This is a genomic window from Methylobacterium endophyticum, assembly GCF_050591105.1.
GTDB lineage: Bacteria > Pseudomonadota > Alphaproteobacteria > Rhizobiales > Beijerinckiaceae > Methylobacterium.
Map to the genome: position 1 here is coordinate 112932 of NZ_JBNHES010000007.1, position 101134 is coordinate 214065.

The 101134-nt window shown below is 68.3% G+C and carries 92 protein-coding genes, 3 tRNA genes and 2 pseudogenes (1 of these 97 running past the window's edge); 75 read left to right on the top strand and 22 right to left on the bottom strand.

Annotation, left to right across the window (positions count from 1 at the left end; genetic code table 11):
* The 3 genes from ACP56T_RS10340 to ACP56T_RS10350 form a co-directional block, all read right to left on the bottom strand.
* A protein-coding gene (locus ACP56T_RS10340; RefSeq protein ID WP_430912069.1) for a PAS domain S-box protein crosses the window boundary here: on the bottom strand, window positions 1–2920 show its 5' portion. Its footprint begins 647 nt before the window's first position; only the first 2920 of its 3567 coding nucleotides appear in the window; the start codon lies at window positions 2918–2920; its stop codon lies off the left edge, out of view.
* Window positions 2921–3163: 243 nt separating this feature from the next.
* Window positions 3164–4576: a type I glutamate--ammonia ligase gene (gene glnA, locus ACP56T_RS10345; protein ID WP_430912070.1), complete on the bottom strand. Its 1413-nt coding sequence runs from the start codon at window positions 4574–4576 to the stop codon at window positions 3164–3166.
* Window positions 4577–4804: 228 nt separating this feature from the next.
* Window positions 4805–5143: a P-II family nitrogen regulator gene (locus ACP56T_RS10350; RefSeq protein ID WP_430912118.1), complete on the bottom strand. Its 339-nt coding sequence runs from the start codon at window positions 5141–5143 to the stop codon at window positions 4805–4807.
* A 217-nt stretch (window positions 5144–5360) separates the two neighbouring features.
* Here ACP56T_RS10350 and ACP56T_RS10355 point away from each other — a divergent pair, with 217 nt between their 5' ends.
* Window positions 5361–6851, top strand: coding sequence for an NAD(P)H-hydrate dehydratase (locus ACP56T_RS10355; RefSeq protein ID WP_430912119.1), 1491 nt, complete (start codon window positions 5361–5363; stop codon window positions 6849–6851).
* On the opposite strand, the gene ACP56T_RS10360 is transcribed toward ACP56T_RS10355, so the two are convergent.
* Complete coding sequence (locus ACP56T_RS10360; protein WP_430912072.1) at window positions 6844–8325, bottom strand: multicopper oxidase family protein; 1482 nt, start codon at window positions 8323–8325, stop codon at window positions 6844–6846. The genes ACP56T_RS10355 and ACP56T_RS10360 overlap by 8 nt on opposite strands.
* 168 nt (window positions 8326–8493) lie before the next feature.
* Between ACP56T_RS10360 and ACP56T_RS10365 the strand changes: the two genes are divergently transcribed.
* The 8 genes from ACP56T_RS10365 to ACP56T_RS10400 all read left to right on the top strand — a co-directional run bounded on the left by ACP56T_RS10365 (window position 8494) and on the right by ACP56T_RS10400 (window position 16814).
* Window positions 8494–8578 (top strand) — tRNA-Leu (locus ACP56T_RS10365).
* Window positions 8579–8703: 125 nt separating this feature from the next.
* On the top strand, window positions 8704–10092 hold the full coding sequence (gene tig / locus ACP56T_RS10370; RefSeq protein ID WP_430912073.1) for a trigger factor: 1389 nt from the start codon (window positions 8704–8706) through the stop codon (window positions 10090–10092).
* A gap of 150 nt (window positions 10093–10242) precedes the next feature.
* Window positions 10243–10869 (top strand): ATP-dependent Clp protease proteolytic subunit, encoded by a 627-nt coding sequence (locus tag ACP56T_RS10375; RefSeq protein ID WP_430912074.1) that lies wholly within the window; start codon window positions 10243–10245, stop codon window positions 10867–10869.
* A gap of 205 nt (window positions 10870–11074) precedes the next feature.
* Window positions 11075–12346, top strand: a complete 1272-nt coding sequence (gene clpX, locus ACP56T_RS10380) for an ATP-dependent Clp protease ATP-binding subunit ClpX (RefSeq protein WP_430912075.1) — start codon at window positions 11075–11077, stop codon at window positions 12344–12346.
* A gap of 265 nt (window positions 12347–12611) precedes the next feature.
* Window positions 12612–15035: an endopeptidase La gene (gene lon / locus ACP56T_RS10385; RefSeq protein WP_430912076.1), complete on the top strand. Its 2424-nt coding sequence runs from the start codon at window positions 12612–12614 to the stop codon at window positions 15033–15035.
* Window positions 15036–15197: 162 nt separating this feature from the next.
* Window positions 15198–15273: transfer RNA gene (locus ACP56T_RS10390), tRNA-Val, on the top strand.
* Window positions 15274–15812: 539 nt separating this feature from the next.
* Window positions 15813–16043 (top strand): hypothetical protein, encoded by a 231-nt coding sequence (locus tag ACP56T_RS10395; protein ID WP_430912077.1) that lies wholly within the window; start codon window positions 15813–15815, stop codon window positions 16041–16043.
* Between the two features lie 534 nt (window positions 16044–16577).
* Window positions 16578–16814, top strand: a complete 237-nt coding sequence (locus tag ACP56T_RS10400; RefSeq protein ID WP_430912078.1) for a hypothetical protein — start codon at window positions 16578–16580, stop codon at window positions 16812–16814.
* Between the two features lie 113 nt (window positions 16815–16927).
* Here the strand turns inward: ACP56T_RS10400 and ACP56T_RS10405 are convergent, their stop codons facing one another.
* A complete protein-coding gene (locus ACP56T_RS10405) occupies window positions 16928–18598 on the bottom strand; it encodes an ATP-binding protein (RefSeq protein ID WP_430912079.1) in 1671 nt (556 codons plus the stop codon).
* On the bottom strand, window positions 18595–20094 hold the full coding sequence (locus ACP56T_RS10410; protein WP_430912080.1) for an ATPase domain-containing protein: 1500 nt from the start codon (window positions 20092–20094) through the stop codon (window positions 18595–18597). Before ACP56T_RS10410 ends, ACP56T_RS10405 begins: the two co-directional genes overlap by 4 nt.
* Before the next feature lie 309 nt (window positions 20095–20403).
* Here ACP56T_RS10410 and ACP56T_RS10415 point away from each other — a divergent pair, with 309 nt between their 5' ends.
* A complete protein-coding gene (locus ACP56T_RS10415; RefSeq protein ID WP_430912081.1) occupies window positions 20404–20583 on the top strand; it encodes a hypothetical protein in 180 nt (59 codons plus the stop codon).
* 15 nt (window positions 20584–20598) lie between these two features.
* On the opposite strand, the gene ACP56T_RS10420 is transcribed toward ACP56T_RS10415, so the two are convergent.
* The 3 genes from ACP56T_RS10420 to ACP56T_RS10430 all read right to left on the bottom strand — a co-directional run bounded on the left by ACP56T_RS10420 (window position 20599) and on the right by ACP56T_RS10430 (window position 26553).
* Window positions 20599–21825 carry an acyl-CoA dehydrogenase family protein gene (locus ACP56T_RS10420; protein WP_430912082.1) on the bottom strand — a complete coding sequence of 409 codons (1227 nt, stop codon included), beginning with the start codon at window positions 21823–21825 and terminating at the stop codon, window positions 20599–20601.
* A 110-nt stretch (window positions 21826–21935) separates the two neighbouring features.
* Entirely contained in the window at window positions 21936–23426 is a 1491-nt protein-coding gene (locus tag ACP56T_RS10425; protein WP_430912084.1) for a glycosyltransferase family 2 protein, read from the bottom strand.
* 46 nt (window positions 23427–23472) lie between these two features.
* On the bottom strand, window positions 23473–26553 hold the full coding sequence (locus tag ACP56T_RS10430; RefSeq protein ID WP_430912085.1) for a rhamnan synthesis F family protein: 3081 nt from the start codon (window positions 26551–26553) through the stop codon (window positions 23473–23475).
* Between the two features lie 352 nt (window positions 26554–26905).
* Here ACP56T_RS10430 and ACP56T_RS10435 point away from each other — a divergent pair, with 352 nt between their 5' ends.
* Together ACP56T_RS10435 and panE are read left to right on the top strand one after the other, a co-directional pair.
* A complete protein-coding gene (locus ACP56T_RS10435; RefSeq protein ID WP_430912086.1) occupies window positions 26906–27337 on the top strand; it encodes an MAPEG family protein in 432 nt (143 codons plus the stop codon).
* A gap of 48 nt (window positions 27338–27385) precedes the next feature.
* Window positions 27386–28330 (top strand): 2-dehydropantoate 2-reductase, encoded by a 945-nt coding sequence (gene panE, locus ACP56T_RS10440; RefSeq protein WP_430912087.1) that lies wholly within the window; start codon window positions 27386–27388, stop codon window positions 28328–28330.
* A gap of 28 nt (window positions 28331–28358) precedes the next feature.
* Here panE and ACP56T_RS10445 read toward each other — a convergent pair whose 3' ends face one another.
* Window positions 28359–28529 carry a hypothetical protein gene (locus ACP56T_RS10445; RefSeq protein WP_430912088.1) on the bottom strand — a complete coding sequence of 57 codons (171 nt, stop codon included), beginning with the start codon at window positions 28527–28529 and terminating at the stop codon, window positions 28359–28361.
* Window positions 28530–28676: 147 nt separating this feature from the next.
* On the opposite strand from ACP56T_RS10445, the gene ACP56T_RS10450 reads away from it, so the two are divergent.
* Window positions 28677–29972 carry an RsmB/NOP family class I SAM-dependent RNA methyltransferase gene (locus ACP56T_RS10450; RefSeq protein WP_430912120.1) on the top strand — a complete coding sequence of 432 codons (1296 nt, stop codon included), beginning with the start codon at window positions 28677–28679 and terminating at the stop codon, window positions 29970–29972.
* Between the two features lie 93 nt (window positions 29973–30065).
* Here ACP56T_RS10450 and ACP56T_RS10455 read toward each other — a convergent pair whose 3' ends face one another.
* Window positions 30066–30950, bottom strand: coding sequence for a LysR family transcriptional regulator (locus ACP56T_RS10455; RefSeq protein WP_430912090.1), 885 nt, complete (start codon window positions 30948–30950; stop codon window positions 30066–30068).
* A gap of 116 nt (window positions 30951–31066) precedes the next feature.
* On the opposite strand from ACP56T_RS10455, the gene ACP56T_RS10460 reads away from it, so the two are divergent.
* The 7 genes from ACP56T_RS10460 to ACP56T_RS10490 all read left to right on the top strand — a co-directional run bounded on the left by ACP56T_RS10460 (window position 31067) and on the right by ACP56T_RS10490 (window position 37227).
* The gene (locus tag ACP56T_RS10460) at window positions 31067–31729 is read left to right on the top strand and encodes an SDR family oxidoreductase (protein WP_430912091.1); all 663 of its coding nucleotides are present in this window, start codon (window positions 31067–31069) and stop codon (window positions 31727–31729) included.
* A gap of 11 nt (window positions 31730–31740) precedes the next feature.
* Complete coding sequence (locus tag ACP56T_RS10465) at window positions 31741–32295, top strand: ester cyclase (protein WP_430912092.1); 555 nt, start codon at window positions 31741–31743, stop codon at window positions 32293–32295.
* A gap of 2 nt (window positions 32296–32297) precedes the next feature.
* Window positions 32298–33398, top strand: coding sequence for an L-dopachrome tautomerase-related protein (locus ACP56T_RS10470; RefSeq protein WP_430912093.1), 1101 nt, complete (start codon window positions 32298–32300; stop codon window positions 33396–33398).
* The gene (locus tag ACP56T_RS10475; protein ID WP_430912094.1) at window positions 33395–34429 is read left to right on the top strand and encodes an SDR family oxidoreductase; all 1035 of its coding nucleotides are present in this window, start codon (window positions 33395–33397) and stop codon (window positions 34427–34429) included. Before ACP56T_RS10470 ends, ACP56T_RS10475 begins: the two co-directional genes overlap by 4 nt.
* 190 nt (window positions 34430–34619) lie before the next feature.
* The gene (locus tag ACP56T_RS10480) at window positions 34620–35183 is read left to right on the top strand and encodes a 2'-5' RNA ligase family protein (protein ID WP_430912095.1); all 564 of its coding nucleotides are present in this window, start codon (window positions 34620–34622) and stop codon (window positions 35181–35183) included.
* A gap of 83 nt (window positions 35184–35266) precedes the next feature.
* Window positions 35267–36862 (top strand): S10 family peptidase, encoded by a 1596-nt coding sequence (locus ACP56T_RS10485; protein ID WP_430912096.1) that lies wholly within the window; start codon window positions 35267–35269, stop codon window positions 36860–36862.
* 59 nt (window positions 36863–36921) lie between these two features.
* Window positions 36922–37227, top strand: coding sequence for a hypothetical protein (locus ACP56T_RS10490; RefSeq protein ID WP_430912121.1), 306 nt, complete (start codon window positions 36922–36924; stop codon window positions 37225–37227).
* A gap of 6 nt (window positions 37228–37233) precedes the next feature.
* On the opposite strand, the gene ACP56T_RS10495 is transcribed toward ACP56T_RS10490, so the two are convergent.
* Window positions 37234–39027 carry a hypothetical protein gene (locus tag ACP56T_RS10495; protein ID WP_430912097.1) on the bottom strand — a complete coding sequence of 598 codons (1794 nt, stop codon included), beginning with the start codon at window positions 39025–39027 and terminating at the stop codon, window positions 37234–37236.
* Complete coding sequence (locus tag ACP56T_RS10500) at window positions 39015–40205, bottom strand: glycosyltransferase family 87 protein (protein WP_430912098.1); 1191 nt, start codon at window positions 40203–40205, stop codon at window positions 39015–39017. Before ACP56T_RS10500 ends, ACP56T_RS10495 begins: the two co-directional genes overlap by 13 nt.
* 151 nt (window positions 40206–40356) lie before the next feature.
* Between ACP56T_RS10500 and ACP56T_RS10505 the strand changes: the two genes are divergently transcribed.
* Window positions 40357–41859, top strand: coding sequence for an NAD(P)/FAD-dependent oxidoreductase (locus ACP56T_RS10505; protein ID WP_430912099.1), 1503 nt, complete (start codon window positions 40357–40359; stop codon window positions 41857–41859).
* 157 nt (window positions 41860–42016) lie between these two features.
* Here ACP56T_RS10505 and ACP56T_RS10510 read toward each other — a convergent pair whose 3' ends face one another.
* The 3 genes from ACP56T_RS10510 to ACP56T_RS10520 form a co-directional block, all read right to left on the bottom strand.
* Complete coding sequence (locus ACP56T_RS10510) at window positions 42017–42727, bottom strand: RlmE family RNA methyltransferase (RefSeq protein ID WP_430912100.1); 711 nt, start codon at window positions 42725–42727, stop codon at window positions 42017–42019.
* Window positions 42724–43944, bottom strand: a complete 1221-nt coding sequence (locus ACP56T_RS10515) for a Ppx/GppA phosphatase family protein (protein WP_430912101.1) — start codon at window positions 43942–43944, stop codon at window positions 42724–42726. The genes ACP56T_RS10510 and ACP56T_RS10515 overlap by 4 nt, the downstream gene beginning before the upstream one ends.
* Window positions 43945–44012: 68 nt before the next feature.
* Entirely contained in the window at window positions 44013–44483 is a 471-nt protein-coding gene (locus tag ACP56T_RS10520; protein ID WP_430912102.1) for a response regulator, read from the bottom strand.
* A 324-nt stretch (window positions 44484–44807) separates the two neighbouring features.
* Between ACP56T_RS10520 and ACP56T_RS10525 the strand changes: the two genes are divergently transcribed.
* The 3 genes from ACP56T_RS10525 to ACP56T_RS10535 all read left to right on the top strand — a co-directional run bounded on the left by ACP56T_RS10525 (window position 44808) and on the right by ACP56T_RS10535 (window position 47232).
* Window positions 44808–45587, top strand: a complete 780-nt coding sequence (locus ACP56T_RS10525) for a cold-shock protein (protein ID WP_430912103.1) — start codon at window positions 44808–44810, stop codon at window positions 45585–45587.
* A gap of 117 nt (window positions 45588–45704) precedes the next feature.
* On the top strand, window positions 45705–45968 hold the full coding sequence (locus ACP56T_RS10530) for a hypothetical protein (RefSeq protein WP_430912104.1): 264 nt from the start codon (window positions 45705–45707) through the stop codon (window positions 45966–45968).
* Between the two features lie 52 nt (window positions 45969–46020).
* The gene (locus ACP56T_RS10535) at window positions 46021–47232 is read left to right on the top strand and encodes an acyl-CoA dehydrogenase (protein WP_430912105.1); all 1212 of its coding nucleotides are present in this window, start codon (window positions 46021–46023) and stop codon (window positions 47230–47232) included.
* A 7-nt stretch (window positions 47233–47239) separates the two neighbouring features.
* On the opposite strand, the gene ACP56T_RS10540 is transcribed toward ACP56T_RS10535, so the two are convergent.
* Window positions 47240–48928 (bottom strand): mucoidy inhibitor MuiA family protein, encoded by a 1689-nt coding sequence (locus tag ACP56T_RS10540; protein ID WP_430912106.1) that lies wholly within the window; start codon window positions 48926–48928, stop codon window positions 47240–47242.
* A 168-nt stretch (window positions 48929–49096) separates the two neighbouring features.
* Between ACP56T_RS10540 and htpG the strand changes: the two genes are divergently transcribed.
* The 3 genes from htpG (at window position 49097) to ACP56T_RS10555 (ending at window position 52223) form a co-directional block, all read left to right on the top strand.
* The gene (gene htpG / locus ACP56T_RS10545) at window positions 49097–50953 is read left to right on the top strand and encodes a molecular chaperone HtpG (RefSeq protein WP_430912107.1); all 1857 of its coding nucleotides are present in this window, start codon (window positions 49097–49099) and stop codon (window positions 50951–50953) included.
* A gap of 59 nt (window positions 50954–51012) precedes the next feature.
* Window positions 51013–52083 (top strand): glycosyltransferase family 4 protein, encoded by a 1071-nt coding sequence (locus ACP56T_RS10550; protein ID WP_430912108.1) that lies wholly within the window; start codon window positions 51013–51015, stop codon window positions 52081–52083.
* Between the two features lie 50 nt (window positions 52084–52133).
* A tRNA-Ser gene (locus ACP56T_RS10555) sits at window positions 52134–52223 on the top strand.
* 357 nt (window positions 52224–52580) lie between these two features.
* On the opposite strand, the gene ACP56T_RS10560 is transcribed toward ACP56T_RS10555, so the two are convergent.
* A complete protein-coding gene (locus ACP56T_RS10560) occupies window positions 52581–53420 on the bottom strand; it encodes a flagellar motor protein MotB (protein ID WP_430912109.1) in 840 nt (279 codons plus the stop codon).
* A gap of 22 nt (window positions 53421–53442) precedes the next feature.
* Window positions 53443–54306, bottom strand: a complete 864-nt coding sequence (gene motA, locus ACP56T_RS10565; RefSeq protein ID WP_430912110.1) for a flagellar motor stator protein MotA — start codon at window positions 54304–54306, stop codon at window positions 53443–53445.
* A gap of 801 nt (window positions 54307–55107) precedes the next feature.
* Here motA and ACP56T_RS10570 point away from each other — a divergent pair.
* The 6 genes from ACP56T_RS10570 to chrA are packed head-to-tail and all read left to right on the top strand — an operon-like array spanning window position 55108 to window position 59469.
* On the top strand, window positions 55108–55479 hold the full coding sequence (locus ACP56T_RS10570) for an ArsR/SmtB family transcription factor (protein ID WP_242219519.1): 372 nt from the start codon (window positions 55108–55110) through the stop codon (window positions 55477–55479).
* Window positions 55472–55999: an arsenate reductase ArsC gene (locus ACP56T_RS10575; protein WP_242219521.1), complete on the top strand. Its 528-nt coding sequence runs from the start codon at window positions 55472–55474 to the stop codon at window positions 55997–55999. The genes ACP56T_RS10570 and ACP56T_RS10575 overlap by 8 nt, the downstream gene beginning before the upstream one ends.
* Window positions 56000–56007: 8 nt before the next feature.
* Window positions 56008–56433, top strand: a complete 426-nt coding sequence (gene arsC, locus ACP56T_RS10580) for an arsenate reductase (glutaredoxin) (protein WP_242219523.1) — start codon at window positions 56008–56010, stop codon at window positions 56431–56433.
* An 8-nt stretch (window positions 56434–56441) separates the two neighbouring features.
* Window positions 56442–57497, top strand: a complete 1056-nt coding sequence (gene arsB, locus ACP56T_RS10585) for an ACR3 family arsenite efflux transporter (RefSeq protein WP_242219525.1) — start codon at window positions 56442–56444, stop codon at window positions 57495–57497.
* Window positions 57497–58210 carry an arsenical resistance protein ArsH gene (gene arsH / locus ACP56T_RS10590; RefSeq protein ID WP_242219526.1) on the top strand — a complete coding sequence of 238 codons (714 nt, stop codon included), beginning with the start codon at window positions 57497–57499 and terminating at the stop codon, window positions 58208–58210. Before arsB ends, arsH begins: the two co-directional genes overlap by 1 nt.
* Window positions 58211–58269: 59 nt before the next feature.
* On the top strand, window positions 58270–59469 hold the full coding sequence (gene chrA / locus ACP56T_RS10595; RefSeq protein WP_242219529.1) for a chromate efflux transporter: 1200 nt from the start codon (window positions 58270–58272) through the stop codon (window positions 59467–59469).
* 28 nt (window positions 59470–59497) lie between these two features.
* On the opposite strand, the gene ACP56T_RS10600 is transcribed toward chrA, so the two are convergent.
* Both ACP56T_RS10600 and ACP56T_RS10605 read right to left on the bottom strand, forming a co-directional pair.
* A complete protein-coding gene (locus ACP56T_RS10600) occupies window positions 59498–60514 on the bottom strand; it encodes a nucleotidyl transferase AbiEii/AbiGii toxin family protein (RefSeq protein WP_242219531.1) in 1017 nt (338 codons plus the stop codon).
* Window positions 60507–61100, bottom strand: a complete 594-nt coding sequence (locus ACP56T_RS10605) for a DUF6088 family protein (RefSeq protein WP_066970298.1) — start codon at window positions 61098–61100, stop codon at window positions 60507–60509. Before ACP56T_RS10605 ends, ACP56T_RS10600 begins: the two co-directional genes overlap by 8 nt.
* A 240-nt stretch (window positions 61101–61340) precedes the next feature.
* Here ACP56T_RS10605 and ACP56T_RS10610 point away from each other — a divergent pair.
* From ACP56T_RS10610 to ACP56T_RS10635, 6 genes and pseudogenes are all read left to right on the top strand, one after another.
* Window positions 61341–62078, top strand: a pseudogene (locus ACP56T_RS10610) (ArdC family protein); the annotation flags it as partial.
* A 329-nt stretch (window positions 62079–62407) separates the two neighbouring features.
* Window positions 62408–63763, top strand: coding sequence for a tyrosine-type recombinase/integrase (locus ACP56T_RS10615; RefSeq protein ID WP_430912111.1), 1356 nt, complete (start codon window positions 62408–62410; stop codon window positions 63761–63763).
* Window positions 63760–65601 (top strand): hypothetical protein, encoded by a 1842-nt coding sequence (locus tag ACP56T_RS10620; protein WP_430912112.1) that lies wholly within the window; start codon window positions 63760–63762, stop codon window positions 65599–65601. Before ACP56T_RS10615 ends, ACP56T_RS10620 begins: the two co-directional genes overlap by 4 nt.
* A complete protein-coding gene (locus tag ACP56T_RS10625; RefSeq protein ID WP_012112821.1) occupies window positions 65598–67763 on the top strand; it encodes a hypothetical protein in 2166 nt (721 codons plus the stop codon). Before ACP56T_RS10620 ends, ACP56T_RS10625 begins: the two co-directional genes overlap by 4 nt.
* Window positions 67760–68200, top strand: coding sequence for a hypothetical protein (locus ACP56T_RS10630; protein ID WP_012112820.1), 441 nt, complete (start codon window positions 67760–67762; stop codon window positions 68198–68200). Before ACP56T_RS10625 ends, ACP56T_RS10630 begins: the two co-directional genes overlap by 4 nt.
* Before the next feature lie 216 nt (window positions 68201–68416).
* The gene (locus tag ACP56T_RS10635; protein WP_012112819.1) at window positions 68417–69343 is read left to right on the top strand and encodes an ArdC family protein; all 927 of its coding nucleotides are present in this window, start codon (window positions 68417–68419) and stop codon (window positions 69341–69343) included.
* 16 nt (window positions 69344–69359) lie between these two features.
* Here the strand turns inward: ACP56T_RS10635 and ACP56T_RS10640 are convergent, their stop codons facing one another.
* Window positions 69360–69788: a MerR family transcriptional regulator gene (locus tag ACP56T_RS10640; protein ID WP_012112818.1), complete on the bottom strand. Its 429-nt coding sequence runs from the start codon at window positions 69786–69788 to the stop codon at window positions 69360–69362.
* A gap of 116 nt (window positions 69789–69904) precedes the next feature.
* Between ACP56T_RS10640 and ACP56T_RS10645 the strand changes: the two genes are divergently transcribed.
* The 36 genes and pseudogenes from ACP56T_RS10645 (at window position 69905) to ACP56T_RS10820 (ending at window position 101060) form a co-directional block, all read left to right on the top strand.
* A complete protein-coding gene (locus ACP56T_RS10645; RefSeq protein WP_231771510.1) occupies window positions 69905–70300 on the top strand; it encodes a mercuric transporter MerT family protein in 396 nt (131 codons plus the stop codon).
* A 21-nt stretch (window positions 70301–70321) separates the two neighbouring features.
* A complete protein-coding gene (locus tag ACP56T_RS10650) occupies window positions 70322–70618 on the top strand; it encodes a heavy-metal-associated domain-containing protein (RefSeq protein ID WP_012112816.1) in 297 nt (98 codons plus the stop codon).
* A gap of 1 nt (window position 70619) precedes the next feature.
* On the top strand, window positions 70620–70868 hold the full coding sequence (locus ACP56T_RS10655; RefSeq protein WP_036742955.1) for a hypothetical protein: 249 nt from the start codon (window positions 70620–70622) through the stop codon (window positions 70866–70868).
* Window positions 70865–73168 (top strand): bifunctional organomercurial lyase/mercury(II) reductase MerBA, encoded by a 2304-nt coding sequence (merBA, locus tag ACP56T_RS10660; protein WP_012112815.1) that lies wholly within the window; start codon window positions 70865–70867, stop codon window positions 73166–73168. Before ACP56T_RS10655 ends, merBA begins: the two co-directional genes overlap by 4 nt.
* A complete protein-coding gene (locus ACP56T_RS10665) occupies window positions 73153–74562 on the top strand; it encodes a dihydrolipoyl dehydrogenase family protein (protein ID WP_246670937.1) in 1410 nt (469 codons plus the stop codon). The genes merBA and ACP56T_RS10665 overlap by 16 nt, the downstream gene beginning before the upstream one ends.
* 235 nt (window positions 74563–74797) lie before the next feature.
* Window positions 74798–75013 (top strand): annotated as a pseudogene (locus ACP56T_RS10670) (zincin-like metallopeptidase domain-containing protein); the annotation flags it as partial.
* A gap of 115 nt (window positions 75014–75128) precedes the next feature.
* On the top strand, window positions 75129–75629 hold the full coding sequence (locus ACP56T_RS10675; protein WP_064332273.1) for a hypothetical protein: 501 nt from the start codon (window positions 75129–75131) through the stop codon (window positions 75627–75629).
* Between the two features lie 236 nt (window positions 75630–75865).
* The gene (locus ACP56T_RS10680; RefSeq protein WP_242219535.1) at window positions 75866–77968 is read left to right on the top strand and encodes a ParB/RepB/Spo0J family partition protein; all 2103 of its coding nucleotides are present in this window, start codon (window positions 75866–75868) and stop codon (window positions 77966–77968) included.
* Window positions 77969–78100: 132 nt separating this feature from the next.
* The gene (locus ACP56T_RS10685) at window positions 78101–78517 is read left to right on the top strand and encodes a hypothetical protein (protein WP_242219537.1); all 417 of its coding nucleotides are present in this window, start codon (window positions 78101–78103) and stop codon (window positions 78515–78517) included.
* Entirely contained in the window at window positions 78514–78780 is a 267-nt protein-coding gene (locus ACP56T_RS10690) for a DUF6117 family protein (protein ID WP_047167751.1), read from the top strand. The genes ACP56T_RS10685 and ACP56T_RS10690 overlap by 4 nt, the downstream gene beginning before the upstream one ends.
* Window positions 78777–79073 (top strand): hypothetical protein, encoded by a 297-nt coding sequence (locus ACP56T_RS10695; RefSeq protein WP_242219539.1) that lies wholly within the window; start codon window positions 78777–78779, stop codon window positions 79071–79073. The genes ACP56T_RS10690 and ACP56T_RS10695 overlap by 4 nt, the downstream gene beginning before the upstream one ends.
* Before the next feature lie 158 nt (window positions 79074–79231).
* Complete coding sequence (locus ACP56T_RS10700; protein WP_242219541.1) at window positions 79232–83551, top strand: strawberry notch family protein; 4320 nt, start codon at window positions 79232–79234, stop codon at window positions 83549–83551.
* Window positions 83551–84585, top strand: a complete 1035-nt coding sequence (locus ACP56T_RS10705; protein ID WP_242219543.1) for a DUF7146 domain-containing protein — start codon at window positions 83551–83553, stop codon at window positions 84583–84585. The genes ACP56T_RS10700 and ACP56T_RS10705 overlap by 1 nt, the downstream gene beginning before the upstream one ends.
* 347 nt (window positions 84586–84932) lie before the next feature.
* Entirely contained in the window at window positions 84933–85859 is a 927-nt protein-coding gene (locus ACP56T_RS10710; protein WP_242219546.1) for a DUF2493 domain-containing protein, read from the top strand.
* An 86-nt stretch (window positions 85860–85945) separates the two neighbouring features.
* Window positions 85946–86200, top strand: coding sequence for a FitA-like ribbon-helix-helix domain-containing protein (locus ACP56T_RS10715; protein WP_012110103.1), 255 nt, complete (start codon window positions 85946–85948; stop codon window positions 86198–86200).
* Window positions 86197–86619 (top strand): type II toxin-antitoxin system VapC family toxin, encoded by a 423-nt coding sequence (locus tag ACP56T_RS10720; RefSeq protein ID WP_242219548.1) that lies wholly within the window; start codon window positions 86197–86199, stop codon window positions 86617–86619. Before ACP56T_RS10715 ends, ACP56T_RS10720 begins: the two co-directional genes overlap by 4 nt.
* Window positions 86620–86900: 281 nt before the next feature.
* Window positions 86901–87068 (top strand): hypothetical protein, encoded by a 168-nt coding sequence (locus ACP56T_RS10725; RefSeq protein WP_168168942.1) that lies wholly within the window; start codon window positions 86901–86903, stop codon window positions 87066–87068.
* 134 nt (window positions 87069–87202) lie between these two features.
* Window positions 87203–87643 carry a hypothetical protein gene (locus ACP56T_RS10730; RefSeq protein WP_061929712.1) on the top strand — a complete coding sequence of 147 codons (441 nt, stop codon included), beginning with the start codon at window positions 87203–87205 and terminating at the stop codon, window positions 87641–87643.
* A 572-nt stretch (window positions 87644–88215) separates the two neighbouring features.
* Window positions 88216–88542: a DUF736 domain-containing protein gene (locus ACP56T_RS10735; protein WP_041535876.1), complete on the top strand. Its 327-nt coding sequence runs from the start codon at window positions 88216–88218 to the stop codon at window positions 88540–88542.
* A 305-nt stretch (window positions 88543–88847) separates the two neighbouring features.
* Window positions 88848–89114, top strand: coding sequence for a helix-turn-helix domain-containing protein (locus tag ACP56T_RS10740; protein WP_045811379.1), 267 nt, complete (start codon window positions 88848–88850; stop codon window positions 89112–89114).
* Window positions 89115–89210: 96 nt separating this feature from the next.
* The gene (locus tag ACP56T_RS10745; RefSeq protein ID WP_047167743.1) at window positions 89211–89471 is read left to right on the top strand and encodes a DNA -binding domain-containing protein; all 261 of its coding nucleotides are present in this window, start codon (window positions 89211–89213) and stop codon (window positions 89469–89471) included.
* Window positions 89472–89600: 129 nt separating this feature from the next.
* Window positions 89601–89942, top strand: coding sequence for a transcriptional regulator domain-containing protein (locus tag ACP56T_RS10750; protein ID WP_242219549.1), 342 nt, complete (start codon window positions 89601–89603; stop codon window positions 89940–89942).
* Window positions 89836–90363, top strand: coding sequence for a DUF2285 domain-containing protein (locus tag ACP56T_RS10755; RefSeq protein ID WP_347342744.1), 528 nt, complete (start codon window positions 89836–89838; stop codon window positions 90361–90363). The genes ACP56T_RS10750 and ACP56T_RS10755 overlap by 107 nt, the downstream gene beginning before the upstream one ends.
* 136 nt (window positions 90364–90499) lie before the next feature.
* Window positions 90500–90781 (top strand): helix-turn-helix transcriptional regulator, encoded by a 282-nt coding sequence (locus tag ACP56T_RS10760; protein ID WP_242219553.1) that lies wholly within the window; start codon window positions 90500–90502, stop codon window positions 90779–90781.
* An 18-nt stretch (window positions 90782–90799) separates the two neighbouring features.
* Window positions 90800–91960, top strand: coding sequence for a replication initiator protein A (locus ACP56T_RS10765; RefSeq protein ID WP_242219556.1), 1161 nt, complete (start codon window positions 90800–90802; stop codon window positions 91958–91960).
* A complete protein-coding gene (gene parA, locus ACP56T_RS10770; RefSeq protein ID WP_242219558.1) occupies window positions 91957–92610 on the top strand; it encodes a ParA family partition ATPase in 654 nt (217 codons plus the stop codon). The genes ACP56T_RS10765 and parA overlap by 4 nt, the downstream gene beginning before the upstream one ends.
* Window positions 92607–92858: a hypothetical protein gene (locus ACP56T_RS10775; protein ID WP_242219560.1), complete on the top strand. Its 252-nt coding sequence runs from the start codon at window positions 92607–92609 to the stop codon at window positions 92856–92858. Before parA ends, ACP56T_RS10775 begins: the two co-directional genes overlap by 4 nt.
* On the top strand, window positions 92855–93376 hold the full coding sequence (locus tag ACP56T_RS10780; protein WP_242219562.1) for a DUF2840 domain-containing protein: 522 nt from the start codon (window positions 92855–92857) through the stop codon (window positions 93374–93376). Before ACP56T_RS10775 ends, ACP56T_RS10780 begins: the two co-directional genes overlap by 4 nt.
* Window positions 93373–93918: a S26 family signal peptidase gene (locus ACP56T_RS10785; protein ID WP_242219564.1), complete on the top strand. Its 546-nt coding sequence runs from the start codon at window positions 93373–93375 to the stop codon at window positions 93916–93918. Before ACP56T_RS10780 ends, ACP56T_RS10785 begins: the two co-directional genes overlap by 4 nt.
* Window positions 93919–93987: 69 nt before the next feature.
* Entirely contained in the window at window positions 93988–94335 is a 348-nt protein-coding gene (locus tag ACP56T_RS10790) for a DUF736 domain-containing protein (protein WP_242219566.1), read from the top strand.
* Between the two features lie 3 nt (window positions 94336–94338).
* Window positions 94339–95118, top strand: coding sequence for a lytic transglycosylase domain-containing protein (locus tag ACP56T_RS10795; RefSeq protein ID WP_242219568.1), 780 nt, complete (start codon window positions 94339–94341; stop codon window positions 95116–95118).
* Between the two features lie 243 nt (window positions 95119–95361).
* A complete protein-coding gene (locus tag ACP56T_RS10800) occupies window positions 95362–97101 on the top strand; it encodes a relaxase/mobilization nuclease domain-containing protein (protein WP_242219570.1) in 1740 nt (579 codons plus the stop codon).
* A gap of 26 nt (window positions 97102–97127) precedes the next feature.
* The gene (locus ACP56T_RS10805; RefSeq protein WP_416418167.1) at window positions 97128–99119 is read left to right on the top strand and encodes a conjugal transfer protein TraG; all 1992 of its coding nucleotides are present in this window, start codon (window positions 97128–97130) and stop codon (window positions 99117–99119) included.
* 4 nt (window positions 99120–99123) lie between these two features.
* Window positions 99124–99573, top strand: coding sequence for a hypothetical protein (locus tag ACP56T_RS10810; RefSeq protein ID WP_045811390.1), 450 nt, complete (start codon window positions 99124–99126; stop codon window positions 99571–99573).
* 168 nt (window positions 99574–99741) lie between these two features.
* Window positions 99742–100725, top strand: a complete 984-nt coding sequence (gene trbB, locus ACP56T_RS10815) for a P-type conjugative transfer ATPase TrbB (RefSeq protein WP_242219574.1) — start codon at window positions 99742–99744, stop codon at window positions 100723–100725.
* Complete coding sequence (locus ACP56T_RS10820; RefSeq protein ID WP_430912113.1) at window positions 100722–101060, top strand: TrbC/VirB2 family type IV secretion system protein; 339 nt, start codon at window positions 100722–100724, stop codon at window positions 101058–101060. The genes trbB and ACP56T_RS10820 overlap by 4 nt, the downstream gene beginning before the upstream one ends.
* The last annotated feature ends 74 nt before the right edge of the window (window positions 101061–101134 follow it).

Below are 101134 nucleotides of genomic sequence, written 5' to 3' on the forward strand. Positions count from 1 at the left end.
CGTCCTCGGCGAGGGTCACGCGGTGGCCCTTCTGGGAGAGGACGGTGAGGATGATCTCCCGGTTGATGGCGTTGTCCTCGGCCACGAGGATGCGCCGGCCATGGACCGGGCAGGCTGCGAGCCCCGCCGGCCGGGGGCCTGCGCGCCTGTCCCGCTCGGCGCTGGCGAGGGGCACCCGGAAGCGGAAGGTCGAGCCTTCGCCCGGAACGCTCTCCACGCCGATCGATCCGCCCATCAGCTCGATCAGGCGCTTCGAGATGGAGAGGCCGAGGCCGGTTCCGCCGAAGCGGCGCGCGGTCGAGCCGTCCGCCTGGCTGAAGCGCTCGAACAGGTGGGGGAGCGCGTCGGCCGGGATGCCGATGCCGGTGTCGCTCACCGCCATGAGCAGGTGGCCGTCGGCGTAGCGCGCGCGGATCCGCACCGTGCCCTCGCCGGTGAACTTGATCGCGTTGGTCACGAGGTTGAGCAGCACCTGCCGCAGCCGGGTCGGATCGCCGAGCAGCAGGTCGGGCACCTCCGGGTCGATCTCCGTGGTCAGCGCCACGCCGTCGAGCTTGATCGCCTCGGTGCCGAGGCGGCGGCAGCTCTCCGCCATCTCCCGGAACGAGAACGGTACCCGCTCGATCGCCATCTGGCCGGCCTCGATCTTCGAGAAGTCGAGGATGTCGTTGACGATGGTCAGCAGCGCCCGGCCGGATTCCTGCGCCAGCTCGACGAAATGGCGCTGGCGCGGACTGAGGGCCGGATCGCTCTGGATCAGGTCGTGGACCCCGAGCATGCCGGTCAGCGGCGTGCGCAGCTCGTGGCTCATGTTGGCCAGGAACTCCGCCTTGATCCGCGCGCCCGACTCGGCCGCGACCATGGCCTGCCGGAGCCGTTCCGCCTGCTCGACGCGCTCGGTGACGTCGCGGATCGCGGAAACGACGGTGGAGCCGCTGCCGTCCTCGACGCGCCGGAAGGCGGCCTCGGCCCAGATATGGTGCCCGGCCTTGTGCCGCAGGCGGAAGGTGGCCACGGCGGCGGGCCGCGCGGCGGACAGGCCCTGCGTCGTCGCGAAGACCGTGGCGATGTCCTCGGGATGGATCCAGTCGCGCATGCCGATGCCGCGGGCCTCCTCCAGGCCGTAGCCCAGCATCGTCTCGACGGCCGGCGAGATGTAGGAGCGGCGCCCGTCCGCGTGGCCCAGCACGATCAGGTCCGAGGTGTTGTCGGCGAGCAGGCGGTAGCGGGCCTCGCTGTCCTGGCGCGCCTCGTCGGCGCGCTTGCGGTCCATGATGTTGCGGATCGAGGCGACGAACCCGGAGGGCCGCCCGTCCTCTCCCCGCAGCAGGCGCAGCGACGCCTCCACCCAGATCCAGCGTCCGTCGGCGTGCCGCAGTCGGTTGACGGTCACGGCCCGGCCGATGTCGCCGCCGGACAGCTCGCCGAGGACGCGCCTCAGGCCATCGGCGTCGTCGGGATGGATCATCTCCAGCGGCGAGGTGCCGACGAGCTCGGACGGCTCGTGGCCCAGCAGGTCGCGCGCGCCCGGAGACACGAACAGGCGCCGGCCCGCCAGGTCCATATGCGTGATCATGTCGGTGGAGTTGTCGGCGAGCAGGCGGTAGCGGGCCTCGCTGTCGCGCGCCGCGCGCTCGGCCTCGCGCAGCTCGGTGACGTCGGTGATCGTGCCGAACAGGGCCGTCACCTCGCCGTCCGGGCCCCGTTCGCGGAGCCCGCGCCAGGAGACGTGGCGCAGCGCCCCGTCGCCGCGGACGAGCCGCAGGGCGAGGGTGTGCTCGCCCTGTTGCGCGTCCCTCCCCCGAAGCCAGCGCGCCACCTCGTCCCGGTCGTCGGGATGGTAGGCCGCTACCACCGTCTCCAGGGTCGGAACATGGGTCGCGGGATCGAGCCCGTGGATGTGGAAGACGCCCGCCGACCAGATGATCTCCCCCGTGGCCGGCAGGTAGCGCCAGTTGCCGATGCCGGCGATGGTCTCGGCCAGGGTCAGGCGCGCGTTCACCTGGGAGACCTCGCGCTCCAGGCGCGTGCGCGTGCTGAGCAGCGCCGTGAGCGGCAGCTTGGACAGCACCGTCGCCGCCACGAAGACCTGGAGCACGAGGACCCGGCTCGCGAAGTCGCCCGGAACCAGCATCATCGGCCCCTGGCCGCGGACCGTCGCCACCATGGCCGTGACGGCCACGAGCCCGATTCCAAGCGCGGTGGCGCCGGAGCCCAGGCGCGCCGCGATCAGCCCGAGGGTGGCCATCGGCAGGAACAGCAGCGGATAGCGGCTTTGCAGGAACACGAAGCCGGTGACGGTGAGGAGCGCCGCGAACCAGAGGACGATCTCGAGGCGCTGCTCCGAGCGTGCCAGATGGCGCACGTCCTCGATGCGCAGCATCAGCGCGAGGGGCGTGACCACGAGGAAGCCCAGGGCGTCCGCCGGATACCAGATCGCCAGGACCGCCGCCGCCGGCGCCGCCTTCGCGAATTCCAGGATCAGCGCGGCGCAGCCTCCCGCCACGGCCGGCGTGACGAGCCCGGCGAGCAGGACGAAAACCGTCAGGTGCTCCAGGCGGGACAGGTCGAGATCGGCCTTGAGCCAGCGCCGCAGAGGCACCGCGACGAGAAGCACCTCGAGGAGGTTGCACAGCGCCAGGCCGGCCGCGATCGGCGGCGCGTCCGCCGTGACGAGGTTCGCCGCGAGGTTGCCCGCGCCGCCGCCGAGGACCAGCGCGGGCCAGAGCCGCGTCGGCGTCTTGAGCAGCATCGCGAGCAGGATGGCGTTGGCGATCCAGATCGTGGCGATGCGCTCCGAGCTGCGGGTGAAGGCGATGCCGCCCCAAGCGCTCGCGAACACGAGGAGGGCGGCCAGGAGCGCCCAGCGCAGCGTCGCGGCGCGCGAAGTCCGGGCGCCGTCGCCTGTCCGCCGATCCATCGCACCCGCCACCCTCGCCTGCCTTCCCCGCGCGCGCCGTCAGCCGGCTCCGGGGCGCTCGCTGGCGGTCGTCCGGTCGCTGGGGATGGAGGCCAGCACGGTTGGGTTAACGATGTCTTAAGGCGTGCCTTCGCCGGGTCCGTACGGGGCTTCCTTCGCCGAAACGTGACGGCGCCGGAGCCCTTGGAAGGCTCCGGCGCCGTCGGAAAAGACTGCGCGTCGAGACGCGGCTCCAGGCTCTTCTCAGAGCGAGTAGTACATCGTGAACTCGACCGGGTGCGGGGTCATCTCGTAGCGCATCACTTCGGTCATCTTCAGCTCGATGAAGGAGTCGATCTGGTCGTCGGTGAAGACGCCGCCGGCCTTGAGGAAGGCGCGGTCCTTGTCGAGGCTCTGGAGCGCCTCACGCAGGGAGCCGCACACGGTCGGGATCTTCTTCAGCTCGCGCGGGGGCAGGTCGTAGAGGTCCTTGTCCATGGCCGGGCCGGGATCGATCTTGTTGATGATGCCGTCGAGGCCGGCCATCAGCAGGGCCGAGAAGGCGAGGTAGGGGTTCGCCATCGGATCGGGGAAGCGGACCTCGACGCGCTTGGCCTTCGGGTTCGTCGTCCACGGGATGCGGCAGGAGGCCGAGCGGTTGCGCGCCGAGTAGGCGAGCAGCACGGGGGCCTCGTAGCCGGGCACCAGGCGCTTGTAGGAGTTGGTCGAGGGGTTGGTGAAGGCGTTGAGCGCCTTGGCGTGCTTGATGATGCCGCCGATGTACCAGAGGCACTCCTGCGAGAGGTCGGCATACTTGTCGCCGGCGAAGAGCGGCTTGCCGTTCTTCCAGATGGACTGGTGGACGTGCATGCCCGAGCCGTTGTCGCCGTAGACGGGCTTGGGCATGAACGTCGCCGTCTTGCCGTAGCTCTGGGCGACGTTGTGGATGCAGTACTTGTAGATCTGCATGTGGTCGGCGAGCAGGGTGAGCGTGTCGAACTTCATGCCGAGCTCGTGCTGGGCGCTCGCCACCTCGTGGTGGTGCTTCTCGACCTTGACGCCCATGGACTGCATGGCGGCCAGCATCTCGCCGCGCATGTCCTGCGCCGAATCCTGCGGGGGCACGGGGAAGTAGCCGCCCTTCGTCGCGATGCGGTGGCCGAGGTTGCCGCCCTCGTAGTCGGTGAAGCCGTTGCTGGGCAGCTCGGTCGAATCGAGCTGGAAGCCGGTGTGGTAGGGGTCGGCGCCGAACTTCACGTCGTCGAACACGAAGAACTCGGCCTCTGGGCCGACGAAGATGGTGTCGCCGATGCCCGACGACTTCAGGAACGCCTCGGCGAGCTTGGCGGTGCCGCGCGGGTCGCGGGCATAGGGCTGGCCGGTGGAGGGCTCGAGCACGTCGCAGACGATCGACATGGTGGAGGCCGAGAAGAACGGGTCCATGCAGGCGGTCGCCGGGTCCGGCATCAGCAGCATGTCGGACTCGTTGATCGCCTTCCAGCCGGCGATCGAGGACCCGTCGAACATGGTGCCGTCCGTGAAGATCTCCTCGTCGACGAGGGAGATGTCGAAGGTGACGTGCTGCCACTTGCCGCGCGGGTCGGTGAACCGGAAATCGACGTACTTGACGTCGTTGTCCTTGATGTCCTTCAGGACGTCCGCTGCCGTCTTAGCCATCCTTGGGGTCTCTCCTTGGGTCTCGGCGTTCAGCCGTGGTTCTTTGTCCGCGAGGCGCCGGGGCACGCGCGGGGCATGTCCTGTACAGCGTCGGCCGTGCGGGAGGAACTGGCTAACGCGCGGATCGGCAAGGCTTTGCGAGCCGATTGTCTCGGATCGGCGCGTTTCCGCAGCCTTCCGTGGGCCGGTCCGATGACGAGGCGGTGACGGTCTCGCCGGAAATCCGCCTCAGATGGCGTCCGGGCCGGTCTCGCCGGTGCGGATGCGGATCGCCTCTTCGATGGTCGAGACGAAGATCTTGCCGTCGCCGATGCGGCCGGTCTGGGCCGATTTGCGGATGGCCTCCACCGCGCCCTCCACCAGGGAATCGGGGAGCACGATCTCGAGCTTCACCTTGGGCAGGAAGTCGACCACGTATTCCGCGCCCCGGTAGAGCTCGGTATGGCCCTTCTGGCGGCCGAAGCCCTTGGCCTCGATCACGGTGATGCCCTGGAGGCCGACCTCCTGGAGGGCCTCCTTCACCTCGTCGAGCTTGAACGGCTTGATGATCGCCTCGATCTTCTTCATGCCGGAGGACCCGAACCCACGCTGCGCCATGGGGAATTGGTAGCATCGCGCGCGGGGCTCCGCCACGCCGATTTCCCGGCCCGTCGCAGGAACCTGCTCAGTTCGTCGGCAATCGCCGCACAAGCTTTATGCGGAATGATAGAGAAGGATCGTTGGCGTGGCAGAAGCTGAACGGAGCGCGGGCAGCGGGTCCGAGCCGGCCGGTCCCGCGGGGGCGGTGCTCCTCTCCCCCCGCGCCATGGCGGCGGTGGACGCGGCCGCGATCGCCGGCGGCACCCCCGGCATCGCCCTGATGCGAAACGCCGGCGCCGCCGTGGCGCGGGCGGCGCGAGGGATGGCGCCCGAGGGGGCCCGCGTCCTCGTGGTCTGCGGCCCCGGAAACAATGGCGGGGACGGCGTCGTCGCGGCGCGCCTGCTCGCGCAAGCCGGCCACCGGGTCGACCTGCGGCTGCTCGGGCGGCGCGAGGCGCTTTCGGGGGACGCCGCGCTGGCCGCCGGGGAATGGGACGGGCCGCTGACGGAGGGCGCGGGGGCGGACGATCTCGGCGGCTACGACCTGATCGTGGACGCCCTGTTCGGCGCCGGCCTGTCGCGCGACCTCGACGGGGAAGCGAAGACGCTGGCGGAGCGGATCGGCGCGAGCGGGCGCCCGGTCCTGTCGGTCGACGTGCCGAGCGGGGTCGACGGCGAGACCGGCGCGGTGCGCGGCGCCGCCGTGAGGGCGGATGAGACCGTGACCTTCGTGGTGCCGAAGCCGGGCCACTTGCTGGAGCCCGGCCGCTCCTTATGCGGAAGGCTGCATGTGGCCGATATCGGCACGGGTCCGGCGGCGCTCGCGGCGGGCCTCGCCGCCGGTGCCCCGAGCTACCGCAACGGTCCGGGCCTGTGGGGGACGGCCTTTCCCCTGCTCGGCCCGGAAAGCCACAAATACACGCGCGGGCATGTGCTGGTTCTGTCAGGGCCGCCCTATCGGACGGGGGCGGCGCGGCTCGCGGCGCGCGGAGCGCTGCGCGTCGGGGCGGGGCTGGTGACGCTGGCCTCCCCCGAGGCGGCGCTGCCCGAGAACGCCGCCCATCTCACCGCGATCATGCTGCGCCCCTGCGACAGCGCGGACGATCTCGACGACCTACTCACCGACGAGCGCCTGAACGTGGTGGTCGCCGGCCCCGGCCTGGGCACCGGGGCGGCGACGCGCGACCTCGTGGCGGTCGCGGCCTCCGCCGGGCGCGCGCTGGTGCTCGACGCCGATGCGTTGACCAGCTTCAAGGGCGCCGTGAAGGATCTCGCCGGCCACCTCGCGGACGGCGACGCGCGGGCCGTGCTGACGCCGCATGCGGGCGAGTTCGCCAGGCTCTTTTCCGGCACGGAGGCGGTGGCGGAGGGCATCGGCAAGCTGGAGGCCGCGCGCCGGGCTGCGCGCATCGCCGGCGCGGTGGTCGTGCTGAAGGGGGCCGACACCGTGATCGCCGACCCCGACGGCCGGGCCGCGATCAACGACCACGCCAGCCCCGTCCTCGGCACGGCCGGCTCGGGCGACGTGCTCGCCGGGCTCGTCGCGGGGCTGCTGGCGCAGGGCATGGCGCCGTTCGAGGCCGCCTGCGCGGCGGTCTGGCTGCACGGCGACGCCGGCCTTCGCCACGGCCCCGGCCTGATCGCCGAGGACATCCCGGAGCTGATGCCGGCGGTGCTCGCGGGTCTCGTCAGGTGACGTCGAAGGAGGTCCACAGCCCCGTGTCGAAGCGCTCCATCACGGTGGAGCTGATGAGCCAGCGGCCGGGGTTGTCGGCGAGGAAGGCGATGCGGGCGGTGCGCCCCTCGAGGAGCTGGAAGGTGTCGAGCCAGTAGGGCTCCCAGCCGTCGTCGAGGGGGTGCAGCAGGCGGAAGACATGCCCGTGCAGGTGCACCGATTGCGGGAAGGAGGTGTCGTTGCGGACCGCCAGCACCACCACCTGCCCGCGCTTCACCGAGAACAGCGCGCCCGAGCCCGCGACGCCGCTGGCCCCGTTCACCGCCCAGATCTTCTGGGGGTCTCCGGTGAAGACCGGCTCGGCCTGGGGCGCGTCCTTCGCGACCGTAGCGCCGCCCGTGATGATGATGTCGCGTCGAAACGCGTTCTGGAGCTTTACCTCGGCCGGCAGCAGCTTGTTCTCGCCGATGGGGGCGATGGGGGGCCGCTTCTCGGTGATCGGCGCGCCCTTGGTCACGACGCTGGCGAGGACGAGGCCGCCGCCGACGAGCGCCGTGATCGCGCCCTTGGCGTCCGGCTCGGGGGGCAGGTCGACGATGAGGTCGTAGCGCGAGCCCGGCGCGAAGGGCAGGGTGGCGCGCAGCGGCTCGAAGGTGTCGGTGGGCTGGCCGTCGACCGCCGCGACATAGACCTTCATGCCGTCGAAGCGGATGCGGGTCGCGCGCGCGTTGCAGGCATTGCCGAGCCGCAGCCGGAAGCGGCTGCCGGGCCGCGCCTCGACAGCCTCGGGCACCGGCTTGCCGTTGAGGGTCACGAGGTTGCCGAGCCGGCCCATGGCGGCGGCGAGGGGCACCTGCCCGAACGGCATCAGGGTGCCGTCCTCCTGGAGGCGGACGTCCTGCATCAGCAGAGTCAGGTCGGCATCGACGGAGGGCGGCTTCAGCTCCTCGACCACCAGGAACCCGGCGAGTCCGCGTCCCGAGGGTTCGCTCGATCCGCCGACGACGAGGGGCTTCACCAGGAAGGTGCCGGCATCGGGCGGGGTGAAGGCATAGGTGAAGTCGGCCCCCGGCGCGATCGCCGGCTGCGTGACCCCGCCGACGCCGTCCATGGCGTTCTGGTTGCGCACCCCGTGCCAGTGCAGGGAGAGCGGCTTGTCCGTCCTGTTCTCGACCTTCACCCGCAGGGTCTCGCCGAGCCTGATCCGCAGGACGGGAGGCGCGGCCTTGCCGTCGAAGCACCAGACCGGCGTCTCCGGCGCGGGCTCGGGCTTGAACCGGAGCTTTCCGGGGCCGGCGACCAGGGGCCGGGCCTCCGGCACGCTCGCAGGCGCGGCCGCAGGAGGGGCGGCGGCCGGCGCCTTCGCGGGGGCCGGCTTGCCGGCGGCCTGGGCCAGCGCCAGGCTCGGAAACAGCCCGATCAGGGCGCCGCCGAGGAGCACCCTGCGCGAGGGGCGGGACGACGGTGTCGGGGCGGACGGTCGGGAGGGGGGCATGGCACCTCGGGCGCGCGTCGGGAGGCCGCTTGTAGCGGCGCCGCCCCGGCGGCGCCACAGCGCGCGGGAGGGCAGGGGAATCCGGGTCCAAGTTTTTTGCTGCGGCCTTCGCCGCGCATGGTATAGACCCGCGCTCCGGCGGCCGGGCAGGCCCGATTGCGGACGCTTGCGGGCGTGGCGGAACTGGTAGACGCGCTGGATTTAGGTTCCAGTGTCGCAAGACGTGGGGGTTCGAGCCCCTCCGCCCGCACCAGCGCCTTCCCGACCGCTTCGGCCTTCCTCCTCGCCCGGACGGGATACGGCTGGGCCGCGCCCTCCGAGGCGGCGGCGAGCGAATTCGACGACAACGATCAACGGACGACAGAGCGGACAACGACGATGCAGGTGACCGAGACACTCTCCCAGGGACTGAAGCGCGAGTTTCAGGTGCTGCTGGGTGCCGACGAGCTCGAAAACCGCCTGACGACGGAACTGTCGGCTCTGAAGGACAAGGCGCAGATCAAGGGCTTCCGCCCCGGCAAGGTGCCGGTCGCCCATCTGCGCAAGCTCTATGGCAAGTCCGTGATGGCGGACGTGCTTCAGAACGCCGTCAACGAGGCCAACCAGAAGATCGTCTCCGAGAACGACCTGAAGCTCGCCTTCGAGCCGCGCATCGAGTTCCCCGAGGACAAGGGCGTCGTCGACAAGGCGCTCGATGCCAAGGGCGACATCGCCTTCAAGGTGGCCCTCGAGGTGCTGCCGACCTTCGAGCTCGCCGACCTCTCCGACGTCAGCCTGAAGAAGCTCGTCGCCAAGCCGTCGGACGCCGAGATCGACGAGGCGCTGGAGCGCATGGCCGGCCAGAACAAGCCCTTCGCCGAGCGCGAGGAGGGCGCCGCCGCCGAGACCGGCGACCGCGTCACCATCGATTTCGTCGGCCGCATCGACGGCGTCGAGTTCGAGGGCGGCAAGGCCGAGGGCGTGGACCTGGAACTCGGCTCCGGCAGCTTCATCCCCGGTTTCGAGGAGCAGCTCGTCGGCGCCAAGGCCGGCGAGAGCCGCCTCGTGAAGACCGCCTTCCCCGAGGGCTACCAGGCGGCCCATCTCGCCGGCAAGGACGCCGAGTTCGACGTGACCGTCACCAAGGTCCAGGCGCCGGGCGAGGTCGTCATCGACGACGCCTTCGCCACGGGGCTCGGCATGGAGAGCCTGGAGAAGCTGCGCGAGGCGGTCTCCAACGCCATCGGCACCGATTTCGAGGCGGCGTCGCGCCGCAAGCTCAAGAAGGAGCTGCTCGACGCGCTCGATGCCAAATACGCCTTCGATCTGCCCCCGAGCCTGGTGCACCAGGAGTTCGCCAGCGTCTGGGCCCAGGTCGAGCAGGACCTGAAGACCCGCGGCAAGACCTTCGAGGACGAGGACACCACCGAGGAGAAGGCCCAGGCCGAGTACCGCAAGATCGCCGAGCGCCGCGTCCGGCTCGGCCTGGTGCTTGCGCAGGTCGGCGAGAGCGCCGATATCAAGGTTTCCGACGAGGAGGTGAACCAGGCCCTCATCGCTCGGGTCCGGCAGTTTCCGGGCCAGGAGCAGCAGGTCTGGGACTTCTATCGCAAGAACGCACAGGCGCTGGCCGAGCTTCGGGCGCCGCTGTTCGAGGAGAAGGTCGTCGACCACGTCCTCGGTCAGGTCACGCTCGTCGAGGAGCCCGTCTCGAAGGAGGCGCTCTTCGCCGACGAGGAGGACGATGCCTCGGCCGATGCCGACAGCAAGGCCGACAAGGCCGAGTAAACCCGCCCCGTCATTCGGGCACTGCCTCGGTCGAGGGCGGCGGGCACATGTGAGGCGGCGTTAAGCGTCGCCGTGTTTCGCTGAACGTGCCCGGCCCTGCGTGATTCGCGGGGCCGGGTCCCTTCGAGCCTAAGGGGCAGGATCAGGATGATGAGAGACCCGGTCGACTACTTCCACAACTCGCTCGTGCCGATGGTGGTCGAGCAGTCGAGCCGCGGCGAGCGTGCCTTCGACATCTATTCCCGCCTGCTGCGCGAGCGAATCATCTTCCTCACCGGGCCGGTCGAGGACCAGGGCGCGTCGCTCATCGTGGCGCAGCTCCTGTTCCTCGAGGCCGAGAACCCGAAGAAGGAAATCTCCTTCTACATCAACTCCCCCGGCGGCGTCGTGACCTCGGGCCTGTCGATCTACGACACCATGCAGTTCATCCGCTGCCCGGTGACGACGCTCTGCGTCGGCCAGGCCGCCTCCATGGGCTCGCTGCTGCTCTGCGCCGGCGAGGCTGGGCACCGCTTCGCCCTGCCGAACGCGCGCATCATGGTCCACCAGCCCTCCGGCGGCTTCCAGGGCCAGGCCACCGACATCCTGATCCACGCCCGCGAGATCGAGGCCCTCAAGAAGCGCCTCAACGAGATCTACGTGAAGCACACGGGCCGCGACTACGAGACCATCCATCAGGCGCTGGAGCGCGACAACTTCATGACGGCCGACGCCGCCAAGGAGTTCGGCCTCATCGACGAGGTGCTCCAGAAGCGGCCGGAGCCGGCCGCCGCGTGACCATCGACGGCCCGCGCGGCGCATCCCGCGCCGTGCGGCCACGCGTCCGCCTTGAATCCGACGCGGCAGCGTGTTTGCATGGCCGCTTGTGTCGAAACACCGCGAGGTGTGGCCGCAGGTGACTGTTTCTTTAGGCGGGCATCCTTACGTTTGAACGATGCGCGCGTGCCCCTGGCCGGCGCGTGCGCACGAATCGGAGACCGATATGAGCAAGGCTGGCGGCAACGACTCCAAGAGCACGCTGTACTGCTCGTTCTGCGGCAAGAGCCAGCACGAGGTCCGCAAGCTGATCGCGGGCCCGACGGTGTTCATCTGCGACGAGTGCGTCGAGTTGTGCATGGACATCATCCGCGAGGAGTCGAAATCCTCCCTCGTGAAATCCCGCGACGGCGTCCCCACCCCGAAGGAGATCCGCCGCGTCCTCGACGATTACGTCATCGGCCAGGACTTCGCCAAGAAGGTCCTCTCGGTCGCGGTGCATAACCACTACAAGCGCCTCGCCCACGCGACGAAGCACAACGACGTCGAGCTGGCGAAGTCGAACATCATGCTGATCGGGCCGACGGGCTCGGGCAAGACGCTGCTCGCGCAGACGCTGGCCCGCATCCTCGACGTGCCCTTCACCATGGCCGACGCGACGACGCTCACCGAGGCCGGCTATGTCGGCGAGGACGTCGAGAACATCATCCTCAAGCTGCTCCAGGCCTCCGACTACAATGTCGAGCGGGCGCAGCGCGGCATCGTCTACATCGACGAGATCGACAAGATCTCCCGCAAGTCCGACAACCCGTCGATCACCCGCGACGTCTCGGGCGAGGGCGTGCAGCAGGCGCTCCTGAAGATCATGGAGGGCACCGTCGCCTCCGTGCCTCCGCAGGGCGGCCGCAAGCACCCGCAGCAGGAGTTTCTCCAGGTCGACACCACGAACATCCTGTTCATCTGCGGCGGCGCCTTCGCGGGGCTGGAGCGGATCATCTCCCAGCGCGGCAAGGGCACCTCGATCGGCTTCGGCGCGAGCGTGCAGGCCCCCGACGACCGCCGCACCGGCGAGATCTTCCGCTCGGTGGAGCCCGAGGACCTGCTGAAGTTCGGCCTCATCCCCGAGTTCGTCGGCCGCCTGCCCGTACTGGCGACGCTCGAGGACCTCGACGAGGTCGCCCTCAAGCGCATCCTTCAGGAGCCGAAGAACGCGCTCGTCAAGCAGTACCAGCGCCTGTTCGAGATGGAGAACGTCGACCTCACCTTCCAGGAGGAGGCGCTCTCCCTCGTCGCCCGCAAGGCCATCGAGCGCAAGACCGGCGCGCGCGGCCTGCGCTCCATCCTGGAGACCATCCTGCTGGAGACGATGTACGACCTGCCGGGTCTCGACTCGGTCGAGCAGGTCGTGATCGGCCCCGAGGTGGTCGAGGGCAAGTCGCGGCCGCTCTACATCCACGGCGACCGCAACAAGGAAGCGCCGGCGAGCGTCAGCGCCTGAACGAGAGGACGGGCGCCCGATCCCGGATCGGGCGCTCCGGTGACGGGCCCCGGCCCCGCCGCTTGAAACCGGCGGGCTCGGAGACCACTTCAGGTTCAGCCCGGTGGCCCTACGCTCCCTTCGAGGTGCGGTGCCGGGCCACCAGCCGCAAAAGTCTTTTTCAGACGCGTCCCGACCCTCGCGGCCCGGTCGGCCCCTGGCAGGATGCTTGCTCCACGATTCGGAGGAGCGAACGCCGGGCGTCCATCAAGAGGTTACGTCAGCCATGACTCAGTCGAAAGCACGCCAGCCGGTCGTTCCGGGCTCGACGGGCGCCTATGCCGTCCTGCCGCTGCGCGACATCGTCGTGTTCCCCCACATGATCGTGCCGCTCTTCGTCGGCCGCGAGAAGTCGATCCGCGCCCTCGAGGAGGCCGTGAAGACCGACCGCCACATCCTCCTCGCCACGCAGATCAATGCCGGCGACGACGATCCGGCCACCGACGCGATTTACACCATCGGCACGCTGGCCAGCGTGCTCCAGCTCCTGAAGCTTCCCGACGGCACCGTGAAGGTGCTGGTCGAGGGCGGCGGCCGCGCGCAGATCACCGGCTTCGTCCGCTCGGACGAGTATTACGAGGCCGAGGCCGTGACGCTCGCCGACGAGCTCGGCGACAGCGTCGAGGCGGAAGCGCTCGCCCGCTCGGTGATCTCCGAGTTCGAGAACTACGTGAAGCTCAACAAGAAGATCTCCCCCGAGGTCGTTTCCGCCGTCACCCAGATCGACGAGCCCTCGAAGCTCGCCGATACCGTCGGCTCGCATCTCGCGGTCAAGATCGCCGACAAGCAGGCGATCCTCGAGATCCCCACCGTGGCGCAGCGCCTCGAGCGCGTGCTGTCGCTGATGGAGAGCGAGATCTCCGTGCTCCAGGTGGAGAAGCGCATCCGCACCCGCGTCAAGCGGCAGATGGAGAAGACCCAGCGCGAGTACTACCTCAACGAGCAGATGAAGGCGATCCAGAAGGAACTCGGCGACGAGGACGGCCGCGACGAGCTGGCCGAGCTCGAGGACAAGATCGAGAAGACCAAGTTCACCAAGGAAGCCCGCGACAAGGCGATGGCCGAGCTGAAGAAGCTGCGCCAGATGTCGCCGATGTCGGCCGAGGCCACGGTGGTGCGCAACTACCTCGACTGGATGCTCGGCATCCCGTGGAACAAGCGCTCGAAGATGAAGAAGGACCTCCCCGCCGCGCAGCGCATGCTCGACGAGGACCATTTCGGCCTGGAGAAGGTCAAGGACCGGATCGTCGAGTACCTCGCCGTGCAGCAGCGCGCCAACAAGCTCACCGGCCCGATCCTGTGCCTCGTCGGTCCTCCCGGTGTCGGCAAGACCTCGCTGGGCAAGTCCATCGCCAAGGCGACGGGCCGCGAGTTCGTGCGCATGTCGCTCGGCGGCGTGCGTGACGAGGCCGAGATCCGCGGTCACCGCCGGACCTATATCGGCTCGATGCCCGGCAAGATCGTCCAGTCGATGCGCAAGGCCAAGACCTCGAACCCGCTCATCCTGCTCGACGAGATCGACAAGATGGGCATGGATTTCCGCGGCGATCCGTCCGCAGCGCTCCTCGAGGTGCTCGACCCCGAGCAGAACGCCACCTTCAACGACCATTACCTCGAGGTCGATTACGACCTGTCGAACGTGATGTTCGTGACGACGGCGAACACGCTGAACATCCCCGCGCCCCTGATGGACCGCATGGAGGTGATCCGCATCGCCGGCTACACGGAGGAGGAGAAGGTCGAGATCGCCCGCCGTCACCTGATCCCGAGCGCGCTCAAGAAGCACGGCCTCGACGAGAAGGAATGGGCGATCACCGACGCGGGCCTGCTCATGCTGATCCGGCGCTATTCGCGCGAGGCCGGCGTGCGCAACCTGGAGCGCGAGCTCTCGAACCTCATCCGCAAGGCGGTGAAAGAGATCCTGCTCACCAAGGCGAAGGCCGTCGAGGTCAACCCCGAGACCCTGCCCGAATTCCTCGGGCCGCCGAAGTTCCGCTACGGTGAGATCGACGCGGACGATCAGGTGGGCGTGGTCACGGGTCTGGCCTGGACCGAGGTCGGCGGCGAATTGCTGACGATCGAGGGCGTCATGATGCCCGGCAAGGGCAAGATGACGGTCACGGGCAACCTGCGCGACGTGATGAAGGAATCGATCTCGGCGGCGGCGAGCTATGTCCGCTCGCGGGCCATCGATTTCGGCATCGAGCCGCCGCTGTTCGAGCGCCGGGACATCCACGTCCACGTTCCCGAGGGGGCGACCCCAAAGGACGGGCCCTCGGCCGGCATCGCCATGGCCACCGCCATCATCTCGACGCTCACCGGCATTCCGGTGCGCCGCGAGGTGGCGATGACCGGCGAGGTGACGCTGCGCGGCCGCATCCTGCCCATCGGCGGCCTCAAGGAGAAGCTGCTCGCGGCGCTGCGCGGGGGCATCAAGACGGTGCTGATCCCCGAGGACAACGCCAAGGACATCGCCGAGGTGCCCGACAGCGTGAAGAATGGGATGGAGATCATCCCCGTCTCCCGCATGGATCAGGTGCTGAAGCACGCCCTCGTGCGCCAGCCCGAGCCGATCTCCTGGGACGAGCCGCTGCCGGCGGCCAAGCCCGTGCGTACGGAAGAGGACGGGGCCACCATCGTCGCCCACTGACGGGCGCGAGATGCGCGGCCGATGAAGAGAGCCCCCGGAGGACCAGCGCCTCCGGGGGCTCTTCCATGACGGACGGAAAGCACGAGGGGCCTTGCCTCGCAGGCCGGCCATCGCCTACCAGACCCCGGCCGGTACGCGATTCCGAGGCGTCGAGGACGGGCAGGGCGGTTAGCTCAGTTGGTAGAGCGTCTCCTTTACACGGAGAGGGTCGGCGGTTCGAGCCCGTCACCGCCCACCAGTCTTTCAATGGCTTACGGGATTTTGCGGGGCGCGGAATGCGCCGGCTGCCCGAAACTCCACAAGAAGGATCGTCGATGATCCTCGATGCTGGAGTTCGCGGCCTTTGCCGCTCGCCGATCACAGCGTTCGCTCCGCCTGCCCGGCCCGGTTGCGGGGGCGCCATCCCGTCGGCGGTCACGGTCCTGTTTGCGACCGGCTTTGCGCAATCCGGCCGGGTAGCGATTGAAGTCATCCTCTCCGTTCTGCCGTCCAGCAATGGGGACACGCATGCGTGGCCGCCGACTTTGCCCCAGATCGCGCGCGATGTGTTGAGCGCATAGCCGTGCGGAGGGCCGTCAGCCCCGAGGAAACCGGCCGCTTTTTCAGGGATGTACCTTGCTCGCGCCGGCCCTCGATCGCTCCCGTGGCGACGAGTCCGGCGCCCGCTGGTCATCGTGACAATTCTCACAGACGACGAGACGGTGATCGGATTATCTCAATCACATCGCCGGCGCCGATGTAATGACGCTGGTTCATCAAGCATTCTGGAGAAGATCGATGTCCAACGTTGCTTTCGATGTTATCGGTAACAAGTCTGCGGAGTTCGAGATCGCGCTGCTGTCCGACGGGCAAAAGGCGGACATGGACGAGCTGAGCATGAACGAGCTCGATGAAGCCAATGGCGGTATCCTCGCCCCCCTGATCGTGGCCGCCGCTTTCCTGACCGGCTACGGAGCGGCGCAGTTCTATAGCGATCACTGGGGCCGGGGCCGGGGTGGCCGCCGCTGAGACCGTGGCGGTACGGTGGAGCGGCGGACGCCGGGCGGGATCCCCTCTCGGCGAAGGCCGAACACGGAAGCTGCGGCCGGGATCGCCCCGGCCGCGCTCCGACAAGGATGCTCACGCGGCGATGGGGCATCCGTGGATCCGGCGCAGCATGCGGGAGAACTGGTGCCCATGTCGGCGTGGGAGTCAGTCCTGAGCGCCTTGAGCGCGGCTCCGATGTGGAAGGCTCGCGCCATGCCACCGGGGGCGGCGTGGCGGCAGTTGCGTGCCCGTAGATGCGGACATCGCCTGCGTCGCGCACCTGGTGTTGAGCGCATCGTCATGTGAGTGGCCGCCCGCTCCGACGGAACCGGCCGCTCTTTCAGGAACATACCCAGCCTCGTCCCAGCCTCCAATGGCCTCGGATTGCGACGAACCTACGCCCCCCTCGTCGTCGTGACAATTCTCACAGACACCGAAAGCTTGGGTGACTATCTAAAACACATCGCAGCCGCCGATGTGGTGTCGGTGTTTCAGCAATCAACGCGGAGAAGATCAATGTCCGACGTCGCTTTCGAAGCCCATCGCAACACCCTCGCCCCGTTCGGGATGGTGCCCCAGGTCGAGATGCAGCGCATGGACATGGACGAGCTGAGCATGGACGAGCTCGACGAGGCCAATGGCGGCCTCATGGTGATTCTCATGGCGGCGGCCTTCATGGCCGGCTACGGCGGCATGTCCTTCTATCAGGACCATTGGGGGCAGGGCCGCACGCAGGGCCGGGGCCGCCGCTGAGATCGCGGCGGCGCGGTCGAACGACGGAGCGCCGGGCGGGGCCTCCCCTGGCGAAGGCCGAACACGGAAGCGGTGGCCGGGGTCTCCCTGGCCGCGCGTCCGAAAAAAGATGCTCACGCGTCGACGGGGCGTCCGTAGATGCGGCGCAGCACGCGGGAGAGCTGGCCGGCGGAATAGGGCTTGTGCAGCAGCTCGAAGCCGTGCGTGCCCTCCTCGGCGAGAACGTGGCTGTAGCCGGAGGTGAGCACCACCGGCAGATGCGGGATGCGCCCGCGTAGCCTCTCCGCCAGGGCGATCCCGCCCATGCCCGGCATCACGACATCCGAGAACACCGCGTCGAAACCGCCGCCGTCCGGGCCGAGCCGCTCCAGCGCGGCCTCGGCATTGGCCGCCCATTCGGTGGCGTAGCCGAGATCCTGAAGGATCTGCGTCGCGAAGCGGCCGACCTCGACATTGTCCTCGACCACCAGGATGCGGCGGCCGGCGCCGTCCGTCGCGGGATCGGCGGGCTCGGTCTCGCGGACGCCTTCGGCGGGGGGCTCGGCCTGGGGCAGGTAGAGGGTGAAGGTGGTTCCTGTCCCCAGGGCGCTGACCACGTCGATATCCCCGCCCGACTGCTTGGCGAAGCCGAACACCTGGCTGAGGCCGAGCCCGGTGCCCTTGCCGACCTCCTTGGTGGTGAAGAACGGCTCGAAGATCCGGCGCAGCTGCTCGGGCGCGATCCCGCTGCCGGTATCGGTGAGCGAGACGGCGGAGAAGCAGGCGCGGGAGCCGGCATGGCCGCGGATCGCCGGCATCGGCGCGTCGCAGGAGAGACGCAGCGTGAGCGTGCCCTCGCCCTCCATCGCGTCGCGGGCGTTGACCGCCATGTTGACGACCGCCGTCTCGAACTGGCTGCGGTCGCAGCGGATGAAGCAGGGATCGTCCGGCAGGTCCGCCACCACGCGGATGCGCGCCCCCGTGACGGTATCGAGCATGTCCGCCACCCCGCGCAGGCACATCCCGACATCGAAGGTCTCGGGCTTGAGCGCCTGGCGCCGCGCGAAGGCCAGGAGCTGCCCCGTCAGCTTGGCGGCGCGGTCGACCGTGTCCGACACCGCGTCCATGTAGCGGCGGCGGCGCTCCTCGGGCAGATCGGGACGGCGCAGGAAGTCCACCGACGAGCGGATGATCGTCAGCAGATTGTTGAAGTCGTGGGCCACGCCGCCGGTGAGCTGGCCGACGGCCTCCATCTTCTGCGACTGCCGCAGGGCCTCCTCGGTCAGGGTGCGCTCCTCGACCTCGCGGGCGACGCGGCTCTCCAGGGTCGCGTTCAACTCGCGAAGCTGGGCCTCGCGGGCGCGCAGGTCCTCCAGCCGGGCGCGCGCCTCGTATTGCCGGCGCCGTCCGCGCAGGCCTGTGACCACGACGCTGATCAGGGTCGTGGGATGGAACGGGCGTTCGAGGAAGCTGACATTGCCCAGCACCCGCGACAGCCGCTCGGCGATGGGGTTGCGGTCCACCCCGCCCTGCCTCGTGAGCAGGATGAACGGCATGTCCGACCAGGCGGGCTGCTCGCCGATCCAGCGGCTCAGGCCCGACAGGTCGGCGGTGCGCACCGCCTCCTCGGCCATCAGCACCGCGCCGGCGCTTTCGCTCAGGGCCTGCACCATGGCGGGCACGTCCTGGACGATGAGCGCCCCAAGCCCGGCATCGACGAGCAGTCTGTGCGCGAGCCCCGCGTCGCGTCCCTGCGGAGCCAGGATCAGCACGCGCTCGGAGAGCGGATTGTTCGGCGCCGTCACGGCGCGCCGGTGTTCATCAGGGGCGCGTCGTCTCCCATGACGGTCGGAACGCCGCGCAGGACGCCCTGGAACGTGCGCAGCGGCTCGCCGACCCGCAACCCGTGCCCCGTGATCCGGTACTCGCGGATGGTGTCCTCGTGCATCCCGGTGCGCTTCTTGACCACCGAGATCGCCCGGCGCACCCGGCCCAGAGCCTCGAAATAGCGCAGCAGCACCACCGTGTCGGCGAGGTAGGTGACGTCGACGGGGCTCTTCATGTCCCCGACGAGCCCGTGCTGGGCGATGGTCAGGAAGGTCGAGGCGCCCTGGCGGTTCAGGTATTGCAGCAGTTCATGGACATGCAGGATCAGGGCGTTCTCCTGCGGCATCGCGGCCTGGTAGCCGTTCAGGCTGTCGATCACGACGGTCTTGGCCTGCGCCTCGTCCACCTGGCGCCGGACGTGATGGGCGAACTCGCCCGGCGAGAGCTCGGCGGCGTCGACCTGGGTGAGGGTGAGCTGGCCGCTGTCGCGCAGGGCGGCGAGGTCGATGCCCATGGAGCGGGTGCGTTCCAGCAGCAGGCCGAGCTCCTCGTCGAAGACGTACATCGCGGCCTTCTCGCCGCGGGCTGCCGCCGCGACGACGTACTGGATCGCGAAGAGCGACTTGCCCGTCCCGGCCGGCCCGAGGATCAGCGTGCTCGATCCCGTCTCGACGCCTCCGCCGAGCAGCGCGTCGAGCGCCTCGATGCCGCTCTTGAGCCGTTCGCGCCGGAAGCTCGTCTTGTGCTCCAACGCGACGAGGCGGGGAAAGACCTGGACGCCGCCGGTGGCGACGGAGAAATCGTGGTAGCCGCCGCGAAAGCGCTGGCCGCGATACTTCATCACCCGCATGCGCCGCCGCTCGGCGCCGTAATCCGGGGCGAGCTCCTCCAGCCGGAAGACCGCGTGGGCGATGCTGTGGACCGATTTGTCGAGGGCGTCGGCGGTGAGGTCGTCGAGGAGCAGGACGGTGGTCCCGTGCCGCGCGAAGTAATGCTTGAGCGCCAGGATCTGGCGGCGGTAGCGCAGCGAGCTGCCGGCCAGCAGGCGGATCTCGGACAGGCTGTCGAGCACGATGAGGTCGGGCCGCACCGCCTCGACCCGCTCGAAGATGGCCCTGGCCGATTCGCCCAATTCGAGGTCAGAGGAGTAGAGCAGGCTCTGCTGCTGCTCGGCGTCGAGCAGGCTCTCCGGCGGCAGCAGCTCGAACAGGTCGATCTCGGGCCCGATCACCCATCCGTGCGAGGCCGCGCTCTCGCGCAGTTCCTCCTCCGTTTCCGACAGGCCGATATAGAGGCCGCGTTCGCCGCGGCGCGCGCCCTCGATCAGGAACTGGAGCGCGATCGTCGTCTTGCCCGTGCCGGGGCTTCCCTCCAGCAGGTAGAGGCGATGCCGCGCGAGACCGCCGCCGAGGATGTCGTCCAGGCCCGGAACCCCGAAAGCGGCCTTGGTGGTCTGATAGGCGGGTGCGGGCATGGCCACTCGGCTGGTATTGTAAGTTTTCAGACACTTCGCGAAGGGCAATGCGAAGCTGCCGTCCATACGGCTCTCAGATCAATCATAAACGTGCCAGGGCCAAGGCGGGACGAATGCGATACGCGTTCCTCGGCTTGATTTGGGCGGATGCCGAGCCCCGGAAACCCGGCGCTCTCTCATCTTCATCAGACCTGTAACCCTCCGCCGCGAGGAGACCAAGGGGCGTGTTCCCGTTTTGTCGCCCGCGCGCGCCAGCCGGGCTCCGTGCTATGGATCCGCATGGTCTTGGCATGTCGGATCGTCGTCCTCGTGAGCGTCCTCGCCGCGCTCGCCTGGCTTGCCGCCACGGTCCCCGATTTCGGGCCGGTGGCCCTCGGGAAGCTCACGGAGGGCGGCATGTGGAGCGCGCTCGCCGTGTTCATCGCCGCCGCGCTCGTGCTCGGCTACCGCCGTCGCGGCGCTGGGCCGGACGACAGGCGGAAAGGCTGATCGCACCGGGGCGGCTCATGCCTTCGGCAGCAGCCGGTCGCTGACGATGCGGCGCTGGATCTCGCTGGTGCCCTCGAAGATCGTGGTCAGCCGCGCGTCGCGCCAGTAGCGCTCGACCCGGCGCTCGGTGGTGTAGCCGTTGCCCCCGTGGAGCTGCATCGCCTGGTTGGTGACGCGCACCGCCATCTCGGTGGCGAGCAGCTTCACCTGGGCGGATTCGCTCTCGGCCGGCTCGCCCTCGTCGAGGAGATGGGCGACCTGGCACCAGTAGGCCCGCGCCTGGGCGACCTCGGCCGCCATGTCGGCCAAGGCGAAGCGCAGTGCCTGGAACTCGCCGATGGGATGCCCGAACTGTTCGCGCTCCTGGAGATAGGCCTGCGTATCCTCCACCGCCGCGCGGGCGACACCCACGGCACGGGCGGCGGTGTGGACGCGCGCGATGTTCAGGCCCCGCTGGACCGAGGCGAACCCGCCGGAATCCCCGTCCGCGCCCTGGTCGCCGTAGAGGCCGGTGAGGCGGTCGCTCTCCGGCACGCGCACGCCGTCGAGCGCGAGTTCGAAGGTCAGGAAGCCGTGATAGCCGATCTTGTCGATGACATGCCCGGTCATGCCCTCGGGGAAGGTGCCGGGCTTCTTCACCACGAGGAACGGTTCGAGCCCCGCCGAGCGCGGTTCGCCGTCCCGTGGCTCGCGGGTCCGCGCCAGCACCTCGACGAAATCCGCCGCCAGCGCGAATCCGGCCCAGCGCTTCGTGCCCGTGAGGACCCAGTGGTCGCCCTCGCGCACGGCGCGGGTCCGAACGCCAGCGAGATCGGAGCCGGCGGTGGGTTCCGAGAGCGCGATGGCGCCGATCCATTCCCCGCGCGCGGATTTGCGCAGGAGGCCGAGCCGGCGCTCGTCGTCGAGCACCTGCGTGCCGAGGCCCTGGCCCCGCGCCAGGATGCTGCCGACGGAGAGCCAGGCCCGCGCCAGCTCTTCGCTGACGAGGCAGTATTCGAACACGCCGAGCCCCAGGCCGCCATGCTCCTTGGGGATGGTGATGCCGAACCAGCCCTTCGCGGCCATGGCCTCGATGAGCGCGCGCGGCATCTCGGCCTTCTCGCGGTCGAGCTCGTCGGCGAGGGGCAGCACCACGTCGCGGGCGAAGGCGCGCGCTTCCGCCTGGAGTTCCCTGCGCGCCGGCGTCGCCCAGGGCGAGAGCAGGTCCGGCGGCCGGGGGGCGTGGCGGTCCGGCTTCGACATCGATCCTCCCGAGCGGTCTTCCTCACGGGGCCGGCATCCGGCCCGTGCGGAAACCCTCGAGCGAGCGCGGCCGTTCCCGTTCCGCGCGCCCGCTCGGTCGGGACGCGCCCCTATCCGGCGCCTTCGGCGGCCGGCACGGAATGGGGGATCCACTGCGTGGCTTCGCGCCGGGGGGCGACGACGTCGGTGTCGATGCGCAGTTGCGGGCTGTACATCGGATCGTCGCCGAGCACGTCCCGCCAGCGCCGCAGGAAGCGCGAGACCTGCGCGCCCGGCGCCACGTTGGCCTGCCGCGACGCCTTCTCGTGATGCACCATCTCGGCGAAGGGCGTGTAGACGATGCGGTAGCCCTGCATGCGCATCTTCAGGCAGAGGTCGACGTCGTTGAAGTCGAGGCTGAAGCTCTCGTCGAAGCCGTCGACGGCCTCCATCGCCGCGCGCCGCGTGGCGAAGAGCGCCCCCGTCACCATGGAGCAGTCGCGCTGGGTGAGCGCCCAGTCGTCATAGGTCGGCGCCTGGGCGTCGTGATCGTACCAGGGATGGGCGGCGACGTCGTAGATGCCGCCGAACATGCCCGCGTGCTGGAGGCGCCCGCTCGGAAACAGCAGGCGCCCGCCGACCCCGCCGACGCCCCGGTCGAGGGCGAAGGTCAGCAGCGCCTCGAGCCAGCCGGGGCTTCCGACGACGAGGTCGTCGTTCATCAGCACCATCACGTCCGTCTCCGCCGCGCGCCAGAGGCGGTTCATCTTGGCGGCGTAGTTGAACGGCACGCCCGCCGGGCGGCGGGTGTCGATGCGCGTGACGGAAAAGGCGTCCGAGCGGCCGCGATAGATCGCGTCGTCCTCGGCGTCGTCGCCGATCAGCACCCGGATGCGGTTCGCCGGGTAGGTGCTGCGGCGCAGGCTGTCGAGGAGGTTGACGATATGGGGCGCCTGCGCGCCCTCGGCCCGGCTCTGGCGCGTCGGCACCACCAGCGTCACCGGCGGCGGGTCGGCGAGGATGCGCTTCAATTCCAGCGTGCCGGGGGTGAGCCCCGGCCCGACCTTCAGGGGCGTGCCGAGGCCCTTGAACCAGGCATTGAGGGCGGCCGCCCGCGCGCGCGGTTTCGCCTGCGGCCGGATGCCGGGGGTGGCGATCAGCGTCTGCGGGATGCGGTCGATGGAGGTGCCGGCCGACAGCGCCGCGAGCAGGAACCGGAACCACGCGGCACTCCCGTTCAGGAGGCCGAATTCCGGCGCGGCGCCCGCCAGCGCCGAGGCGCGGATCAGGAGCGGGAAGCCGACATAGTCGTCGGCCATCAGCAGCGCCGGGTTGAAGGCCGGCTTGCAGTGGACCGCCTTGAGATGGCCGTTGCGGGTCAGCACGGCGTCGTCGCCGTAGAAGACGCCGACGTCCGGCCGGCTCGCGAGCGCGGGCAGCAGATGCGCGATCAGGTCCGGCCGCAGGGTGCAGGAGGCCGGCGCCACGAAGAAGGCCTGTCCCGGCCGCCGCTCAACGAGCCGGCGGGGATGGAGCGGGCGCAAGCGCTCGTCGAGAGGCAGCGGCACGATCTCGCGCGGCCAGGACGGCGCCGCCCAGGACGGGGAGGGGGGCTGCTTCATCGTCTCGACTCGTTCTTGGAATGCGACGGGCGGGGCAGGGGAGGGCTCAGCGCGGCCACAGGCGCGCCACGCTCGCGTCCATGGCGGCCGCGACCGCCGCGATCGACAGCCGCTCGCGGATGCGATTCCGGGCGGCGGCCCCGATCGCGGCGGCGCTCCCGTCCGCCACCGCCCGAGCCGCGTCGGTTAGCGCGCGGGCGAGGTCGGCCTCGTCGACCTGCCCCCATTCGGCGCCGCGCAGATAGGGCCCGTAGGACTCCTCCAGGGTGACGATCTCGGCCTTCACCGGAAAGCCGCAGGAGGCGTCGAGGAAGTCGCGGCTGCCCCCGTAATCCGTGGCGACGACGACCTTCCCCATCTCCATCGCTTCCGCGATGGTCAGGCCGAACCCTTCCGAGGAATGAGAGGACGCGTAGACGTCGCACAGGTCGAACAGCGCGTTGAGCTGCGTGGGGGAGAGAGGCTTGTCGATGACCACCACGTCGCGGCCCTTGCCGACGAGATCGAGCAGGCGCTTGCCCTCGCCGGGAATGTCGAAGACGTGCTTGGTCTTGAGCACGAGCTGCCAGCCTTTGTCTGCGAGCCCGCTGGCGCGGAAGGCGCGGATCAGCGCATGGGGGTTCTTCCGCGCCAGGAAGCTCGACCCGTCGAAGGCGTAGAGGATCAGGCGCTTGCCCGGATCGAGGGAGAAGGCGGTGCGCAGGCCGGCCTTGGCGGAGGCCGTCGCCGTCTCGGCCGGCTCGTTGGCGACGACATAGGGCACCACGTCCACCGGGATGTCGGTGACGGTGCGGAAGATGTCGGCGCAGAACTGGGTCGGCGCCCAGATCGCGTCGAGCCCGTCGATGGTGCCGAGCCAGTTGGTCGGCACGAAGGAGGTCTCCCAGACGAACAGCCCGATCTTGACCGCCGCGCTCTCGACGACGGCGCGCTGGCGCTCGCTCATCAGCACGCCCCAGCCTTCGCCGTTGAGATGGACGAGGGCCACGTCCGGGCGACCCGAGAATGTGGCGGCCTGCCAGTTCGCCGCCACGCGGGCATGGACGTGGAAGGGCCGCTCCATGGGATGGAGGTTCACCTCCCATGGCGTGCGCCGGATCGCCGACGCGTAGCTGCGCGCGGCGACGCCGAGGCCGTTGGCGTAGTTCGTCGGCGCGACGAAGGCGACGCGCGGAGGCCGCCCTATCGCTTCTCGCTCGGTGAGATCCGCCCAGATCTTGGGGCCGTCATAGGCATAGGTCCGATCGAGTCGGGCGAGCGCAATTCCACCGGCCGCGATGGCCTCCCGCACCGCTTCGCCGCCGACGCCGGCATGTTCCCCAAGGAGCGAAGCCTTCACGAAGGGGAAGCCTTGATCCAGCAGGGTATCCCAGTCGAAAATCGTGCGGTTGTTGCCTGCGTCGTTTCCAGGCTCGCCGAATCTCTTATGCGCACCGAACAGGCTTCGCGTGGATATCCCCGCAGCCCGCATCCGGCTGGCGAAGGTCAGCTCGTACTCCATGATGACGGCGTTCTTGTCGGGCCAGATCCTGACATCCTGAATGTATTGATTGAATGCGTAGGAAGACAGGCATTTTTTCTTCAGGGCCAGAAAGAAGCTCTGGATGTGGTGGTTGTAGTAGACGTTGTCCGTCAGCCCGACGAAATCCTCCTCGCACGCGTCGATCCTGGCCAGGATCGCGGCGAAATCGGCGTCGTTGAGGGGCCCGATCAGGCTATCGTTGACAAGATAGAGCGTCTCGGAATCGAGCAGGTCGTCGTCTTCGAGGAGGACATGCGCCCAGGCGTTGAAGTCGAAGCCGACATTCTCGCGGACATAGGCCGAGTTGCACAGCTCCAGCAGCGAGGCAGGCACGGCCGTCTTGCGCCTGTCCGCTGCGACCACCAGGACGATGTCGACGCCCTGCTTCGCGAAGGCCTGGAGATAGGGGCCGACATGGCCCTTGATCCGGCCGTTCGGCGCGTGCGTGATGAACAGCGCCGTGCGGCGGCCCAGGCGGGGCGTCCGCTTCAAGCAGACCATCGCCGCGCTCGCCGCGCCCGATCCCTCCTGCGGCAATCCCCGGATCCGCAGGCCCTCGCGGATGCCCGAGGTCACGTAATGGATGACGGGGTTGATCCCCAGCGCCGCGATCGTGGGATAGCGGGCGAGATACCAGGGCGCGTCGAAACGCGGCGACGGGCTCGTGCGCCGGCCGCCATCGGCCAGGAAATGCGCCAGCGGGTTCGTGGTGGTATCGCCGGGCAGATAGGTCGCCCGATACCAGGCGGTGTCGAACCAGGGGCCGGGATTGATGTCGGCCGCCGCGCCTTCCTGAAGATAGTGGAGCAGCGGATTGCTGCCTGCGTGCAACGCTTCCGGGCACTGGGCGAAATACCAGGGTAAATCGAAGAGCTGATGGGGCCGGTAGCGCCGGTAGCCGCCGTTCGCCACGTAATGCTCGATGGGATCGAGCCCGCTGCTGGCCGCGTCCGGGCATTCCGACTGGTAGAAATGCGCGTCGAAGAGACCGGAATGCCGGATCACCTCGATCTGCCGCGCAAGCTGGATGCGGTCGTCGCGGTGGCGCAGATAACCGTTGGCCTTGCCGGTCACGTAGTAGTGGACGAGGGCGTCGCCGGCCGTCTCGCCGACCTGGGGATGACGCGCGCGGTACCAGGCGACGTCGAACTCGGGCGAGGGATCGTTGTCGCGGCTCGCCATGAAATGCAGCAGCGGGTTGGTGCCCGCCGGCGCCCCCGCCATGTAGCGCTCGGCGTACCAGCGCGGGTCGAAGAGCGGATTCGGCTTGATGCCGGCCGCGGCTCCTTCCGCCAGGAAGTGCAGGAGCGGATTGGCCCCGGTGTCCCGGAGCCTGGGCACCGCGTCGAGGTAGAAGTCGCCGTGGAACAGGGGATGGGGCCAGCGCCCCTCCTCGGCTCCGTGCAGGGCGTAGTGGATCGCCGGATCGATGCCTTCCGCGATCACGTCGGGGTAACGGGATCGGTAGTACGGCGCGTCGAACAGGCCGGTTGCGTTCACGACCGCCGCCGCCGCGGCGAATCGGTCGTTCTTCCCGAACAGACGGCCGACGGCGCCGAGGTGCCGGGACAGGGGCATGGTCGCGGCCTTCGCGGACGAAACCATGGAGGCGGAGGGTTTCGACAAGGCGATGAACCTATTCCGAAGGCGCATGGTGTATCCGACGGCATCCCCCAGCGGCGCCGCTTGCTCCGGTTCCGCTGGAAGGCTGCGGCATCGTGGGGCGGTGGTTCGCCGGCCGGCGGTCAAAGGCCGCCGCGCCGCTCCGGCCGCCTCGTGTCGCGGCCCTTCCTACCGTGCCCGCTCCGGCGGGCCAAGATCCGGTCTCCGCATGCGCCCATGCATGCCGGACCTGCGGCGACGGTAAGATCGCGCTTCCGGTCCCGCCGCTCATGCGGTTAAACGCGGGCGGCGAGGCCGCGAGCCGGCCTGGCCGCCCCGTTTCCCGGAGCAGTCCGTGACCGTCCAAGCCGTCCTCGCTCCCGTCTTCGCCCTCGTCTTCCTGAGCTTCGCGCTGCTGATCCTGATGGGACGGCGGCGCTTCGCGGAGGTCGGGTCCGGCCGGGTCGGGATCGGCGAGATCGCCCTCGGCGAGCGGAACTGGCCGGCGAAGGTGCAGGCCGCGTCCAACGCCTTCTCGAACCAGTTCGAGATCCCGGTGCTGTTCTACGCGCTGGTGCCGCTGGCGCTGATCACCCGCAAGGCGGACCTGCTCTTCGTCGTGCTCGCCTGGGTGTTCGTGGCGACGCGCGTCGTGCATGCCGGCGTCTTCGTGACCTCGAACCATGTCCCGACGCGCTTTCGCGCCTACATGGCCGGTGTCCTGGTGCTCGGCGTGATGTGGATCGTCTTCGCGGTGCGCATCCTGCTGGCGCCGGTCGGTCCGTAGGGCCGGCGCCTGACGAGACGAAGAACGAGAGACATGGGAGCAGGGGCGATGCGGGTTCTCGTCGTCGGAGCCGGAGCCACCGGCGGCTATTACGGCGCGCGGCTGGCCGAGATCGGCCGCGACGTCACCTTCCTGGTGCGCCCGGCGCGGGCGGGGAAGCTCGCAGCGGACGGCCTCGTTGTGCGCAGCCCGCTCGGCGACACGCGGATCGAGAGCCCCCGCACCGTCACCGCCGACGCGCTGGCGCGGGGAGAGGCGGGCGCCTTCGACCTCGTCATCCTGTCCTGCAAGGCCTACGACCTCGAGGCCGCCGTCGCGGATCTCGCCCCGGCGGTGGGAGAGGGCACCGCCGTGCTGCCGATCCTCAACGGCATGGCCCATCTCGACCTGCTCGACGCCCGCTTCGGCGCGGACCGCGTCCTCGGCGGCTCCTGCTCCATCGCCGCGACGCTCGCCCCCGACGGCGCCATCCTCCAACTCAGCGATTTCGGCGTCTTCACCTATGGCGAGCGCGACGGATCGCGCACGCCCCGCATCGAGGCCATCGACGCGCTGGTGAAGGATGCGCGCTTCCAGCCGCGTTCCAGCGGCACGATCCTCGTCGAGATGTGGGAGAAATGGGTCTTCCTGGCGACGCTCGCCGCCAGCACCTCGCTGATGCGGGCGGCCATCGGCGACATCGTCGCGGCGCCCGGCGGCCGGGACTACATCTCTGGCCTCTACGACGAGTGCCTCTCGGTGGCCCATGCGTCGGGCGTGAGCCCGCGCGAGAAGGTGGCCGCCAATGCCCGCGCCATGCTCACGGCGGAGGGCTCGACGCTCACCGCCTCGATGATGCGCGACATCCTCGGCGGCCACCGGATCGAGGCCGACCACATCGTCGGCGACCTGCTTTCGCGCGGACGTGGGACGGGGCTGGAGCTGTCGCGGCTCGCGCTGGCCTACACCCATCTGAAGGCCTACGAGGCGAGGCGCGCCCGCGAGGCGGCTTGAGCCGGGCATCGCTGGCGCGCTCCCACCCTCAGCGGCGCGGCGGCGGGGCGCCGTATTCGAGCTGGGTCTTGGCGTCGACGCGGGGCGCGGGCGGCGTCAGGTCCGGCGGCGGGGCGCTGGCGCAGGCGGCGACGGCCGCCACCAGAAGGCCGGCGAGCGAGACGCGAAGGGCGGAAGAGATGGAAAGCGTTGAAGACATGGCGGTCCGTCGGTTCTAGAGCGATGACGGCGCGGGTCACGCGCGGTCAGCCCGGCCATAACGCGCCGAAGCTCGGCCGTATTGTGGCCGTCACGTCTCCGCTTCGTTGCACCGCTCGATAGTCATAGCCTCGCGGGAGAATCCGCCCTGACACCCGCCGCCCGCTGCTCCGCCGCCATCGAGGTCCTCACCGACATCGCCGAGCGCCGCCGTCCCGCCGCCGATGCGCTCAAGGATTGGGGGCTCGCCCATCGCTTCGCCGGATCCGGCGACCGGGCGGCCATCGCCAGCCTCGTCTACGACGCGCTGCGCCGGCGCGCCTCCGCCGCCTGGATCATGGGCGACGAGAGCCCGCGCGCGGTGCTGCTCGGGTCGCTGCGCCTCCAGCAGGGGCTCGCCGCCCCGACCGTCGCGGCGCTGTTCTCCGGCGAGCGATTCGCCCCCGAGCGGCTGAGCGAGGCCGAGGCCGGCCGCCTCGCTTCCGCCACCCTCGACGACGCCCCGCCGGAGGTGGCGGGGGACGTTCCCGAATGGATCCTGCCGGCGCTGCGCGACGTCCTCGGCGACGACCTGCTGCCGGAGCTCAGGGCGCTCGGCCGCCGGGCGCCCCTCGACATCCGTGTCAACACGCTGAAGACCGACCGGGACGCGGCGCTCGGCATCCTCTCCGCCTACGGCGCCGCGCCGACGCCGCATGCGGCTCAAGGGCTGCGCATCCCCACTGGCGCGGACGGGCGCGGGCCGGCGCTGCATGTCGACCCGGAATTCCTGGCCGGCTGGTACGAGATCCAGGACGAGGGCTCGCAGCTCGCGGCCTCCCTCGCGGGGGCGCTGGAGGGCGAGACCGTGGTCGATCTCTGCGCGGGCGGCGGCGGCAAGACCCTGGCGCTCGCCGCCGCCACCGGCAACCGTGCCCGTCTCATCGCCACCGACGGCGACCCGCGCCGGCTGGCGCCGATCCACGAGCGCCTGCGCCGCTCGGGCGCGCAGGCCGAGATCCGCACCCCGCGCGGCGGGCGCGCCCGCGCCGACGTGCTGGCCGATCTCGACGGCACGGTCGACCGCGTGCTGGTGGATGCGCCCTGCACCGGCTCGGGCACCTGGCGGCGCAACCCGGACGCCAAATGGCGCCTGCGCCCCGGCAGCCTCGCGACGCGCGTCGCCGAGCAGGCCCAGGTGCTCGACCGCGCCGGCCTGCTGGCTCGCCCCGGCGGCCGCGTCGTCTACGTCACCTGCTCGCTGCTCGCCGAGGAGAACGACGGTGCGGTCGCGCGCTTCCTCCAGCGCACGGGAGGCGCCTTCGCCTCCGTCGATGCCGGGACGATGCCGGGCGCCGGGGCGCTCGACGGGCTCGTGCGCCGGACCGTCCACGGCCTTCAGATGAGCCCGGCGCGGACGGGCACGGACGGCTTCTACGTCGCCACCCTCGAAAAGCGTTCCTGAGACGGGGAGCAGCCCCGCGAGAAAACCATTCCGGGCATCGGAGGTGGAGCCCCCTGGGACCGGGGACGCGCGTCACGTCCAAGCCGTAGCTCTCTAGCGCCGCATGGCGCTGCCCATGGCGTCGAGGAAGACGCGCAGCTTGCGCGGCTGGTGGTGGCGGCTGGCGAACAGGGCGACGATGGGGATGTCGCCGCCGCTCCAGTCGGGCAGGACCCGTTCCAGGCGGCCGCTCGCCAAGTCGTCGCCCAGGTCGACGATCGACTTCATCATGACGCCATGGCCGGCCACGCACCAATCGTGGAGCGCGTCGCCATTGTCGACGCGCAACCGCGGCCGGGCGGCGAGGGTCGCGGTCGTGCCGTCCGCATCGACGAGCGTCCATGGCGCGATGCCGTCCCCGTAGCGCAGGAAGGCATGGCTCGCGAGAGCGTCGGGCGTCCGCGGGCGGCCGCAGCGATCGAGATAGGCGGGCGAGGCCGCCAGCACGCGGCGATTGTCGGCGAGCTTCAGCATCGTCGCATTCGTATCGCCGAGCCCGCCGATGCGGATCGCGACGTCGAAGGTGCCGCCCGACACGTCGACCAGCCGGTCGTCGAGCGACAGCACCGCGTCGAGCCGGGGATGCCGCGCCACGAGATTCGCGAGAACCGGCGCGACGTGACGGCGCCCGAACGATACCGGCGCCGTCACCCGCAGCGTGCCGATCGGCTCGTCCCGGCCGGTGGCGAGCCGCTCCTCGGCCTCGTCCAGTGCCTCCAGCGCCCGGTCGAGATGCGCCAGGAGCGCCAGGCCCTCCTCGGTCGGTGAGAGGGTGCGGGTCGTGCGGTTGACGAGCCGCAGGCCGACCCGCCCCTCCAGCGTCGAGAGGCGCTTGCTGACCACGGCGAGGCTGACGCCGAGCGCTCGCCCCGCCGCGGACAGCGAACCGGCCGCGACGATCGCGCGCAAGGTCCTGAGTTCGTTGAGATCGTCGAGCATCGTCAAACACCGGTTGAGAGACTGTCGTCCGACTGCGCGCTTCTTCGCGGAAGCGCAACACCTACCTCGACGGTCATGGGTTCGGGTCGCCGAGCGGACCAATCGAGGAGATCGGGATGAGCGTGGACTTGCGGAACAAGCGCGTGCTGGTGGTGGGCGCGTCGGGCGGGATCGGCGGCGCCGCCGCCGACGCCTTCGCGGCGGCCGGCGCGGAGGTCGCCCGCCCCGGCCGCGACGCGCTGGACCTGCTGGACGAGGCGGGCATCGCGGCATTCTTCGAAGCGCGGCCGCCGTTCGACCATGTGGTGGTCGCCGCGGCCGCCACGAAGAGCGGATCGGTGGCCACCCTGGCGCAGGACGACGCGGAAGCCGCGATGAACTCAAAGTTCTTCGGCGCCTATCGTGTGGCGAAGGCGGCGAGGATCGCCGAGGGCGGCTCGCTCACCGTCGTATCGGGTTTTCTCTCGACCCGGCCGAGCGCGTCCTCTGTGTTGCAGGGGGCGATCAACGCGGCCCTCGAAGCGCTGGCGCGGGGCCTCGCGCTGGAGAAGGCGCCGGTGCGGGTGAACGCCGTCTCGCCGGGCCTCGTCGACACGCCCCTGTGGCAGGGCATGGGGGAGGCCGACCGGCAGGCGATGTTCGAGGGCGCGGCCAAGCGCTTGCCCGCGCGGCGCGTCGGCCGGCCCGAGGATATCGCGCAGGCGATCCTGTTCGTCGCCACCAACCCCTACGTCACCGGCACCACCGTCACGGTGGATGGCGGGGGCACCATCGCGTGAGGAAAGAGACGATGCGTTTCACGGTCTTGGCGTTCTCGCTGCTCGCGCTGTCCGCCCCGGTCCTTGCCGCCCAAGTGGACGATCGCGCCGCCGTCGCGCTCTCCGAGCCGCAGGAGCTGATCGCCGACAAGAGCCTGCCCGCCGCGACGGTCGCGGCGATGCTGAAGCCGGTCGATGCCTTCTACGGCTTCTGGAACAACGGCAGCCAGGCGCTGCTCGATCAGGCCGTCGCGCCGACCTTCACCGATCACACCCTGCCACCCGGCCGCCCGCAGGGGCCGAGCGGCCCCGCCGCCGCGAGCAAGGCGTTCCTGGCCGCCGTGCCCGACCTGAAGATCGCGGTGGTGCAGCGGCTGGTGGTGGGCGACCGGGTGGTGAGCCACCTGCGCTTCACCGGCCATTTCACCGGAACCTTCATGGGACATGACGGGAAGGGCCAGCCGGTCGACTTCATCGCTACCGACATCCTGCGCGTGGCGGGCGGGCGGATCACCGACAACTGGCATCTGGAGGACAATCTGACCTTCCTCCGCCAGGCCGGCATCCTGCCGAAGGCGGGGGAGTGACCATGCCCGACCCCAAGCATCGCCTGCGGGCGCTTCTGCTCGCCGGGATCGCGGCGATCGCGGTCGCCGCCTCGCCGGCGTCGGCGCAGGCCCGGCTGGAACCGGTCTTCTCGTCCGATCTCGTCATCAACGGCGTGACGACCAGCGCCGACGGGCGACTGTTCCTGCCCGTCCAGTCGCAGCAGCCCGGCGTGGGACCGCAGGTGGTCGAGGTGAAGGACGGCAAGCCCGTGCCCTATCCCGACGCGCATTGGAACGGTTGGCAGCCGGGCATGGACGGCGCCGACCGCTTCGTCGGCGTGAACGCGATCCGCGTCGGGCCGGACGGCGCCTTGTGGGTGGTCGACCGCGGCGGCCCCGGCATCGGCAAGCCGCTGGCGCCGCATGGCGTGAAGCTGGTGCGCATCGATCTCGCCACGAACACGGTCGCGCGCGTCTACGATCTCGGGGCCGTGACGCAACCGTGGAGCTTCGTCGACGACGTCCGCTTCAACGGCGGCCACGGCTATCTGACCGATGCCGGGGATCCCGGTCTGATCGTGCTCGACCTCGCCAGCGGCAAGGGCCGGCGCGTGCTCGACGGCCATCCCTCCACCATCGCGCAGACTCCGTTGCGCGCCGAGGGCAAGGACCTGCGCGATGCCAGGGGCGATCCGGTGAACATCCACGCCGACCAGCTCGAAGTGTCGCCGGACGGGCGCTGGTTCTACTACCAGCCCTCCAACGGGCGGATGGCGCGGATCGAGACACGCTATCTCGACGACGCCACGCTCGGCGATGCCGAGCGGGCGGCGCATGTCGAGCGTTTCGCCGATACGCCGTCCACCGGCGGCACCGCGATCGACGCCACCGGCGCCATCCATCTCAGCGATACCGACCGAAGCCGCATCCTGACGATCTCGCCCGAAGGCACGATCGCGACGCTCGTCGCCGATCCGCGCCTCGTCTGGGTCGACGCGATGTGGATCGACGATCAAGGAAACCTGCTCATGCCCGCCTCCCAGCTCAATCGCAGCGCCGGCCTCAACGGCGGCACGAACGCCGTGAAGCCGCCGATCACGCTCTACCGGCTCGCCATCGGCGCCAAGGCGGTGCGGCGGTGAGCCGGGTCGCGCTCGTCGCCGGCGCGGGCGGCATCATCGGCAAGGCGCTGCTCGAGGAGATCGCGCGCGCGCCGGATTGGCAGGGGCTCGCGCTGTCGCGGCAGGGGGGCGACGTGTCCGCCGACCTGACCGACGCCGCTGCGACACGCACGGCGATGAACGCCGCGCGCGAGACGACGCACCTCTTCTATGCTGCCTACAAGCCGGGCGGCGGCCTCGCCGAGGAGGATCGGATCAACAGCGCGATGCTGCGCAATCTGCTCGACGGGCTGAGGGCCGTGGGCGCGCCGCTGGAGCGGGTGGTGCTCTATCAGGGCGCGAAGGTCTACGGCGTCCATCTCGGGCCCGTGTCCTCGCCCTTCTACGAGGATGCCAACCCGCGCCCTGTCGGTCCCAATTTCTACTTCAGCCAGGAGGACGAGCTGCGCCGCCGTGCCGATGCCGGCGGGCCCGAGTGGTCGATCCTGCGACCCGACGTGGTGCTGGGCGACGCGGCCGGCAACGCGATGAACATCGCCACCGTCATCGGCGCCTATGCGGCGTTGACCAGGGCGGACGGCGCCGCCTTCCGCTTTCCCGGAGCGGCGCATGTCTACGACCATTGCCTCGCCCAGTTCACCGATGCGCATGCGCTGGCCCGCGCGAGCCTGTGGGCGGCCACGGCGGAGGCGGCGCGGGGGCAGGCGTTCAACTATGTCCACGCGCCGTTCCGCTGGCGGCGGGCATGGGAGAAGGTCGCGGCGCATTTCGGCCTGGAAACGGGGGAGCCGATCCCGTTCTCGCTGGCCGCGCACATGCCCGCGCTGGAGCCGGTCTGGCGGCGGATCGCGGGCGATCTCGTCCAGCCCGACTACGCGAAGGCGGTCGGCTGGGGGTTCGGCGATTTCGTCTTCGGCTCGGCCTTCGACGTCCTGTCCGATACGACCAAGATCCGCACCGCCGGCTTCGCCGAGACCCTCGACCCCGTCGATGCGCTCGTCGCCGCGATCGAACGGCAGATCGCCGCCCGCATTCTGCCCCCAGCGCGATAACGAACGAGAATTCGCCTCAACCTCCGTCGCCCATGCGATATGCTCGATCCTGGGCCGCCGTCCCAGCGATCCAAGATCGAGACGGGAGCATTGATTTTGCCGGTTTTGACGGTACCCTTCCTGGTAGGGGTGCCTGGCGGTTCTATTTTTCATAGACATATCAGTTGCTTAAGGCGGGAAAAGTAGCAGGGTGGGAGTAGGGCCGTCGCCGGAGGGCACGCATAACGTCTTCTTCGCGGTCCAGCCGCCTGAAGGCGTGCGCAGCCTGCTGTGCCGGTTCCGGGACAATCTCTGCCGGGTGCACGCGCTCAAGGGCCGGCCGGTTCCGCGCGAGTGCCTGCACATCTCGCTCCATGCGCTCGGCCTCCATCCCGGCCTGCCGACGGAGGAGGTCGAGAGGGCGGTCGAGGCGGCGGCGAGCCTGCGCGCGGCGCCCTTCGACGTCTCGCTGAACCGCGTGCTGAGCTGGAAGGGCGATCCGGGCCGACGTCCGCTGGTGTTGCTCGGAGACGAGGGCGTGGTCGGCATCGACCGTCTTCGCGGCACGCTGCACACGGCGCTTGCCGACGCCTTCCTGACCCTGCGCGGCCACAAGGATTCCGATCCGCATCTCACCCTGCTGAGGGGCGACCACGATCTCCCGGAGACGATCGTGCCGGAAATCCGATGGACCGTTCGCGAGTTCGTTCTGATCGACAGCCGCGTCGGCGAAGGGCGTTACGATATTCTCGGGCGCTGGCCCCTGACGGTGTGACGCGGCCACCTGCCGGCTAGGAACCGGCCGGTTCGGCCCCATCTCACCGGGAGCCGGTGCCCGCACCGTGCCTTGGAGAGCCGATGACGCGCCGTCCCATCCTCGCAAACAGCCTCGGTCTGCTGGCCGGCCTCGTCCTCGCGCTGGGCGGCCCGCTGCCGCTCGCGGCGCAGGAGGCGCCCCATTCTCCGTCCGCCGCGCAGCGCCCCCCCGAGGGCCGCAAGCTGCCGCCGGATGCGGTGACGGACCAGAGCGTCACGCTGCCGGACGGGAGCATCCTCGCCTTCAAGGCCACGGCCGGCAGCCTGCCCCTCGTCGACGAGAGCGGCAAGCTCCAGGCCGAGATTGCGTTCGTCGCCTATACGAAGGCACCGGCGCAGGGCGAGGCCGAGCGGCCGATCACCTTCGCGCTGAACGGCGGGCCAGGGGCGGCCTCGGCCTATCTGAACATCGGCGCCATCGGCCCCTGGCGGCTGCCCACGGACGGGCCGAGCATCAGCCCCTCGCAGAGCGTGGCGCTGGTGCCGAACGACGGCACCTGGCTCGATTTCACCGACCTCGTCTTCATCGATCCGGTCGGCAGCGGCTACAGCCGCGCGGCGGATGGCGACGCCAAGAAATACTGGAGCGTCGATGCCGATGCGGGCGTGCTGGCGGCGGCCATCGCCCGCTACCTGCGCGTCAACGAGCGCATGGGCGCGCCGAAATTCTACATCGGCGAGAGCTATGGCGGCTTTCGCGGGCCGCTGATCGCGGAGAAGCTCCAGGAGGAGATCGGCGTCGGGTTGTCGGGGATGGTGCTGCTCTCCCCGGTGCTCGATTTCGCCTGGCTCCAGCCGCCGCGCCTCAATCCCTGGGGCCATGTCACGCGGCTGCCCTCCTTCGCCGCCGCCGGCCTGGAGCGGGCAGGCACGGTGCCGACGCGCGAGCTCCTCGCCGATACCGAGCGCTACGCCACGGGCGACTATCTCGCGGACCTGCTGAAAGGCCCAAGCGACATGGCGGCGGTGAGCCGGCTCACCGAGCGCGTCGCCGCACTCTCGGGGCTCGATCCGGCGCTGGTGCGCGAGCAGGCCGGGCGTCTGGCGACGCACAGCGTCCAGCGCGCCCTCGACCGTGCCAACGGGCGCATCGCCAGCGCCTACGACACGGGGGTCTCGGGCTGGGATCCCGACCCGACCGCCGTCATGCCGAGCTTCGAGGACCCGCTGCTCACGGCCCTCCAGGCGCCGCTGACGAGCGCCATGATCGAGCTCTACGCCAAGCGGCTGAACTGGCGGGTGCCGAACCTGCGCTACGAGCTGCTCAACAGCGCGGTGAACCGGGGCTGGAGCTGGGGGGCGGGGCGCAACGCGCCGGAGGTCGCGAGCAACCTGCGCGGCGTGCTGGCGCTCGACGGCAACCTGAGGGTGCTCGTCGCCCACGGCTTCACCGATCTGGTCACGCCCTATTTCGCCTCGAAGCTGATCCTCGACCAGATGCCGTCCCTCGGCGGGGGCGGGCGGCTCACGCTCAGCGTCTATCCGGGAGGCCACATGTTCTATGCGAGGCCCGAATCCCGCGCCGCCTTCAAGCGCGACGCGCGGGCGCTGTTTTCCGCTGCCCTGGCCGCGCGGGGCGCGCCGCCGGCCGCGTCTTCCGCGCCCGCGGCGGTGCAGACGCCGAAGGGCACGCCGTGAGCGGCCGCCAGATCGCGGCGCTCTCGCTGCTCGCGGCGGGTCTCGCGGGCTGCCAGAGCATGGAACGGACGGTGGCGCCGCCGCCGGCGCCGGCCGTCGTCGCGCCCGTCCCCTCCGTGCCCACGTTTTCCGGGCCTGTCCTCGCGCCGGACGGAAGCTGCACCGGCCCGGTGCCGACCGTGGCGAGCGCGATCGAACCGGGAATCGGCGAGTGCGAGCTGGTGCGGCTCAAGGGCAAGCCCGCCACCGACGTGCTGGTGGGCGAGGGCCGCTCGGGACGCGAGGTGCAGGTGCTCTATTCCGAGCCGGGCTCGAAGGAGCTGTATTTCTTCGTCAACAACCGGCTCGACCGCATCGTGAAGTAGCCGCCGCTACCGCACGACCCGCCACGCCTTCAGCACGCTGCCGGGGATGTCGACTGGCGCCAGCCACGGCACCGAGACCTCGCCGCGCCCGAGCCGCGTGGCGAAGGAAGGGCCGTCGCTTAAGGAATCCTCGGGCTCCTTCGGGCACAGCACCACGTAATCGGCATGGCGCGCCTCGACGTGCCGGCGCAGGTCGCCCTCGCTGCCGCCGAGCCCCTCGATGGCGGCGACGAGACCCGGAATCGCCCGGTGATACGGGGCCGCGATCACCGAGTGCGGCGTGTAGAGCAGCATCGCCGGGCCGATCCAGATCGGCGCGAGCACGGTTCCGGGGGGGAGCGCGGCGAGCGGCGCCATGGCGTCGTGGGAGCGGCAGGCGGGCCTTGCCGGCATCGTGTCGTCGGATGCCTCGGCCAGCGCCGGCAGCAGCATCGGCGTGATCCAGATCGGGCTGACGAGGGCCGCCGCGAGCGCGCAGAACGCCGTCTTGCGGCCTCCGGCGACGGTCCGGTCGCGGGCGATGTCGATCGCCCGGTCCATCACCGGGCCGGCGACGAGCGGGATGAATCCCGAGGCGATGTAGAGGCCCCGGAACTGGAAGAAGCCGATGACGAGGCCGGGCCAAAGGAACAGCGCGGCCACCGCGAAATGGCGCCGCGTCTCCGCCTTGCCGCGCAGGGCCGCCCAGGTCGCGCAGAGCGCCGCCAGCATGAGCGGCGGATAGAAGGCCAGCGCCTCCCATTTCCCATGCGCGATGAATTTCGGCACCGAGGTCATCTCGTTGACGGTGAACAGCCAGTGCTCGCGCACCAGCGCCGGCATGCCGGGGAAGGGCCCGCCGAGACAGGCCGGAAACAGCGCGGCGAACCCCGCCGCGACGGCGATCCCGAACCCGGAGGCGGCAGCGAGCCGGGCGGCCGGCGTTCGCAGGCGGCCGTCGAGGGCCGCGCATCCGAGGGCGGCGGCCAGCCCCCCCGCGGCGAGCCAGAGCCAGGGCGGCGAGAGCGCGTCGCAATAGGACGTGCCCCAGAGCGAGGGCGCGGTCTGGCCGGCGAAGAGCAGCGGGGTCGCCGTCCCGAGCCCGATCCCGAACCCGAGGAAGGCCGGCAGGGCGGTGCGGCCGCGCCCCACCCAGTCCCCGGCGAGGAAGACGCCGGCCAGCGCCACGAAGGGGAGCCCTTCGAGGCCGATGGCCAGCGAGAGCGCGCAGAAGCCTCCCGCCGCCAAGCCCGCGCGGAGGCCCGGACGGATCAGGCAGAAGCCGACGCCGAGCATCGCCAGGATTTGCAGGTTGTGGTGGTCGACGCGGCCCGCCGTGAACTGCACCGTGACGCCGAAGAGTTCGAGCGCCGCGAACACCCCGAGGATGCCGGCGCGCGCGCCGAAGGCGCTCCGCAGGCCGCGATACAGGGCGATCCCATAGAGGCCCATCAGCAGCGCCGGCCAGAACGCTGCCGTCAGCCCCTCCGCGAGCGACCGGCCGACGAGGGGCGTCAGCACCAGGACGCTGGCGGCGAGCGGCGCGTCGACCAGGCGCGACCAGTGGCTCCGCACGCCCTCCGGCGGCAGGAAGCGGTGCTGGACCGTGTCGAACCAGCCCTGCCCGTTCACCAGCGCGCGCACGTCCACGAGCCGCATGGCGTCGTCGGTGTCGCGCACGGCGAGGTGATCGACAGTCGCGAGCATCTCGTTCGGCGGGTAGAGCGCCAGGGCCGCGAGGGCGACCAGCAGCCAGAGCAGGGCTTGGCTGTCGAGGAGCGAGCGCGGCGCCACTGTCGCGGGGGCGGTCACGCCGAGCACGGCAGGGCTCCGGCGGGCATCGCCGACCGCTCCGTGTCGAGCCGCCGGGACAGGGCGACGAGGGCGGCGGCCATCGCCAGCGGGATCACCGGGATCGAGGCGACCGCGAGCAGCTTGGCCAGCGGCGCGATCAGCCAGACCAGGATGGCGGCCGGCGACGCCTCGGGCATCGCGGTCCGGTCCAGGACGAGAAGGGTGAGCGCCGGAGCGGCGACGGCGAGGTCGTAGTGGTTGGCGTAAGGGAGCGCGAGCAGCGCCCCGCTCAGCACGACGACGAGCCGCGCGGGCGAGGGCGGCCCGCCCCGCAGCGCCGTGAGCGCCGTCAGGAAGGCGAGCCCGCCGAGCACGGCCTGGATCGCCCAGGCGGTCCCCGCGGAAAGATCCCAGAACCGGGCCGTCACGTAGAACGAGGTCGCGGTGGCGAGGCTCGATCCGGCGAACTCGGTGAGCAGCCGGCTCTGGAGGGGCAGGATCACCTCGACGAAACGCAGCCAGGGCGCCCATCCGAAGGCGGCGAGCGAGAGCGCGACCAGCACCGTCGCGAAGGCGGCGGCGTGCAGGAGGCAGCGCAGCCGCCCGGCGCAGAGCAGGAGCAGGCCGAGCACGAGGGCGAACTGGGGTTTCACGCTCATCAGCGCGAGACACAGACCCGCCAGCCGGGGGCGGCGCCCGCTCTCGGTCACGGCGAGGGTGGCGCCGAGCGCCAGCAACCCGCCGAAATGCCCGTACATCGCCATGGCGGCGGCGGCCGGCGAGAGGCAGGCGAGCGCGGCGAAGGAAGGTCGCCCGCCGATCAGCCGCGTCGCGGCGGCGAGCGCGGCGAGGTTCAGCCCCGTCCAGAGGAGGAGCGCGGGCAGGTAGGGCAGCAGGCCGAAGGGCAGGAGCAGAAGCAGCGCGTGCGGCGGATAGGAGAAGATCATCCGGTTTTGCGCGACATAGCCGAATCCCTCGCGGATCGCGGCGTTGTACGCGTCGATGTCGCCGAGCACGGGCGCCCGCCCCTCGATCACGAGATGCGGCGCGATCCAGAAGTTCACGAAGTCCCGCCCGAACGGCGCGCCGATCATGAAGGCGTCCGTCAGGTTCCAGGGCTGGAAGGCGAGCCAGCTCAGCATCGACACGGCGAGGCCGAGGACGACGATCAGGCCCTCCCGCCGTCTCAAGCCGAATCCGTGCATGCCGTCCTCCGTCGCGCGGCCGAGCATCGCGCGGGACTGCTTAAGGAGCGGTCAAGGCGTCGCCGTGGAGCGGTTCGTTAACCTCGTCGCGCGAAGCTTCGGCCACAGCGCTGCCGGCCGGCCGCCGGCGCGTCGTCCCCCGGAGTTGTTCATGAGCCATCACACCGAGACCCTGGTCATCGGCGCCGGGCCGGCCGGTCTCACCGCCGCCTATCAGCTCTCGAAGCAGGGCCGCGACGTGCTCGTGCTGGAGCGCGACCCCGCGCAGGTCGGCGGCATCAGCCGCACGGTCTCGCACAAGGGCTACCTGTTCGACATCGGCGGGCACCGCTTCTTCTCGAAGTCGAAGGCGGTGGTCGACCTCTGGGACGAGATCCTGCCCGACGATTTCATCGACCGGCCGCGCCTGTCGCGGATCTACTACAAGGGCCGCTACTACGCCTATCCGCTTAAGGCGTTCGAGGCGCTGAAGAATCTCGGCCTGTTGCAGAGCACCGCCTGCGTCGCTTCCTATCTCTACGCCCGCGCCCGCCCGGTGAAGGAGGCGAAGAGCTTCCATCAGTGGGTGCGCAACCAGTTCGGCGAGCGGCTCTTCTCGATCTTCTTCAAGACCTACACCGAGAAGGTCTGGGGGATGTCCTGCGACGACATCTCGGCCGATTGGGCGGCCCAGCGCATCAAGGGGCTCGATCTCGGCTCCGCCATCAAGGACGCGCTGGTGCGCTCGCTTGGGCTGCGCCGCAAGCAAAAGGCCGGCGAGCCGGTCATCAAGACGCTGATCGAGTCCTTCCGCTATCCCCGGCGCGGCCCCGGCATGATGTGGGAGGCGGCGGCCGAGAAGATCCACCGCAACGGCGGCCGCGTCGTCCTCGACCGGAGCGTCGAGGGGCTGAGCTACGATTCCGGCACCGGCATCTGGACGGTCTCGGCCGTCACCGGCGGCGGCGCGCGCGAGACCTACACGGCGCGCCATGTAATCTCGTCCGCGCCGGTGCGCGAGCTCGTCGACGCGATCCATCCGCGCCCGATCTCGACCTTCAACGCCCGCGCCCTGCGCTACCGCGACTTCCTCACGGTCGCCCTGATCGCCAAGGCGCGCGAGGACTTCCCTGACAACTGGATCTACATCCACGATCCGTCGGTGAAGGTCGGCCGCGTGCAGAACTTCCGCTCCTGGTCGCCGGAGATGGTGCCGGACGAGGGCTTCACCTGCCTCGGCCTCGAATATTTCTGCTTCGAGGGCGACGGGCTCTGGAACGCCTCGGACGACGAGCTCGTGGACCTCGCCAAGCGCGAAATCGGCAAGATCGGGCTGATCGCGGCCGAGGACGTGGTCGATGCCTGCGTGGTGCGCCAGCCCAAGGCGTATCCGGTCTATGACGACGCCTATCGCGACAACGTCGCCACCGTGCGCATGGAGCTGGAGCGGGACTTCCCGACCCTGCACCTCGTCGGCCGCAACGGCATGCACAAGTACAACAACCAGGACCACGCGATGATGACGGCGATGCTGACCGTCGAGAACATCGTCGCGGGCTACCGCCGCCACGACGTCTGGCGCGTCAACGAGGACGCCGAGTACACGGAATCCGGCGTCTCCGGTGCCGACGAGGCGCTGGCGAGCGAGCGGCTGGTGCCGCGCAAGGTGGCCTGAAGCACCGCCGCCGGGGCCGCCCCGGCGGCCCTCCGGCACCGGCCACGAGCCGTCGCCGCGATCCGATGAAGGCGCTCCGGGCATGGCCGCCGACCCCGCCGGCAGCCGCGCGGGATCGGATCGCCGGACCGAGGGATCCCCGACCCGCCGGCAGACCTTATTCGTCGCCCACGGCTGGGCCGGGAGCGCCCCGATAGCCCATGGCGAGCACGTAGAGCTCGCTCGAATCGGCGCGGCTTGCGGCGGGCTTGACGTGGCGCACGCTGGCGAAGTCGCGCTTGAGGTCGGTGAGCAGCCCCCCCTCCGTGCCGCCCTGGAAGACCTTGGCGAGATAGGCGCCTCCGGGGGCCAGCACCTCGCGGGCGAACTGGGCGGCGGTCTCGGCGAGCCCGACGATGCGCAGGTGGTCGGTCTTCTTGTGGCCGGTGGTGTTGGCGGCCATGTCGGAGAGGACGAGATCGGCGGGGCCGCCGAGAAGCTCGGTGAGCCGGGCGGGCGCTTCCGGGTCGAGGAAGTCGAGCACGATGAACTCGACGCCGGCCATGGGCTCGATCTCGAGCAGGTCGATGCCGACGATGCGGCCGCGCTCGCCCACGATCTTGGCCGCCACCTGCGACCAGCCGCCGGGGGCCGCCCCCAGGTCGACGATGCGCTGGCCGGGCTTGAGCAGCGGAAAGCGCTCGTTGATCTCGATGAGCTTGAAGGCGGCGCGCGAGCGGTATCCCTCGCGCTTGGCGCGGGCGACGTAGGGGTCGTTGAGCTGGCGCTCCAGCCAGCGCTTCTGGGACAGGGTGCGCCCGCGCCCCGTCTTCACCCGCTGCTTGAGCTCGCCCCGGACGCCGTCGCCCCCTCCGCGCCTGTCGCTCACCGGTAGCCGCCCCGGCGCCAGACGCCGTCCTCGCGCATCATGTTCATCAGCAGTCCCTCGCGCAGGCCGCGATCGGCGATGCGCAGGCGCTCGGACGGGAAGGCGCGCCGGATCGCCTCCAGGATGGCGCAGCCGGCGAGCACCAGATCGGCCCGGTCGCGCCCGATGCAGGGATTGTCGGCACGCTGCTGGAGGCGGGTGCCGAGCAGGTCGTCGATGGCCTCCGAGACCTCGGCGTCGCTCATCCAGAGCCCGTCGACCCGGCGCCGCTCGTAGCGCACGAGGCGCAGATGCATGGCGGCCAGCGTCGTCACCGTGCCCGAGGTGCCGAGCAGGTGGAAATTCGCGCCCGTGGCCGCCGAGGCGGCGCGGATGGCGAAGCCCGACAGCTTCTCCGACACCTCCTCCACCATGCCCTCGAAGGTATGGCGCGTGACCTCGACGCCGCCATGGCGCTCGGCGAGCGTCACCACGCCCACGGGCAGGGAATCCCAGGCGCGGATGCGCAGGGTCGGGTCGGCGGAGGGGTTGGTGGCGGCCCCGTCGAGCCAGGCGATCTCGGTGGAGCCGCCGCCGATATCGAAGATCACCACCGATTCCGCGCGCGGATCGGCCAGCGCCGCGCAGCCGGTGACGGCGAGATAGGCCTCCGTCTGCCGGTCGACGATCTCGAGGTCGAGCCCGACCTCGGCGCGGACGCGCTCGACGAAGGCCGCCCCGTTCACGGCGAGCCGGCAGGCCTCGGTGGCGATGATCTTGGAGCGCACCACGCCGCGCGCCTGCATCTTGGCCCGGCAGATGCGCAGCGCCTCCACCGTGCGCTCGACGGCCTCCTCGCTCAGCCGGTCGGAGGTGCCGAGCCCCTCGCCCAGGCGCACGATCCGCGAGAACGCGTCGATCACGCGGAAACCGTGGGAGGCCGGCTCCGCGACGAGCAGGCGGCAGTTGTTGGTGCCGAGATCGAGGGCGGCATAGGCGTCGCGGCGCCCGTGGCGCGGCGGGGTATAGGCGCGCGCCAGCGCGGCGTGGCCGCCCTGGGCCGCCGCATGCGAGGCATGCGCCGTCTCGCGGGACGGCGAGCCTTCACGGGGTGGGGCGGGCCCCGCCTGCGGTCGCCGATGCGGCGACTCGGGCGCGGTCGTGGCACTCTCGTCCATCATCGCCCGCGTCGGCGTCTCCGGGATCCGGCCCCGGCTGTCGGCCTGGCCATCGCTCATCCCGAGGACGCTACAGGCTCGGCCGGGGACTGCATAGTGTCCAATCGTGCCGAGAGGCCCGGCGGTCCTCAGGCGGCGCCCTTCATGGCGGCCATGCGCGGCGTCGGCCGCAGCAGGCTCTTCACCTGGCTGTAGGGGCGGGGCCGGTTGATCACCTCGTCGAGGCGCGACCATAGGGTCTTGGGCGAGAACGGCTTGGCGATGATCTCGTTGACGCCGAGCGAGATCGCCCGGTCGACCACGTTGCGGCGCGGCTGGGCCAGCATCAGGATGATCGGGATCGTCGGGCAGGGCGAGGTGCTCGGCGTGCGCGCCAGCCGGATGAACTCCTCCCCCGACAGGATCGCGAGGTCCCAGTCGATGATGGTGAGGTCGGGCTTGCTCTCGGCCAGCACGCCGAGCGCCTCGGCCCCGTCGGGCGCCTCCAGCACCCGCTTTATGCCGACGCGCATGAGCATGTCGCGCACGATGCGGCGGATGTAGAGGCTCTCGTCCACGACGAGGGCCGACAGATCGGGGAAAGTCGGGGTCGCGATCATCGGGCGGACGGGGGCTCGCGAGAGGCCCTGAGTCGGGCTTGGCCGGCTAAGGGGCGATTCTACCGCGCGGAGCCTTTGCGCATCCCTAACGGCGCCGAGGGCCCGATCGGGCGCCCCCGAGCCCGCGCGAGAGCGGAAATCGGCGGCCGCGGGCCTCCGGCGGCGAGAAGGTTCTTGCGGTGAAGCCGTGTTTGCGTCAGGACTGAGGCGTTATTCTTGGTCACCGCTGCCTGGGATGATGACAATGCGGGGCGTGTGCTGTCTTGAGGGACGCGCGCGCTGTCTTCGCGATGATGATCGGCGGACGGTTTTTGCGAGCTTTCGATGGGACGTGGTCGTGATTTCAGGGGGCCGCAGAAGCGCGGCTTCGACGATGGTGGAGCCGAGCCGCGGTGGCCGGACCAGGCACCGCCGAGCGGCGGTGGCTACGGTGGGGGATACGGCGGCGGCGGCGGTGGCGGCTTCGGCGGTGGTGGCGGCGGGTTCGATCGCGGTCCGTCGCGTGCCCAGGCCGCTCCCTCCGGCCCGGAGCGTGACGCCACGGTGAAGTGGTTCAACAAGGAGAAGGGCTTCGGCTTCGTGGAGCTCGGCGACGGCTCCGGCGACGCGTTTCTCCACATCCGCGCGGTGGAAGCCGCCGGCCATGCCGACCTCCTGCCCGGCACCCGCCTGACCGTCCAGACGGCCCAGGGCCAGAAGGGCCCGCAGGTCACCAACGTCACCAGCGTCGACACCTCGACGGCGGAGGCCGCTCCTCCCCGGCGCGACGCGCGCCCCCCCCGCACCGGCGGTTTCGGCGGTGATCGCTTCGGCGGCGGCGGTGGCGGCTACGGCGGCGACCGTTTCGGTGGCGGCGGCGGTGGCGGCGGTGGCCGCTTTGCCTCCGGCCCGTCGGTGGAGATGACCGGCACCGTGAAGTGGTACGATCCGACCAAGGGCTTCGGCTTCGTCTCCGTCAACGACGGCGGCAAGGACGTGTTCGTGCACCGCTCCGCGCTCTCGCGCGCCGGGCTCGATTCGCTGAACGAGGGCCAGCAGGTCACGCTCGGCGTGGTCGAGGGCCAGAAGGGCCGCGAGGCCCAGAGCATCAACGTCGACGATTGATCGCACCCGGCGGACCACAATCCGCCGCGTTCCGACCGGATGTCTCGAAACGGCGGCCCATCGGGTCGCCGTTTCTCGTTTCGGACGGTCCGCCGTCCGTCATCCTCGGAGCCGTTCATGCGCATCCCCATGCTCGCCGCCGCGTTGTGCCTCATGTCCGTCGCCTGCGCGGCGGGCGCGCGGGCGGAGGACTTCTCCGGGTTCTATGCCGGCGTGAACGCGGGCTACGGGTTCGGCCGCGAGCGGGGCGACAGGGATGCCGCGCCGGGAACGGCTCCGGCGGGGCCGGGCGCCCAGGACGATGCCAAGCTGCCGCCGAGCGCGGCCAGCGCCGCGCGGGCGATGCGGAGTGGTCGGGACGGGGCCGCCAAGGGGCGGTGAGAGGCCGACGACGTGCCCCGCGAAGGGGCTGCAACCGAATGAGGACATGCCGATGACCGCGCCGATCCGCCGCCCGGACTCCTCCAAACCCGCCTTCACCTGGGAGGACCCGCTGCTCCTCGAGGACCAGCTCCACGAGGACGAGCGCGCCATCCGCGACACCGCCCGCGCCTTCGCGCAGGAGCGGCTGCTGCCCGGCATCGTCGCGGCCTACGCCAACGAGACCTGCGACCGCTCGCTGTTCTCCGCCATGGGCGAGCTCGGCCTGCTCGGGCTGACGCTGCCCGAGGAGTACGGCTGCGCCGGCGCCTCCTACGTCTCCTACGGGCTCGTCGCCCGCGAGGTGGAGCGCGTCGATTCGGGCTACCGCTCGATGATGAGCGTGCAGTCCTCGCTGGTCATGTACCCGATCCACGCCTATGGCAGCGAGGCGCAGCGTCGGCGCTACCTGCCCAAGCTGGCGCGCGGCGAATGGGTCGGCTGCTTCGGCCTGACCGAGCCGGAGGCGGGCTCCGACCCCGGCGGCATGCGCACGCGGGCCGAGCGGATCGACGGCGGCTACCGCCTCACCGGCGCCAAGACCTGGATCTCGAACAGCCCCATCGCCGACGTGTTCGTGATCTGGGCGAAATCCGACGCGCATGACGGCGAGATTCGGGGCTTCGTGCTGGAGAAGGGCCTGAAGGGGCTCTCGGCGCCGAAGATCGAGGGCAAGCTCAGCTTACGCGCCTCGATCACGGGCGAGATCGTGATGGAGGGGGTGGAGGTCGGCGAGGAGGCGCTGTTGCCGGATGCCTCCGGCCTCAAGGGCCCCTTCGGCTGCCTTAACCGGGCGCGCTACGGCATCGCGTGGGGGAGCATGGGCGCGGCGGAGGATTGCTGGCACCGCGCCCGCGCCTACACCCTGGACCGCCGCCAGTTCGGCAAGCCGCTGGCGCAGACCCAGTTGGTCCAGAAGAAGCTCGCCGACATGCAGACGGAGATTGCGCTGGGGCTCCAGGCGGCGCTGCGCGTCGGGCGGCTCCTCGACGAGGGCCGGGCGGCCCCCGAGATGATCAGCCTGATCAAGCGCAACAATTGCGGCAAGGCGCTCGACATCGCGCGGACCGCCCGCGACATGCATGGCGGCAACGGCATCATTGGCGAATACCACGTCATCCGCCACGCCCAGAACCTCGAGACCGTGAACACCTACGAGGGCACGCACGACGTGCACGCCCTGGTGCTCGGCCGGGCGCAGACCGGGTTGCAGGCGTTCTTCTGACGATATCTCAGGGCCGCGAGACGGGCTTCTGCTCGAACACCACCTCCCGATCCGCCGGCCAGCGCAGGCGGTAGGAGAGGCGGATGTCGCGGGCCTCGCCCGGCTTGTAGTCGTAGCTCCAGGCGAGCACGCCGCGCCGGTCGTTCGGCTGCTTCTCCGTGGGCGCCGTCGTCTCTCGCAACTGCTCCACGGTGATGGCGCCGTTCTCCGAGTAGGGCATCCGGTCGAGGATCGTGATGCGGATGGCTTGCGCGTGCAGGTTCTTCACGCTGGTCTTGAACTCGCGCAGGTCCGTCTTGGTCTGTCCGAGCCAGGTCGGCTCGCTCTCGCGCCGGCGCAGGGGCACGCGGGCGATCTTCACGCGGTCGTCGGCGCCGAGCCCGAGATCGACGCTGTCGCCGGGCGCCGTCAGCTTGATCCGCGTGCGGCCGACGAAGCTGCCGTCGCGCCGCAGGGAGACCTCGCCGGGCAGGAGCGGCGCCTCGTCCTCCTGGGTGAAGCTCGCCTTGAGATAGGCGGTCTCGTCGAGCTCCGGCGTCGCGGTGACGGAGAGCTGCGGCTCGATCCGGCGGGTGGCGAGCGCGAGCGTCTTGCTCAGGCCGTCCTGGCCGACGCTGACGCGCCCCGGCACGCGGTAGGTCGCCTGGAAGCTGCCGGCCTCCAGCGTCGCCTGCTGCTGCATCGCCTCGACCATGCGCGGAGCCGGGGGCACCGCCTTCTTCAACTCGGCGACCTGCTGGCCGTCGGCGGATGGCGCCGCAGGCGCGGGGACGGCGAGCGAGCGGGCCGCCGCCGCGCGCTCCCGCTCGGCGAAGGCAGGCGGCTCCCAGAACGAGACCTGCAACGGCGCGAGTTCCGCCGCCGCCGCGCCGCGCGCCACCCGCACCGTCGAGACGGACAACTCGACATCGCTCCAATCCTCGCCGGTGCGCTGGCTGATCTCGGCGCGGCGCGCGAGGTCGAGCACCGGCTTCTCGGCGCCGGTGTCGAGGCTCGCCTCGTAGGTCGGCCGCCAGGAGGCACCGGCGACGCGGTAGCTGACGAGGATCTCGCCCTGCATCGCGCTCGCCGCCTCGACGGCGATGCTGACGTCGCGCTTCGGCGCGCCGGGGCTGGGCCGCGAGGGACGCGCGCGCTCCGCCGCGAGGATCTCGGCGTCGAGGTCGCGCAGCTTCGCGCGGGCCTGCCGGATGTCCTCCTGAACGCCGGCGAGGCCGCTGCCGATAGCGTCCCAGGCGGTCTGCCACTGGCCGACCTCCATGCCCTTGCCCTCCGGCCCGAGCTTCTCCGGGCTCGCCTCGGCGTAGCGCTCGATCGCCTTTCGCTTGCCCTCCAGCGCGACGAGCCCTGCCGCCTTGACCTCGCGCTCCTCCCTCAGCCGGTCGATCTTCTCCTGAAGGGCGGCGTCGACCACGGGCTTGACCTCCCCCGGCGTCAGGCGGACGTCGACGGCTCCGAGGGTGAGCGCGCCGCCGCCCTTCGCCGAAACCTGGATCGAGGACGGATCGAGGGTGGCGGGCAGGCCCCGCAGGGTCAGGCTGGAGGCGCCCTCCGGGAGCGAGAGCGATCCCGTGCGGCTCACCAGCGCCGCGTCGGGATAGACCGTCACCCGCTCGATCCGGGACACGACCTCGATCTCGGCGGCGAGGAGCGCCTGGGGCGCGCAGATCATCAGGAGCGCGAGGCGGATGCGCATGGGGATCCTCCGGCAATCGACGGCGCCCGGCCGATGCGGCGGAGCGGAGCCGTGCGTAACCGCCGCGCGGCGGCGGCTCGGTGCGCCTTCGCACGGGCGCCCGAGCATTGAAATCACGGCCCGCGCGGAGCATATCGCACCCGGTTTTCGGGCATCGGGAGCGAGCGTGTGAGCGAGACGGTGGAGCGGCACGAATTCGGCGCCGAGGTGGGGCGTCTTCTCGACCTCGTGGTCCACGCCCTCTATTCGGACCGCGAGATCTTCCTGCGCGAGCTCGTCGCCAACGCGGCGGACGCCATGGACCGGCGCCGGTTCGAGGCGCTGAGCGGCGCCGCGCCGGCGCTCCCCCCCGACGCCAAGATCCGCATCGTGCCCGACAAGGAGGCACGCACCCTCACCGTCTCCGATGCCGGCATCGGCATGTCGAAGGACGAGCTGGGGCAGAATCTCGGCACCATCGCGCGCTCGGGCACCCGCGCCTTCTCGCAGACGCTGGCCGACACCAAGCCCGAGACCGAGGCCGAGGATACCCGTCCGAGCCTCATCGGGCAGTTCGGCGTCGGCTTCTATGCCGCCTTCATGGTGGCCGACCGGGTGCGCGTCACCTCGCGCCGGGCCGGTTCCGAGGAGGCGTTCGCCTGGGAATCGGACGGGCGCGGCGGCTACACGATCGAGCCCGCCGAGAAGGCCGAGCCCGGCACGGAGATCGTCCTCCACCTGAAGGAGGACGCCGACGAGTATCTGGAGCCCTACCGGCTCGACCATCTCATCCGCAAATGGGCCGACTTCATCACCGTGCCCATCGCCATCGCGCGCGACGGCAAGGACGAGGCGGCCAACCAGGGCACCGCCCTCTGGCGCAAGGCGAAGTCCGAGATCACGCCCGAGCAGTACGAGGAGTTCTACCGCCAGGTCGGCATGAATTTCGACAAGCCCTGGGCGACGCTGCACTGGCGCGCCGAGGGCGCGATGGAGTTCACCGCGCTCCTGTTCGTGCCGGGCATGAAGCCGTTCCAGGCCATCGAGGGCGAGCGCGAGAGCAAGGTGCGGCTGCATGTGCGCCGCATGTTCATCACCGACGAGGCCGGCCTGCTGCCGTCCTGGCTGCGCTTCGTGCAGGGCGTGGTCGATACCGAGGACCTGCCGCTCAACGTCTCGCGCGAGATGCTGCAAGCGACGCCGGCTCTCGCCCGGATCCGCAAAGCCGTCACCGGCAAGGTGCTCTCGGAACTCGCCAGCCGCGCGAAGAAGCCGGAGGGCGAGTACGAGAAATTCTGGGAGAATTTCGGGCCGACCCTCAAGGAGGGCATCTACGAGGACCACGAACGCCGGGCCGAGATCGCGGCGCTGCTGCGCTTCCGCTCCTCGGCGGTGGAGGGCTGGACCTCATTTGCCGACTACGTGTCCCGCATGAAGGACGGCCAGGAGGCCATCTACTACCTCGTCGCCGACGATGCGGAGGCCCTGCGGAACTCGGCGCAGCTCGAGGGTTTCAAGGCGCGCGGCATCGAGGTGCTGCTCCTGTCCGACCATGTCGACGCCTTCTGGCCCGACAGCCTGCACCGCTTCGAGGAGAAGCCCCTGCGCTCGGTTACGCAAGGGGGCGCCGACCTCTCGGCCTTCGCCCCCGAGAGCGGCGAGGCAGAGCCGGCCCCCGAGATCGGGACGCTGCTCGCGGCCCTGAAGACGGCGCTGGCCGACAGCGTCTCGGAGGTGCGCGCCACCGACCGTCTCGTCGACAGCGCCGTGGTGCTCTCGGCCTCCGGCAACGGCCCGGACCTTCAGATGCAGCGCCTGCTGCGCCGGGCCGGGCGCGGGACAGGCGCCGGCCTGCCCGTGCTCGAGCTGAACCCGCGCCATCCCCTGATCCGCTCCCTCGCGGCGGGTTCGGAAGAGACCGTGACGGAGGCGGCCGGAATGCTGCTCGACCTCGCCCGCATCCAGGACGGCGATACGCCGCGCGATCCCGTCGCCTTCGCCCGCAAGGTCGCCGCCGCCCTGGCGGCCGCCGCGCCGGCGGCCTGAGCGCGGAGCACCATGCGCACCGGATCGCGGCGAGGACACACCGCGCGCGGCCGGTGCCCGTGAAGATCCTGCTTCCGACGCTCTACGACACGCGCGGCGGCTCGACCCGTGTGCTGCTCGCCGCAGCCGATGCCTTGCGCGGCCGCCACGCGGTGACGGTCCGCGCGCCCCTGCCGGAGGCCGACGAGCGGACGCCGCCGCGCTTTCCCTCCCGGCCGCTCGCCGGCCCCTGGCGCAAGCTCGCGGTGCTGCCGCGCCTCGCCGGGCTCGTCGCCGCCGAGGCCAAGGCCCTGCGGCGTCTCCGGCCGGACCTGATCCACGTCCACGACGAGCCGACCCTCTACGTCTACGGCCTCGCCGCGCGCCTCCTGCGCCCCCGTCCCTTCGTGCTCTGGCACCTGCACGCCCCGGCCGCCGGCGGCCGCGCGGGGGCCCTTCGCGCCTCGCTCGCCGATGCCTGCATCGTCATCAGCCCGCATGCGACGCCGCCTACGCGCCTGCCCTGGCGTCTCGTGCGCAACCCGCTGCCGGCGCTCCCGCCGCACGCGCGCCCGGACGGCGATACGCGCCTCGCCGGCCTCGCCGTGGTCGGCGCCCTCGGTCCCCGCAAGGGCCAGGACCGGGCCGTCGACGCGCTTGCTGTCCTGCTGCGGATGCCGGAGGCGGCTGAGGCCCATCTCACCCTGATCGGCCCCGAGCTCGACGCCGCCTTCGCCGCCGCCCTGCGCATGCGCGTGACGGCACTCGGGCTCGATGGTCGCGTGACCTTCGCCGGCGAGCGCCCGCCCGAGACGGCCTTCGCGGGCGTGACGCTGGCGCTGTTCCCATCCCGCGCCGAGATGCAGCCGCTCGCCCTGGCAGAGGCGATGGCCCGCGGCCTGCCGGTCGTCGCCTCCGACATCCCCGCCCACCGCGCCATGCTGGAGGATGCCGGAGCGGACCTCGCGAGCCTCGGCGATCCCGCCGCCGAGCCCCTGGCCGCCGCGATCCTGCGCGCCGCCGCGTGCCCCATGCGGCCCGGCCTCGCGGAGCGGATCCGCACCCTCTACGCGCCGGAGCGCTTCCGCGCCGATCTCACCGCCGCCGTCGATGCGCTGACGGAGGGGCGCATCCGAGCAACCGACTTGTGAACGGGCACCGGCTCATGCTACGGACCGCCCGTCTCGTCGAGGCCCCTCGCGGAGAGGTGGCAGAGTGGTCGAATGCACCGCACTCGAAATGCGGCATGGGTGCAAGCCCATCGGGGGTTCGAATCCCTCCCTCTCCGCCATGAATACGCCTTAAGCGATTGGTGCTGATGTGGTTTTCTGAAGAGTAGGCCAGCCGGCCTACTGTCAGGCCCATATTTCGAATCGGCTTTTAGCGGGCCTTTTTTGGAATACCCCCCATGGGCGCAAGGCTAGGCGCTTCGCCCCGAGCGATCGAGAAACCTACATCGCGGTGCTCGCCGATGAGCTTCGCGCGTTCGGCGTGGCTGGCGCGTCGGGACCGCCTGCCGCCTGGGAGCGCAACCCGGCCGCGGCGAGATCCACGGGCTGCCTCCCCCTAAAAAGTCGGACACCGGCAACTCATCCCGCAATGACGAGACCCGTGCATGCTTCCTTTCGAGGCGGCAGGCGTCTTCCCGTCAGCGAAGAAAGTTCGAGGGCGCCGGTGCGCTCGCGTTGAGCAGGGTGATCGTCACCCGTCGGTTCGGCGCGATGTAGGGATTGTCGGGGAACACCGGCTCGGTGTCGGCGCGTCCCACCACGGAAGCGAAGTTGTCGTTGCGAACCCCGGCACCCGACAGGATCTCGCGCACGGCGAGCGCACGCCCGGCGGTGAGGTTCCAGGGCTCGACCGCCTGGGCCGAGCCCGGACGCGCGGCGGCCGTGTAGCCGGTTATGGACAGGCGGTTGGGCATCCGGCTCAGGGCGGGCGCGAGCGCCTCCAGCACGCGGCGGGTGTGCTCGTAGGGGTCGACGGAGCCGTCGCGGAACATGGAGCGGCCGTCCTGGTCCACGAGGGAAACGTTCAGGCCTTCCTTGGTCGTCTCGAAGACGATGTTGCGCGACAGCTCGGCGATATCGGGCATCTTCTGGAGCGCCTGCCGGAGGCTGGCTATGGCGCTGTAGTCGGGCTCGCTGGCGCTGCTCGGGCTGGTCGGGCGCGCTCCGTCCTTCGGCTCGGCAAAGCCCCTCGCCGCCTCGCGGGGCGTGGACGGCTTGTTGCCCGAACTGTCCAGGGAGGTGCCGTACAGCATTCCGCCGGCGCCGCTGGTGGCAGGGCTCAAGGACGCCGGCGAGAAGTATTCCGCCAGACCGACCTTCTGCTCCTGCGTCGTCATGCTGATCAGCCACATCAGCAGAAAGAACGCCATCATGGCGGTCACGAAGTCCGCATAGGCGATCTTCCAGGCCCCGCCGTGGTGGGCATGGCCGTGCTTCTTGACCTTCTTGATGATGATCGGCTGGCTAGCCATGGTCATCGAGTCCCTGATGGAGATTGCGTTAGATCTCGGCGGGCAGAGCGGCGGTCGCCGCTTCCACTTCGGTGAAGGTCGGGCGGACTTCGCTCATCAGGGCCTTGCGGGCGAATTCCACCGCCATCACCGGCGGCTGGCCGCCGATATGGGCGAGGAGACCCGCCTTGAGTGAAATGTAGTATTTGGATTCGGCCTCGAAGAGGCTCTTGAGCGACTGCGCCATGGGCCCGAAGAAGCCATAGGCGACGAAGACGCCGAAGAAGGTGCCGACGAGCGCGCCGCCGATCAGATGCCCGAGCACCTCCGGCGGCTCCTTGATCGCCCCCATGGTCTTGATCACGCCGAGCACGGCGGCGACGATGCCGAGGGCCGGCGTTCCGTCGGCGAGCGACTGCATGGCCGAGACGACACGCTCCCGCTCCTGGTGGTGCGTCTCCAGCTCCTCGTCCATGAGAGCCTCTATCTCGTGGACGTTGTTGGCGCCCAGCGTCACCATGCGCATGTAGTCGCAGACGAACTCGACCGCGTGATGGTTGGCCGCGAAGGTCGGGAAGGCGTTGAACAGCGTCGACTCGCTCGGATTTTCGATGTGCGGCTCGAGCGCCAGCAAACCCTTCTGTTTCGCGAGCTTGTACAGCGAATACTGCATTCCCAGCAGTTCGACATAGCTCTCCTGCGTGTACTTGGGCCCCCGCACGAGCGTGCCCAGCATGGTGGGCACGGCCTTCAGCACCGGCCCGGTGTTGCCGATGATGAAGGCGCCGATCGCTGCCCCGAGGATGATGACGAACTCGAACGGCTGCCAAAGAACTTCCAGGTGGCCACCCATTGCCGCGTAACTGCCGAAGACGCAGGCAAAGACGACGATCGTGCCGATAATCAGCCGCATAACTTGCCATCCTTGCGCGGCGGCAGGCACAACCCGCGCGAAGCCACTCTGGTCCGACAAATTACTGATTGAGGTTAACGGCGAGTTTAGAACGGTGGCCGGGGCTCCACTTGGCGACCGGCTTCGCGTCGATCCCGCAGCGCTTCGAGAGCGTCCTCCGGCTCGCTCGACGATGCCGGGCTCGACGGATCGCCGCAATCCTCGTGGCGCTGCCCTGAAGAACCCGGCTCTGAGCCAGTTTCCTCTACCCCGACGCGTGGAATGCGCCGCTAAACCCTGAGATCGAACACCTGCGCCATGGCGGCCGGCGCCGTCGATGTCCCTACTCCCACTCGATTATTGATTGGGATCATAACGCCTTGAAATATCGTCATTAAAAATATTTTTCGCGGCAATATACCGTCAGCCATTCCGCCAAAACGGCTGGCTTTTGAAATTATTGGATTTTTCCGGGATACCCCGAAAAACCGTACTTTCGGGATCTATCGTCAAGCGAGGAACGCAGGAAACAATCCGACTCGATCCGTGCATTCCGCCGATCTCGCGCTGTGACCCTATCATCGTGAAGGCCGACTGTCACCTCCGAGCCTTCCAATGAACCAGTGCCGGTGACGCTGGCCGAACTTGCAGCCCGTTTCAGGAATGGCTCACCGGGCGCTTATTCCGTCTCCTATCGCCTACCAAAAGCGCACCTTGCGTCCGCGACATATTCTCATTTTGGGGACGCGGTTGTGCGCCAAGGCGGAACCCTTGGGTCGCACCGGGCTAGACTACGGCCAACATGTCGATTAGTCTCGACACATGGAATCAGATGCCGCCATCCTCGCTTTCGCCGCGCTCGCGCAATCGACCCGTCTCGACGTGTTCCGTCTCCTGATGGAGCACGGACCGGACGGAGTACCCGCAGGCGAGATTGCCCGTAGGCTGGATGTCCCGCACAACACCATGTCCACGCATCTGGCGACGCTGACGCGCGCCGGCCTGATCGACGCCGAGCGCCACAGCCGGTCGATCATCTATCGGGCAAGGCTCGAGGCCGTGCATGCGCTCACCAGCTTCCTGGTCAAGGATTGCTGCGGCGGTCGCCCCGAACTCTGCGCGCCGCTGATCGCTGACCTTTCCCCCTGTTGCCCGCCGCAATCCCTCGCCGCCAAGGAGGCCGCCCATGACTGACCGCATCTACAACGTCCTCTTCCTCTGCACGGGGAATTCGGCCCGCTCGATTCTCGCCGAGAGCATCCTGACCAAAGACGGCGCAGGCCGCTTCCGCGCCTTCTCGGCCGGGAGCCAGCCGAAGGGCGCGGTCAACCCGTTCGCCCTGAAGGTGCTCGGAAGCTTCGAGTATCCGACCGAAGGCTTTCGTTCGAAGAGCTGGGAGGAATTCGCCCAGCCCGACGCGCCTATCATGGATTTCGTCTTCACCGTCTGCGACAGCGCCGCCGGCGAGGCCTGCCCGGTCTGGCCGGGCCAGCCGATGACCGCGCATTGGGGCATCGAAGACCCCGCTGCCGTTGAGGGGCCGGACATCGAAAAGGAAAAGGCGTTCGTCGCCGCCTTCCGCTACATGCGAAACCGGATTGCCGTCTTTACGGCTCTGCCCGTGGCAAGCCTCGACAAGGCCGCGCTTGGCACCAAGCTGCGCGAGATCGGCCGCAGCGAAGGCGCAACGTCTCCACGCCCTGACGTCGCGTGAGGCCGGTCATGGACGTCATCATCTATCACAACCCCGATTGCGGCACCTCGCGCAACACGCTTGGCTTGATCCGCAATGCCGGTGTCGAGCCGCATGTCATCGAATATCTCAAGACGCCGCCGAGCCGGACCATGCTTGAGCAGCTCATCGCACGCATGGGTATCTCCGCTCGTGCTTTGCTACGCGAGAAGGGCACACCCTATGCCGAGCTTGGCCTTGGCGACGCGGCTCTGACTGACGGTCAGCTTCTCGACGCTATGATGGCGCATCCCATCCTCATCAATCGTCCGATCGTGGTCACGCCAGAAGGGGTGAGGCTGTGCCGGCCATCCGAGGAAGTGCTGGACCTGCTGCCGCCGCAGCGCGGGGCCTTCGTCAAGGAAGACGGCGAGCGGGTGATCGACGAACACGGCCGCCGCGTCGCGGCGGCTTGAGGAAGACTATGTCCACCTTCGAACGCTATCTCACCCTTTGGGTCGCCCTGTGCATCGTAGCCGGCATTGCGCTCGGCCACCTCATACCGGGCGTCTTCCACGCCATCGGCGCGGCCGAAATCGCCAAGGTCAATCTGTCTGTCGCAGCGCTGATCTGGCTCATGATCGTGCCGATGCTGGTCAAGATCGACTTCGCCGCGCTCGGTCAGGTCAAGGAGCATTGGCGCGGCATCGGCGTCACGCTCTTCGTCAACTGGGCGGTGAAGCCCTTCTCGATGGCGGCGCTCGGCTGGCTGTTCGTCGGCTATCTCTTCCGACCCTACCTGCCGGCCGAGCAAATCGGCTCCTATATCGCCGGCCTCATCATTCTTGCCGCCGCACCTTGTACGGCGATGGTCTTCGTCTGGTCGAACCTGACCAAGGGCGAGCCGCATTTCACGCTCAGCCAGGTTGCGCTCAACGACACCATCATGGTGTTCGCCTTCGCGCCCGTCGTCGGGCTGTTGCTGGGTCTCTCAGCCATCTCCGTGCCGTGGGATACGCTGGTCCTGTCCGTCGCGCTCTATATCGTCGTGCCGGTGATCGCCGCGCAGGTACTGCGCCGCCGGATACTCGCCAATGGAGGCGAACCGGCGCTGAAGCGCTTCCTCGATCTCCTTCAGCCGCTTTCGCTGGTGGCGCTGCTCGCCACGCTCGTGTTGCTGTTCGGCTTTCAGGGCGAACAGATTCTTGCCCAGCCGCTCGTGATCGCGCTGCTCGCCGTGCCGATCCTGATCCAGGTCTATTTCAACTCTGGTCTCGCCTATCTCCTCAACCGGCTGGCCGGCGAACAGCATTGCGTCGCGGGACCGTCGGCTTTGATCGGGGCATCGAACTTCTTCGAGCTGGCGGTCGCGGCCGCCATCAGCCTGTTCGGCTTTCAGTCGGGCGCGGCGCTCGCCACCGTGGTCGGCGTGCTGATCGAGGTGCCGGTGATGCTCTCCGTCGTCTGGATCGTGAACCGCTCGAAAGGCTGGTATGAGCGCGGAGAGAAGCCCAGGGCCGTGGCCGAGGCGAAGCGCTGATGCTGCGCGATCTGCCCAACATCGATGGCGCATGCCTAGACGTGCCGACAATCGACCGGCTCCGGGCTGCGCCTTCGACCCATCCGCCGCGTATCCTCTTGCTCTACGGCTCCCTGCGCGAGCGCTCCTACAGCCGCTTCCTCACGCAAGAAGCCGAGCGCCTGCTCAATCACTTCGGCGCTGAAACGCGCATCTTCAATCCGCAGGGCCTGCCACTGCCGGACGGCGCCGAGGTCAACCATCCGAAGGTCCAGGAATTACGCGAGCTCTCCCTCTGGTCGGAAGGTCAGGTCTGGACCAGCCCGGAGCGACACGGCGCGATGAGCGGAGTGATGAAGGCGCAGATCGACTGGATTCCACTCTCGGTCGGCGCGGTGCGGCCGACGCAGGGCCGCACACTCGCCGTCATGCAGGTGTCGGGCGGCTCGCAGAGCTTCAATGCCGTCAACCAGATGCGGGTGCTCGGCCGCTGGATGCGCATGGTGACGATCCCCAACCAGTCCTCTGTCGCCAAAGCGTTCCAAGAGTTCAACGAGGCTGGTCGGATGAAACCCTCCGCCTTCTATGACCGGGTGGTCGACGTGATGGAGGAACTGATCAAGTTCACGCTGCTGACGCGCGATGTCTCTACCTACCTCACCGACCGCTATTCCGAACGCAAGGAGAGCGGCGAAGCCCTGATGCGGCGGGTCAATCTGACCGCCGCGACCTGAACCATCTAACGATCTGGCGTCATCGCCCGCGAAATGACCCAGCCAATGAGGTCTCCTGAATGGATCACAGCCCAGAGCAGTCAAAGGCAAGCGTCTCCGAGGTATTCCGCGTCTTCCTGAAGCTAGGGCTCACCTCCTTCGGAGGCCCGATCGCGCATCTGGGCTATTTCCGCGACGAGCTGGTGACGCGGCGAAAGTGGCTGAGCGAAAGCGCCTATGCCGATCTGGTGGCGCTATGTCAGTTCCTGCCCGGACCCGCCTCCAGCCAGGTCGGCTTTGCGCTCGGCCTGACACGGGCGGGTTGGGGCGGCGCGTTTGCCGCTTTCCTCGCCTTCACCCTGCCATCGGCTCTGATCCTCCTCGCGCTCGCCATGACGGCAACGCGGCTGGAAAGCCCGCTTGCGCTAGGCGTCCTGCATGGACTCAAGATCGTCGCCGTCGCTATCGTGGCGCAAGCCGTGTGGGGCATGGCGAAAAACCTCTGCCCCGACAAGGAGCGCGCCACCATCGCGGTCGTGGCCGTGCTTCTGCTTGCCTGGGCGCCAAGCGCCATCGGAATGATGGCCGCCATACTGCTGGGCGTAATCGCGGGGTTGGCCCTCGGCAAGGGACAGGTCACGATCGGCGACCATCTGCCGGTCCCGGTCTCACGCAAAGCTGGCCTGGCGGCCTTCGCGCTGTTCGTCGCCTTGCTGATTGGCCTGCCGGTCCTGGCGGGGCAAGCGCAAGGATGGGCGCTCGCCGACAGCTTCTATCGCGCCGGTTCACTGGTCTTTGGTGGCGGTCACGTGGTGCTGCCGTTGTTGCAGGCCGAAACCGTCACACCAGGATGGGTCTCCAATGGCGCCTTTCTCGCAGGCTATGGCGTGGCGCAGGCGGTGCCAGGACCGCTCTTCACCTTCGCCGCCTGGCTCGGGGCGATCATGGGGCCCGCCCCCAATGGTGCTGCCGGTGCGGCAATCGCTCTGGTTGCCCTCTTCCTGCCGGGCTTCCTGATCCTGATCGGCGCGCTGCCCTTCTGGGATCAGTTGCGCCGCACGATATGGGCGCAATCGGCCATGCAGGGCGCGAATGCCGCCGTCGTCGGCATTCTCGGAGCGGCGCTCTATTCGCCCGTCTTCACCAGCGCGATCGGCGGCATGCCGGACTTCGCACTGGCCCTGATTTGCTTTGTGGCGCTGATGGTCTGGAAAGCTCCGCCATGGGTTGTCGTACTATTGGCGGCCACGGGCGGGGCGGCGCTCACCTTGGTGTCGTGAGACAGCCCCATACTTTCCCCTGCATTCCTTATGTCGCCGAGCGATTTGCGCGTTCGGCGATGTCCGCGCATCGCTCGATCAAAACCTCGAACGGCTCGGCATCATCGAAGAGCAGCCCATCCTCGACCATGCGCACATAGTCTTCCTCCAGCGCCTTGGCGCCATCGCCGGCGGGGACCAGTTGCAAGCCGCCATTGACGGCTGCGCCATAGTCGATCGACGTGCGGTCAGCGGCCTTTTCAGCGAAGAACATCGACTTGTGGCGGGCAACCGCGTTCGCCAGTTCGCGATCCGCGAAGGCAGCGTCCGCAAGACCGGCTTCATCGAGCCGGGCGACATCATGCCAGTGCCGGGCGAAGCGGTCCCCACGCAGCCGGTCCTGGTGGCAGAAGACATGGATGGCGGTCGCCTTCTCCCAGAACGTCCGCTCGGCGTGCATGACGCGCGGACGCGCTGTCGGGAATATCAGGCCATCGATCAGGCCAGAGGCATCGCAGACGACATCGCGCAAACTGGCCGGCTCGCCCGTCGACCGCGCGCCGAACTCCAGCATGACACTGGGGGCGACATAGCCTGATCCGGTTGCGGTCGGTTCGTAGTCGATAAAGAGCCGATCACCTTCGACGCGGATCGCCGCAGCCAAACCTTCCGTTGCCAGGGCGTCAGCGATCACCGGCTGCACGACAGCGGCGACCCATTCCGGCAGCCGGCGACGAACCTCGCTGGACCAGCGCTTTTCCTCGCTTCGCGTTTTCGGCAGGGCCTCGCCATTGTCCCCGACCAGGTCGGGCGCAATCGCTCGGATGTCGTAGGTCAGATCGACATCTTCGGAAAACCGATGGATGACCTGATAGGCTTTCGACAGCGATGTGCCGCCCTTGAACACCAGATGCTCACCAAGCGGCGCCGCGTAGAGCGTGCTCAACGCCCACACCACCCAGACGTCCTTTTCGAACAGATGCGCGGGCCGCCCCGAACGATCCGCCGCGACGCCAAGGGCGTCGCGGCGATCCTGAGCCGAGAGGAGCAGGAAGGTTTCAGCCATAGGCCGCCTTCCCGACACTCTGTGCCAACCATGTCGGAAGCTGCGGCGCGGCCGCCACCAATTCGCCAAAGGCGCTGGGCGGCAACTTTCGCTTCAATGTCCTGAGCGCAGTTTCGGCTTTCTCCGGGCCGAGCCAGGCCAAGGCCCGGACGGCCTCTCCCGCCGGCCGGTTGGCCAGAGCCAATTGCCAGCGCGGGGCATGGCGCAATTCCACGACCTGCTTGCCGAGATTCATCTTCCGGCTGCGCCCGGAGGTCAGATAGACCGAACGAACCGGCACCTGCGTCGTCAGGCCAAGGGCGTTTGCGGCCGCCGCACCGTTCGAGACGATGGTCTCGCCACGCTGGCTGGCAAGGGCTTCCACAGCCTGTTCCACCGACGGCGCGCGCGTCCCGAACCGACTGGCGACGGGGCGGAGATAGACACCGCGCCCAGCCCGGATGAGTTGTTCGCGCTCGGCCAGACGCGACAAGGCCTGGTCCACCGCGGCGCGATTGCCGAGATGGAGCAGCCCTTTAGCGGACACAGAAGCGCCCTCGGGCAAACCCGCCATATGCGACAGAATCTGTTCGGTCAGCCGTGTCATCGTCCTTCTCCTGTCAGGAACATACGTAGTTTTCTGACAGTTTTCAAGGAAACACATCCGGGACGGAAAGCTGGGACAAGGGGGAAAGCCTTCCCCTGCGGTCGAGCCTTGGGTCTCGCCCGACCCCTTCTGCGGGGAGATCCCCGCAACGCCCCCCATAGAGTGAGAGTGCGGACGGGTTTCCCGTGACGGGTTGAGGGCTGGAGAAGAGGTCTCCGGCGCCCGTCGCGGAGAACCGCGATGTTCAGGAAAAACCACGGCGCCCGCGCCAGTTCAGGCCGGACGAGCCTCTATGACGACATCACCGACAAGATCATCGCCGAGCTTGAGGCGGGCCGCGCGCCCTGGGTCCAGCCATGGGGATCGGCCGCAGCCAAGGCGCCGCTCGCCATGCCCCGCAACGCTGCGACCGGACGGCACTATTCCGGCATTAACGTGCTCATCCTCTGGGGCGCGGTGATCCAGCACGGCTTCCCTAGCCAGAGTTGGCTCACCTTCCGCCAGGCGCTGTCGCTGGGCGGCAATGTCCGCAAGGGCGAGCATGGCACGACCGTCGTCTATGCCGACCGCTTCACGCCGGAGGACGAGAAGCGCCGCGCCCGCGAGACCGGCGAGGACGCCGCCGCGTTTCCCTTCCTCAAGCGCTTCACCGTCTTCAACGCCGCGCAATGCGACGGCCTGCCGGACGACATCGCCGCCATCGCTCCACCGCCGCCGCCTGGCCTCATCGAGCCGCGCGTCGAGGCTCTGATCGAAGCGACGGGCATCGATTTCCGCATCGGCGGCGATCGCGCCTTCTATGTGCCGGCGCACGACTATGTGCAGGTGCCCCCGCCGCAGGCCTATTTCGAGCCGATCAACTGGCACCGCACGGCCCTGCACGAACTCGGGCACGCCAGCGGCCATGCCTCCCGGCTCGGCCGCGATCTGACCGGCGGTTTCGGCACGAAGAAATACGCCTTCGAGGAGTTGGTGGCCTTATCCTGACTCTGTGATCCTGTCTCAGAATCATGCATTGGAGGCGCCTCACCACGGCTCCGGTGAAGCTCTTCAGACGTCCGGGTCAAGCGTTCCCGCAGCGTAGCGAGGACAACGCTTGACGCGGCGGCGGCACGACAAGCTGTTCATGGGGTGCAGGCTAAGTCCTGCACCCCTGCCACGCGGCGAGCGGGAGAGCGCGAGGGGAACCCCTCGCATTCTAAACAATGAAGTTGCGCCGAAGGCGCTCCGCTTGGGTATCGTGCGTGCATTTGTATTTTACCGATCTTGACACTATTTCGCGTCCGCTTTTCCTTGATGACCTTGCAGTGAGCCTCGCGCCCGGTGCGCTCGACGCGGTCGAGCGCACCGGGCTGATTCACGGCATGCCGTTCATCCTGATGGATGACGGCAGCTACGATCTCGCTCTCAACCGGTTCTTTCGTGCCTGTCCTGCTATGGGAGCGCGATCGCCGAACACGTGGCGCTCCTACGCCCGCGACATTCTCGTCTGGGCGCGCTTTCTTGTCGAACGGCGCGGCGGCAAGACGGTCTGGCAGGCCGGCCGCGACGATGTCCTGGCCTTTCACCGGGCGCGTCGGCTGTCGGCAGCTCCCTACCGCATCTCGGCTGCGAGCTGGAACCGGAGCGTTGCCGCGCTCGACAAGCTCTATCGCTGGGCTGTCGAGGAAGGAATCATTGCGATCTCGCCCTTCAGCTACGGCGCCACCCTTCGCAGGGCCGGCGGTAGCCGCGCAGTGCTCGCTGTGACGACGAACCGTGCCCGCGAGCGCGCCGCGCGGCGCCACGATACCCGTTACATCGATCTTGGCCGCTACCTGCTGTTCCGCGAGGTGGGATTGCGCGGCCGGCTTCCCGACGGCTCGGAGGACGCGACGTGGCGCGGCCGCAACGGCGAGCGCAATGCGTTGTTTGCCGAGCTTCTCGTCACGACCGGCCTGCGGCTGACAGAGGCCGGCAGTCTGCTGCTGAGTGAGCTGCCGCGCCTGACCGATCCCGAATCGCGCTCGGTGCCGTTCGATCTCCCCGGTCCGATCGCCAAGGGCGGACGACCACGGCGCATCCGCGTTCCCCGCCGGGTACTGAGATTGATCGGCGACTATGTCGATCTCGAGCGCACGGTCTCTGCCGCGCGCTCAGAGCCTTCGGTGTCCGATCCGCTCTGGCTGATGCTGGAGGACGGGAAGGCAACAGACGCGGCGGGCAAGCGTGTCCGGCTCGACCGTCTGACGCTGGGCGAACGCCGCCGCGTGCTGGTCGGCACGCCCGGCCAGGCGCAGCATGCCTTGCTCTGGCTGACTGAAGGCGGCAAGCCCGTGCCCTCGGCGACTTGGGAAGCTGCCTTTCGGCGGGCCTGCACCCGCTGCCGCCGTTTCGGCATCGAGGTCGAGGTGACGCCACACACGCTGCGGCACACCTTCGCCGTCAACATGCTCTCCATGCTGATCCGCGAGCAGATCGGATCCGTGTTCGATCCGCAGGACCAGCACGGCGCAGCCTATCGGCGGATTCTCGGCGATCCTCTGCAGAAGCTCCAGCACCTGCTGGGGCATGCGAGTATCACCAGCACCTACATCTATCTCGACAGCCTCGCCGAGGCGCAGGAGCTGGTCGAGGCCGCCGCGGATCTCTGGGCCGAAGACACGGCTGGCGGCGCGGCATGACCGCCGCGGCGGCTCCATCGGTGCGGCGGCCGGGTCGCCGCGCCCTCTTTCCCGAGGCGCTGCCCGATCCCGAGGGCGAGGCCGCCGCTGCGATCGCATCGCTGCGCTTTACCGTCACGCTGGCGGATCGCAGCAAGACGATCGACCTGACGATGCTCGCCGGCCGCAAGGCATTGGCGCGGACCTTTGCCGGCGCGCTCTGGCGCGCCTGCCAGGTCGGTGGTCCGGCCGGCTCGATCTCGACGGCCTACGCCTATGCCAATGCGCTCAAGACATTTTGGCGCTATCTCGATTCCGCCGGATCGCACGTCGCCCGTCTCTCCGACGTCAGTGCCGTCTGCATCGACGGCTTCGATTCCTGGATGGAGGGGAGGGGCCTGCATCCCAATCACCGCCTGCACCGCATGAGCAAGGTGCTCAACCTGCTGCGGCTTGCCGAGGCCGCGGAGCCCAGCCACCTGCCGCCCGATGCCTCACGCCGGCTGATGTACACGAGCGATCGGCCCGGCGTGCGCGCCAGGCCGCGCGATGCCTATGGCGATGATGTCGCCGCGGCATTGCGGAAGGCGGCGCGCACCGATCTCGCCGCCATCATCCGCCGCTTGGGCGAGGCCGATCGTATTCCGGCGGTCGAGGATTCCGATCGGAGCAAGGCGCTGGCAGCAACCCACAAACAGGTAATGGAAGTGATCGACGCGGAAGGCGTCATCGGGCACAGGCACCCTCTCTTCAAGCGACTCTACACGCTCCGCCGCGAGAGTGGCCTGCCGAACGATCGCCTGATCCACGATCTGCATGGCCGCCGGCATCTCATCGCCGCCGATCTCGTGCCGCTCATCGTGCTTATCTCGCTCGACACCGGCATGGAGATCGAAGCGATCAAGGGCTTGCGAGCGGACTGCCTGAAGAACCCGGCGGGCGGCTATGTCGAGATCGAGTATTGCAAGCGTCGGGCGCGCGGCGCCGAGTGGAAGCGGCTGCGTGTGCGCGACGGCGGTTCCTCGACGCCGGGCGGCTTGATCCGCAAGGCGCTGCAGTGGACCGGTCCGGCGAGAAGCCGGCTCGGCGCCGACACGCTCTGGGCGCACTGTGCCTGGGGCCGCCTGACCCCTCGGGTGCTCAGCATGAAGGAGCTCGCGGCTTCATGGACGCGCCGGCACGGCATCCTTGATGAGCGGGGCCAACGCCTTCGCCTCAATCTGACGCGCCTGCGCAAGACGCATAAGGCGGCATGGTACCGGCGCACGGGCGGCCAGCTCGACCGCTTCGCCGTCGGCCACACTGTCGCGGTCGCGGCCGACCACTACGCCGACATTCCCGCGCTTCGTCATCTGCACGAGGCGACAATTGCCGACGCCATGACCGATGCGCTCGACGCCGCGTTCCCCCCCTGTGTCCTGTCGTCGGAGGAGGAAGCGGCCGTCCAGACCGATCCCGACAAGGCGACCGGCCTTCCCGTTGTCGGCGCCGCCGCGGTCAAGGCGCTGTTCGGCGGCGAGCAGGACGTCTGGCTCGCCAGTTGCGGCGGCTTCTACAACAGCCCGTTCGGCTCGGAGGGAGAGGCCTGTCCGTCCCCCTTCTGGGGGTGTCTCGAATGCAGCAATGCCGTGGTCACCGCCCGCAAGGTGCCCGCGCTCCTGGCCTTCCTCAACTTCATCCGGGCGCAGCGGCAGGTGCTGAGCGAAGCCGACTGGATCGCCAAGTTCGGCCGGGTTCACGGACGCATCGCCGAACAGATTCTGCCCCGGTTCGCCGACGCCGAGATCGAGGAAGCCCGTCGGATTGGGTCATCGGACCCCGCGCTCCTCTACCTGCCGCCCGAAGCGAGAGCGCCATGATGCCGGCACCGATCAAGCTGCCGCAGCACGCGTCGCTGCCTTCGGCCATTTATGGCAACGACGAGCCCGTGCTTGCCGGCGTGGCGGTCAGGGACGATGCCGACCGCACGCGACTTCCGCGCTTCGGTGACGATCTTTGGGACCTGGGCGCCGCCATTTTCCGGGTGAACGCCCGCTACAGCAATTACCGGCTGAACCTCGCCCGCATCGCCGATCCCGTCACGCGGCGGCTGGCGAAGGAGTACGTGATCGCCCGCCTGCGCATCCATGTGCCGGGATATCGGGCGCCCTGCGGCGCGACCTCGGCGATCCGCCTGCTGCGCTACATCCAGCATTTCGCCGCGTTCCTCCGCGCAAGGACTGGCGCCGTCGATCTCAGCCGGATCGATCAGGCGCTGCTCGACGCCTATCTGGCGTATGCCCGTGACGGCGGACGGCGAACGCCTCACGAGACGGTGAAGTATGTCGAGGTGCCGATCGACCTGCATCACCTGGCGCCATGGCTAACCGGCGGCGGCATCGGTTTCCTGCCGTGGCGTGGACGTGCGGCGCACCGCGTTGCCGGCCGGCCGCCAGCGCCCGCCGAGAACGCCACGCCGCGCATTCCCGAGCCGGTCATCGGCGCCATGCTGCGCTGGGCGCTCAAGTATGTCGAGGTCTATGCGCCCGATATCCTCGCGGCGCGGGCCGAGCTTGACGCTCTCGAAGCCCGCTGCGCCCGATTGATGGCGCGGGACGCGCGGGCCGGACGGGCCGTGGCCAAGAACTATCGCGCCCGCGTGGCCAAGTGGCTCGACGTGCGCCGGGCCATGGGCCGAGGCGTGCCGATCTGGGAGCACGCGCCCAATGTGGCCCGCCGCATCGACCCGCTCACCGGCGAAGAGACCCCGCCCTACAATCTCCATCTGATGCGCCTTCACGCCGGCGCTCCGCAGAGCGGCCGCATCAGCCAGTCCGAGCCGACTGCACGACTGATCGAGAAGGCAGCCGCCGAGCTCGGAACCGAGATCGGCGGGCTCGATACGCCGATCTCGATCGATCCGGACACCGGACTGCCATGGCGCGAGCGCTTCGACGGCCTCAGCCTCGCCCGCGAAGAACGGATGTTGCAGGGCGCCTGCTATCTCGTCTGCGCCTACCTCACCGGCATGCGCGACAGCGAGGTGCAGGCGATGCAGCCGGGTTGCGTGTCGCCGGTGCGCAGCGCCGACGGCCTGGTCGAGCGGTACCGGCTGCGCAGCACGGTGTACAAGCGCCATGGCGCGCGCGGCGTCACGGCCGACTGGATCACGATCGAGCCCGTCGCTCGCGCCGTCGCGGTGATGGAGGTTCTCTCGGCACGCAATCGCCGAGAGAAGGAACTGTCATCCTTGTGGGTGGCGCTGAAGGACTGGCCCTGGAGCAACGATCATCTCGGGATGGGTGCAACGCCGACACTCAACCTTTTCCGCGAGGGCCTCGACACGCGCTCGGAGGCCGCGCCGGCGATTCCGCGCATCGGCGACGAGCCTTGGAAGTTTACGACCCGGCAGCTCCGACGCACGATCGCCTGGTACATCGCCAACCGGCCGTTCGGCACGGTCGCCGGCAAGATCCAGTACAAGCACGCCTCGGTCGCCATGTTCGAAGGCTATGCCGGATCGGCGCAGGCCGACTTCCGCTTGGCGATCGAGCGCGAACGTGCACTCGGCCAGCTCGACGACATTGTCGCCCATTACGAGGCCTATCTTCGCCGTGAAGGCCCGGCGGGACCGGGTGCTGCGCGACTGCGACGCGAGTTCGGCCGCGTGCAGGAGGAACTTGGCGATCTTCCCGGCCGGATCTTGGACCGCAAGCGGCTGCGCACCATGGTTGCCCATCTCGGGCGGACCCTGCATGTCGGTTTCCTCAACGACTGCCTGTTCGATGCAGCGACCGCGCTCTGCCTCACCGGCGCGCCAGATGCCGAGCGGACGGCGCCGGCCCTATCGCGCTGCAGCCCCGACCGGTGCCCGAACGCCTGCCTGACCGCCCGGCACCGCGAACCGTGGCAGGCCTCGATCGTCGAGGGCGAAGCGCTTCTGGCCGACCGGCGTCTATCGCCGCTGCAGCGCACGGCGATCCTGCGGGACAACGAGCGCAAGTGCCGGCTGATCGCGCCTCTCATGGACGGTGACGCATGACCGCGCTCGGGCCGAAGAGCCAAGCGGCGCTAAGGGCTGCCATGAAGCGGTTGCTCGACGGCCGCCCTGAACGCACCGACGGGGCGCTGACCGTCGCCAACCTGGCGCGCGAGGCCGGCGTCAGCCGAGCGACGGCGAACCGGGCCGGCGATCTTCTCGCCGAGCTCCGCGCGGCCGAAGCCCGCCTGCGGCGATCGTCGCCCAGGGCCCTCAAGGAACGCATCCATGCTCTGGAAGCGGAACTACGCGCCGTGCGTGGTGCCGAGATGGCGGAGCTGCGGGCGCTCACCCGGACGCTCGCGCAGCACATCCAGATGCTGACGTTGCAGCTCGCCGAGCGAGATGCCGTCATCGAAGGTCTGCGAGCGGAGCTGTCTCGATCCGTGGACGCCAGGGTCGTCCCGTTGCGGCGTCCGCCTCTGGACGGCACCGGCTGACAGCCGCGCTTCATCCTGACCGGTCCAGGCGCCGCTCGCCGGTCATGGCTGCCTCCCGTGCTCGCCCGTCGAAGCAGGGCTCGGGTTGTGGCAGACGCTGCCGGCCCATCAACCCTGTTCCGCACCAGCACCGAGAACAGGGTGTGACGGCCCGGCTTCCCGCGTCTGCCCCTGCCGCCTCGCCCTCGACGGAGAGGGCGAACACAGGAGGCAGCCATGACCACCGATCGCACACCCCAGCCCCGGAACGACATCTACGAGCGTGTCACCAGCCAGATCATCGCCGCCATCGAGGCCGGCGCCGACCAGTACCGGATGCCCTGGCACCACGACGGATCGGCCATCACTACGCCCGTCAACGTCGCCTCGCGCAAGGCCTATCGTGGCGTCAACGTCATCGCACTCTGGGCCGCCGCGCACGCCGCCGGCTTTCCCGCCGGCATCTGGGGCACCTATCGCCAGTGGCAGGCGCTCGGCGCCCAGGTCCGCAAGGGCGAGCGCGGGCACCTCGTCGTGTTCTGGAAGACCGTCGATCGCCACGGCAAGGCAGACGTACAGGACGGCGACGAGGATCGCGACGAGCCCGCCCGGCGCATGTTCGCCCGCGGCTACACGGTCTTCAACTGCGCGCAGGTCGACGGCTACACGCCGCCCGAGATACCGGTGCTACCCGAGGCCGAGCGCATCGAGCGGGCCGAACGGTTCTGCGCAGCGCTCGGCATCGACATCCGCCACGGCGGATCGCAGGCCTGTTACCGCCCATCCACCGACCACGTGCAGATGCCCGACTTCGCCTGCTTCCGCGATGCCGCAGCCTATTACGCCGTGCTGCTCCACGAATGCGGGCACGCCTCCGGCGCCAGGCATCGCCTCGACCGTGATCTCTCCGGACGGTTCGGCTCGGCCGCCTATGCTATGGAGGAATGCACGGTCGAGCTCCTGAGCGCCATGATCTGCGCCGACCTCCATCTCAGCGTCGAGCCGCGGCCCGACCACGCCAGCTATATCGCCTCCTGGCTCGAGGTGCTTCGCTCCGACAAGCGCGCGATCTTCACCGCCGCAGCCAAGGCGCAGCAGATCGCCGACTGGCTGCACGCCCAGCAGGGCAACGCTTGCCGGAACGACGTCAGGGGCGCCGCATAGGCGCTCCTCGACCCGATCAGTTGACAGTTCGCTCCCGGAACAGCGCCTCAATCAGCGGACATTCCGGCCGCGTGCCGTCGGCGCATTGCGCGACGACGTCCTTGAGCACCCGCTCCATGCGCTTCAGGTCAGCGATCTTCGCCCGCACATCGTCGAGATGCGCGGCGGCGACCGCGCTTGCCTCGGCGCAGGGCTGGTCGCGTTCGTCGACCAGGCGCAACAGCTCGCGGATTTCGTCGAGTGAGAAGCCGAGCTCGCGTGCCCGCAGCACAAAGCGAAGGCGCCGCTCGTGCGTCGTGTCGTAGCTGCGGTAGCCGGCCGCCGTGCGCGGTGGCTCGGGCAGGAGCCCGACCTTCTCGTAGTAGCGCACAGTCTCCAGATTGCTGCCCGTCCGCCGGGCGAGCTCAGCCCGCTGCAGGCCCTTCACGCCAGCGTGATCGCGCATCGCAAAAATCCCTCTTGACCCTGTAGTTGCTACAGACCGCATGGTACTGCGCAATGAGGATTTCGGCAAGGAAAGCGAGATCGGACATGGATATATCGCGACCCAGCACGGCGGGCATGACGTCCGCCACGACCGACGTGCTCGCGTCGGACCGAGCCGAAGTCGGACGGCAGCGCCTGGTCGCCGTCGGCGGCATTCTCGGCGCGCTTGCCGCCTCCTCGTGCTGCATCGTCCCGCTCATCCTGTTTAGCCTAGGCATTGGTGGCGCCTGGATCGGCAATCTGACGGCGCTCGCGCCCTACAAGCCGCTCTTCGTCGCCGGGACGACGGGCGTTCTCGGCTACGGCTTCTATCTCGTCTACTGGAAGCCGAGGCGGGCCTGCGCCGAGGATGCTGCCTGCGCGCGCCCGATCCCCAGCCGCATTGTCCAGATCGCGCTCTGGTTTGCGACGGTGCTCGTCGCGGCCGCCTTCGCATTCGACTACGTCGCCCCGCTGCTGCTTTCCGCCTGACACCAAGAGGAGACCCGTCCCATGAAGAAGAGTTTGAGTGCTCTTGCTTTGATCATGTCGGTGATGACCGCGCCTGCCGTGTTCGCTACCGAACGCACAGTCACCTTCGCCATCGACAACATGACCTGCGCCTCCTGCCCCTACATCGTGAAGACCTCGATGGCGGCGGTCCCCGGGGTCTCGACGGTGGCCGTCTCGTTCGAAGCCAAGACCGCGACCGTGACCTTCGACGACGCGCAGACGACCCCGGATGCCATCGCGGCCGCCAGCATGAATGCCGGCTATCCGGCCCGCCCGACGCAGGAGCAAGGCAGTTGACATGCATGACCGCGCCCTGATCCGCACCGGCGCCGCAGGCGCCATTGTCGTTGCGATCTGCTGCGCGGCGCCACTCCTTGCCGTGCCCCCGCCGCTGGCCGGCCTCGGCGCGTGGTTGACGGGTTCGGGTCTGGTCGTGCTTTCCCTGATCGCCGCGGGCCTCGGGCTTGTCGCCTGCGGCATCCATCATCGCCGTGCAAAGGTCGTCTGTTCCAACACGAAGATTCTGAATGAAGGCCTGAAGCCATGAACGATTGCTGCACATCCTCCGCGTCCCGCGACAAGGCGACGGTTTCTACATCCGCAACGGTGCCGAGCTTGGCCGTGCGGCCGGGTGTGACGTTTCCGGACTGGTCGGTGGTTTCGTCACCCGTGGTGAAGGAGGCCCTGCTGGCCATGGTCGGCTCCGACCATGTGCTCAACCGCTGGAGCGGCTACGAGGCGGCCACGGATCGCGTGCGCGTTGCGTTGCTACAGCTCTACGCCGAACACGGGCGAGCCCCGACCCCAAGCGCGCTTGCCAAGCGTGCGGGGCTGAGCGAGGAAGCCGTCCGTGCGCTGCTCGAAGAGCTCCGCCGTCGCGACCTCGTCGTACTCGATGGCGACATGATTGTCGGCGCGTATCCCTTCACCGACCGCGACACCGGCCACCGGGTCACACTGGACGGACGCACTCTTACTGCGATGTGCGCGGTCGACGCGCTCGGCATCGGCGCTATGACCGACCAAGACATCTCGATCGTCTCGCGCTGCCGCCACTGCGGCGCGCCGGTCCGGATCACCACGCAGGAACGGGGCCGGGCTCTGGCCGACGTTGAGCCGACGACGGCCGTCGTATGGCTCAGCGTCCATTACGAAGGCGGATGCGCTGCGAACTCGCTGTGCACTGCAACATCCTTCTTCTGTTCCGACGATCACCTCGCCGCGTGGCGCCGGCAGCGTCCTGCAGACGAGCCGGGATTCCGGCTGTCGATCGAGGAAGCTCTCGAAGCAGGTCGGGCGATCTTCGGGCCCAGCCTTGCCGGAATCGGCACAATCGCCGGCCACGGCAACAACGCGGCCGAGACACAAGGTGAGCCTCAATCGTCGGGCGATACGGCATCGCCGGACAGGCCCGTGACGCATCGGCGCCTTGGCACGAATGGCCGCAACAATGGTTCCTACGACCTTGCCATCATCGGCGCCGGCTCGGCCGGCTTCTCGGCCGCGATCACGGCAGCCGATCAGGGCGCCCAGGTGGCCCTCATCGGCAGCGGCACCATCGGCGGCACCTGCGTCAATATCGGTTGCGTGCCGTCGAAGACGCTGATCCGCGCCGCCGAGACGCTCCACAATGCCCGAGCCGCGGCACGTTTCGCCGGCATCACGGCCGAGGCCGAACTGACCGACTGGGGCGGAACCGTCCGTCAGAAGGACGCGCTGGTTTCGGAGCTACGTCAGGCCAAGTACGCCGACCTGCTCCCGGCTTACAACGGCATCGCCTATCGCGAAGGGCCGGCGCGCATCGTGGACGGCGGCGTCCAGGTGGACGGCACGTTTGTCTCAGCCGGCAAGATCATCATCGCGACCGGCGCGCGACCGGCCGTCCCTGTCATCCCAGGCATCGAGACCGTGCCATACCTGACGAGCACGACGGCGCTTGATCTCGAGGCGCTGCCCCGATCTCTGCTCGTGATCGGCGGCGGCTATATCGGGGCCGAACTCGCCCAGATGTTCGCCCGCGCCGGCGTCGAGGTGACGCTGGTGTGCCGCTCGCGTCTCCTTCCGGAGGCCGAACCCGAGATCGGCACGGCGCTGACGGGGTATTTCATGGACGAGAGCATCGCGGTGATTTCCGGCATCACGTACCGGACGATCCGCAAGACCGCGGACGGTGTTGCACTCACTGTCCATCGCGACGGCAAGGACGTCACGATCGACGCCGATCAGGTGCTCGTGGCGACGGGCCGCGCGCCCAATATCGAAGGTCTCGGGCTCGCCGAGCATGGGATCGCTCTCTCGCCGAAGGGCGGCATCTTCGTCGATGACCGCATGCGCACGACAAGATCGGGCGTGTACGCTGCCGGCGACGTCACCGGTCACGATCAGTTCGTCTACATGGCCGCCTACGGTGCCAAGCTCGCGGCGAAGAACGCCCTCAACGGCGACAGCCTGCGCTACGACAACAGTGCCATGCCGGCCATCGTCTTCACCGATCCGCAGGTGGCGAGCGTCGGGCTGACAGAGGCGGCTGCGCGGACCGCCGGCCACGCCGTCCGTGTCTCCACGATCGGTCTCGACCAGGTGCCGCGCGCGATTGCCGCCCGAGACACACGCGGGCTCATCAAGCTCGTCGCCGACGCTGGCAGCGGCCGGCTGCTCGGGGCGCATATCCTCGCACCGGAGGGAGCCGACAGCATCCAGACGGCGGCCCTGGCAATCCGGCACGGCCTCACCGTCGACGACCTCGCGGATACGCTCTTTCCGTATCTCACCACCGTTGAGGGCCTGAAGCTCGCGGCTCTTGCCTTCGACAAGGACGTGGCGAAGCTCTCATGCTGCGCCGGCTGAGCCGTGAAGGCTCGGATGTCGAACGTGACAATGTTGGAGGAGATCTAGTGGCGAAGAGATATGACCTTGCGATCATCGGCACGGGAACGGCTGCGATCGTAACAGCACACAGGGTTCGTGCGGCTGGCTGGAGCGTCGCCGTCGCGGACTTCCGGCCCTTCGGGGGCACCTGCGCCTTGCGCGGTTGCGATCCGAAGAAGATGATGGTCGGCGGCGCCGAGGCGGCTGATCACGCCTGGCGCATGAGCGGACGTGGAATCGAAGGGGACGCGACGCTCGATTGGACGGGACTGATGGCCTTCAAGCGCAGCTTCACCGATCCGGTACCGCAGAAGCGTGAGAAAGCCTTTGCCGACAAAGGGATTCACGCCTTCCACGGTCACGTTCGCTTTATCGGCCCGAATGCGCTCGAGTTCGGAGGAGAGAGGATCGAGGCGGACCGTATCGTGATCGCCGCCGGCGCCGAGGCCGTGCCGCTCGGCATTCCGGGCGAGCAGCACCTGATCACCAATGAAGGCTTCCTGGAACTGGAGAGCCTGCCTGAACGCATCGTCCTTGTCGGCGGCGGTTATATCGCGGCCGAGTTTTCGCACATCGCGGCGCGCGCCGGAGCACAGGTCACAATTCTTCAGCACGGGAAGCGAATGCTCAAGCAATTCGACCCCGATCTCGTCGGCTGGCTGATGGACAAGTTCAGCGAGCGCGGCATCAATGTCCGCACACAGGCAGGGGTGACCGCCATTGAGAAGGTATCAGACGGCTATCGCGTCCGGGCGGACTGTCCTGACGGCGAACTCGATATGGACGCAGATCTGGTCGTCCATGCCGCGGGTCGGGCGCCGGCGCTCGCGACGCTCGATCTCGATGCCGGGAGCGTAAAGCACCATAACGGGCGGCTGGCGTTGAACGGATTTTTGCAAAGCGTCTCCAACCCCGCGGTCTACGCAGCAGGTGATGCCGCCGGCCTAGGACCGCCGCTCACTCCGGTATCAAGCCATGACGCGAAGGTAGTCTCGGCGAACCTGCTCAACGGCAACACGGTCAGGCCTGAATACACAGGCGTTCCGAGTGTCGCCTTCACCATCCCGCCGATCGCAGCCGTCGGCATGAGCGAAGCCAAGGCGCGTGAGAAAGGCCTGAACGTTCGCGTAAAGACCGAGCGCGTGGACGGCTGGTTCACCGCACGCCAGCAGGCCGAGACGGTGTATGGCTTCAAAACGTTGGTCGACGCGGACACTGACCGCATCCTCGGCGCCCATCTTGTCGGTCCGCACGCTGACGAAGTGATCAACATCTTTGCACTGGCGATCAGGCAAGGGCTGACGGCAGAGCAGTTGAAGACCACCATGTTCGCATATCCCAGCGGCGCGTCAGATATCGGCGAGATGCTTTGAGCGTAAGTGAGGTGGTCGACCGGTACGGCCGCGGAGCAGTCTGCACGAAAGAAATCCCTTCACCAGTCGCATTCGGTTCGCTGAGCAGTCGTAAAAACCACGAACCGCAATGCGAAGAGCAGCCCTCCAGATACTCCCGAGTGTCTCACCCGTTCTAAAACCGCGCAACGCCGCCAGATCGGCTGGTTTCGGCTGATGAAAGTCCGCTGAGACAGCTTGACTGTTCAGATAACGGGCCGAGATCAATGCGGCCTTCTGCTGCGCGTCTCTCGGCATCGTACCGACCGTCCGCCATGCCGACTATATCGGCGCCTGGCTCGAGGTGCTGCGCGAGGACAATCGCGCCATCGTCCGCGCCGCCTCCCAGGCCAGCAAGGCGGCCGATTGGCTGCTCGGCTTCCTGCCGGATGCGGATGTCGGCATGGCCGGCCACGGACGGGAAGCGGCGTGATGGACACACATGGTGAAATCGGCCCACGCAAGGCTTAACAGTCCATTACTGACCTTGCTGTAGACTTCCCCCAGCCTTTGCAGGCAACAGGACGCAGTGGGATTCGAAACTCGTGATGGAAAACACCTTGGGGCCAGATAACGCCATATGGGATGATGGTGAATGGGTGAGCTGGGACGAAATCAATCAGCAAATTCAATATAAAGAGTGGCGCGCGCGCTATCCCAATGCCGACCTGTCGCTTGTATCGGTCTTTGAGTCGCTGATCGGCACCGCCGAGGAATATTACCATCTCACCGGCAGACACCTGCAAGTATATGGTGACATTGGCGAGCTGTATGGCGCGATCACCCATGGCATCAAGCTGCACCGCAATTACGCCAAGGGGTCCGATGGCCGTCTTGGCAATGACTTCGTTGAGGTGAAAACCATCACGCCATTCAAGAACTGTGATGTTGTCGAGATCAATCTTGAGCGCAATTTCAGCAAGATCCTGATCGTGAAGATCAACGCGGATTTTGAGGTGCGAGGCAAGTTGATCGACCGCAAAGCCCTCCCCAAAGGCAAGGTAAGGGGGCACCGGCTACGCATCGACTGGTCGCTTGTGGAAGCGTAGCCGGCGATAGCAAGCCGCACTCCGACATGAATGGATTGTGTGTGACCCAATTAATGGGAGGCCTCGCGCAGCGTAACGATCCTGAAAACCGGAAAGGCGGGAAAGCGGGACTCCGGCTTCACGCCTTTCCGCTTCTGCGGCGCTGCCCTTCTTAGAGTGAGAGGGCGGCGCTTCGCTTCGTGACGGGTTGGAGGTCGAGAGAGGGTCTCCCGGCCGCCCGTCGCGGAGTAACGAACATGGCGAGTGCCATCCAGAAGATCACCCTGTCGTCGGCGCGCGACATCCCCTTCAACAAGCTGGTGCTGAGCCAGTTCAACGTCCGCCGCGTCAAGGCCGGCGTCTCGATCGAGGAAATGGCCGAGTCCATCGCCCGGCGCGGCCTCATCCAGAGCCTCCATGTCCGTCCCGTCCTCGACGCCGATGGCGCGGAGACCGGAATGTTCGAAGTGCCTGCCGGCGGTCGCCGCTATCGCGCACTCGAACTGCTCGTGAAGCAGAAGCGTTTGGCCAAGACGGCGACGGTGCCCTGCGTCATCGGCGACGCCAACAGCGACATCCTCGTCGACGAAGTATCGCTGGTCGAGAACATGGAACGCGCACCGCTCCATCCGCTCGACCAGTTCCGCGCCTTTCAGGCCATGCGCGACAAGGGCATGACCGAGGAGGCCATCGCGGCGGCCTTCTTCGTCAACGTCACGGTGGTAAAGCAGCGCCTGCGCCTCGCCTCCGTCTCGCCGACCCTGCTCGAAATCTATGCCGATGACGGCATGACGCTCGAACAGCTCATGGCCTTCACCGTCAGCCCCGACCATGCCCGTCAGGGGCAGGTCTGGGACGCGATCAAGGATAGCTGGCAGAAGGAGCCCTATCAGATCCGGCGGATGCTGACCGAGACCGCGGTTCGCGCCTCGGACAAGCGGGCCGTCTTCATCGGCATCGAGGCTTATGAGGCCGCGGGCGGCGTCGTGCTGCGCGATCTGTTCCAGTCCGACGACGGCGGTTGGCTGCAAGACCCCGTCCTGCTCGACCGTATGGTGGCGGAGAAGCTGAAAGCCACCGCCGATCAGATCGCCGAGGAAGGCTGGAAGTGGATCGAGGTCGCGGTGAGCTTCCCCTATGGCCACGACCACGGCCTGCGTGAACTCGCCGGCGTTGCGGTCGATCTGACCGACGAGGAGCGTGCGACCCGCGAAGCGCTGCGCGAGGAATATGACCGGATCGAAGCGGAATATTCCGAGGCCGACGAGTTGCCAGACGTGATCGATCAACGTCTCGGCGAGATCGAGCAGGCTCTGGAGGCCTTCGAGAACCGCCCCGTCAGCTACGATCAGGCCGACATCGCAATCGCCGGCGCCTTCGTCAGCCTCGACGCCGACGGCTCGCTGTCGATCGACCGCGGTTATGTCCGCACCGAGGATGAACCCCAGGCCGAGCCCGATGGCGAGGCGTCCGGGGGCGACCAGCCCGATACGCCGGCCGTCCAACGCGCGGTCATCACCATCGGTGGCAAGCCCGCCGAGCCCGAGGACGATGAGGAAGACGGCATCAAGCCGTTGCCCGAGCGTCTCGTGATCGAGTTGACCGCCCATCGCACCCTGGCGCTGCGCAACGCGCTGGCGGAACATCCGCACGTCGCCATGACCATGTTGCTGCACAAGCTTCTGAGCGACACCTTCATCCACACCAACCCGTCCGGTTGCCTCGAGGCCAATGTCCGCCACATCTTCTTCTCGGCCCAGTCCGAGGAATTGAAGGACAGCCCATCGGCGCAGGCGGTCAACGATCGCCACGAACGCTGGGGGGATCACATCCCCGCTGACGATCAGGCGCTCTGGGCATGGCTGACCGATCTCGATGACGGCACGCGCCTGGAGCTTCTGGCGCTTTGCGTCAGCTACGGCGTCAATGCGCTGTTCGAACGTCCGAACCCCTATTCCGGCTCGGGCGTCAGCCAGCATGGCCTCGACGTGCGTCTGGCGCAGGCCGACCGGCTCGCACGGGCTACGGGCATGGACATGGTGGCCGCAGGCTGGAAGCCCACGGTCGGCAACTATCTCGGCCGCGTGACCAAGCCCCGCATTCTCGAGGCCGTCCGCGAAGGTGCCGGCGAGCGGGCCGCGCAGCTCATCGACCACATGAAGAAGGGCGACATGGCCAAGGAAGCCGAACGCCTTCTGACCGACAGCGGCTGGCTGCCCGAACCGCTGCGCCTGGCGTCCATCGATGGCGATCAGGCCGATACCGGCGAAGACACCGCCTTGCCGGACTTCCTCACCGAGGACGGCGAGGACGAAGACACCGGCGAGGATGAGGTCCAGCACGCCGTCGCCGCCGAATAGCGCGGATCGCGCGGGGCGGCGCCGTTCGTCCCGCGCATCCCACCCCGATCTTCCACACCGCCCGGTCCCACGCTCGACAGCCTGCGCGGCTGTACCGCGCGGGCCGGGCATTTCTCGTTTCAGGAGCCTGTCATGGCCGACTATTTCACCCATTTCTCGTGCCTGCTCGATGTCGGCACGCCCGAGAACGCCGCCCGCGCGCTCAACCTCTACAACCGCCTCTCCGAGGCCGGCGCATCGGAAGAACCGCCTTCCGACGGCTTCCTCCTCTCGATCCAGCCCGAGCATGGCGGCACGCAGCTCTGGATGCACGACGACGTCACCGGCGATCCCGAGCGCCTGATCCAGTTCGTGAAGCGCTGCGCCGCAGAATTCGGCCTGAGCGGCCGCTGGGGTTTCCAATATGCCAACACCTGCTCGAAGCCCCGGCTCGACGGCTTCGGGGGCGGCGCGCATGTCCTCGATCTCGCCAGCGGGGAGACCGTCGACTGGATCTACACCGATGGCTGGCTCGACCAGACACTCTCCGACGAGGGAGGCCCGCTATGAGCATTCCGTCCCATGCCCAGAGCAATTTTCAAACGCTGCTGCGCGCTGCCGGTGACGGCAACCTTGCGCTCATGGAATGCCTCGATGCCGTGACCGGCGCCCCGCGTTACGTCATCTGCGCGGTGGGACGAGACGATGGTGATTTCGTCTTCACGCCCTTCGGCCACCTCGCCGACGGCAATCCCTATGACGCCTACCTGCCGCCCGACCCCGGCGATCCTGGCGGCTTCATCCATCCGGGCACGCCCGGAGAAGCGCCATGATGGACATCGACGCCATCTTCGCCGCCGATCGTGAGCGACCGCCCGCAGAGCGCTCGCTTCCCTGGCTGGAAACCAGAGACGGCATCACCGTCGTCGTGGAACCCAAGCCCCATTGGGCCAGCGACATGCGGGCCTTCCGGGCCGAGGCTCGCGAATATTGCGCCTATGCCGATTGGACCGCGAACGGCGCGCGCGCCCGGTTCTTCCGGCACATCGACACCAGCGGCGATGACCTGATCCGCAAGGCGCGCAGGCTCGTCGCCCGCGAGATCACCGACGGACACTGGGCCTGACCCCTCAAAGCGCCTCTGCCGCTCGGCCGAGGCGCTTTTTTCATGTCGGCAGCGACGTGTTCGAGAGTGAGAGGGCCGCCGGGACGGGTTTGAGTCCGCGCGGTCGAGAGAGAGCGCCGTCCGGGCTTCCCGTTCCCGCTCTCCCGAGGTTCCGATCCATGAACATCATGTCCCCCGTAGCCGGTCCGGCTGCGCCCGTTGCCCGCGCGTCCGCCATCATCGCCGCCGCCCATCAGCTTCTCACCCTGCTCGAACGCGGCCAGCGGATCGACAACGCCAATCTCCGCATCGCCATGGAAACGGCCTTCGAGGCTTCCGACACGAGCGGCGCCTGGGACTGGAAGACGGCCTACGAAGCCTGTGAAGGCGCGACCGTCCTGTTCCTGCGCAAATACGGACGTGCGCTTTTCCGTAAAGCCGGCACTCCGGCTGCACGGCTTGCCGCCCTGTCGAAAATCACCGGTCTTCTGCCGACGCACACCCGTCGCTCCGAGGAAGCCCAGGCGCTTCAGCAATTCTCGACACCGGTCCCGCTCGGCCTCGCCGCTGTCGCGGCCGCCGCGATCACACCGCACGACATTGTGCTGGAGCCGTCGGCAGGCACGGGTCTTCTCGCCATCCTCGCCGAGATCAGCGGTGGCTCGCTGCTCCTCAACGAACTGGCGGAAACCCGCGCCGATCTACTTGGCCAACTCTTTCCAGCCCTTGCCGTCACGCGGTGTGACGCCGCCCAGATCGACGACCACCTTCCGACGTGCGCCATCCCTTCCGTCATCTTAATGAACCCGCCCTTCTCGGTGATGGCGAACGTCTCCGGTCGGGTCGCCGACGCCGCCGCGCGTCATGTTGCTTCGGCCCTGGCGCGGCTTGCCGATGGTGGGCGTCTGGTGACGATCACCGGCGCGAACTTCGGCCCCGAGCAACCGGCCTGGCGCGACACCTTCGTTCGGCTTCAAGAGCGTGGCCGCGTCGTCTTCACCGCGGCGATCCACGGCTCTGTCTATGCCAAGCATGGCACGAGCATCGAAACGCGGCTCACCGTCATCGACAAGCTGCCGGCCGAAGACCCGGCCGCGTTTCCCCTGTCCGCTGGCCTCGCGCCCGACGGCGCCACACTGCTCGCATGGATCGAAGCGCAGATTCCACCGCGCCTGCCGGTCACGCTGCCTGACATCGCGCCGCCCGTGTCGGGCTCGGCGCCCCGCACCGTGCGGGGTTATCTTGCGCGTACCGCCACGGAGCATCCGGCCGCACGCTCCACCATGGACCCGCAGGGCGTTGAACTCGCCTACGACACGATGGACTGGACGCCGCCGGAAGGCGCCCACCTCACGGATGCGATCTATGAAGAATACGGATTGCAGTCGATCCGTATTACCAGTTCTCAGGCGCACCCCACCAAGCTCGTGCAGTCGGCGGCCATGGCGAGTGTTGCACCGCCCAAGCCGGCCTATCGGCCGATGCTGCCCGCGAACATCACCGATCTCCTGTCGGACGCCCAGCTCGAAACCGTCATCTATGCCGGCGAAGCCCATTCGGACTTCCTCACCGGCTCCTGGACCGTCGATGCGACCTGCGATCTCGTGCAAGCGGCCAAGCCCGATGCCGAAAACGCCATGCGCTTCCGGCGCGGCTTCATGCTCGGCGACGGCACCGGGGCCGGCAAAGGCCGTCAATCTGCCGGCATCATCCTCGACAACTGGCTGCGCGGTCGCCGCAAGGCGGTCTGGATCTCCAAATCCGACAAGCTGATCGAGGACGCGCAGCGCGATTGGTCCGCGCTCGGCATGGAGCGCCTGCTGGTCACGCCGCTGTCGCGCTTCCCGCAAGGGCGGCCGATCACGCTGTCGGAAGGCGTCCTGTTTGCAACCTATGCCACGCTACGGTCCGACGACCGTGGTGAGAAGGTTTCCCGCGTCCGGCAGATCGTCGAATGGTTGGGCTCCGATTTCGATGGAGTGATCATTTTCGACGAGAGCCACGCCATGGCCAATGCCGCAGGCGGCAAGGGAGAACGCGGCGACGTTGCCGCCTCGCAGCAGGGACGCGCGGGCCTTCGGCTTCAGCACGCCCTGGCCAACGCGCGCGTCGTCTATGTCTCCGCCACCGGCGCGACCACTGTTCACAATCTCGCCTATGCCCAGCGGCTCGGCCTGTGGGGCGGTGAGGATTTCCCCTTCGCCACCCGCGCCGAATTTGTCGAGGCGATCGAGGACGGCGGTGTCGCGGCCATGGAAGTGCTCGCCCGCGATCTGCGTGCGCTGGGCCTCTATACCGCCCGATCGCTCTCCTACGATGGCGTCGAATATGAGCTGATCGAGCACGCCCTGACCGACGAGCAGCGGCGCATCTACGATGCCTACGCCAGCGCCTTCGCCGTCATCCACAATCATCTCGACGCCGCGATGCTGGCGGCCAACATCACCGGTAGCCCAGATAGTGGGGGAGCCACACTGAACCGCCAGGCCAAGTCCGCCGCCCGCTCGGCCTTCGAGTCCGCCAAGCAGCGTTTCTTCGGCCATCTGCTCACGTCGATGAAAACGCCCACGCTGATCCGGTCCATCGAACGTGACCTGAATGACGGCCACGCCGCTGTCGTCCAGATCGTCTCGACCGGCGAAGCGCTGATGGAGCGCCGGCTGGCGGAAGTCCCGACAGAGGAATGGAACGATATTCGCGTCGACATCACGCCGCGCGAATATGTTCTGGACTATCTGGCCCATTCCTTTCCGGTCCAGCTCTACGAGCCGTTCACGGATGGCGAGGGCAATCTGTCCTCGCGCCCGGTCTATCGCGACGGCCACCCCGTCGAGAGCCGCGAAGCTGTCGCGCGCCGTGACGAGCTGATCGAACGTCTTGCGTCTTTACCACCCGTTCCGGGGGCGCTGGATCAGATCGTGCAGCGCTTCGGCACAGATATGGTCTCCGAGGTGACGGGCCGTTCCCGGCGCATCGTCCGCAAAGGCGAACGCTTCGCCGTCGAAAACCGCGCGCCATCCGCCAACCTTGCCGAGACGGCTGCGTTCATGGACGACCTGAAGCGCATCCTCGTGTTCAGCGACGCCGGCGGCACTGGCCGCAGCTATCACGCCGAACTGTCAGCGAAGAACCAGCGTCTGCGCGTGCATTATCTGCTCGAACCCGGATGGAAGGCCGACGCCGCCATCCAGGGTCTGGGTCGCACCAACCGCACCAACCAGGCGCAACCGCCGCTGTTCCGCCCGATCGCCACGAACGTCAAAGCCGAGAAACGCTTCCTGTCCACGATCGCACGCCGGCTCGATACGCTGGGCGCGATCACGCGCGGTCAGCGCCAGACCGGCGGCCAGGGTCTGTTCCGGCCCGAGGACAATCTGGAATCGAGCTACGCCCGCGATGCGCTGCGGCAGCTCTATCTCCTGATCGTTCGCGGCAAGGTCGAGGGGTGCTCGCTGGGTCGCTTCGAGTCCGCGACCGGCCTGAAATTGACCGATGACAACGGCATCAAGGACGAGTTGCCGCCGATCACCACGTTCCTCAACCGCCTGCTGGCGCTGACCATCGAGCTTCAGGGCATCCTCTTCACCGCCTTCGAGCAATTGCTCGACGCCAAGGTGGCCGGAGCCATCGCCAGCGGCGTTTATGATGTCGGGCTGGAAACGCTGACGGCGGAGAGTTTCGTCGTCGCTGAGCGCACGACCATCTACACCCATCCGGCAACGGGTGCGCAGACGCGGCTGCTCACCATCACCGAGCGCCGCCGAAACCAGCCAACCACGCTCGATACGGCGCTCGGCTGGCTCGACGATCCGCATGCCCGGCTGCTCATCAACGCGCGGTCGGGACGCGCTGCTGTCCAGGTGCCGGCGCCGTCCATCATGCTCGACGATGGCGAGATCGAGCGCCGTGTCCGCCTGATCCGGCCGATGGAACAGCACCACGCAAGCCTCGCCATGATGGAAGACAGCCATTGGCAGGAAGCCGCTCGCGACAGCTTTGCAGCGGTCTGGCAACGTGAAGTCGCCGAAGTGCCGGCCTATACCGATGGCACCATCCACATGGTCAGCGGTTTGCTCCTGCCGGTGTGGAAGCGCCTGCCGAACGAGTCGACGCGCGTCTATCGGCTCCAGACCGACGATGGCGAACGCATCATCGGGCGACGGGTTTCGCCCGCCTGGGCCATGAATGCCGCCTCGACGGGAACGGCCAACCTCAGCAGCGATGATGCCTATGCCGCTCTGGTGGACGGTCGCACCATCCTCGACCTGGCCAGCGGGCTCCAGCTTCGCCGCGCGCGCGTCATGGGCGCGAACCGGATCGAACTGTCCGGCTTCACCGACACCATGCGGGATCGCCTGCGCGCCTATGGCCTCTTCAGCGAGATCATCTCGTGGAAGCTGCGCTTCTTCGTTCCGGTCGATGCCTCTGGCCCCGCCATCATCGATAAGCTGCTCGCCACCTATCCGGTCGAGCGGATCAGCGAGCGTGAGGCAGCGTGATGGCTCGGCAGGACGCTTCTGAACTGGCACACAGTCTCGGCCGACAGGCCGAGGCGGTCTGCCGCCACTATCTCTCCAACGGCCACCGGCAGGGCAACTACTGGCAGGTTGGCGATGCTCGTAATGCCGCAGGCCGCTCCATGTTCGTGCGCCTGCGTGACACACCGAAGGGACCAGCGGGCAAATGGACCGACGCCGCCACCGGCGAACATGGCGACCTTCTCGACATCATCCGGGAATCGCTCGGCCTCATCGACTTCACAGACGTTGCTCAAGAGGCGCGCACCTTTCTCAGCCTGCCGCATCCCGAACCCGAGCCGGTATCACGCCGCGGACTGGCGCCAGCGCCATCGGGGTCGCCCGAGGCAGCACGCCGTCTCATCGCCATGACGCAACCAATCACCGGGACAATCGTGCAGACCTATCTGCGCAGACGCGACATTACGCTTTTGCACGGAACCGGAAACCTGCGCTTCCACCCCCGCTGCTACTACAAGCCCGACGATGGCCCGACCGAGACCTGGCCCGCCATGATCGCCGCCGTCACCGACCTCGCTGGCAAGATCACCGGCGCGCACCGCACCTGGCTTGCGCCTGACGGCTCCGACAAAGCCCCCATCGACACACCGCGCAAGGCGATGGGCGATCTCCTCGGCAATGCCGTCCGCATCGGTGTGCCCGGCAGCGTGATGGCGGCAGGCGAAGGTATCGAGACCATGCTGTCGCTCCGGCAGGTCCTACCCGATATGGCGATGGCGCCGGCGCTCTCGGCAGCACATCTGGCCGCCATCCTGTTCCCGGCGACTTTGCGGCGGCTCTATATCGTCCGAGACGACGATCCGGCCGGTGACGGCGCGCGGGACATACTGATCGAACGGGCGAACGCCGAGGGAATCGAGGCCATCCCACTGTCGCCGGCATTCGGGGACTTCAACGAGGATCTGCGGCGGCTCGGTATCGACGCACTTCGGGCAGGCGTTCGAGTGCAGCTCGCTCCAGAGGACGTCGCACGCTTCATGAACCTGGCCGCTTAGCCGGAAGGGGCTGACAGGTGGCGCGCAGCCCCCATGCCGCAACGATGCGCCAGTGACGGCAAAAGGACCGCGCCTCGGCCTTCGAGAGGGCGATCGGCCATCAGCCGGGCCGGATCAGCAATGGCTGCGGCCGACGATTTTCCGGCGGCGCATGTCCACCCCACGCGGCAAGCCGCGCGGGGACCCCGAACCCGCGCCTTTCCATCGCGAAACAAAATCGCCGGCCTTCGCCATCCTCCGCTGGCGCTTCGGCCCTACGCTCCGCTCCGGGTGCAGGTCCGTCCCGCCCGACGGCTTCGTCGCCATGAAGGCCGCGACGGTCGCGGTCCTTGCCGACGGAGCATCCCATGAGCGAGCACGACGACTACGAACCGCACCACGAGTCATCCCCGACCGACCATCTGATCCAGGACTTGCAGCTCCACGGCTATCGCCCCTCCGAAGACGAGTTGGACCAGCGCCCGCCACCGGAAGACCGCATCATCGAAGGCGCCGTCGCCGACATCTTCGACGCCCTGGTCGCCACGATCACCGACACCAGCCTCGACTTCGATCTCCCCGATCTCCTCTGGTCGACCGTCAATATGTTCCACCGCGCCGTGGACCGCATCGAACAGAAGCTCGACGACAACGAGCAGGCGCAAAGGCAGCTTCAGCGCGAACAGGATGGCTCCGAGGTGAAGTCCCTCCAGCTCGAGCGTCTCATCGACATCGGCATGAACCTGATCGACCGCCGCGACGGCATGGAAACCTTCCGCGAAGCCGCCGCTGGACGCTACCTCATCGCCACCGGCTCACCCTGGTCGCAACGCACCGGATCACGGGTCAACCATCGCAACCTCACCGCGTCGCTGATCGACAGCCGGGATTTCCTCGCCGCCAGGAGGCGCGCAGATACCGAGGTACTCGTACCCGCCGGCCCGAAGATCGCCTTCTCGGGCGGCGACACCGCCGACCACAAGCAGATCTGGGCCAAGCTCGATCAGATCCATACCAAGCACCCCGACATGGTGCTGCTGCATGGCGGCTCGCCGAAAGGCGCCGAAAAGATCGCTTCCCGCTGGGCCGACAGCCGCAAGGTGCCGCAGGTCGCCTTCAAGCCGAACTGGACGAAGCACGCCAAGGCCGCACCGTTCAAACGCAATGACCAGATGCTCGGCATCGTGCCGATCGGGGTCGTGATCTTCCCCGGCACGGGCATTCAGGACAACCTGGCCGACAAGGCCCGCAAGATGGGTATCCCGGTCTATCGGTTCGGCTCGGGCGGCGCGTGAGCGCCGCCGGGACCGGCCGCCTTGAAAAATGATAGCAATTCTTATATTATGCCATCATCGCTATCAAACTTGCAGGAGGCGCTATCATGCCCGCAGTCACGATCAGGAATCTGTCCGACGCGACGCATCGCGCCCTCAAGGTGCGGGCGGCGCAGCACGGCCGCAGCGCCGAAGCGGAAATGCGCGACATCCTCGAAATGGCTGTCCGCCCCGATACGCGCCTCCGGCTCGGCACGGCGCTCGCGGAACGCAGCCGTCGCCTTGGCTTGACCAATGAGGATGTCGAGGCCCTCGACCAGGCGCGTGACAAGGCGCCCGCCAAGCCGATGAGCTTCGAATGATCCTCCTCGATACCAATGTCGTATCGGAGGCGATGAAGCCCGCTCCCGACGATGCCGTGCGCGCATGGCTCGACGAACAGGCGGCGGAAACACTCTTTCTCTCCAGCGTCACCATCGCCGAGCTGATGTTCGGCATCGGCGCGCTCCCCGAGGGCAAGCGCAAGGAGCGTCTCACCGAAGCCCTGGATGGGGTGATGGAACTGTTCGCAGACCGCGTCCTCCCGTTCGATGTCGATGCTGCGCGCCGCTATGCGGATCTCGCCGTCAAAGCCCGAACGGCCGGGAAAGGCTTCCCTACTCCCGACGGCTATATCGCGGCGATCGCAGCCGCCAAGGGCTTTGCCGTCGCCACGCGCGACAACAGCGCATTCGAGGCCGCGAATGTCACGGTCATCGATCCCTGGAAGGCCGGGCGCTGACATCCGGCCACCGGCAGCGCAGGTGAGGCCAGCCGAGCCGGCGGCAACAGCCCTCGCGGCAAGCAGACAATCCGGTCTCCTGATCGGACGACCACCCCCGCTTCAAGACGCTGATCCTTGGGTTCAGCCGATGGCCTGACGCCATCAACCCGTAAAGGGTCGGACTACGCATAGCGTGCCGCCGCTCCGGCTTCGCCTGCACGGTGATTGCGGCCACCGGCCGAACTCTTCGGGCGCCTGTCAGCGGGGGATGGACCTCCGCTCAAACAGGAGCCAGATCGATGTCCTTCCAAACCGCTCACGCCTTCGCCTTCAGCCTCGCTACCACCCTGATGGCGGCCATCGTCATCTATCGCGCCGGAGACGGCACGCTCTCCGTCACCCCGACGTCGGAATATGATGGCGATGAAAACGCCATCGTCGGCGAAATCGACCCCTTCGCCTCATGAGGCGAACCGGGTCGCGCAGTCGGCGGGCGCTTCACGCTTCTGCTCCCCCCGCAGCTCGAATTCTGCTAATCTCGCGTGTGCGCCGTGGTGGTGGTGGAGGCGCATCCGTCTGACATTTGACGAAAGACACCACCATGATCTTCATCGGCATTCTCCTCAGCATCGCCGCCATCGGCTTCCTCTGCTGGCTCCTCTTCACGCTTGCGGTGTTCGCTCTTCCGTTCTTCGCGGGCGTGACTGCCGGCACATGGGCCTATGGCACAGGCGCGGGCTGGCTCGGCGCGATTGTCGTCGGCTTTGTCGCCGCCGGCCTGACCTTCGGCATCGGCCAATTCCTGCTCGCCACCGTCCGTCCGACCTGGGCACGCCTGCTCATCGCCGCAGCCTTCGTCGCCCCGGCCGTCGTCGCCGGATTCCATGCCACCCATGGCATCGTGAAACACACCATGCCATCGGAGACATGGCAGACCGTGTTCTCCGTCATCGGAGCGATCGCGGTCGGCATCGTCGCCTTCGTGCGCATCACTGGAATGGCGGCCTCCGACCCATCTGCCGGGCATGTGTCCCACGCCTAAACCCGCAGCGCCCATCGCGGCGGGATCCAGCGGCATATACCTTTGCCCTCCACGCCATCTGGTCGCCCGATGGGGAAGCGGCATCGCGAAGCATCGGCTGCGCCCACCTGTCACGGAACGAAGGAGCGCGTCGGGGCGGCAACGACATCGTGGCCGGCAGCCCCTCAGCGTCGAGGCGTTTCGTCAGAGCTGGCGGAATGGCGAAATGCGCAGCGCAGGCCTGTTCGAGGGAGGTCTACGCCTGTGATCGCCGGTCGGACTTCCCGGGCCAATGCGAAGGTCGCCGCCGTCTCCGCCGTCGGTCCGTCCGGCACCCGCGCCAAAACGGCCCCTTCAATGGCCTGATCTGGCCGAAGGACGGCTTTGCCTCGAGCGCCTAAGCCACAACGGCTGGCCCCGACTTTCTTCCCCTGCCGGCTGCGCCGTCATTCCTCGCGAAACAACAAAGTCGCGCCTGCGCCATCCTCCGCTTTGCTGCGGTCGCAAGCGATGTGTCGTCGCTCGCCTCCGTCCGGTCGATCGCCATCGAGGCCGCAATGGTGCGGGCTCGAAACGGAAAACGGAGACTTACAATGGCGACCATCGGCACCTTCAAGAAGACCGGCTCGAACGAATTCGGCGGCGAAATCGTCACCCTCAGCGTCCAGGCCAAGGGCGTGCGCATCGTCCCCGACCTGCGCGCCAGCGGCGAGAACGCCCCCAGCCACCGGGTCCTGGTCGGCCGCGCCGAGATCGGCGCCGCCTGGTCCAAGCGCTCCAACGAGGGCCGCGACTATCTGGGCCTCAAGCTCGACGATCCGAGCTTCAACGCTCCGATCTACGCCAACCTCTTCGATGACGAAGACGGCGAAGGTTACTCGCTGATCTGGTCCCGCCCCAACGGCCGCCGCGCAGACTGAGGCGGCGTCACAAGGCCCCGGCCGAGAGGTCGGGGCCGCCTTCCTGCTCAAATCGCACCCGATCGCAGATGCGTGCCCCAAATAGTCGGGTCACACCGAAGGCGCGCGCTCCAGCTTTACTGCAAAAGCCAGCCCGCAGAACCTTCGCTTCACTGACGACAACGCCTCGATTGCCCGAATCGGCAAATCGCGCCAGCACGACACGGCCCTTCGGCAACCTCTTTGAGCTGGCAGAAACGGGCCAATACGACTAAAATAGCCGTAGTTCTGGAGCGCGCGCCGGTTGCGATGGGAGGTGATCATGCATGATCACCGCCCGACAATCACGGGCCGCACGCGCGTTGCTGGGTTGGACACAGGAGACGCTCGCTGACAAGGCCCGCCTATCGCTGACCGCGCTCAAGCGCCTCGAATCCGAAAGCGGGCTCGATGTGTACGAGACGACGCGCGATCAGGCACGCAGGGCCTTGGAAGCTGCCGGCATCGTCTTCCTGTCGACCGACCGAGGGCAAGGAGTGCTGCTGGTCGATGATCGCGGAAACAAGCCGAACCGATCTACAGGCTTACGCTGACCTGTGGGCAGCCAGGTTCCTCATCATTCGCACTGCCTCCATTTCGGATCAAACATGGATAATAGACAGGCACCGCATATTCGCCGAGTCTGCACCATGACCGCACCATTCCAGGACCTAGCGCCATCGGGGCAAGATCTCACCGATTACGACAAGTCGCACGCCAAACTATACATGCGCTTGCTGGATGCGGCCGCTGACGGCGCGCATTGGGAGGAAGCCGTGCGGGTGCTGTTCGACCTCGATCCCGCCCGTGAACCCGAACGCTGCCGCCGCATCCATGACAGCCACCTCGAACGCGCCCGCTGGATGACACACACTGGCTATCGGCACCTCCTGCGACCGGCTCACCGCTGAGAGGTTTGCGAACCGGCGTGATGCCCTTTCGACATCACGCAATGCCCTCCTCCGGGCTTCCAACACCCTCGTCGCGCCCCGAAAAATCACACGCTCGACTTACGCGCACCACGCGGGAGAGTTGATGCGATGAGGCCCGATACATCGAACTGGCGAGACGACCGCAGCTACGATTTCTTCGATACACTTCCGATCGAGGGTCTCGCCTGGGAGTGCCTTCGCAGATACCGCCCTTATCAGGACGATTACGCCAGACTGGTCGATGCTGGCGCCGAGACTCAGCCGCTGCCTGACGACAGGCAGCAGCGCTGGGGGTTGCGATTTCCCTGCAAGACCAGGTCGTTCTGCCCTACAGCAACAGGTGGTGTGGTCGCCGCAGAGCGATCCCGCCGTCCTCTTTCTGACAGCGCGGCCGAGCTTTCTGCCGTCCAGCTCAAACAGCCTCGCCGACAGGTTCGCTGCGGGACGTGATGGCCCTGAAGGAGCCTATGCCGGTCTTCCCGAGCACGACCTCCAGCTACTCTTCCTACCCGGCATATCCGCACACGACCAGCTTGCGGCGGTCGTCCCCATCGATGACGACATCCTCGATCGCATTGATGCGCTGACACGCCTCGCGCGCGCCTGGCTCCAGCGTCCGCCATTGCGCGACACGCGCATGACCGCCGAGCAGCGCCGCCGCTTTCGCCTCAAACTTCGTGCTGCTGACGGCCGCATGAACGGCGCGACCTATCGCGACATCGCCATCGCAATCTATGGCGCGGCGCGCATCGATACTGACCCTTGGAAGACCTCGCCGCTGCGGGATGCCGTGATCGCCTTCGCCGAAGCCGGATTGGCCCTCATCGATGGCGGCTATCTGCACCTGCTTCGGCATCGTCGGCGCACCTAGCCTGCGCCACCGACAGGGGTGGGGAATTTAGCCATCCCAAGTCCCCCATCCATCCCGCCGGAGGTTCTCCGCCACCGTTGTCGCTGTCAGCCGCTGATCGCCAGCGGCCCCCAGCAACCCCACGGAGGCCCGCCCCATGCGACCCGATACCGCCGCGCTCCCGCCACGCTACCTGCGGACCAAGGAAGCCGCTGAATTTCTCAGCCTGTCCGCCCGCACCCTCGAAAAACACCGCACCTACGGCACTGGTCCGGCCTATCACAAACTCGGCGGGCGCGTCGTCTATTCAGTCGACGATCTGGAGACCTGGGCCGAGCGCGGCGCCGTGACCTCGACGTCCGATCCGCGCGGCTCCGTGCTTCCCGCAAAGCGCCAGACGCTACCGACCGGCCAGATCGCCGGCCGACACGCACGCTGATCGTGGCTGGTCCCTTTCATGGTGGTGCGTCGTCGTGACCCTTCGGAGCGTGGGCAGCTCGACCTGTTTCGCGCACTTCCCGGCGACTTCGCGCCACGAGACGCGCAGGATCTCATGGCCTATCCCTTCTTCTCCCTCTCGAAATCACACCGCATAGCGCCGATCAACTTTTCGGCGGGCGGCGTCTCCATCCGGGTAGAGGCCGTTCCCGATCATGGCATGGCCACGATCTGGGACGCCGACATCCTGATCTGGGCCGCCAGCCAGATCGTCGAGGCCCGCGACGCGGGCCTGCGCACCTCGCGTCTGATGGCGGCGACACCCTATGAGATCCTCACCTATGTCGGGCGCGGCACATCCATGCGCGACTATCAGCGGCTCAAGGCCGCGCTCGACCGGCTGCAATCGACCACCATCTCGACGTCGATCCGCCAGCCCGCCGAAGGCCGCCGTCACCGCTTCTCGTGGATAAACGAGTGGCAGGAGCGCACGGATCGCCAAGGACGACCGGATGGCATCGAGCTGATCGTCCCCGACTGGTTCTACAAGGCCGTCCTCGATGACGCGCTCATCCTCACCATCGATCCGGCCTATTTCGATCTCACCGGCGGCCTCGATCGCTGGCTCTACCGCATCGTGCGCAAACACGGCGGCCGTCAGCGCGGCGGCTGGCGTTTCGACCTACGCCACCTCCACCTCAAATCCGGCAGCCTGTCGCCGTTCAAGCGCTTCGCCTTCGAACTGCGTGACATCGTGCGGCGCCAACCACTGCCCGGCTACGTCCTGTCGCTCGAGGTGGAAATCGGCGGGCGCACGCTGCTGGCTTTCGAGCCACTGGCCGCCTATGGAAAACCTGTGGATGGCCTCGTGCTATCGGGAACCCGACCTATCGTGCCATCGGGAACCCGAGGCTCGTGCCATCAGGAACCCAGTCCGGCTTTAACGTCTGGAAATCGTGGGCGGATTCGCGCCCTTAACTTAGAGTCTAACCAAGAATCTAACTTTGAAGAGCGCGCGCGCGATGTGGAAAACCTCATCCGTACCGCCGCAGCGAACCTCCGCGCCGCCGGCAAATCACCGCTCAAGGGTGCTCCAGCAGCTCAGACGGGCCGGAAAGAGAGCGAACCGGCTTCCCCCGATCAGCTTCCGCTCCTCGATCGGCCTGGAGGTGCGCGATGATCGTCGCGTTCCTCAACCAGAAAGGCGGTGTCGGCAAGACGACGCTGGCGCTCAACCTTGCCGGCGAACTCGCCGGGCGCGGTCAGCGCGTCACCCTGATCGACGCGGACCCACAGGGCTCGGCCCTCGACTGGTCTGAGCAGCGCAGCCATGAGGGCCTGCCGCGCCGGTTCGGCGTCGTCGGCCTGGCGCGCGACACGCTCCACCGCGAAGCGCCGGAACTGGCCCGCGATGTCGACCATGTCGTCATCGACGGCCCGCCGCGTGTCGCAGCCCTCATGCGCTCGGCGCTGCTCGCCGCCGACCTCGTGCTGATCCCGGCGCAGCCGTCGCCGCTCGACGGCTGGGCATCGGCCGAGATGCTGGCGCTGCTCCGCGAAGCCCGCGTCTATCGCCCGGAACTGGTCGCCCGCTTCGTGCTCAATCGCTGCGGTGCGCGCACCGTCCTGGCCCGCGAGACCGCCGAGACCCTGGCCGATCACGATCCACCGTTGCTCGCCACCACCATCGGCCAACGTATCGCCTTCGCCGCCGCCGCGCAGACCGGCCGCCTGGTCGCCGAACTCGCCGATGCGACATCGGCCGCACGCGAGATCGCGGCCTTCGCCGATGAACTCCTGCGTCTGCGGATCGACGGGGGCGCACAATGAACGAACGATCCCCCCGTCGCGGCTTCGCCGCACGCCCCGCCGATCCCGACCAATGGATCAAGGCTGCGGACGACGCACCACGCGCCGCTGACGTCGCTGCGTTCACCGCCAGGCTCACCATCGATGTGACGCCCGAACTGCGCGGCCGGATCAAGATCGCCGCCTTCGGGCGCGGCGTCACCGTCGCCGACATGCTGCGCGAGCTGCTCGCGCGTGAATTCCCCTCGACACCAGGAGACACCACATGACCGGCACTGCGGCTCCCCGCATGCGCGGCGGCCCGCTGCCGTCAGCGCTCCCCAATGACAGCATGACCCACGTCGAACTGACGTGGATCGAGAAGAAGATCGAATACTGGATCAGGTTCGGCCGTGAGGCGCATGAACAGATCCTCGACCGCCGCCGGCGTGTCGTCTCCTTCCGTCCGAACACCGTATTCGCGTTCGTGCGATGGGCGGCCAACGACTTCGGCACGATCATCTCGCGCATCGACATCGTGCGCGGAGTCGAGCCCGGAGAGCCCTACCAGACGCTGCCTTTCGTCCGGCCGGGCGGTGAAATCCTGCTCAGGATCGACGGATGGCCGAAGGTCGAAGACGTGCTGCGCCACGTCGATGCCATCGAAGCGATCGGCATCGAGGCGGACGCCGTTTCGCCGGAACACTGGCGTCACGTCCACAATCGGATGGCGGCTGGACATCAGCCGCGCCCCTATACGCTCGACCAGCATCGCGCCTTCCTCCTGCGCCGGAGGACGCGGTCGTGACGCGCGCCGGTCTCTTCCTCGTCATGGCTCTCGCGACCGCGGGCATCAGCTATCCGGCGCTCACCCCGATGCCGATCAAGCTCCTGTGGAACGCATCGGCGAGCGCCCCCATCGGCTTCTACACGATCGACGTCGATGGCCCGTTCGACGTCACCGATCTCGTTGCCGTCGATGCGCCCGAGCCGCTCGCGACCTTTATGGCCGAACGCGGCTATCTTCCCAAAGGCGTCCCGCTGCTGAAGCGCATTTTCGGCGTTTCCGGGCAGACCGTTTGCCGCTCGAACCTCTCCGTCACGATCGACGGCGTCGAGATGGGCGATGCGCTGCCGCGTGATCGCGCAGGGCGCGACCTGCCGATCTGGCAGGGCTGCCGCCGTATCCCGACCGGCGAAGTCTTCCTCATGAACTGGCAGGTCCGCGACAGCCTAGACGGTCGCTATTTCGGCCTGACCTCCACCGACCAGATCATCGGCCGCGCCGTCCCCCTGTGGACCGACGAGGACGGAACGGGCCGCTTCGAATGGCGCGCACCGACGCGATGAACACCTCGCCATCGGCGGGGGCGGCGCCCACCGATGGCTTTCCCAACGTCGCCGCAAAGGGAAGTCATCATGCCTCAGATTGGTCAATTCACGCGCCAGGACACGGGCTTCGCCGGCAAGCTGGAGACGTTCACGCTCTTCCGCGATGTCGTCATCGTGCCGGCAGAGCCCTCCGATGCCGAGAACGCGCCGGATTACCGCGTTCACGCCAGCGACGATGGCAAAGCCGAAGTCGGCCCCGAAATCGGCGCGGGCTGGAAACGCACCGGCGAGCGCGCGGGCGAATACGTTGCCGTACTGATCGACGACCCTGCGCTGCCGCAGCCGATCCGCGCCAATCTGTTCCGCGACGATGACGCCGGGAACGCCTGGTCGCTGCACTGGTCGCGCCCGCGCGACCGCGCCGGGAAGGACTGACCGATGTCCGGTCCACGTCCGGCGATAAGCCATCGGGAAGCGCGCGGGCGGCATTACGCCGTCCGGCGCATGGTCTTCCTTCTCCTTTCCGGCCTGGCCCTCGCAGCAGGTGCAACGGACGCCGCTCTTGCCCAGTCTGTGTCGGCAGCGCGCACGGTCGCTGGCGATCCGCACGCCGCCTTCGTCACCGAAGCCTCGCAGCGCTTCGGCATTCCCGAACACTGGATCGTCGCCGTCAAACGCGCCGAAAGCGCCGGCGATGTGCGCGCGGTATCGTCGGCTGGCGCGCTCGGGCTGATGCAGGTCATGCCCGATACCTGGGCCGCGCTTCGCGTTCGCTATGGGCTCGGGCGTGATCCCTACGACCCGCGCGACAACATCCTCGCAGGCGCTGCCTACCTGCGCGAAATGTTCGACCGCTATCGCACGATCCCCGCAATGCTCGGCGCCTACAATGCGGGGCCTAGCCGCTACGACGAATACGTCCAGACCGGCCGCGCCCTGCCCGCCGAAACGCGCGCCTACATCGCGCTGCTGGCTCCGCAGCTAGGCACGACATCGCCGGCGAGCGCGCCATCGGTTGCGCCGCCACCGCCGCCGGATTGGCGGGAAGCGCCGCTCTTCGTCGTGCGTTCCGCCGACGCTCGTTCGGCAACATCGCCATCGGAAAACGCACGGTCGAACGATAGCCGCTCCTCCATCGCGGCACGCGCTCTCGATACCGCCGAAGACTCGAACGCCGCTATCGTTGTCGCCCGCTCTGACGGTGGAGCGCCCCGATGAGCTGCGGAAGCACCCGTCGCAGTCTGTCGCATTCCTGCGTGACATGGAGGGCACAAGGGGGAGAGGCAGGCATCACAACCGCACGATGGCAGGATAAAAGGCCGCACATTGCGCGGCGGTCGGGCGGTTGTTTTTGCAGGATATTTTGGCGCGCTCCGCACATTGCCGTGCTCATCGGCAATGTGCGCCTGACGCCCAATTGCCTGTATCAGCGCGATTTTTCGCACATTGCGGCCTCGCGTCATGGCCGATGACCACGAGTTTCGTGTTCGGCCTGGGCGCATCCGGTCAACCCGCGCGCAGTCGGCTCGGCCCTTCATCGCGCAGGCGCTGGCCGCTGCGAAGAAGGCGGGCGGCTGCGTCTCGCGCTCCGGGCGCGTCGTTGCCGCCAATCGCTCGCGCTTCGGCCGCGGCCAGCGCGCCAGCATCCAGGCGAACCGCCTCATCACCGCGCGCACGCGCGGCGCAGTCATCAAGGCCCGCGTCGTGCGGCACTCCGGCCGCACCGCGCCGCTTGGCACGCATCTCGATTATCTCCGCCGCGATGGCGTGACCCGTGACGGAGAAAAGGCCCGGCTGTTCGGGCCGGGAACGGAGGAAGCTGATGGCCGCGCCTTCGCCGGGCGATGCGAGGATGATCGCCATCATTTCCGCTTCATCGTCTCACCGGACGACGCCGTGGAGATGTCGGACCTCAAGTCCTTCACCCGCGATCTTGTCGGCCAGATGGAAAGGGATCTGGACACGCGGCTCGATTGGGTCGCGGTCGATCACTGGAACACCGAGCATCCTCACGTCCATCTGATCGTGCGCGGCGTCCGCGACGACGGCCAGGACCTCGTGATCTCGCGCGACTACATCAAGGAGGGCATGCGTGATCGCGCGCGTGACCTCATCACACAGGAGCTTGGCCCGCGCACGGATCTCGATATTCGCCGCACGCTCGAACGCCAGATCGAGGCGGAGCGCTGGACACAGCTTGATCGGCAGCTTGTCCGCGACGCTGGAAAGATCGGCGTCATCGATGTCGCCCCGGAGGTCGGCCGCCAGCCCGACGCCTACGCCGTCGAGAAAGTGGGCCGCCTGCGCAAACTCGCAGCCCTCGGCCTCGCCAGTGAAGTCGGACCTGGCCAGTGGATGATCGACGATCAGGCTGAGGTGACGCTGCGCCAGCTCGGCGAACGCGGCGACATCATCAAGCGCATGCACCGCGCACTCACCGAACGCGGTATCGACCGCGGCTCGGGCAACTACGTCCTGGCAGGGGAAAGCCTCGATGTGCCGGTCATCGGCCGTCTGGTCGAGCGCGGCCTCGATGACGAGCTGAAGGGAACGGCCTACGCCGTGGTCGACGGCGTCGATGGCCGGACCCACCACATCCGCTTGCCGCATCTCGATGCGGCGGGGGACAGCGCGCCGGGCTCGATCGTCGAGCTGCGCACCTTCGAAGATGCTCGCGGCGAACGCCGCGTCGCGCTCGCGGTCCGCTCCGATCTCGATCTCCAGCATCAGGTGAACGCCTCGGGCGCGACCTGGCTCGACCGGCAATCCATCTCCCGCGAACCCGTCGCCATGTCGGAGGGCGGCTTCGGCGCCGAGGTGCGGCACGCGATGCGACAACGGGCGGAGCATCTGGTCCACGAAGGTCTCGCCGAGCAGCAAGGCCGCCGCGTCATCTTCAGCCGCAACCTGATCGAGACGCTTCGCCGCCGCGAGGTGGGCGCTGTTGCCGACCGGCTGGCGAAGGAGACAGGCCAGCCGTTCAAAGCGGCCGGCAATGGCGAATATGTCGCCGGCACCTATCGCCAGCGCATGACGCTCGCATCCGGCCGCTTCGCGATGATCGATGACGGCCTCGGCTTCCAGCTCGTGCCCTGGTCGCCGTCCCTCGAAAGCCAGCTCGGCAAGCACGTCTCCGGGGTCGCCCGAGGCGACGGCGGTATCGACTGGAGCTTCGGCCGCAAGCGGGGGCTCGGCCTCTAATCACCTAAGAAGAAAGGACCGCAGCAATGTCCGCGACCAAAATCCTGTGGGGCCAGATCGCCATCGTCTTCCTCATCGTGCTGCTCACCACCTGGGCGGCGACGCAATATGTCGCATGGAGCCTCGGCTTTCAGGCGCAGCTCGGCGCGCCCTGGTTTTCCCTGTTCGGCCTACCGATCTACTATCCGCCGGCGTTCTTCTGGTGGTGGTATTTCTACGACGCCTACGCGCCGGAGGTCTTCGCCAAGGGTGGGATGATCTCGGCGTCGGGCGGCTTCATCGCCATAGCCGTCGCCATCGGCATGTCGGTCTGGCGCGCCCGCGAAGCGAAAAGCGCAGCGACCTACGGCTCCGCCCGCTGGGCCGGAAAGGACGAGGTGAAAGCCGCGGGCCTGCTCAGTCCCGACGGTGTCGTGCTCGGCCGCTATGACCGCGACTATCTCCGTCATGACGGCCCCGAGCATGTGCTTTGCTTCGCCCCGACCCGATCGGGCAAGGGCGTCGGCCTGGTTGTGCCGTCCCTGTTGACCTGGCCGGGCTCGGCCATCGTCCACGACATCAAAGGGGAAAACTGGCAGCTCACGGCCGGTTTTCGCGCCCGGCACGGCCGCGTTCTGCTGTTCGACCCGACCAACCCCAAATCGTCGGCCTACAATCCGCTGCTCGAGGTGCGCCGCGGCGAATGGGAAGTCCGCGACGTTCAGAACATCGCCGACATCCTGGTCGATCCCGAAGGCTCGCTCGAAAAGCGGAACCATTGGGAGAAGACCAGTCATGCCCTGCTGGTCGGCGCCATCCTGCATGTCCTCTACGCCGAAGACGACAAGACATTGGCCGGCGTCGCCGCTTTCCTGTCCGATCCGAAGCGCCCGATCGAGTCGACGCTTGCCGCGATGATGAAGACCAGCCACCTCGGCGAGGCAGGGCCGCACCCCGTCATCGCCAGCGCCGCGCGCGAACTACTCAACAAATCGGACAACGAACGCTCGGGCGTGCTCTCCACCGCCATGTCGTTTCTCGGCCTCTACCGCGATCCTGTCGTCGCCGAGGTGACGCGGCGCTGCGACTGGCGGATCAGCGACATGGTGGGCGGCAAGCTCCCGACCACGCTCTACCTTGTCGTGCCGCCGTCCGACATCAACCGCACCAAACCGCTGATACGCCTGATCCTCAATCAGGTCGGTCGCCGTCTCACCGAGGATCTGCAAGCGAAGGCCGGGCGGCATCGCCTGCTGCTCATGCTCGACGAGTTTCCCGCCCTCGGCCGCCTCGATTTCTTCGAGTCCGCGCTGGCTTTCATGGCGGGCTACGGCCTCAAAAGCTTTCTGATCGCTCAATCGCTAAACCAGATCGAGAAGGCTTACGGCCCGAACAATTCGATCCTCGACAACTGCCATGTGCGCGTTTCCTTTGCGACGAACGACGAAAGGACCGCGAAGCGGGTCAGCGACGCGCTCGGAACCGCGACAGAGATGAAGGCGATGAAGAATTACGCCGGGCATCGGCTCTCGCCCTGGCTCGGCCATTTAATGGTGTCGCGCTCGGAGACCGCGCGACAGCTCCTGACACCAGGCGAGATCATGCAGCTCCCGCCGAGCGACGAGATCGTCATGGTCGCCGGGACGCCGCCGATCCGGGCGAAGAAGGCGCGCTACTATGAAGATGCCCGCTTCAAGGAACGCATCATGTCACCGCCGGGACTGGCGCGGCCTGCTGAAGGTCGGCCCGACGATTGGAGCAAGCTGCCGATCCCCGCGCGCCCGGAGATGACCGAAAACGCTGCGCCAACGACGAGCAGTGACGATGAAGAGGATTCCACCGAGTCCGAGCGTCGGCATCAGCCCGAACTCAACCGGGTGAACCCCATCGAAAAGAAGGCGCCGATCGACAATGAGTTTGAGATCGATTTGCCTGACGACACAGAGGACGCAGCCGCGCGCAACCAGCGGCTGACCCGCGTCATGCGCGGCGTTGCCCGCCAGGTCTCGCTCGATCCCAATGACGGCATGGAGTTGTAGCACCATGCCCGGACGCAAGAAGAAGGTGCCGATTTCCGTCTATCTCGACCCCGACATCATGGCGACGCTATCGGACTATGCAGGCCGTCGCGAACAACCGCTCTCCCTGATCGCCGAGGCCGCCATCGCGTCCTTCCTGTCGCCGGACGACGCGGAGCGGCGTGAAGCAGTGATCGCCAAACGCCTCGACCAGATCGATCGCCGTCTCAACCGCATGGAGCGCGACATCGGGATCTCCGTCGAGACCATGGCCGTATTCATCCGGTTCTGGCTCAACACGACGCCGGCGCTGCCCGAGCCCGCAGCCCAGGCAGCGCGCGCCATGGTCGGGAAGCGCTACGAGGCGTTCATCGCGGCCCTTGGACGGCGCTTGGCTCAGGGACCGAAACTTCGGCAGGAGATCGTTGAAGATGTCGGCGAGTCGCCGCCGAACGCGACAGAGAGCGATCCATAGGCTTCAGCGCGCGTGGATCAATAGCATCGTCCGACCGCCGTTCTCCTGTATTTGCACGCCACGCTGCTACGACGGTCGATACTTGTTGAATCGGCTCAATTCGCGGCTCTTTTAATCACCCCGATCCGGGGACCCTCTTTTCCAGCCCCGTCAGGAAGCGGGGCAGGAATGACCAATATCAGCCAGAAGCCGGAGGCGTTCGCGCGCGGTGCGCGCATGCTTCGCACCGCGCTCGGCTCGACCATCACCCATCTTCTCGAAGACCCGGTCGTCGTCGAAATCATGCTGAACCCGGACGGCCGTCTCTGGGTAGATCGCCTCTCCGAAGGGCTGGCCGATACGGGTGAGACGCTGTCGCCCGCCGATGGCGAGCGCATCGTGCGGCTGGTTGCTCACCATGTCGGCGTCGAGGTGCATCCGCGCAGCCCGCGAGTCTCGGCCGAGCTTCCTGAGACGGGAGAGCGGTTCGAGGGCTTGCTGCCACCCGTTGTCGCCGCACCGACCTTCGCCATCCGCAAGCCCGCCGTCGCAATCTTCACGCTCGACGATTATGTGGCCGCCGGAATCATGTTCGCCGACCAGGCGGCGACGCTACGCGCAGCCGTGATGGCGCGCGCCAATATCCTTGTCGCGGGCGGCACCTCCACTGGCAAAACCACGCTGACCAATGCGCTTCTGGCCGAGATCGCCAAGACGGCGGATCGCGTCGTCATCATCGAGGATACCCGCGAGCTTCAGTGCGCCGCGCCCAATCTTGTCGCCATGCGGACCAAGGATGGAGTGGCCACGCTCTCGGAGCTGGTCCGCTCTTCGCTACGCCTGCGCCCCGATCGCATTCCCATCGGCGAGGTGCGCGGCTCTGAAGCTCTCGATCTCCTGAAAGCATGGGGAACCGGGCACCCCGGCGGCATCGGCACGATCCACGCCGGGAGCGGCATCGGCGCGCTGCGCCGCCTTGAACAACTCATCCAGGAGGCCGTCGTCACGGTCCCGCGCGCCCTGATCGCCGAGACCATCGATCTCGTTGCCGTCCTCTCCGGCCGCGGCTCCGCGCGCCGGCTCGCCGAACTCGCCCGTGTCGAAGGGCTCGGCCCGGACGGCGACTACGCCATCACCCCCGCAACCCTTGACCGCACAGGAGCGCCAACATGATCCGCACCACTATGCGCGTTCGCCGCTATGCCGCGACGGCCGCCGCCTTCACCTACATCAACCTCGTCCTCGTTCCCGCCGCCCATGCCTCCGGCTCGTCCATGCCGTGGGAAGCACCGCTCCAGAAAATCCTCGAATCCATCGAAGGGCCGGTCGCCAAGATCGTCGCCGTCATCATCATTATCGCCACTGGCCTGGCGCTGGCGTTCGGTGACACGTCCGGCGGCTTCCGGAAGCTGATCCAGATCGTCTTCGGTTGTCAAAAAGCGTTGGAACGGGACCCAGGATCGGCGTGCAATGGGGACCCCTTCGCAAGCTCGGCACGGTGCGGCTGAGCTGATCCGAAGCCCAGCTTTGGCGTCGTAGGTTCTGGCCTCAGGCGCGGTTCTTGAAGCGCCAGCTCTCGTTG

Excerpts from the sequence above, each read along its gene's own strand:
- ACP56T_RS10675 (WP_064332273.1), top strand. The coding sequence starts at position 75,129 with ATGGAAAACACCTTGGGGCCAGATAACGCCATATGGGATGATGGTGAA.
- ACP56T_RS10820 (WP_430912113.1), top strand. The coding sequence starts at position 100,722 with ATGATCCGCACCACTATGCGCGTTCGCCGCTATGCCGCGACGGCCGCC.
- ACP56T_RS10500 (WP_430912098.1), bottom strand. The coding sequence starts at position 40,205 with ATGCACGGATTCGGCTTGAGACGGCGGGAGGGCCTGATCGTCGTCCTC.
- ACP56T_RS10525 (WP_430912103.1), top strand. The coding sequence starts at position 44,808 with ATGGGACGTGGTCGTGATTTCAGGGGGCCGCAGAAGCGCGGCTTCGAC.
- ACP56T_RS10715 (WP_012110103.1), top strand. The coding sequence starts at position 85,946 with ATGCCCGCAGTCACGATCAGGAATCTGTCCGACGCGACGCATCGCGCC.
- ACP56T_RS10705 (WP_242219543.1), top strand. The coding sequence starts at position 83,551 with ATGGCTCGGCAGGACGCTTCTGAACTGGCACACAGTCTCGGCCGACAG.
- chrA (WP_242219529.1), top strand. The coding sequence starts at position 58,270 with ATGGATCACAGCCCAGAGCAGTCAAAGGCAAGCGTCTCCGAGGTATTC.
- lon (WP_430912076.1), top strand. The coding sequence starts at position 12,612 with ATGACTCAGTCGAAAGCACGCCAGCCGGTCGTTCCGGGCTCGACGGGC.
- ACP56T_RS10650 (WP_012112816.1), top strand. The coding sequence starts at position 70,322 with ATGAAGAAGAGTTTGAGTGCTCTTGCTTTGATCATGTCGGTGATGACC.
- ACP56T_RS10640 (WP_012112818.1), bottom strand. The coding sequence starts at position 69,788 with ATGCGCGATCACGCTGGCGTGAAGGGCCTGCAGCGGGCTGAGCTCGCC.
- ACP56T_RS10445 (WP_430912088.1), bottom strand. The coding sequence starts at position 28,529 with ATGTCTTCAACGCTTTCCATCTCTTCCGCCCTTCGCGTCTCGCTCGCC.
- ACP56T_RS10790 (WP_242219566.1), top strand. The coding sequence starts at position 93,988 with ATGCCTCAGATTGGTCAATTCACGCGCCAGGACACGGGCTTCGCCGGC.
- ACP56T_RS10620 (WP_430912112.1), top strand. The coding sequence starts at position 63,760 with ATGACCGCCGCGGCGGCTCCATCGGTGCGGCGGCCGGGTCGCCGCGCC.
- ACP56T_RS10680 (WP_242219535.1), top strand. The coding sequence starts at position 75,866 with ATGGCGAGTGCCATCCAGAAGATCACCCTGTCGTCGGCGCGCGACATC.
- ACP56T_RS10425 (WP_430912084.1), bottom strand. The coding sequence starts at position 23,426 with ATGAAGCAGCCCCCCTCCCCGTCCTGGGCGGCGCCGTCCTGGCCGCGC.
- ACP56T_RS10455 (WP_430912090.1), bottom strand. The coding sequence starts at position 30,950 with ATGCTCGACGATCTCAACGAACTCAGGACCTTGCGCGCGATCGTCGCG.
- ACP56T_RS10625 (WP_012112821.1), top strand. The coding sequence starts at position 65,598 with ATGATGCCGGCACCGATCAAGCTGCCGCAGCACGCGTCGCTGCCTTCG.
- arsB (WP_242219525.1), top strand. The coding sequence starts at position 56,442 with ATGTCCACCTTCGAACGCTATCTCACCCTTTGGGTCGCCCTGTGCATC.
- ACP56T_RS10410 (WP_430912080.1), bottom strand. The coding sequence starts at position 20,094 with ATGCCCGCACCCGCCTATCAGACCACCAAGGCCGCTTTCGGGGTTCCG.
- ACP56T_RS10400 (WP_430912078.1), top strand. The coding sequence starts at position 16,578 with ATGTCCGACGTCGCTTTCGAAGCCCATCGCAACACCCTCGCCCCGTTC.
- ACP56T_RS10430 (WP_430912085.1), bottom strand. The coding sequence starts at position 26,553 with ATGGTTTCGTCCGCGAAGGCCGCGACCATGCCCCTGTCCCGGCACCTC.
- ACP56T_RS10350 (WP_430912118.1), bottom strand. The coding sequence starts at position 5,143 with ATGAAGAAGATCGAGGCGATCATCAAGCCGTTCAAGCTCGACGAGGTG.
- parA (WP_242219558.1), top strand. The coding sequence starts at position 91,957 with ATGATCGTCGCGTTCCTCAACCAGAAAGGCGGTGTCGGCAAGACGACG.
- ACP56T_RS10695 (WP_242219539.1), top strand. The coding sequence starts at position 78,777 with ATGATGGACATCGACGCCATCTTCGCCGCCGATCGTGAGCGACCGCCC.
- ACP56T_RS10765 (WP_242219556.1), top strand. The coding sequence starts at position 90,800 with ATGGTGGTGCGTCGTCGTGACCCTTCGGAGCGTGGGCAGCTCGACCTG.
- ACP56T_RS10360 (WP_430912072.1), bottom strand. The coding sequence starts at position 8,325 with ATGCCCCCCTCCCGACCGTCCGCCCCGACACCGTCGTCCCGCCCCTCG.
- ACP56T_RS10655 (WP_036742955.1), top strand. The coding sequence starts at position 70,620 with ATGCATGACCGCGCCCTGATCCGCACCGGCGCCGCAGGCGCCATTGTC.
- ACP56T_RS10600 (WP_242219531.1), bottom strand. The coding sequence starts at position 60,514 with ATGGCTGAAACCTTCCTGCTCCTCTCGGCTCAGGATCGCCGCGACGCC.
- ACP56T_RS10780 (WP_242219562.1), top strand. The coding sequence starts at position 92,855 with ATGACCGGCACTGCGGCTCCCCGCATGCGCGGCGGCCCGCTGCCGTCA.
- ACP56T_RS10605 (WP_066970298.1), bottom strand. The coding sequence starts at position 61,100 with ATGACACGGCTGACCGAACAGATTCTGTCGCATATGGCGGGTTTGCCC.
- ACP56T_RS10690 (WP_047167751.1), top strand. The coding sequence starts at position 78,514 with ATGAGCATTCCGTCCCATGCCCAGAGCAATTTTCAAACGCTGCTGCGC.
- tig (WP_430912073.1), top strand. The coding sequence starts at position 8,704 with ATGCAGGTGACCGAGACACTCTCCCAGGGACTGAAGCGCGAGTTTCAG.
- ACP56T_RS10750 (WP_242219549.1), top strand. The coding sequence starts at position 89,601 with ATGAGGCCCGATACATCGAACTGGCGAGACGACCGCAGCTACGATTTC.
- ACP56T_RS10560 (WP_430912109.1), bottom strand. The coding sequence starts at position 53,420 with ATGACCATGGCTAGCCAGCCGATCATCATCAAGAAGGTCAAGAAGCAC.
- arsC (WP_242219523.1), top strand. The coding sequence starts at position 56,008 with ATGGACGTCATCATCTATCACAACCCCGATTGCGGCACCTCGCGCAAC.
- panE (WP_430912087.1), top strand. The coding sequence starts at position 27,386 with ATGCGGGTTCTCGTCGTCGGAGCCGGAGCCACCGGCGGCTATTACGGC.
- ACP56T_RS10485 (WP_430912096.1), top strand. The coding sequence starts at position 35,267 with ATGACGCGCCGTCCCATCCTCGCAAACAGCCTCGGTCTGCTGGCCGGC.
- ACP56T_RS10460 (WP_430912091.1), top strand. The coding sequence starts at position 31,067 with ATGAGCGTGGACTTGCGGAACAAGCGCGTGCTGGTGGTGGGCGCGTCG.
- ACP56T_RS10725 (WP_168168942.1), top strand. The coding sequence starts at position 86,901 with ATGTCCTTCCAAACCGCTCACGCCTTCGCCTTCAGCCTCGCTACCACC.
- ACP56T_RS10515 (WP_430912101.1), bottom strand. The coding sequence starts at position 43,944 with ATGAGCGATGGCCAGGCCGACAGCCGGGGCCGGATCCCGGAGACGCCG.
- ACP56T_RS10740 (WP_045811379.1), top strand. The coding sequence starts at position 88,848 with ATGATCACCGCCCGACAATCACGGGCCGCACGCGCGTTGCTGGGTTGG.
- ACP56T_RS10645 (WP_231771510.1), top strand. The coding sequence starts at position 69,905 with ATGACGTCCGCCACGACCGACGTGCTCGCGTCGGACCGAGCCGAAGTC.
- ACP56T_RS10395 (WP_430912077.1), top strand. The coding sequence starts at position 15,813 with ATGTCCAACGTTGCTTTCGATGTTATCGGTAACAAGTCTGCGGAGTTC.
- motA (WP_430912110.1), bottom strand. The coding sequence starts at position 54,306 with ATGCGGCTGATTATCGGCACGATCGTCGTCTTTGCCTGCGTCTTCGGC.
- ACP56T_RS10470 (WP_430912093.1), top strand. The coding sequence starts at position 32,298 with ATGCCCGACCCCAAGCATCGCCTGCGGGCGCTTCTGCTCGCCGGGATC.
- ACP56T_RS10535 (WP_430912105.1), top strand. The coding sequence starts at position 46,021 with ATGACCGCGCCGATCCGCCGCCCGGACTCCTCCAAACCCGCCTTCACC.
- ACP56T_RS10775 (WP_242219560.1), top strand. The coding sequence starts at position 92,607 with ATGAACGAACGATCCCCCCGTCGCGGCTTCGCCGCACGCCCCGCCGAT.
- arsH (WP_242219526.1), top strand. The coding sequence starts at position 57,497 with ATGCTGCGCGATCTGCCCAACATCGATGGCGCATGCCTAGACGTGCCG.
- ACP56T_RS10420 (WP_430912082.1), bottom strand. The coding sequence starts at position 21,825 with ATGTCGAAGCCGGACCGCCACGCCCCCCGGCCGCCGGACCTGCTCTCG.
- ACP56T_RS10635 (WP_012112819.1), top strand. The coding sequence starts at position 68,417 with ATGACCACCGATCGCACACCCCAGCCCCGGAACGACATCTACGAGCGT.
- ACP56T_RS10735 (WP_041535876.1), top strand. The coding sequence starts at position 88,216 with ATGGCGACCATCGGCACCTTCAAGAAGACCGGCTCGAACGAATTCGGC.
- glnA (WP_430912070.1), bottom strand. The coding sequence starts at position 4,576 with ATGGCTAAGACGGCAGCGGACGTCCTGAAGGACATCAAGGACAACGAC.
- ACP56T_RS10375 (WP_430912074.1), top strand. The coding sequence starts at position 10,243 with ATGAGAGACCCGGTCGACTACTTCCACAACTCGCTCGTGCCGATGGTG.
- ACP56T_RS10540 (WP_430912106.1), bottom strand. The coding sequence starts at position 48,928 with ATGCGCATCCGCCTCGCGCTCCTGATGATCTGCGCGCCCCAGGCGCTC.
- ACP56T_RS10720 (WP_242219548.1), top strand. The coding sequence starts at position 86,197 with ATGATCCTCCTCGATACCAATGTCGTATCGGAGGCGATGAAGCCCGCT.
- ACP56T_RS10490 (WP_430912121.1), top strand. The coding sequence starts at position 36,922 with ATGGAACGGACGGTGGCGCCGCCGCCGGCGCCGGCCGTCGTCGCGCCC.
- merBA (WP_012112815.1), top strand. The coding sequence starts at position 70,865 with ATGAACGATTGCTGCACATCCTCCGCGTCCCGCGACAAGGCGACGGTT.
- ACP56T_RS10520 (WP_430912102.1), bottom strand. The coding sequence starts at position 44,483 with ATGATCGCGACCCCGACTTTCCCCGATCTGTCGGCCCTCGTCGTGGAC.
- ACP56T_RS10505 (WP_430912099.1), top strand. The coding sequence starts at position 40,357 with ATGAGCCATCACACCGAGACCCTGGTCATCGGCGCCGGGCCGGCCGGT.
- ACP56T_RS10665 (WP_246670937.1), top strand. The coding sequence starts at position 73,153 with ATGCTGCGCCGGCTGAGCCGTGAAGGCTCGGATGTCGAACGTGACAAT.
- ACP56T_RS10630 (WP_012112820.1), top strand. The coding sequence starts at position 67,760 with ATGACCGCGCTCGGGCCGAAGAGCCAAGCGGCGCTAAGGGCTGCCATG.
- ACP56T_RS10745 (WP_047167743.1), top strand. The coding sequence starts at position 89,211 with ATGACCGCACCATTCCAGGACCTAGCGCCATCGGGGCAAGATCTCACC.
- ACP56T_RS10570 (WP_242219519.1), top strand. The coding sequence starts at position 55,108 with ATGGAATCAGATGCCGCCATCCTCGCTTTCGCCGCGCTCGCGCAATCG.
- ACP56T_RS10700 (WP_242219541.1), top strand. The coding sequence starts at position 79,232 with ATGAACATCATGTCCCCCGTAGCCGGTCCGGCTGCGCCCGTTGCCCGC.
- ACP56T_RS10530 (WP_430912104.1), top strand. The coding sequence starts at position 45,705 with ATGCGCATCCCCATGCTCGCCGCCGCGTTGTGCCTCATGTCCGTCGCC.
- ACP56T_RS10800 (WP_242219570.1), top strand. The coding sequence starts at position 95,362 with ATGGCCGATGACCACGAGTTTCGTGTTCGGCCTGGGCGCATCCGGTCA.
- ACP56T_RS10795 (WP_242219568.1), top strand. The coding sequence starts at position 94,339 with ATGTCCGGTCCACGTCCGGCGATAAGCCATCGGGAAGCGCGCGGGCGG.
- clpX (WP_430912075.1), top strand. The coding sequence starts at position 11,075 with ATGAGCAAGGCTGGCGGCAACGACTCCAAGAGCACGCTGTACTGCTCG.
- ACP56T_RS10685 (WP_242219537.1), top strand. The coding sequence starts at position 78,101 with ATGGCCGACTATTTCACCCATTTCTCGTGCCTGCTCGATGTCGGCACG.
- ACP56T_RS10730 (WP_061929712.1), top strand. The coding sequence starts at position 87,203 with ATGATCTTCATCGGCATTCTCCTCAGCATCGCCGCCATCGGCTTCCTC.
- ACP56T_RS10760 (WP_242219553.1), top strand. The coding sequence starts at position 90,500 with ATGCGACCCGATACCGCCGCGCTCCCGCCACGCTACCTGCGGACCAAG.
- ACP56T_RS10805 (WP_416418167.1), top strand. The coding sequence starts at position 97,128 with ATGTCCGCGACCAAAATCCTGTGGGGCCAGATCGCCATCGTCTTCCTC.
- ACP56T_RS10465 (WP_430912092.1), top strand. The coding sequence starts at position 31,741 with ATGCGTTTCACGGTCTTGGCGTTCTCGCTGCTCGCGCTGTCCGCCCCG.
- ACP56T_RS10710 (WP_242219546.1), top strand. The coding sequence starts at position 84,933 with ATGAGCGAGCACGACGACTACGAACCGCACCACGAGTCATCCCCGACC.
- ACP56T_RS10810 (WP_045811390.1), top strand. The coding sequence starts at position 99,124 with ATGCCCGGACGCAAGAAGAAGGTGCCGATTTCCGTCTATCTCGACCCC.
- ACP56T_RS10575 (WP_242219521.1), top strand. The coding sequence starts at position 55,472 with ATGACTGACCGCATCTACAACGTCCTCTTCCTCTGCACGGGGAATTCG.
- trbB (WP_242219574.1), top strand. The coding sequence starts at position 99,742 with ATGACCAATATCAGCCAGAAGCCGGAGGCGTTCGCGCGCGGTGCGCGC.